This window comes from Pseudomonas sp. GW821-FHT09A09, assembly GCF_059418405.1.
The window spans coordinates 26,554-141,896 of record NZ_JBWKPU010000007.1; the positions used below are offsets into that span (position 1 = coordinate 26,554).

Annotated in this window: 99 protein-coding genes, 1 tRNA gene and 1 pseudogene (1 of these 101 running past the window's edge); 60 read left to right on the forward strand and 41 right to left on the reverse strand. The window is 62.0% G+C overall.

Features of this window, described 5'->3' with window-relative positions; genetic code table 11:
* Positions 1 to 203 precede the first annotated feature (203 nt).
* From AC07OV_RS07760 to AC07OV_RS07785, 6 genes are all read left to right on the forward strand, one after another.
* Entirely contained in the window at positions 204 to 1,022 is an 819-nt protein-coding gene (locus AC07OV_RS07760; RefSeq protein ID WP_494996699.1) for an ABC transporter ATP-binding protein, read from the forward strand.
* A complete protein-coding gene (locus tag AC07OV_RS07765) occupies positions 1,019 to 1,783 on the forward strand; it encodes an ABC transporter permease (RefSeq protein ID WP_495091953.1) in 765 nt (254 codons plus the stop codon). Before AC07OV_RS07760 ends, AC07OV_RS07765 begins: the two co-directional genes overlap by 4 nt.
* Positions 1,784 to 1,808: 25 nt before the next feature.
* Positions 1,809 to 2,849 (forward strand): ABC transporter substrate-binding protein, encoded by a 1,041-nt coding sequence (locus AC07OV_RS07770; protein ID WP_495091954.1) that lies wholly within the window; start codon positions 1,809 to 1,811, stop codon positions 2,847 to 2,849.
* Positions 2,846 to 3,730 carry a PhzF family phenazine biosynthesis protein gene (locus tag AC07OV_RS07775; protein WP_494996702.1) on the forward strand — a complete coding sequence of 295 codons (885 nt, stop codon included), beginning with the start codon at positions 2,846 to 2,848 and terminating at the stop codon, positions 3,728 to 3,730. The genes AC07OV_RS07770 and AC07OV_RS07775 overlap by 4 nt, the downstream gene beginning before the upstream one ends.
* Entirely contained in the window at positions 3,727 to 4,188 is a 462-nt protein-coding gene (locus AC07OV_RS07780; RefSeq protein WP_495091955.1) for a RidA family protein, read from the forward strand. Before AC07OV_RS07775 ends, AC07OV_RS07780 begins: the two co-directional genes overlap by 4 nt.
* 141 nt (positions 4,189 to 4,329) lie before the next feature.
* Positions 4,330 to 4,950: a transglycosylase SLT domain-containing protein gene (locus tag AC07OV_RS07785; protein WP_495091956.1), complete on the forward strand. Its 621-nt coding sequence runs from the start codon at positions 4,330 to 4,332 to the stop codon at positions 4,948 to 4,950.
* A gap of 59 nt (positions 4,951 to 5,009) precedes the next feature.
* Here the strand turns inward: AC07OV_RS07785 and AC07OV_RS07790 are convergent, their stop codons facing one another.
* From AC07OV_RS07790 to AC07OV_RS07800, 3 genes are all read right to left on the reverse strand, one after another.
* Positions 5,010 to 6,182, reverse strand: a complete 1,173-nt coding sequence (locus tag AC07OV_RS07790) for a hypothetical protein (RefSeq protein WP_495091957.1) — start codon at positions 6,180 to 6,182, stop codon at positions 5,010 to 5,012.
* A 14-nt stretch (positions 6,183 to 6,196) separates the two neighbouring features.
* Entirely contained in the window at positions 6,197 to 7,084 is an 888-nt protein-coding gene (locus AC07OV_RS07795; protein WP_495091958.1) for a nitrilase family protein, read from the reverse strand.
* A 112-nt stretch (positions 7,085 to 7,196) separates the two neighbouring features.
* Complete coding sequence (locus AC07OV_RS07800) at positions 7,197 to 9,146, reverse strand: flavin monoamine oxidase family protein (protein WP_495091959.1); 1,950 nt, start codon at positions 9,144 to 9,146, stop codon at positions 7,197 to 7,199.
* A 243-nt stretch (positions 9,147 to 9,389) separates the two neighbouring features.
* Here AC07OV_RS07800 and AC07OV_RS07805 point away from each other — a divergent pair, with 243 nt between their 5' ends.
* From AC07OV_RS07805 to AC07OV_RS07830, 6 genes and pseudogenes are all read left to right on the forward strand, one after another.
* A complete protein-coding gene (locus AC07OV_RS07805) occupies positions 9,390 to 9,734 on the forward strand; it encodes an FKBP-type peptidyl-prolyl cis-trans isomerase (protein WP_104993266.1) in 345 nt (114 codons plus the stop codon).
* A 12-nt stretch (positions 9,735 to 9,746) separates the two neighbouring features.
* Positions 9,747 to 10,355: pseudogene (locus AC07OV_RS07810) on the forward strand (GNAT family N-acetyltransferase).
* Between the two features lie 584 nt (positions 10,356 to 10,939).
* A complete protein-coding gene (locus AC07OV_RS07815) occupies positions 10,940 to 11,656 on the forward strand; it encodes an MgtC/SapB family protein (RefSeq protein ID WP_176997577.1) in 717 nt (238 codons plus the stop codon).
* Positions 11,657 to 11,956: 300 nt separating this feature from the next.
* Entirely contained in the window at positions 11,957 to 12,583 is a 627-nt protein-coding gene (locus tag AC07OV_RS07820; RefSeq protein WP_176997578.1) for a response regulator transcription factor, read from the forward strand.
* 6 nt (positions 12,584 to 12,589) lie between these two features.
* Entirely contained in the window at positions 12,590 to 16,201 is a 3,612-nt protein-coding gene (locus AC07OV_RS07825) for a transporter substrate-binding domain-containing protein (RefSeq protein WP_495091960.1), read from the forward strand.
* 134 nt (positions 16,202 to 16,335) lie between these two features.
* Positions 16,336 to 16,758 (forward strand): chemotaxis protein CheY, encoded by a 423-nt coding sequence (locus AC07OV_RS07830; RefSeq protein WP_494996709.1) that lies wholly within the window; start codon positions 16,336 to 16,338, stop codon positions 16,756 to 16,758.
* Here AC07OV_RS07830 and dkgB read toward each other — a convergent pair.
* Positions 16,755 to 17,573: a 2,5-didehydrogluconate reductase DkgB gene (dkgB, locus tag AC07OV_RS07835; protein WP_495091961.1), complete on the reverse strand. Its 819-nt coding sequence runs from the start codon at positions 17,571 to 17,573 to the stop codon at positions 16,755 to 16,757. The genes AC07OV_RS07830 and dkgB overlap by 4 nt on opposite strands.
* 236 nt (positions 17,574 to 17,809) lie before the next feature.
* Between dkgB and AC07OV_RS07840 the strand changes: the two genes are divergently transcribed.
* Positions 17,810 to 18,205 (forward strand): carboxymuconolactone decarboxylase family protein, encoded by a 396-nt coding sequence (locus tag AC07OV_RS07840; protein WP_176997582.1) that lies wholly within the window; start codon positions 17,810 to 17,812, stop codon positions 18,203 to 18,205.
* Positions 18,206 to 18,211: 6 nt separating this feature from the next.
* Here the strand turns inward: AC07OV_RS07840 and AC07OV_RS07845 are convergent, their stop codons facing one another.
* Genes AC07OV_RS07845 through AC07OV_RS07860 form a run of 4 tightly spaced genes read right to left on the reverse strand, consistent with a single transcriptional unit; the run spans position 18,212 to position 22,231 of the window.
* The gene (locus AC07OV_RS07845) at positions 18,212 to 19,027 is read right to left on the reverse strand and encodes a PP2C family protein-serine/threonine phosphatase (protein ID WP_494996711.1); all 816 of its coding nucleotides are present in this window, start codon (positions 19,025 to 19,027) and stop codon (positions 18,212 to 18,214) included.
* A complete protein-coding gene (locus AC07OV_RS07850; protein WP_494996712.1) occupies positions 19,024 to 20,463 on the reverse strand; it encodes a serine/threonine-protein kinase in 1,440 nt (479 codons plus the stop codon). The genes AC07OV_RS07845 and AC07OV_RS07850 overlap by 4 nt, the downstream gene beginning before the upstream one ends.
* Before the next feature lie 10 nt (positions 20,464 to 20,473).
* Entirely contained in the window at positions 20,474 to 21,352 is an 879-nt protein-coding gene (locus tag AC07OV_RS07855) for a c-type heme family protein (protein ID WP_494996713.1), read from the reverse strand.
* A gap of 30 nt (positions 21,353 to 21,382) precedes the next feature.
* Entirely contained in the window at positions 21,383 to 22,231 is an 849-nt protein-coding gene (locus AC07OV_RS07860; protein WP_495091962.1) for a FecR family protein, read from the reverse strand.
* 273 nt (positions 22,232 to 22,504) lie between these two features.
* Here AC07OV_RS07860 and AC07OV_RS07865 point away from each other — a divergent pair, with 273 nt between their 5' ends.
* The 3 genes from AC07OV_RS07865 to AC07OV_RS07875 all read left to right on the forward strand — a co-directional run bounded on the left by AC07OV_RS07865 (position 22,505) and on the right by AC07OV_RS07875 (position 24,790).
* Positions 22,505 to 23,203, forward strand: coding sequence for a hypothetical protein (locus AC07OV_RS07865; RefSeq protein WP_176997587.1), 699 nt, complete (start codon positions 22,505 to 22,507; stop codon positions 23,201 to 23,203).
* 112 nt (positions 23,204 to 23,315) lie between these two features.
* The gene (locus AC07OV_RS07870) at positions 23,316 to 23,912 is read left to right on the forward strand and encodes a DUF3455 domain-containing protein (protein WP_495091963.1); all 597 of its coding nucleotides are present in this window, start codon (positions 23,316 to 23,318) and stop codon (positions 23,910 to 23,912) included.
* A 125-nt stretch (positions 23,913 to 24,037) separates the two neighbouring features.
* Positions 24,038 to 24,790: an outer membrane protein gene (locus AC07OV_RS07875; protein ID WP_176997589.1), complete on the forward strand. Its 753-nt coding sequence runs from the start codon at positions 24,038 to 24,040 to the stop codon at positions 24,788 to 24,790.
* A 16-nt stretch (positions 24,791 to 24,806) separates the two neighbouring features.
* Here AC07OV_RS07875 and AC07OV_RS07880 read toward each other — a convergent pair whose 3' ends face one another.
* From AC07OV_RS07880 to AC07OV_RS07895, 4 genes are all read right to left on the reverse strand, one after another.
* A complete protein-coding gene (locus AC07OV_RS07880) occupies positions 24,807 to 25,634 on the reverse strand; it encodes a hypothetical protein (protein WP_495091964.1) in 828 nt (275 codons plus the stop codon).
* Positions 25,622 to 25,822 carry a hypothetical protein gene (locus AC07OV_RS07885; RefSeq protein ID WP_494996717.1) on the reverse strand — a complete coding sequence of 67 codons (201 nt, stop codon included), beginning with the start codon at positions 25,820 to 25,822 and terminating at the stop codon, positions 25,622 to 25,624. Before AC07OV_RS07885 ends, AC07OV_RS07880 begins: the two co-directional genes overlap by 13 nt.
* A 122-nt stretch (positions 25,823 to 25,944) precedes the next feature.
* Positions 25,945 to 26,523, reverse strand: coding sequence for a cupin domain-containing protein (locus AC07OV_RS07890; protein ID WP_495091965.1), 579 nt, complete (start codon positions 26,521 to 26,523; stop codon positions 25,945 to 25,947).
* Positions 26,511 to 28,466: an oxidoreductase gene (locus AC07OV_RS07895; RefSeq protein ID WP_495091966.1), complete on the reverse strand. Its 1,956-nt coding sequence runs from the start codon at positions 28,464 to 28,466 to the stop codon at positions 26,511 to 26,513. Before AC07OV_RS07895 ends, AC07OV_RS07890 begins: the two co-directional genes overlap by 13 nt.
* A 164-nt stretch (positions 28,467 to 28,630) precedes the next feature.
* Between AC07OV_RS07895 and AC07OV_RS07900 the strand changes: the two genes are divergently transcribed.
* The 11 genes from AC07OV_RS07900 to AC07OV_RS07950 all read left to right on the forward strand — a co-directional run bounded on the left by AC07OV_RS07900 (position 28,631) and on the right by AC07OV_RS07950 (position 41,799).
* A complete protein-coding gene (locus tag AC07OV_RS07900; protein ID WP_176997594.1) occupies positions 28,631 to 29,389 on the forward strand; it encodes a class II aldolase/adducin family protein in 759 nt (252 codons plus the stop codon).
* Between the two features lie 41 nt (positions 29,390 to 29,430).
* Positions 29,431 to 30,069: a TetR family transcriptional regulator C-terminal domain-containing protein gene (locus AC07OV_RS07905; protein WP_176997595.1), complete on the forward strand. Its 639-nt coding sequence runs from the start codon at positions 29,431 to 29,433 to the stop codon at positions 30,067 to 30,069.
* Positions 30,070 to 30,217: 148 nt separating this feature from the next.
* Positions 30,218 to 31,009, forward strand: a complete 792-nt coding sequence (locus tag AC07OV_RS07910; RefSeq protein WP_494996719.1) for an enoyl-CoA hydratase/isomerase family protein — start codon at positions 30,218 to 30,220, stop codon at positions 31,007 to 31,009.
* 27 nt (positions 31,010 to 31,036) lie between these two features.
* On the forward strand, positions 31,037 to 32,197 hold the full coding sequence (locus AC07OV_RS07915) for an acyl-CoA dehydrogenase family protein (RefSeq protein WP_495091967.1): 1,161 nt from the start codon (positions 31,037 to 31,039) through the stop codon (positions 32,195 to 32,197).
* A gap of 18 nt (positions 32,198 to 32,215) precedes the next feature.
* A complete protein-coding gene (locus AC07OV_RS07920; protein WP_495091968.1) occupies positions 32,216 to 34,321 on the forward strand; it encodes an acetate--CoA ligase family protein in 2,106 nt (701 codons plus the stop codon).
* A complete protein-coding gene (locus AC07OV_RS07925) occupies positions 34,314 to 35,921 on the forward strand; it encodes a 5-guanidino-2-oxopentanoate decarboxylase (protein WP_495091969.1) in 1,608 nt (535 codons plus the stop codon). The genes AC07OV_RS07920 and AC07OV_RS07925 overlap by 8 nt, the downstream gene beginning before the upstream one ends.
* A 19-nt stretch (positions 35,922 to 35,940) precedes the next feature.
* Positions 35,941 to 37,527: an ABC transporter substrate-binding protein gene (locus AC07OV_RS07930; protein WP_495091970.1), complete on the forward strand. Its 1,587-nt coding sequence runs from the start codon at positions 35,941 to 35,943 to the stop codon at positions 37,525 to 37,527.
* 148 nt (positions 37,528 to 37,675) lie between these two features.
* The gene (locus tag AC07OV_RS07935) at positions 37,676 to 38,635 is read left to right on the forward strand and encodes an ABC transporter permease (protein ID WP_495091971.1); all 960 of its coding nucleotides are present in this window, start codon (positions 37,676 to 37,678) and stop codon (positions 38,633 to 38,635) included.
* A 3-nt stretch (positions 38,636 to 38,638) separates the two neighbouring features.
* On the forward strand, positions 38,639 to 39,466 hold the full coding sequence (locus AC07OV_RS07940) for an ABC transporter permease (RefSeq protein WP_176997602.1): 828 nt from the start codon (positions 38,639 to 38,641) through the stop codon (positions 39,464 to 39,466).
* A gap of 2 nt (positions 39,467 to 39,468) precedes the next feature.
* Positions 39,469 to 41,088, forward strand: a complete 1,620-nt coding sequence (locus tag AC07OV_RS07945; RefSeq protein ID WP_495091972.1) for an ABC transporter ATP-binding protein — start codon at positions 39,469 to 39,471, stop codon at positions 41,086 to 41,088.
* A 9-nt stretch (positions 41,089 to 41,097) separates the two neighbouring features.
* On the forward strand, positions 41,098 to 41,799 hold the full coding sequence (locus AC07OV_RS07950; protein ID WP_259174475.1) for an NAD(P)H-dependent oxidoreductase: 702 nt from the start codon (positions 41,098 to 41,100) through the stop codon (positions 41,797 to 41,799).
* Positions 41,800 to 41,930: 131 nt separating this feature from the next.
* On the opposite strand, the gene AC07OV_RS07955 is transcribed toward AC07OV_RS07950, so the two are convergent.
* Complete coding sequence (locus tag AC07OV_RS07955) at positions 41,931 to 43,001, reverse strand: 3-deoxy-7-phosphoheptulonate synthase (protein WP_495091973.1); 1,071 nt, start codon at positions 42,999 to 43,001, stop codon at positions 41,931 to 41,933.
* A 610-nt stretch (positions 43,002 to 43,611) separates the two neighbouring features.
* Here AC07OV_RS07955 and AC07OV_RS07960 point away from each other — a divergent pair.
* From AC07OV_RS07960 to AC07OV_RS07985, 6 genes are all read left to right on the forward strand, one after another.
* Complete coding sequence (locus AC07OV_RS07960) at positions 43,612 to 44,361, forward strand: carbon-nitrogen hydrolase family protein (protein WP_495091974.1); 750 nt, start codon at positions 43,612 to 43,614, stop codon at positions 44,359 to 44,361.
* Between the two features lie 2 nt (positions 44,362 to 44,363).
* On the forward strand, positions 44,364 to 44,804 hold the full coding sequence (locus AC07OV_RS07965; protein ID WP_176997607.1) for a GNAT family N-acetyltransferase: 441 nt from the start codon (positions 44,364 to 44,366) through the stop codon (positions 44,802 to 44,804).
* A 176-nt stretch (positions 44,805 to 44,980) separates the two neighbouring features.
* Positions 44,981 to 45,622 carry a response regulator transcription factor GacA gene (gene gacA, locus AC07OV_RS07970; RefSeq protein ID WP_003190387.1) on the forward strand — a complete coding sequence of 214 codons (642 nt, stop codon included), beginning with the start codon at positions 44,981 to 44,983 and terminating at the stop codon, positions 45,620 to 45,622.
* A gap of 1 nt (position 45,623) precedes the next feature.
* Positions 45,624 to 47,447 carry an excinuclease ABC subunit UvrC gene (gene uvrC / locus AC07OV_RS07975; RefSeq protein WP_176997608.1) on the forward strand — a complete coding sequence of 608 codons (1,824 nt, stop codon included), beginning with the start codon at positions 45,624 to 45,626 and terminating at the stop codon, positions 47,445 to 47,447.
* Positions 47,448 to 47,479: 32 nt separating this feature from the next.
* Positions 47,480 to 48,040, forward strand: a complete 561-nt coding sequence (gene pgsA / locus AC07OV_RS07980; protein ID WP_105700203.1) for a CDP-diacylglycerol--glycerol-3-phosphate 3-phosphatidyltransferase — start codon at positions 47,480 to 47,482, stop codon at positions 48,038 to 48,040.
* Between the two features lie 60 nt (positions 48,041 to 48,100).
* Positions 48,101 to 48,176: transfer RNA gene (locus AC07OV_RS07985), tRNA-Gly, on the forward strand.
* A 121-nt stretch (positions 48,177 to 48,297) separates the two neighbouring features.
* On the opposite strand, the gene AC07OV_RS07990 is transcribed toward AC07OV_RS07985, so the two are convergent.
* Positions 48,298 to 49,038, reverse strand: coding sequence for a 3-oxoacyl-ACP reductase family protein (locus tag AC07OV_RS07990; RefSeq protein ID WP_495091975.1), 741 nt, complete (start codon positions 49,036 to 49,038; stop codon positions 48,298 to 48,300).
* Positions 49,039 to 49,140: 102 nt separating this feature from the next.
* On the opposite strand from AC07OV_RS07990, the gene AC07OV_RS07995 reads away from it, so the two are divergent.
* The 12 genes from AC07OV_RS07995 to AC07OV_RS08050 all read left to right on the forward strand — a co-directional run bounded on the left by AC07OV_RS07995 (position 49,141) and on the right by AC07OV_RS08050 (position 62,022).
* A complete protein-coding gene (locus AC07OV_RS07995; RefSeq protein ID WP_494996727.1) occupies positions 49,141 to 49,755 on the forward strand; it encodes a TetR/AcrR family transcriptional regulator in 615 nt (204 codons plus the stop codon).
* Between the two features lie 331 nt (positions 49,756 to 50,086).
* Positions 50,087 to 50,935 (forward strand): glycine betaine ABC transporter substrate-binding protein, encoded by an 849-nt coding sequence (locus tag AC07OV_RS08000; RefSeq protein WP_495091976.1) that lies wholly within the window; start codon positions 50,087 to 50,089, stop codon positions 50,933 to 50,935.
* Between the two features lie 89 nt (positions 50,936 to 51,024).
* Entirely contained in the window at positions 51,025 to 52,137 is a 1,113-nt protein-coding gene (locus AC07OV_RS08005; protein WP_494996729.1) for a quaternary amine ABC transporter ATP-binding protein, read from the forward strand.
* On the forward strand, positions 52,134 to 52,982 hold the full coding sequence (locus AC07OV_RS08010; protein ID WP_495091977.1) for an ABC transporter permease: 849 nt from the start codon (positions 52,134 to 52,136) through the stop codon (positions 52,980 to 52,982). Before AC07OV_RS08005 ends, AC07OV_RS08010 begins: the two co-directional genes overlap by 4 nt.
* Complete coding sequence (locus AC07OV_RS08015; protein WP_495091978.1) at positions 52,979 to 53,824, forward strand: ABC transporter permease; 846 nt, start codon at positions 52,979 to 52,981, stop codon at positions 53,822 to 53,824. The genes AC07OV_RS08010 and AC07OV_RS08015 overlap by 4 nt, the downstream gene beginning before the upstream one ends.
* 1 nt (position 53,825) lies before the next feature.
* The gene (locus tag AC07OV_RS08020) at positions 53,826 to 54,839 is read left to right on the forward strand and encodes a GlxA family transcriptional regulator (protein WP_495092049.1); all 1,014 of its coding nucleotides are present in this window, start codon (positions 53,826 to 53,828) and stop codon (positions 54,837 to 54,839) included.
* A 138-nt stretch (positions 54,840 to 54,977) separates the two neighbouring features.
* Complete coding sequence (locus AC07OV_RS08025) at positions 54,978 to 55,700, forward strand: GntR family transcriptional regulator (protein ID WP_178925749.1); 723 nt, start codon at positions 54,978 to 54,980, stop codon at positions 55,698 to 55,700.
* An 82-nt stretch (positions 55,701 to 55,782) separates the two neighbouring features.
* The gene (locus AC07OV_RS08030; RefSeq protein WP_178925748.1) at positions 55,783 to 57,102 is read left to right on the forward strand and encodes an NAD(P)/FAD-dependent oxidoreductase; all 1,320 of its coding nucleotides are present in this window, start codon (positions 55,783 to 55,785) and stop codon (positions 57,100 to 57,102) included.
* 161 nt (positions 57,103 to 57,263) lie between these two features.
* Positions 57,264 to 58,595: an MFS transporter gene (locus AC07OV_RS08035; RefSeq protein WP_494996732.1), complete on the forward strand. Its 1,332-nt coding sequence runs from the start codon at positions 57,264 to 57,266 to the stop codon at positions 58,593 to 58,595.
* A 39-nt stretch (positions 58,596 to 58,634) separates the two neighbouring features.
* Entirely contained in the window at positions 58,635 to 59,537 is a 903-nt protein-coding gene (locus tag AC07OV_RS08040) for a dihydrodipicolinate synthase family protein (protein ID WP_494996733.1), read from the forward strand.
* The gene (locus AC07OV_RS08045; protein WP_494996734.1) at positions 59,537 to 61,033 is read left to right on the forward strand and encodes an aldehyde dehydrogenase; all 1,497 of its coding nucleotides are present in this window, start codon (positions 59,537 to 59,539) and stop codon (positions 61,031 to 61,033) included. The genes AC07OV_RS08040 and AC07OV_RS08045 overlap by 1 nt, the downstream gene beginning before the upstream one ends.
* Before the next feature lie 113 nt (positions 61,034 to 61,146).
* Positions 61,147 to 62,022, forward strand: coding sequence for a DMT family transporter (locus AC07OV_RS08050; protein WP_494996735.1), 876 nt, complete (start codon positions 61,147 to 61,149; stop codon positions 62,020 to 62,022).
* Between the two features lie 78 nt (positions 62,023 to 62,100).
* Here AC07OV_RS08050 and AC07OV_RS08055 read toward each other — a convergent pair whose 3' ends face one another.
* A complete protein-coding gene (locus AC07OV_RS08055; protein ID WP_494996736.1) occupies positions 62,101 to 63,018 on the reverse strand; it encodes a LysR family transcriptional regulator in 918 nt (305 codons plus the stop codon).
* 136 nt (positions 63,019 to 63,154) lie between these two features.
* Between AC07OV_RS08055 and AC07OV_RS08060 the strand changes: the two genes are divergently transcribed.
* The 3 genes from AC07OV_RS08060 to AC07OV_RS08070 are packed head-to-tail and all read left to right on the forward strand — an operon-like array spanning position 63,155 to position 67,227.
* A complete protein-coding gene (locus AC07OV_RS08060; protein WP_494996737.1) occupies positions 63,155 to 64,249 on the forward strand; it encodes an HlyD family secretion protein in 1,095 nt (364 codons plus the stop codon).
* Positions 64,239 to 65,792: an MDR family MFS transporter gene (locus tag AC07OV_RS08065; protein WP_494996738.1), complete on the forward strand. Its 1,554-nt coding sequence runs from the start codon at positions 64,239 to 64,241 to the stop codon at positions 65,790 to 65,792. The genes AC07OV_RS08060 and AC07OV_RS08065 overlap by 11 nt, the downstream gene beginning before the upstream one ends.
* 1 nt (position 65,793) lies before the next feature.
* Positions 65,794 to 67,227 carry an efflux transporter outer membrane subunit gene (locus AC07OV_RS08070; protein WP_494996739.1) on the forward strand — a complete coding sequence of 478 codons (1,434 nt, stop codon included), beginning with the start codon at positions 65,794 to 65,796 and terminating at the stop codon, positions 67,225 to 67,227.
* On the opposite strand, the gene AC07OV_RS08075 is transcribed toward AC07OV_RS08070, so the two are convergent.
* From AC07OV_RS08075 to AC07OV_RS08190, 24 genes are all read right to left on the reverse strand, one after another.
* A complete protein-coding gene (locus tag AC07OV_RS08075) occupies positions 67,148 to 68,521 on the reverse strand; it encodes an ATP-binding protein (protein ID WP_494996740.1) in 1,374 nt (457 codons plus the stop codon). The genes AC07OV_RS08070 and AC07OV_RS08075 overlap by 80 nt on opposite strands.
* A complete protein-coding gene (locus AC07OV_RS08080) occupies positions 68,497 to 69,162 on the reverse strand; it encodes a response regulator transcription factor (protein WP_176997617.1) in 666 nt (221 codons plus the stop codon). Before AC07OV_RS08080 ends, AC07OV_RS08075 begins: the two co-directional genes overlap by 25 nt.
* A 75-nt stretch (positions 69,163 to 69,237) precedes the next feature.
* Entirely contained in the window at positions 69,238 to 69,660 is a 423-nt protein-coding gene (locus tag AC07OV_RS08085) for a hypothetical protein (RefSeq protein ID WP_176997618.1), read from the reverse strand.
* Positions 69,661 to 69,683: 23 nt separating this feature from the next.
* On the reverse strand, positions 69,684 to 70,448 hold the full coding sequence (locus AC07OV_RS08090; RefSeq protein ID WP_495091979.1) for a COG4705 family protein: 765 nt from the start codon (positions 70,446 to 70,448) through the stop codon (positions 69,684 to 69,686).
* 60 nt (positions 70,449 to 70,508) lie between these two features.
* Positions 70,509 to 71,564: an ABC transporter ATP-binding protein gene (locus AC07OV_RS08095; protein WP_495091980.1), complete on the reverse strand. Its 1,056-nt coding sequence runs from the start codon at positions 71,562 to 71,564 to the stop codon at positions 70,509 to 70,511.
* On the reverse strand, positions 71,561 to 73,153 hold the full coding sequence (locus AC07OV_RS08100; RefSeq protein WP_495091981.1) for an ABC transporter permease: 1,593 nt from the start codon (positions 73,151 to 73,153) through the stop codon (positions 71,561 to 71,563). The genes AC07OV_RS08095 and AC07OV_RS08100 overlap by 4 nt, the downstream gene beginning before the upstream one ends.
* Entirely contained in the window at positions 73,154 to 74,167 is a 1,014-nt protein-coding gene (locus AC07OV_RS08105; protein WP_494996745.1) for an iron ABC transporter substrate-binding protein, read from the reverse strand.
* A gap of 251 nt (positions 74,168 to 74,418) precedes the next feature.
* Positions 74,419 to 76,092 (reverse strand): dipeptide ABC transporter ATP-binding protein, encoded by a 1,674-nt coding sequence (locus AC07OV_RS08110; RefSeq protein ID WP_495091982.1) that lies wholly within the window; start codon positions 76,090 to 76,092, stop codon positions 74,419 to 74,421.
* Complete coding sequence (locus tag AC07OV_RS08115; RefSeq protein WP_495091983.1) at positions 76,089 to 76,970, reverse strand: ABC transporter permease; 882 nt, start codon at positions 76,968 to 76,970, stop codon at positions 76,089 to 76,091. The genes AC07OV_RS08110 and AC07OV_RS08115 overlap by 4 nt, the downstream gene beginning before the upstream one ends.
* A gap of 3 nt (positions 76,971 to 76,973) precedes the next feature.
* Entirely contained in the window at positions 76,974 to 77,924 is a 951-nt protein-coding gene (locus AC07OV_RS08120) for an ABC transporter permease (protein WP_176997624.1), read from the reverse strand.
* Complete coding sequence (locus AC07OV_RS08125; RefSeq protein ID WP_495091984.1) at positions 77,921 to 79,552, reverse strand: ABC transporter substrate-binding protein; 1,632 nt, start codon at positions 79,550 to 79,552, stop codon at positions 77,921 to 77,923. The genes AC07OV_RS08120 and AC07OV_RS08125 overlap by 4 nt, the downstream gene beginning before the upstream one ends.
* Before the next feature lie 27 nt (positions 79,553 to 79,579).
* Positions 79,580 to 82,012 (reverse strand): TonB-dependent receptor plug domain-containing protein, encoded by a 2,433-nt coding sequence (locus AC07OV_RS08130; protein ID WP_495091985.1) that lies wholly within the window; start codon positions 82,010 to 82,012, stop codon positions 79,580 to 79,582.
* Between the two features lie 320 nt (positions 82,013 to 82,332).
* On the reverse strand, positions 82,333 to 83,382 hold the full coding sequence (locus tag AC07OV_RS08135) for a hypothetical protein (protein ID WP_495091986.1): 1,050 nt from the start codon (positions 83,380 to 83,382) through the stop codon (positions 82,333 to 82,335).
* Positions 83,383 to 83,394: 12 nt separating this feature from the next.
* Entirely contained in the window at positions 83,395 to 85,203 is a 1,809-nt protein-coding gene (locus tag AC07OV_RS08140) for a hypothetical protein (protein ID WP_495091987.1), read from the reverse strand.
* A 3-nt stretch (positions 85,204 to 85,206) separates the two neighbouring features.
* On the reverse strand, positions 85,207 to 86,457 hold the full coding sequence (locus AC07OV_RS08145) for a hypothetical protein (protein ID WP_495091988.1): 1,251 nt from the start codon (positions 86,455 to 86,457) through the stop codon (positions 85,207 to 85,209).
* A 25-nt stretch (positions 86,458 to 86,482) separates the two neighbouring features.
* A complete protein-coding gene (locus AC07OV_RS08150) occupies positions 86,483 to 87,400 on the reverse strand; it encodes a hypothetical protein (protein ID WP_495091989.1) in 918 nt (305 codons plus the stop codon).
* Between the two features lie 62 nt (positions 87,401 to 87,462).
* Positions 87,463 to 89,826 carry a hypothetical protein gene (locus tag AC07OV_RS08155; protein WP_495091990.1) on the reverse strand — a complete coding sequence of 788 codons (2,364 nt, stop codon included), beginning with the start codon at positions 89,824 to 89,826 and terminating at the stop codon, positions 87,463 to 87,465.
* 10 nt (positions 89,827 to 89,836) lie between these two features.
* Positions 89,837 to 90,976 carry a hypothetical protein gene (locus tag AC07OV_RS08160; RefSeq protein WP_495091991.1) on the reverse strand — a complete coding sequence of 380 codons (1,140 nt, stop codon included), beginning with the start codon at positions 90,974 to 90,976 and terminating at the stop codon, positions 89,837 to 89,839.
* Entirely contained in the window at positions 90,946 to 92,391 is a 1,446-nt protein-coding gene (locus AC07OV_RS08165) for an alkaline phosphatase family protein (RefSeq protein ID WP_494996755.1), read from the reverse strand. The genes AC07OV_RS08160 and AC07OV_RS08165 overlap by 31 nt, the downstream gene beginning before the upstream one ends.
* Entirely contained in the window at positions 92,381 to 93,601 is a 1,221-nt protein-coding gene (gene eboE, locus AC07OV_RS08170; protein ID WP_176997634.1) for a metabolite traffic protein EboE, read from the reverse strand. Before eboE ends, AC07OV_RS08165 begins: the two co-directional genes overlap by 11 nt.
* The gene (locus AC07OV_RS08175) at positions 93,598 to 94,482 is read right to left on the reverse strand and encodes a TatD family hydrolase (RefSeq protein WP_495091992.1); all 885 of its coding nucleotides are present in this window, start codon (positions 94,480 to 94,482) and stop codon (positions 93,598 to 93,600) included. The genes eboE and AC07OV_RS08175 overlap by 4 nt, the downstream gene beginning before the upstream one ends.
* Before the next feature lie 39 nt (positions 94,483 to 94,521).
* A complete protein-coding gene (locus AC07OV_RS08180) occupies positions 94,522 to 95,205 on the reverse strand; it encodes an EboA domain-containing protein (RefSeq protein WP_494996757.1) in 684 nt (227 codons plus the stop codon).
* Complete coding sequence (locus AC07OV_RS08185; RefSeq protein ID WP_495091993.1) at positions 95,202 to 96,086, reverse strand: UbiA family prenyltransferase; 885 nt, start codon at positions 96,084 to 96,086, stop codon at positions 95,202 to 95,204. The genes AC07OV_RS08180 and AC07OV_RS08185 overlap by 4 nt, the downstream gene beginning before the upstream one ends.
* Positions 96,083 to 97,954: a 3-dehydroquinate synthase gene (locus tag AC07OV_RS08190; protein ID WP_495091994.1), complete on the reverse strand. Its 1,872-nt coding sequence runs from the start codon at positions 97,952 to 97,954 to the stop codon at positions 96,083 to 96,085. Before AC07OV_RS08190 ends, AC07OV_RS08185 begins: the two co-directional genes overlap by 4 nt.
* Positions 97,955 to 98,449: 495 nt before the next feature.
* Between AC07OV_RS08190 and AC07OV_RS08195 the strand changes: the two genes are divergently transcribed.
* A complete protein-coding gene (locus AC07OV_RS08195; RefSeq protein ID WP_494996760.1) occupies positions 98,450 to 99,115 on the forward strand; it encodes a hypothetical protein in 666 nt (221 codons plus the stop codon).
* A gap of 4 nt (positions 99,116 to 99,119) precedes the next feature.
* On the opposite strand, the gene AC07OV_RS08200 is transcribed toward AC07OV_RS08195, so the two are convergent.
* A complete protein-coding gene (locus AC07OV_RS08200; RefSeq protein WP_494996761.1) occupies positions 99,120 to 100,076 on the reverse strand; it encodes a LysR family transcriptional regulator in 957 nt (318 codons plus the stop codon).
* Positions 100,077 to 100,185: 109 nt separating this feature from the next.
* Between AC07OV_RS08200 and AC07OV_RS08205 the strand changes: the two genes are divergently transcribed.
* Positions 100,186 to 101,685: a CoA-acylating methylmalonate-semialdehyde dehydrogenase gene (locus tag AC07OV_RS08205; protein WP_495091995.1), complete on the forward strand. Its 1,500-nt coding sequence runs from the start codon at positions 100,186 to 100,188 to the stop codon at positions 101,683 to 101,685.
* Positions 101,686 to 101,912: 227 nt separating this feature from the next.
* On the opposite strand, the gene AC07OV_RS08210 is transcribed toward AC07OV_RS08205, so the two are convergent.
* Positions 101,913 to 102,839 (reverse strand): GlxA family transcriptional regulator, encoded by a 927-nt coding sequence (locus AC07OV_RS08210; RefSeq protein WP_495091996.1) that lies wholly within the window; start codon positions 102,837 to 102,839, stop codon positions 101,913 to 101,915.
* Positions 102,840 to 102,962: 123 nt separating this feature from the next.
* Here AC07OV_RS08210 and AC07OV_RS08215 point away from each other — a divergent pair, with 123 nt between their 5' ends.
* The 10 genes from AC07OV_RS08215 to AC07OV_RS08260 form a co-directional block, all read left to right on the forward strand.
* The gene (locus AC07OV_RS08215; RefSeq protein ID WP_494996764.1) at positions 102,963 to 103,757 is read left to right on the forward strand and encodes an SDR family NAD(P)-dependent oxidoreductase; all 795 of its coding nucleotides are present in this window, start codon (positions 102,963 to 102,965) and stop codon (positions 103,755 to 103,757) included.
* Positions 103,758 to 104,042: 285 nt separating this feature from the next.
* Entirely contained in the window at positions 104,043 to 104,669 is a 627-nt protein-coding gene (locus AC07OV_RS08220; protein WP_494996765.1) for a response regulator, read from the forward strand.
* Between the two features lie 172 nt (positions 104,670 to 104,841).
* Entirely contained in the window at positions 104,842 to 105,906 is a 1,065-nt protein-coding gene (locus AC07OV_RS08225; RefSeq protein WP_495091997.1) for a fimbrial protein, read from the forward strand.
* An 82-nt stretch (positions 105,907 to 105,988) separates the two neighbouring features.
* Positions 105,989 to 107,047 carry a fimbrial protein gene (locus AC07OV_RS08230; RefSeq protein ID WP_495091998.1) on the forward strand — a complete coding sequence of 353 codons (1,059 nt, stop codon included), beginning with the start codon at positions 105,989 to 105,991 and terminating at the stop codon, positions 107,045 to 107,047.
* Between the two features lie 155 nt (positions 107,048 to 107,202).
* The gene (locus AC07OV_RS08235) at positions 107,203 to 108,267 is read left to right on the forward strand and encodes a fimbrial protein (RefSeq protein ID WP_495091999.1); all 1,065 of its coding nucleotides are present in this window, start codon (positions 107,203 to 107,205) and stop codon (positions 108,265 to 108,267) included.
* A gap of 259 nt (positions 108,268 to 108,526) precedes the next feature.
* Complete coding sequence (locus tag AC07OV_RS08240; RefSeq protein ID WP_176997647.1) at positions 108,527 to 109,075, forward strand: fimbrial protein; 549 nt, start codon at positions 108,527 to 108,529, stop codon at positions 109,073 to 109,075.
* A gap of 54 nt (positions 109,076 to 109,129) precedes the next feature.
* A complete protein-coding gene (locus AC07OV_RS08245) occupies positions 109,130 to 109,870 on the forward strand; it encodes a fimbrial biogenesis chaperone (protein WP_176997648.1) in 741 nt (246 codons plus the stop codon).
* 75 nt (positions 109,871 to 109,945) lie between these two features.
* On the forward strand, positions 109,946 to 112,456 hold the full coding sequence (locus tag AC07OV_RS08250; RefSeq protein ID WP_495092000.1) for a fimbria/pilus outer membrane usher protein: 2,511 nt from the start codon (positions 109,946 to 109,948) through the stop codon (positions 112,454 to 112,456).
* A 309-nt stretch (positions 112,457 to 112,765) separates the two neighbouring features.
* Positions 112,766 to 113,299, forward strand: coding sequence for a fimbrial protein (locus tag AC07OV_RS08255; RefSeq protein ID WP_176997650.1), 534 nt, complete (start codon positions 112,766 to 112,768; stop codon positions 113,297 to 113,299).
* A 235-nt stretch (positions 113,300 to 113,534) separates the two neighbouring features.
* A protein-coding gene (locus tag AC07OV_RS08260; RefSeq protein ID WP_495092001.1) for a fimbria/pilus outer membrane usher protein crosses the window boundary here: on the forward strand, positions 113,535 to 115,343 show its 5' portion. Its footprint extends 642 nt past the window's final position; only the first 1,809 of its 2,451 coding nucleotides appear in the window; it begins with the start codon at positions 113,535 to 113,537; the stop codon falls past the right edge of the window.

Consider the following 115,343-nt stretch of genomic DNA (forward strand, 5'->3'; position numbering starts at 1 on the left):
CGATAGCGGTATGTCATTCACCACCGCTATCGCAGGCAAGCCAGCTCCCACAGTTGATTCGGTTCCAGCCGTTGGATTTCCAGCAATCGATGGCCCAATCCCGCGCGTGATTCGGCCCGATCCCGTGCGCCACAAATCTGTCATCCGTTCATCCTCTGTTCACCAACAACGAACAAGTCCGGCGTACCGGACGAGGAGGGGCGGTGAGCGCAACACCCTTTATTCAATTCTCAGGCGTGCAAAAAAGCTTCAAGGTCGAGGGCCGCCATTTTGTGGCTGTACGCAATGTGTCGCTGCAGGTGCAGCGCGGTGAAATCATCACCCTGGTCGGCCCGTCGGGCTGTGGCAAATCCACGTTGCTCAACATGACGGCCGGGCTGTTCGGGCCCTCCGAAGGCCAGGTGCATTACGACGGCGCCGAGGTCAAAGGCGTGAACACGCGGGTGGGCTACATGACCCAGGCCGACCACTTGCTGCCGTGGCGCACCGTGGCGGGCAACATCGCGGTGCCGTTGCAGATTCGCCGCGTGCCCAAGGCGCAGATCGAGGCGCGGGTTGAAGAGTTGATGGCCTTGGTGGGCCTCACCGGTTTTGGCGAAAGCTACCCCAACCAGCTTTCCGGCGGCATGCGCAAACGCGCGGCCATGGCGCGCTTGATGGCCAGCGACCCGGAAACCCTGCTGATGGACGAACCCTTCGGTGCCCTCGATGCGCAGATGCGCCTGACCCTGCAAACCGAACTGTTGCGTCTGTGTCGCAAGCTGAACAAGACCGTGCTGTTCGTGACCCACGACGTCGACGAAGCCATCGCCCTGGCCGACCGCTGCGTGGTGTTCGCCGGGCGCCCGGGCACCATCGACCATGTGCTCGACATCCCCCTGACGGGCGAACGCAACCTCGTACAACTGCGCTCCGACCCACGCTACGTGGCGCTCTGCGCCGAACTGTGGAAACGCCTTGCGCCAGATGTCGCCGGCGCGGCCGATCCCGCTTCATTGGCTCACTCTCTGGAGGTCGTATGATCCAGGTTTATCGCGTGTTGTTCCTGGTGTTTTTGCTGCTGTTGTGGGAAGGCGTGTCGCGCTGGTTTGGCGTGGAGTTCTTTATCAGCCGTCCTTCGGCCGTGGCGCAAAGCCTGTGGAAAATCCTGTTGAACGGGGTGTTTTTCTACCACGCCGGCATCACCACACTCGAAGCCGTACTGGGCTTTTTCTTCGGCTCCCTCGCGGGCTTGATCGCAGGCCTGGTGCTGGGCCGGGCGAAAGTGCTGGCGGATATCCTCGACCCGTTTCTCACCGCGTTCTACAGCCTGCCCAAGGTGGCGTTGGCGCCGTTGTTCATCCTGTGGTTCGGCATCGGCTTGCCGATGAAAGTGATCCTGACCGCCGCCGTGGTGTTCTTCCTGGTGTTTCTCAACACCTACAGCGGGGTGCGCAACGTGTCCCGTGAGCAACTGACGATCCTACGCCTGATGGGCGCCAAGGAGCGCGACCTGCTGACCATGGTGGTGATTCCGTCGGCGTTCACCTGGGTGTTCACCGGCCTGCGTTTGTCGGTGCCCTACGCACTGATCGGAGCCCTGGTGGGCGAGATCATCGCCGCCAACCGTGGCCTGGGTTACTTGCTGTCGGATGCCGCCTCGCAGTTCGACACCGCCGGTGTGTTCGCCGCGCTGGTGGGCATCATCGCCCTGGCCCTGATCCTCAACACGGCGGTGAAGCTGGCCGAGCGCAAGCTCATGCCCTGGAAAGCCAATGAAGCGGAACGTGAAGTTGCGGTTTAACCCCCTTTAGTCGTGGAGCTTGATCATGCTTAAGCGTTTCGTGTTTGCCAGCCTGTTGTGCGCCGCTTTCCTGCCCGCGGCCCAGGCCCAGGACCTCACCAAAGTCACCCTCGCGTTCCCCAGCGAAGGCTTCCTGTATGTGCCGATCTACGTCGCGCAGAAGCAGGGCTACTTCGCCGAAGAAGGCCTGAATGTGGAGGTGATCGTGTTTCAAAAAGGCGGCTCGGCCGCGCTGACCGCCGTGCTCGGCCGCGACGCCGATGCCTACGTCGGCCTGCCCGCCGTGGCGGTGCGCGCCCGCAGCAAGGGCCAGAATGTGCAGGCCTTCGCCGCCGTGCAGACCCAGTTCGGCAGTACCGTGGTGATCGACGGTGAGTCGGCGCACAAGGCCGGGGTGTCGGCCACCTCGCCGGTGTCGGCCCGCGCCCAGGCGCTCAAGGGCTTGAAGATTGGCGTGACCGGCCCCGGCAGCACCACCGATATGCTGGTGCGCTACCTGGCCAAGGACGCCGGTTTGAACCCCGACAAAGACTTCACCATTATGCCCATCGGCGGCGCGCCGAACATGCTGGCGGCGTTTTCCCAGGGCAGCATCAATGGCTTTTCGCTGTCGCCACCGACCATCACCACTGCCGCGCAGCAAGGCGGCTTTGTGCTGATGGACCTGGCCAAGGGTGAATACAAGCCGCTGGACGGCTTCCTGTTCACCGCGATGATTGCCCGCGAAGACTGGTTGACCGCCAACAAGGCCACCGCTGAAAAACTGGTGCGCGCCCTGTGGAAGGCCGAGCACCTGATCGCCACCGAGCCGGCCAAGGCCCGTGAGTCGGTGCGCCCGTACTTCGCCCATACCGACGCGGCGATCTTTGATGCCGCCTGGACCGCCTCGTTGCCGTCCTACCCGGCGACGCCGCGCATCGAAAAAGACGGTGTCGAGAAAAACATCAGCTTCATGAACGCGGTTGAAAACGAGCCTGTGTCGCTCGACGCGCAACAGGTCTACACCAATTCCATCGTCGACGCTGTGGCGCCGACTGTTTCCACCCTCAAGGGAGAGGCGATATGACGCCCGAGGTTCACCTGGTCAATGTATTTCCCGCCACCCCCCGTGGCGGCAACCCGGCTCCCACCGTGGCCGTGGCCGATGGCATGAGCGACGCCGATATGCAGCAGGTCGCCCGCGATTACGGGCATGAGTGCGGCTTTGTGTTTGCCGCGCCGGCTGGCAGTAATTTTGATTTTGCCCTGCGCTTCTGGGTGCCCAACCATGAGATGGAAATGTGTGGGCATGCCACCGTCGGCGCAGTGTGGTTGCTGGATCAACTGGGCATGTTGCACAAGGACCGCCTGGCACTCTGGACCCAGAGCGGGCGCGTCGACGCGCGGGTAACCGATGCGGGGACGCCGCAGATCCAGGTGGAGATCAGCCAGCCCAAGGGCCAGGTCGAAGCCTTGAGTGACCCGCTGGTGGAGGCCGAAATCCTCTCGGTGCTGGGCATCACTTCCAACGAGCTGGCGCCGTTGCCGATCCAGAATGCTTGCACCAGCCGCGTGAAAACCCTGGTGGCCTTGAAAAGCGTGGCGGTGCTGGACAGCCTCAAGCCGGACTTTCGCCGTATGGAGCAACTGTGTGAACGCATCGGCTCCACCGGTTTGTACCCGTATGCGCCGTCGGACCTGGAAGGTCGCCAGTTCGATGCGCGGCAATTCCCCAAATCCTCGGGCTACCCGGAAGACGCCGCCACCGGCATCGCCGCCGCAGCCTTGTCTTTTGGCTTGCTGGAGAACGGCCTGGTGACCGCCGATGACCGCCCGGTGCATATCCGCCAAGGGCGGGCGATGGGCCGGCCGTCGCAGATTTCCCTGCGCTTTCGCCGCGATGAGACGGGGCAGGTGCAGGGCTGCTGGCTGGGTGGGCACGTGGAATTCGCCGAGGCGCCGGCATGAGCCTGCGCGAGCGAATCACCGCCTTGGGCATGGCGCTGCCCGAGACGCCCAGCCCCAAGGGCGACTACGTACCCGTGACGATCCACGCCGGCGTGGCCTATGTCAGCGGCCAGGTTTGCCGGGTGGGCGAGGGCGTGATCAGTGGGCCAGTGACTGACCAGACGCCGCCGCAAACCGTGCTGCACGCCGGGCAAACCTGCGCACTGCGTGCCCTGAGCGCGTTGGACCAGGCCGTGGGCCTGGAGAACATCGAGCGCATTTTATTCGTGCGTGGCTTTGTGTACGGCGGGGAGGGTTTTCAGAACTTCTCCAAAGTCGTCGACGGTGCTTCGCAGGTGTTGATCGACGTGTTTGGCGAGCACGGCCGTCACGCACGCTCGGCGGTAGGCGTGGCAGGCCTGCCCAGCGGCGGCCTGCTGGAACTGGAGGTTGTCGCCGCGGTGAAACCCAACCCCTAACCGTAGGAGCCGGCTTGCCGGCGATAGCGATCAAACAGGCACCGACGTGCTGACTGAAACACCGCCATCGCCGGCAAGCCGGCTCCTACCCGTCCTGTGGCAGAATGCTGGCCTTTTACGCGTATCTCGCAAAGGTGCCCCTTGAGCGCAGGCAAAACCGTCGGACTTTTACTACTCACCTCGATGCTGGCAGCGTGCGGCACCTCGCCGCCACGCACACCCAACGACCTCTGCGGCATCTTCCGTGAAAAGGACGACTGGTACGACGCCGCCAAAGTCACGCAAAAGCGCTGGGGTGTGCCGATCCAGGTGCCGTTCGCGATCATGTATCAGGAGTCGGGCTTCCACCAGGACGCCAAGGCCCCGCGCAAATACCTGCTGTGGATCATCCCCTGGAGCCGCGTCTCCACCGCGTCCGGCTACGCCCAGGCCAAGGATGAAGTGTGGAACGACTACCGCAAGAGCACCGGCCGCACCGGCGCCAGCCGCCAGGACTTCGACGATGCCATCGACTTCGTCGGCTGGTACATGGACAAGACCTACAGCATCAACGGCGTCTACAAGTACGACGCCTACGGCCAATACCTGAACTACCACGAAGGCTGGGGCGGCTACCGCCAGCGCACCTACGCCAGCAAAGCCTGGCTGCCGCCGGTGGCAAGCAAGGTGCAGGCGCGCTCGCAGATGTACGCGGCCCAATATGCGGGGTGCAAGGATGATTTAGGGCGCGGGTTCTGGAGTCGGTTTTGGCGGTGGTTGTGATTGGGCAACGACTTTGATTGCTCCTACGCTGCGTAAAGAGCACAGCGTAGGACAGACCTTCACATTTGGATTAACTCACCTACCAGCGGCACTATCAACAGCGTGCTGATTGCCATCGAGATGACATTGCCGATATACGGATGAACGTGCGCAGGCAAGCGCTGCGCAATGGCACAAGCCAATGGTGGGGCGATCAGTGCTCCGAGCAGTGCACTGGAGGCAATCACGCTCCAGCTACCTCCATGGGTCAGTACGGCCGCAGGTACCACAGAGACCAGCGGAACGTAGGTTGGATACCAGCCTCGTCTAATCCACTGTTGCCGCCAGATCACGACACCCAATGCTGAGGTCAGCGCTTGCGCGCCTAGCAGGGGCAAAACCAATCCCGATCCATATACAGGGCTGAGGGGGTTCAGCGCGTAGGCCAGCAGGACGCCTGCAAGCAGTCCGAGACTGGCTAGCTCGTTCCCGAAAAATGGCGCCTCGGAAAAGTCTGCCAGTACCCGACGCAGGCTCCATATCACGCCATAGGTCGGCGTCTTGGCAGGTATTGGTTTGACTGGAGGGAGATAGTCGGAGCGCACTATCGAGGGTACTCGACGACATAGCACGAATGCGATAACGCTGCTGATGGCCATACCTGTCACATTACCGATGACGACGGGTAAGCCCAACGGAGTGCACACGAAATTCACGAGCAACAAGCACATCGGCGTCACCAGCAATGCCCCCAACACCGCACCATTGAGCGTAACTTTCCAGCCCCCGCCAAACATCAGCACCATGGCGGCCGGTAAAGAGACGAAGGCTGCGAATGTGGGTTGCCACGTCTGTTCGGTGACGCTCCAGCCCCAGAATAGATTGCTGAGCACTAGCCCTAGCAGTGAACTGGTCACCAGCCAGGGCCAGAGGCCGGTACCGTAGGCAATCGAAAACCCTTGCCAGGCTCTCCCGTGCTTGCTGGCCCACCAGGCCAGATAGGCCCCCCCTAACAAGCCGACCGAGGCAAGTTCATGTTTGTAGAAGGCGACCTCACTGATGTCCCCGAGTACCCAACGCAGCCAGGCTGTCGGTTGTGACAGATCTGCCACCATTTCTGTATAGCCTGGCCAGGAACCCTCATGATGGAGTACCACCCAGAGCGCCATCAGTGTGCTGATCAGTCCCAGCACAATAACGGTGATATCTGTTCCCGAAAGACGTCGTTTCGTATTGGTAATGAGCGTTTCCATGTTGTCCCCCTCCGTCAGCGCGGCAGAGCGGGGTGGAGGGAGTATCCGAGCATTTGATCGTAGATATCGTGGCGTCGGTCTCGTTGCAGGTCGTTGAGACTGTTCCAGATAGGTGCGCTGCGGGAGCTGGTGATGTCGATGTCGGCGAACAGTATTTCTTGTCGATTGGCTGAAGCCACTGCTCCGATCTGCCAACCATTGGTTCCGGCTATCAACGAACATCCCAGGTAACGGGCATCTCGCTCTTCGCCGATGCGGCTGGCGGCGGCGATAAACACGTTATTCACATGGGCTGCAGTCATCGTCAGGTAGGACGCCATGCATTTACCCGCTTCATCGAATAGAGGCGGTGGGGTCCACACCCAATTATTCAAGCTACAGATGATATCTGCGCCTTGCTGGCTCAGAATGCGCGGTACCTCCGGGAACCAGATGTCCCAGCAAATCAGTAACCCGATGCGGCCGATGGGTGTTTCAAACACCGGAAAACCGGTGTCACCAGGAGTGAACCAAAGCTTCTCCAAGTTCCATAAGTGCGCTTTGCGGTATTTACCGATAAACCCATCCGGGCCGAGCAGTACAGCCGTGTTAAACAACTGCATACCGTCTATTTCGCTCAGACCCGCTACCAGATACACCTGGTGCGTACTGGCAAAGTCAATCCATGCCCTTACGCTTGTTCCGTCCGGTACGGTCTCCGCATGATCAAAGGCGTCCTGTCGACTGCTGAAGAAATAACCGCAATTGGACAGTTCGGGCAACACGATCAGCTTGGCGCCGCCATGTGCTGCTTCGGTCGCAAGTGCAAGGCTTTGGCGCAGGTTATTTTCTCGATTTTCCATGCCGACTTGGGGATCAAGTTGGATGACCGCTACGCGTGCGGGGCTTACTGATTCACTCATGAAGGCGACCTCTTATTGTTATGCAGCCGGAGAGTGGCTGGACGTTTATAAGAGGCGGCAAAGCGTTTAATGGAAAGTCGGATGGTTCCTGTCGTGTTGTGGTCTATTTCTTTTACGGTTCGACTTTATACTCAGGGTAGTCCTGCAGGGTGAAACCACCATTGAACGTTGCGTGGGTTTTGTTACAGATGTGTATTACGGCGTCAATGGCACCTCTGAAGCAAGGTTCAGTCCAGCCCGCGTCCACCGAAAACGACTCGCCACAGAGATAAAGTCCCGAGGTATGAGAGAAGTCTCTGTTGTATTTCATCAAGCTCACCGCATTGTAGTATGTGCCTGCGCGGTAAAGTTTTGCACAGCCTAGAGCGTTTTTATCATTCATCCAGCGTTGAACAATTGCTTGTTTATGACCTATGTAGGGAGAGATTTTTTCATTTATGTTTATGGATTTTAAGAGGATTCTATCAAGCTCGATTATGCACTTTTCGATGAGCTCTTGGTCATTGAAAAATGAGAGTTTGGTAGCGTCATCTTCCCATGTGTAGCTGAGAAGGATGCAGTCATAGGTGTTGTTGCTATTGTAGCGGTAGGTGTACACGTCGTGTATCAGGGTGTCTGTTACGATGGCTTGCGGTATGTTTTTGTTGCGTGATAGAAAAGATTTCTTAAGCGGGGCGTAGACTTTGCAACTGGTTTCCCAGTGGGCGGATTTATAAGCCTCTATTATTTCAAAAGGGAGCAAGTCGCTGTTGAAATTTTCGATTGATATCTGTGTCTCGATCAGCCAGGAGGGGAGTGTCATTACGACAGAGTCACACTCTATATGTTGAAGGTTTTTCGATATGTTTGACTCGTTATTCCAGTTGTATTCAACTCTTATTTTTCCGTTGTCGAGCCTTTTTAGTTTTGTCACAGCGCTATTGGTCATGAGCCCCGAATCACTTTTGATTAAATGTTCGTATAAGGACTCAGGGGCTTCTTTCGGTTTTATGAAAAGAAGAGACTCCGCCAGCGAACCAAGCCCAATATAGTTTGGTTTGTTAAATTTTAGCCCTCTAGAGTCTAGCGTTTCTTTGGCGTTTAAGTAGGGAGCGTCCAGAATCATACCGTCTGCATTCATGCGGCCGTGGATCAATTGCAGATGGCTGCTGAATCCGAATATCGCTGTGCGCAGTGGATAAAGTGAGCAGACATCATAAAATGCGCCCCAACTGCCATCGCCAATTCCGATGGAATAGAAAATAGCTGATTCCTGTGCCGTCATTCCCATGCCACCAAAATTGCCTGGGTCATTTTTTAGCCAACTATCAATGGGTGGCATCTTTACCAAATCACGAAAGGAAATACCTTCATACTTTCTTACTATCGAATCCCATAACTGTTCCCAATGGTCGGCACCATAGTGTTCGGCGATGGTGAGCGTCATGCGCTCGGCAAAAGATTTCCATTTTGCGAAAACCTTACCCAGTGTTTCGCCGGGAGGCGCTGTGTTTCCGTCGGTGTTTTTCCATATGAGCATGGTGGGCTCGCCGCTGCCGTCGATGCTGCCCTCTCTAAGGTATATCCCCGTAGAGCGGACCGCAGGGCTACCTGGGTTTGGGAAGTCTGAATGATGCAGTTCGAATTCATTGGCGTAATAGGCCATGAGAGATCGACCATTTTTCGGCGGCTCATTGGATGTGTTGAAAAACGGCATTCTCATCGCTCCCATTTCAAACGGTGGCCTGCCAACTGTAGGAGTGTTGTTATTCCCGAGGGTGGTGAAGTGCCTGCCGCCGAGTCTTTTCGACTTTTCAAATAGCGTGATGTTGGTGAATCCGCATCTATAGAGTTCCCGTGCAGCTGTTAGGCCTGTTATGCCAGCGCCGATAATGCAGATCTTATGGTTGGCGTTCGTCGCCTGTGCGATGCCGTTTACTTGTTCTACCAAAGTGCGATAGTCAAAACACAAATCGGGAGGATTAGGGAATCTGGCCCTCCATTTATTTTGAGTAGAGCGCTTTTTTCGAAAATGTTGTTGGGCTACGTCAGCCGGATAATTAAAGTTGGAGCCGATGGTCATTCACATTTCCTTTATTCGGTGTTGCTGGTTTATTTATAGGATGAGCGCAGGCATTGCGGGTCAACATCAGCGGGTTGAAGTTTCTAACGACGGGAAGTCGTATTTTTTTGTAGGTGCAGCGCAACCGGCGAACGGAGTAGCTGATCCCAGCTTTGGTTGTCATGCAGTGATCTGGCCCCGGGACTTGCCAAACCCACCCAGTTCTGGGAAAACCCCACCCTTTGCACTTCCAGCGAGCACCTCATGAGCACCGACGAACTCCAAATCACCGACATCCGCCCCGGCACCGGCAAAGCTGTGGTCAAGGGCGCGCTGATCACCACGCAATACACCGGCACCCTGGAAGATGGCACGGTGTTCGATTCGTCATGGGAGCGCGGTAAGCCGTTCCAGTGTGTGATCGGCACCGGGCGGGTGATCAAGGGCTGGGACCAGGGTTTGATGGGCATGCAGGTCGGCGGTGTGCGCACCTTGTTTGTGCCGGCGCACTTGGCCTACGGCGAGCGTTCGATGGGCGCGCATATCAAGCCCAACAGCAATCTGCGTTTTGAGATCGAATTGCTCGAAGTGCTGACACGGGACGATTGAGGACGAGCAAACATGGACGTTGATTCACAGGTATTGCCGGGATGTTCCGTTGCGGGCATCCGGGTGGTTGAGTTGGGCGGTAGTGATGTAGCCGAGCTGTAGCAATTTTTCGAGCGTGCGCCGGATTACTTCATCGCCGTCAACGGTGAGCCGGCCACCCCGACGGAGGCGCATGAAGAGTTGCAGGGTCAATTGCCCGCTGGGTGGTCATGCAGCCGGATGTACTGGTTGGGTTATCGCGATGCACAGGATCAACTGGTTGCGGTGGTAAACATCGCAGCGGATTTGTTGGCGATGGGCGTCTGGCATATTGGCCTGTTGCTGGTGGACACACCCTTGCATGGCACCGGGCTTGCGCAGCGGTTGCATGCAGACCTTGAGGCGTGGGCTGCCCGAAAGGGGGCCCAATGGCTGCGGTTGACGGTGGTCATCGGCAACACCAGGGCCGAACGCTTCTGGCCCAAACTGGGCTATGTGCAGGTGCGCACGCGGGAAGGAATCACCATGGGGCGGCAGGTGAATACGGTGTCCATTCAGGTCAAGGCGTTGGCCGGTGGCCAGGTTGATGATTACCTGGCGCGAGTCGAGCGCGATCGACCGGGTTATACACCGCCCTTGTAGGAGCCGGCTTACCGGCGATTGCGGAGTGTCTGCCATGAAATGATTGGCTGATACGCCGCAATCGCTGGCAAGCCAGCTCCTACAGGGATTGGGTCAGATAATTTTCCTGAACCAGCCCTGAAGAATGGGCTTTATTCAGTGGCGGTACATTTTCCTACGGTTTACTCACCCATCTTCGGAGCGTAAGCTGCGGGCGTTTTTATCAATAGCGGAGACCCTCAGTGGGTACTTGTTCGAGTGACAGTCGTCGGCCGGTTTCGGTAACCGGCACCAACTTGGCAAGGTAACGCGCATTCTTCCGATGCCGTTGTCTCGCCTGAAATAGCGAGATGCGGTATCCCGGCAGTGGTCAGTCCTGGCACCTGCTCAGATCCCTCTCAATTGACGCTGACCCGCACCTGATGCCAATCGGGATGCGACGGACACGCCTGCCTTTACGGTGGGCGGGCCGAGCTGACCTTGCCTGTTTATCGGGCATGGTGCGGCCGGTCGTACCTGGCTGGATGGATTTTCACAATGGCCAGTCAGACTGGCAGGCAAGGACCGTGTTCATAAGGACAGTCCGTCGTCAGGAGCAACATTCCATGCAAGCAATCAACAACATCAACCTCAATTCCCTGGTCGATACCCTGGTGAGCCTCACCGCGGCGTTTATCCTCGGTGGCTTGATCGGTTTCGAACGTCAGTATCGCCAGCGCACGGCGGGGTTGCGTACCAACGTGCTGGTAGCGGTGGGCGCGGCGATTTTTGTCGACATGGCCAACCGGCTCGGTGGTGCGGAAGGTGCGGTACGCGTCGTGGCGTATGTGGTGTCGGGCATCGGTTTTCTCGGTGCCGGCGTGATCATGCGTGAAGAGGGCAATGTGCGCGGGCTCAATACGGCCGCAACCCTCTGGGCGTCGGCGGCAGTGGGGGCGTGCGCGGGGGCCGACCTGATTCTCGAAGCACTGCTGGGCACATTGTTCGTGCTGGCAGCCAATACGCTGCTGCGTCCGATCGTCAATAACATCAACCGTCAGCCGTTGGATGTGGTGTCGGCAGAGGTCACCAACATTCTTTATGTCATTGCGCGACGCACTCAGCAGAAGGCTGTCCTGGCGTTGCTGGAGGCTGAGTTGGCGCGGTGCAACTACCCGGCCAGTGATGTCGACGTTCGCCCGTTTGGCACTGAAGAAGTGGAGATCGAGGCAACCTTGGCGGTTACGTCCGTGGACGGTGATGAACTGGATGCGCTGGTGGCACGAATCTCCACCTCGACCCTGGTGGTGCAGGCCTTCTGGAGCCCGAGTACCACCGACTAGTCCCCTGGCGCCAGTTTTACCTGGCGCAATGTTGCCTATGCTTATGCGAGGAAAAGTCCTACATGCATTCGAGACTATCCCTTCATTCAAGGGGACGCGGCGTTGTTAAGGTTGCGCGCTTGTTCCTACCCAGGAATCAAGGTGCGGCTTTACGTGATTGTCGTGTTTTTCAATTAGAGGGGCCCCGTTGCCGGAGTTGCCGCGCAGGGTAATCAGTGCCGTTGGTCGGAACTGTTACTTTTCACAGGTAGATGGGGCCCGCTTGAAATGTAAGTGTTCCGATCCTCCCAGGGGAGCCCTATGAACAAAGCGTTAATTGTGGATGATCATCCGTTTATCCGTGCCACCGTCCGCTATCTGCTCAAGCAAGAAGGCTTCGATACCCTCTATGAAGCGGGAAATGGCGCCGATGCCATGCAGATCGCTCGTGAGGAGCGTCCGGCCCTGATTATCCTGGACCTGGCCATGCCCAAGCTGGGCGGTCTGGAAGTAATCAGCCGCATCAGGGCCCTGGGCCTCCCTTGTAAAATCCTGGTGCTGACGTCCTATCTGGCGGTGTTCTTTTCGACCCGGTGCATGCGCGCGGGCGCCATGGGGTTTGTCGCCAAGACCGGTGAACTGGATGAGCTGCAAAAAGCCATCAGAGCCGTGATGTCCGGTTATAGCTGTTTCCCCAGCCTGCCGACCAGCTCGGTCCACCGCGACGATTTGCAGTCCACCGAGCAGCAATTAGTGGACGCACTGTCGGATCGCGAATTGACCGTGTTGCAGAAGTTGGCACTGGGCCTTGGCAACAAAGAAATTGCCGAGGATATGTTGCTGAGTCACAAGACCATCAGCACCTATAAGACTCGGCTCAAGGAAAAGCTGCGCATGTCCTCGATCGTGCACTTGTCCAAGTTTGCTCAGCGCAATCATCTGATCTGACCTGAAATGACTATCCACTGGCTGCTCAGGGGGGCGGTGATCCTGTGGGCGGGATTACTGCCCGTGGCGGCGACCGCACTGGACGAGCCGCGACACCTGCACTTGCTGGGGCACTCGGATTTTGACGGCATTTCCGTGCCGCTGGACGAAGCCGACGGGCGCTGGCTGCGGCAGCGGCGGACCTTGTTGATGGGGGTTTCCGCGCCCGATTACGCGCCCTTTGACCTGACCAATAACAATGACGAACTCGAGGGTATCACCGCCGACTACGCGGCGCTGATCGGCCAGGCATTGAACGTCACGATCGAAGTTCGTCGCTACGACACTCGCGACGAAGTGATCGAAGCGCTCAAGGTAGGGGCCGTGGACTTTCTCGGTTCAGCCAATGGGTACGAAGCAGCCGACCCGCAGTTGGTGCTGTCTCGCACCTATGCCAATGATCAACCGACGTTGACCACCCGCTCCAGTGCCAGCCAGGCGTTGAGTGCCGACCTCGCCGGTAAGCGCGTGGCGATGCTGTATCACTACATGCAGCCCGATGCCGTCCAGGCGTTCTACCCCAAGGCTCATCTGCAGTTGTTTGCATCGGCCTTCGAAGCGATCGGCGCCGTGGCGTTCGGCCAGGCTGACGTGTACCTGGGCGATGCCATCAGCAGCCGCTATCTGATCAACAAAAATCACCTCAACAACGTACGCATGGCGGACTTCTCCGCCCTGGAGGTCAACCCCTTCGGGTTTGCCTTCGCCAAGGACAATACGCGGCTGCTGAATATCATCAACACCGCATTGGCGGCGGTTCCCGTCAACCAGCAAATGGAAATCCTGCGACGCTGGAGTGCCGGAGGCGGTTATCTGGAGGCCGATCGGCTGCGTTTGAGTGTCAGTGAGCAGCGCTGGCTGGAAAAATACCCGAGGATCAAAGTGGCGGTTCTCGACCCATTCGTCCCGCTGTCTTTTTTCAACGAACAAGGGCAATTTGAAGGGCTGAGCGCCGAGGTGTTGTCGCGGATCAGTTTGCGTACTGGCTTGAAGTTCGACGTGGTGCCGGGCAGTTCACTGCCGCAGCAGATCGAGGACGTCAACGCGGGGCGTGCAGATATGCTCGCGGTCGTCACCCCCAGCGTCGAACGGTCTGAAAAGGTCCGCTTCACGCGACCCTATGTCTCCAACCCCTACGTCCTGGTGGTGCGCAACGACGACAAGCGCACGGTTACGCTGGAGGACATGTCGGGAAAGCGTCTGGCGTTCATCGGCGGCAACAGCCTGGGGGCGCAAATAGCCCGGGACTATCCCACCATCACGTTTCTCGACACACAGAGCCCGGAGCAGGCCATGGCGCTGGTCGCCAATGGGGAAGCCGACGCAACGGTGTTGTTGCTGATCAGCGCGCGCTACATGATTGCGCGCAACTACCGTGATCGCCTGCGTATCACCAGTACCGTTGGCCCAGAGCCAGGTCGCGTCACATTTGGCGTCAACCGAAGCCAGTTGGAACTGTATTCGATCCTCGACAAGGCGCTGTTGAGTATCCCTCCAGAGGAACTGGATGAACTGACCAACCAGTGGCGCACCGAAGTCATCGTCGAAGAGAGTTACTGGCTGCGCCATCGTGACGTGATCCTGCAAGGTTTTGGCCTGGCCACGTTGTTGCTGTTGCTGACCCTGGGTTGGGCGATTTACCTGCGCACGCTGATCCGCAAGCGTGTGCAGGCCGAGCGCGCCTTGAGCGATCAGATGCGCTTCATGAGCGTCTTGATCGATGGCACGCCCCATCCGATTTACGTGCGAGACCGCCAGGGACGGTTAATGGCGTGCAATAACGCCTATCTCGATGTGTTTGGTTTCAAGCTTGAACACGTGATCGGCAAGACCGTGGTGGAAACCGACACTGGCAACCCGCCGCAGGCCCGGTCGTTCCATGAGGACTACTTGCGGCTGATGGCGATGGGCGAACCGCAGATCCACGACCGGATACTCAAGTTGCCCAATGGTGAGGCGCTGACCATCTATCAATGGATGCTGCCGTACCGTGATGGCGACGATAACGTGGTCGGCATGATTGCTGGCTGGGTGGATGTGAGTGAACGCCAGCGACTGTTGCGTCAGGTCCAGGAGGCCAAGGAAGATGCCGATGCGGCCAACCGCGCCAAGACCACCTTTCTGGCGACCATGAGCCACGAGATACGCACGCCGATGAACGCGGTGATCGGCATGATCGAGCTTGCCCTGAAAAACGCCGAGCAAGGTCGGGCAGACCGGGATGCACTGGAGGTCGCTTCGGTGGCCTCGCGCGGCATGCTGGAGTTGATCGGCGATATTCTTGATATTGCACGGATTGAGTCCGATCATCTTTCCCTGACCCTTGAACCCACCAACCTCCACGAGCGGCTCGCCTCGGTGGCGCGGGTGTTCGAGGGCCTCGCACGGGCCAAGGGCCTGGTATTGCAAGTGGACCTGGACCCGCTGATTGAGCGTGCAGTGCTGGTCGATCCGCTGCGATTCCAGCAGGTCGTATCCAACTTGCTGAGCAATGCCATCAAGTTCACCGCCAACGGCCAGGTGGTACTGGGGGCCCACGGGACACTGCTGGGAGAGCAGTTGATGCTCCGGCTGTGGGTGCAGGACACGGGCATTGGCATCAGCGCGCAAGATCAACTGCGGTTGTTCAACCCGTTTAGCCAGGGCAGCAACAACGAACAGTCAGTTCGCAGCGGTTCAGGCCTCGGGTTGGTGATCAGCCGCAGCTTGTGCGAAATGATGGGGGGGCAGCTGCACCTGAGCAGTGTGCTGGGGCAGGGCACGCGCATTGATGTGACGTTGACACTGGCCCTCACGACGACCTCGCCCGCGCCGTTGGCAGTGCCCATGCCGCACCTTGCGCCTGCGCGTGTATTGAGCATTCTGGTGGTGGATGACTATCCGGCCAATCGGTTGCTGCTGACACGGCAATTGAGTTTCCTGGGGCATCGTATTACGTCGGCAGAAGAGGGCGTCCAAGGGCTGGCACTCTGGCAGGCGGGCCACTTTGACTGCGTGATCACCGATTGCAATATGCCGCTCAAGAACGGTTACCAACTTGCCCAGGAGATTCGCGCCCAAGAGCGTGACAAGAGGCGGGTGCCATGCCTGTTGCTGGGGTTCACTGCCAATGCGCTGCCTGAAGAAGCTGAACGCTGTCGCCAGGCGGGTATGGACGGATGCCTGTTCAAACCCACAGGACTGGATGATTTGCGCTCGGCATTGGCTGCAACCACGGCCGGGGATGTGGTCGAGCCTGGAGCAAAGTTTGATTTGAGTGCATTGATCGCGCTGACCAACGACGCCCCTGGCGCCCTCAACGAGTTACTCCAACCACTGCTCGACAGCCTCAAAGCTGACCGCACGTTGCTCGCCTCCCTGCGACATGAGCCCGAGTTTGTAAAACTGCACGACCTTGCCCACCGTATCAAGGGCGGCGCGCGGATGGTCAAGGCCCAGGCATTGATTGCCTGTTGTGAAGCCTTGGAGGCCGTGTGCGAACAGCGGGATCGGCAAACCCTGGGCCCGGTCGTCGAGGCGGGGATGGAGGTTCTCGACGATTTGCACCATGGCCTGAGCCGTTATTGCAATCAGGCATGACTACAGTTGACGGCCATTCGGAGGGTTTGGGAGAACTCCTACATGAAGGGGGAACAAGCCTGATTTTGTCTGCGGAATATGTCTGGAAAATGGGCCCCGCTCACTGACGAGCACTGCCTGCCCAGGGGTTTGCCATGCCGAACAAAGCACTGACCATCCTGATTGCCGATGAACAGCATCTGCAACGGTTGTACATCGAGAAAATGCTCAACCAGTTGGGGTATCACCGGATCGTCCCGGTGCAAACGTTCGAGGAAGTCCAGATTCTGACTGCCATCCCTGCCGAGCCCTTTGATGTGCTCATCATCAACGCGGGGCTCGCCGCCCACACGTGCGGGCCGCAACCCCAGGTCCGCCATGTGCTGGTCTACGATCACCTCGACCTGGCGGCACCGGCCGGCGCAACGCCGGCTGTACTCGTGCGGCTACCCGGCGTGCCGGACAACGTCAACCTCGAACACTTCATGGATATCATCGACCCGCCGCAGGCCAATACAGGCCTGCGGGTGTTGCCGTGGCTGCGGGAGTTATCCCGCCAGCCAGTGGCCAGGGTCTAGTCCCACTTCGGCGCGATGCCCTTGGGGCTGGTCAGGCGATGGCCACGTTCCAGGCTGGCGATCTGCGCCATGTCGGCAGCGCTCAAGGTCAGTTGCAAGGCCTTGAGGTTGCTCTCCAGGTTGGCCCGTTTGGTCGACGACGGGATCACCGCATAACCCAGCTGCATCGCCCAGGCCAGGGTGACCTGCGCCGGGGTGGCTTGATGGCGTTCGGCGATCTGTTGGATCACCGGGTCTTTCAGCACTTCGCCATAGGCCAGGGTCATGTACGAGGTGATCTGGATGCCGTTGGCGGTCGCGAAGTCCACCACTTTCTGGTTTTGCAGGTAGGGGTGCAGTTCGACCTGGTTGGTGGCGATGTTCTCGGCACCCACGGCGGCGATGGCCTGCTTCATCAGGTCGATGGTGAAGTTGGAGATGCCGATTTCACGGGTGAGGCCCAGGCGCTTGGCTTCCAGCAATTGCCCCATGAACTCGGCCATGGGCACCTGGTCTTCCGGCGATGGCCAGTGGATGAGGGTCAGGTCCAGGTAATCGGTCTGCAGTTTGCGCAGGCTTTCCTTGAGGCTCGGGATCAACTGGCCTTCGGCGAAGTTGGCGATCCAGATCTTGCTGGTGATGAACAGTTCGTCGCGCGGGATTCCGCTGTTGGCGATGGCCTGACCGACGTCGGCTTCGTTTTCATAGATCTGCGCGGTGTCGATGACGCGGTAACCCAGTTCCAGGCCGGTGCTCACCGAATCGATGACCACCTGGCCTTGCAGGCGAAAGGTACCAAGGCCAAAGGCGGGAACAGCGTGCTTAGGGATAGACATCGGTAACTCCTGAAGGGGGTGTGAACAATGGAGTCGAGTATCCGCTCGTCGTTCCTTCGGAAAAACCGCCGAACCCGAAAAGGACTCTTTACCGCAAATCACGAATGGTCAGTGCTATCTCTGAACATCCACACGACCGCTCATCCACATTGTCACCCGGGATTTGCCGGCTTCACTTGCCAGCCACCGCTGCTGCGCGGTATTCCAGAACGCTCTCCCTTCACCCTGGATATGCCATGACCCAACACCTCACCGAATACGCCGATGCCAGCCCCGAAGTGCGCGCGGTCTACGACGACATCATGCAAACGCGCAAGGTCGAGCAGGTGAACAACTTCTGGAAATGCCTGGCCGCGCACCCGCCGACCCTGCGCCGCACCTGGGAAAGCCTCAAGGAGATCATGGCGCCGGGCGCACTCGATCCGCTGACCAAGGAGCTGCTCTACGTGGCCGTGAGTGTGACCAACAACTGCCCGTACTGCATTGCGTCCCACACGGCTGCTGCGCGTAAGGCCGGCATGACGGATGAGATGTTTGGCGAGTTGCAGGCAGTGGTTGGCATGGCCAACGAAACCAACCGTCTGGCCACCGGCTACCGCGTGCCGGTGGACGATGCGTTCAAATTGCCGTGAGGCAACTCATCGGTCGAACCACGCCAGCAATACCGTGACGTTATCGCGCCCGGCGTACTCGCGGGTGAGGTTGACCAGACGTCGGCACGCCGTTTCCAGCGTGTCGCGTTGGGCGACCGCGAGCACCTGGAGCATTTCCTGGTGTGGCACGCAGCCGTGCAGGCCGTCACTGCACAGCATCAACAGGTCGCCGGGCTGAACCGGGTGAACACGTACCTGCGGTTCGACCCGGGGGCCGGGGCCGATGGCTTGCAGCAACAGGTTGCGCGCGGGCAGCCGGTCGACCTTGCCGGCTTCGAGGGCTTGCTGGTACCAGGTCTGGTCGCGAGTCAGCAGGCTCAGTTCGCCCTCGCGGTAGCGGTACAGGCGGCTGTCGCCCACATGGAACACCAGCAACGGCCCGTTTGATTGCGGGCGCCACACGCCAGTAAGGGTGGTGCCCATGCCGCTGCCTTCGCTCATGTGGCGGGCCACGTTCTGCTGGTAAACGCACTGGTTCACCTGGTCGATGGCGTTATGCAGCAGGCTGGCGGCTTGCATCTGCGGGTCGGACCAGGTGGCGTCGGGGTCGAGGCCGTCGTGGGGCGGGTGGATGCTGTGAACCTTGAGGGCCTCGCGCAGGCTGACCAAGGCTTCGGCGCTGGCCAGGGCGCCGGCCTCATGGCCACCCATGCCATCGGCCACGGCGAGCAGGCCCAGGGCCGGCTCCACCAGAAAATTGTCTTCGTTACTCTGGCGCACCGAACCGACATCACTGACCCCATAGGCAACCGCAGCGGCCAGTTGATGGGGCCCGCAGGCGCTGAGTGGGGAATCGGTCATGGGAGAGACTCGAAGCTGGTGAGGAATGCCAGGCGCTGGGCCTCGCTCTCGATGTGCTCGGCCAACAGCTGCAGGAACGGTTGGCGCAAGGAGGTGGCCCGTGCAGCCCGGCTGACCACAATGCGCGCGATGGGGCCGATCAACACAGCCAGGCGCTTTTCGGCCATCTGCGAAAAGGCCGGGTCAAGGGGCGCGGGCACTGTTTCAGTGGTGCGGGTGACTTCAGTGGGCGGCTCGATCGCCGTGGGCTCACGGGGCGGTTCCACAGGCGCGGTCGGCGGGTTCAGGCGCAGGAACAGCGACTGGCTGGCACTGGCGAACTGTTCCCGGCCACGCTCGGAAGGGATGTGGGGCAGCAGTGCTGCGCAGATGGCGTCGAAGTCATCTGCACCGTTGAGGCTCTTGCGCACCAGAAAACGTGCCAGCGGCCCGATCTGATGGGACAGCAGCGATTCCAGTTCCGGCATCACCGCAAGCTTCCAGGGCGTCAGGGTTTCCACCGCTTCGGTGAGCGCCGCCGTGCCGGTTGGCAGCGGCGTTACCCCACTGCTCAAGGGCTGGTTGGGGCGGATCAAGACGGTGCGGTCATCGTCGATTTCGGCGTTGGTCCAGGTGCCGGTCGCCGTGCCCAACAGGGCTTCCAGATCGTCGAGAAACGCCTGGGCCGAGGGGTAGCGCTCGGCCGGGCGTTTGGCCAGGGCGCGCACGATGACGGCATCCAGCGCCGGGTCCAGCGCCAGGTTGAGGCTCGACGGTGCCACGGGTGTCTGGTTGAGGATCTGCTGCATGACCATGGTGGCGGAGCCCGAGAACGGCCGCTCGCCCGTGAGCAATTGGTACAGCACGATGCCGGCGGAAAATACATCGGAGCGGCCGTCGATCAACTCGCCGCAGAACTGCTCGGGCGACATGTAGCTGGGCGTGCCGATCATCGAACCGGTTTGGGTGAGGGTCGAAGAGTCCAGGCGAGCGACGCCGAAGTCGGTGACCTTGACCTTGCCGTCGGCGGTGATCAGCAGGTTGGCCGGCTTGATGTCGCGGTGCACCACACCTTTGGAATGGGCGTATTCCAGGGCCGACAACAGTTGGCGCATCCAGCCGAGGCTGTGGCTCAGGTCCCGGGGCGTCTGTGCGGCGAGCAAGGTGTTGAGCGGCGTGCCCTCGACAAACTCCATGGCGATGTAGGCCGAGCCTTCATCCTCGCCGTAGTCGTACACGCCGACGATATTGGGGTGCATCAGGCGTCCGGCTGCCTGGGCCTCATTCTTGAAACGGCTGACCAGCTCGGCGTGCTGGCTGTCGCCGAACAGCTCCTTGCGGATGGTCTTGAGCGCCACTGTACGTGCGATGTTCGGGTCGAACGCCTTGTACACCGTACCCATGGCGCCTTTGCCGAGTACGCTGTCGATGCGGTACTTGCCAAGTTGTTCAAGCATGATCGCGAACCTATTCCTCAAGCATCTTCATGGCACTGACCAGGCTGGTGCGCATGCGGCCAAACGACTGGCCCAGGCGCGCCAGCTCGTCGCTGCCGCTGACGTCCATCGGTGGCACGTCGGTTTCACCCAGGCTGACCCGGTCGGCCAGCGCCGACATCTGCCGCAGGCGACGGGTGACAAACAGGTGCACCGCCACGTTCAAGGCTACGAACAGCACGGCAAAAATCCCCAGCATCGACAGCATGTAGCTGTGCAGCAGGCTCCTGGCCCGTTGCAGCGGCAGGTCCAGTGGCACGGTGACCAGTTGCGCGCCGATGGTGTCGTTGAGCTTCCAGCCAAAGCCGTTGCTCGCGCCGTAGATGTCGACCATGGTTTTGGGTGCCGCTTCGGGTGTGCTGTGGCACGCCAGGCAAGCCCCGTCCTTGATCTGGATCGGCCGCGCGATGTACAGCGCGGCGCCTTTTTCGTCGCTACGCTCGCCGACCAACTCGTCTGCCTGCGGCTGGCTGCGCAGGTTGTTGATCAGGCTTTTCTCCCAGTCATTGGCCAGGTCGCGTGGGTTGGTGGGGTTGAGGGTGGCTTCCTTGTAGGCATAGTCCGGATAGGACTTGAGCAGCTCCTGCAGGTGCGAAATGGCGGCGAAGTCCGGCACCGACTGCGGCAGGAACTGGAACTTCAAGCGGTTCTCCAACAGCGGCACGATCTGCTCGGCGGTGTAGGTGCTGGCGGCCGAGGCCGAGCGCATCAGCATGCGCGCGGTCTCCAGGGTTTCCCGGCGCGCGCTCTGCTGCAGCATGTAGTTCGTGGAGAGGCTGGTGGCGATAAAACCGACGATGAACACCGCCAGGAACACCACGTTGAATTTGACCGCGAGCGACAGTTTCATAAGGACCTTCAGGTACAGGCGTGGTGAGGATCAGTGCGCATTCTTGCGGCGCTCCAGGTGCAGCAGTTCCAGCTCCCACTCCAGCACGCCGCCGCGGTTGACCTTGACCGCCTGGCGGAACGCCGGGTCGTTGAGTCGCGGAGCAAAACGGCTGGCGAGCATCTGCTGGCTGAGGTTCAGCGGGCTGACCACCCAGGGCGCGATGTCGTCGTAGGTGACGTCGCGCTCTTTTTTCGGCTCCGCTGCCTTGGGGGCCTTTTTGCCAAGGGGCACCAACGGGTCGAGGAACTGGGGCGGCAAGGCGTCGATGAACGCCTGTTCGGGACGCGGCACACGCTTGAGTGGCCCGTCGCCGTCGCGCTGGGCAAAGTCTTCATGGCCCAGGGTGACGTTGCTGTCGGCCTTGCCACGGTTGTCGAGCTGGCTGACCACTTGGCTGCCGTCCTCGACGAACATCTCGGTCTGGTGCTTGCCCACATGGATCACGCTGGCGCTGCCGGTGAGGTTGAACGCCAGCCCACCGGTGGTGACCGCCAGGTTCCCATGGCTGTTGCCCGCGACGGGTTGCAGCTTCAACCAGCCATTGAGCAGGTTGATCTGCGCGGCATTGCTGTTGGTCGCAATGAGGATGCGCGTGTCGGGCCCCAATGCCAGGGTCGCTGCGGCGAGCCCTTCGATCTGTATGCCAGCGGCGCCGGTTTGCAGAATATCGCCACCTTGCAGGCGGGTGCCGGGGCCGACGGTATACAGCGCAGTGGCGCGGATCAGCTTCAGCGGTTTTTCCGCGTAGGCGATCACGGCGATGCTGGCCGGCGCTGCGTGTGCCAGCGCAAGGGGCAGCAGGCTGGCGAGGAGTAGGGCAATCGAAAGTTTCTTCACGTTGGCGCCATCTATCGAGCACTTTGGGTCAGGCACCGATGCTGTGGGTACAGCCGGTGTTCGTGCGTGCGCAAGGCATCGCAGGGCCGAAGGCTACCGGCTGCAAGGGCGAAGGAAGAAGACAATTATCTGCATGGAAATCGCTCATTTCGATTAAGCGAAATCATGGAATAAAGCATCGGGGGAGGGTGTTCTTCTCATGGTTTCCCGTGATCCGAACGGTGTTTGAGGATCGGCAACACGTCTACGCTTTCCTACTGCCCGGAGCCCCTTATGTCCACCCAATGCATGAACGCGTTTTCATCCACCAAGACCTTTCTGCAACAGAACTTCATGACGGCCAAGCGTATTCCTTCCGGGCTGGTTGCCGGCCTGAATGTGTTTGACGTCAATGATCACAAAGCCGGCGGCTTTCGCCTGGCGACCCTGGATAAACCGGGGGAGTACGGCAAGGTCGAGCGGCCACTGATGGGGCATTGGGTGCCCCAGGGCAGCTTCTGTGACATTCCTGCCAACCCCGGTGCGACTGGCTATGTGTTCACGCCGGATTTCAGTGGTTGTTCGATCCTGATCGACCACATCGACGACACCACCTACCGGGTGTTCCATGTGCAGGGCGGCAGCGATTACCTGAACAAGGAGTACCTGAGCCGGTTTGATGGGCATGGCCTGGGTTTCGCCACGGCGATGACGTTCGATGACTATGGCGAGGATGCCTACCCACGAGGCTTTGCCTTTATGAAGTTCGAGGAAGGCCGCTGGTGGATTTATTTCCAGCGCCAGAACGGCGTAGGGCTGAACTTTGCGTACGGCAAGTTCCAGATGAATGGGGCGCAAACCGTGCGTGGCGGGGGGCGTATCCCGGTGCCGAACCTCAAGCGTGAGTCGCCGCGACACGGGGTGGTACACAGCGGCAAGGCGCTGCCGATGCCCGCCAGCCAACGTGCGGAGTTGAAGGTGGAGGTCTGGTAGGCGAGGCGTTTTCGCCGGGTCTGGAAAAAAGTCGGGAATAAACACTTCGGGTCGGTTGTTCATCCTGCAGACGCTGATAACCAGCCGTGATCGACTACCGATGGATCCCAAAATGATTGACCAGACCCTTCTCGACCCTTCTTCCGGCAGACGAACAATGAGCAACACCGACCCCGACGTTGTAGCGCGCCGTAATCGCCTGGCGCTGATGGTATTGCAGGTGATCGGCCTGGTGGTGCTGGTGCTCTGTGCAATCGACGCCCAGCGTGCCCAGGCCCAGGACTTGCCGGAACCGGCCGCGGGGGCTGCGAAACATGTGCTGATGACCGTGCAGGCCACGGGTGTGCAGATCTACACCTGCGCCAAGGACAGCAACGGCCAGTTGGGCTGGCAGTTTCGTGAGCCGCTGGCCACGTTGATGATCAACGGCAAGACGGTCGGTCGGCATTTCGCCGGGCCGACCTGGCAGCTGGATGACCGCAGTGCGGTGGTGGGCAAGGTGCTTGCCCAGGCCCCGGGGGCCGGCCCCAAGGATATCCCGCTGTTGCGCCTGGGGGTGGTCGACCATCAGGGCGAGGGTGGGCTGGCGCAGGTGGTTGCCGTGGAGCGCTTGCATACATTGGGCGGTGTGTTCGGCGGCAGCTGCGAGCAAGCCGGTGAACTGCACGTGGAACCCTACAGCGCCGACTACCGCTTCCTCGGCCAATAGCCTTACCCCGAACTGTTCGGTTCGGTGCTGACCCCCCTTATCTGAATTCACGCTTCGCGCCGATCCCATTCGGCGTGCGGCAACGCTGTGCCTGTCAATCAACCAAAAAAACCAGGAGCTTCTACATGATCACTCGTTTACTCGGCGTTACTGCGCTTACTGTGGTGGCTTGCGCCTCCGTCCAGGCTGCCGAAGGCCCCACCGACTGGACCGGTTTCTACGGTGGCCTGAGTGCCGGCTACGGCTTTGGTGGCGACGGAGACGTCAACACTAAGGGCCAGGCTGCACCGAACATTGCCAACATCAACGGCGGCGCCCGCCCGGGTCGGGTTGACCTGGACCGCAATGGCCTGCTGGGCGGTGCGCAGATCGGCTACAACTACCAGTTCGGCCAATGGGTTGCCGGCATCGAGGCCGACATCTCCCACACCGACCTGCAAGACAGCCGCACTATCGGCACCTCGCAACTCAACACCCACCTGGCGCTGAACAACAAGTTCGAGTCGAAGATCAAGTACCTCGGCACCCTGCGCGGCCGCTTCGGTTATGCCTTTGACCACACCCTGATCTACGGCACGGCCGGTTTGGCCTACGGTGAAACGAGCCAGAGCGTCGACATGTTCGGCCCTACCGGCAACACCCAGTTCAGCGGCGATCAAAGCCATTTCAAGATGGGTTACACCGTGGGCGCCGGTATCGAGCAGGCGATTACCCAGAACCTGTCGTTCAAGACCGAATACCTGTATTACGACCTGGGCGAGGACAAGCTGAACGTGGCGGTGATTCCGGGCAGTGGCGGGGCGGGCACCGGGTACGACTCCAAGTTCAAGAACGATGGGCAGATGCTGCGCGTGGGGTTGAACTGGAAGTTTGATTGACGTGACGCGCAAGGCCTCAGGCGCAGGCGCTTGAGGCTTTCAACGGGCGCGCCGGGCGGTGTTGGTAGAACTGGCCCTGGCGTGCCTTGCGGTGTTTGCGGGACTGGAAGCTGTTCCAGGTGGTGAAGTCGAAGCGCGTGGCCGAGACGACGTTTTCCTGGATAAGCATGATGGGCGCCGGTGTGATCACGTTTGCGTAGTGGGTGTTGAGCGTGACTTCGAGCGTGTCTTTGTCGCGGTAGCCGCTGAGCAGGGGGATCAGGGTGAATGCGTGGTCCACACCGTCCGACTCAGTCGGCCCGCCAACCACGGCAACAATGCCTACATACACTTTTCGGTCACTGAAACTGAACATGCACGGCACTTGTTGTTGAATTGACTCCTTGAGCAACGTCTTGAACGGTGTGTCTTCAAGAATACCGAGGGTCAACTGCCAGTCCAACTGCGTGGCATTTTCGAGACTCAGGCGGCTGCTTTTGGACAGGACATACAACCGTGCCCAGCAAAAAGGCATGAGCATCGATGTCAGCCCGACTTGCAGCAGGAACACCCACAGCGTGCAGTTTTTTTCATTGGCAATATCGAGTTGCACCAACTGGGAACCCAGATAGTCACTGTAGTCGGTCGGGACCAACCTACCGCCCGCGTACAGGTTCTGTTTTGACACGACCAGTACCAGAGCACTCAAGAAGGTGGCTGCAAGCAGGCAAGCGACTCCCAGTCGCGCTACCTGCAGATAAAGCAACTGCCCATCGAAGCGATGCATGCGGCAGTAGTAATAGGGGTGTTTGATGCAGATCAGATAACCGCTGACCAGCAGTGGCAGAATGATTAGCAGGCCCATGAATCGTCAGTCTCCATTTTGCGGATCTGGCGTATCGCATTCCGATAGTTTTGCGAGGACATGATCTCGACGGGGTCCAGCGAGATGTACCTGCCCGTGATCTTCCAGGTCTTGAGCGACTTGACGGCCTTCGCGGTCGCCAGTTCATCCGGGGTGGGTTTACAGCACAGCAGATGCAATCCAAACATAGCAACAACCTCGAAAAGAAGTAGCCAGTTTTATAGCAAGCGCTCCCAGGCCTTCACCACTGATGGCCGCCACGCCACTGTCGCCAGTTCCCGTAGGAAAGGTCTCCATTGCCACCAGCGGCTTAAAATGTCGGCGGTGTTATCACCCAGATCACCACGGTTTCCACCTTGCCCGGGTTGCCATAGCGATGGGGCTCGTTGCTGGCAAAGCTGAAACTGTCACCCTCATCCAGCAAAAAGCGCCGCTCACTCACCCACAACTCAAACTGCCCACTCAGTACGTACCCGGCTTCCTCACCCTCATGGCTGTAGCTCTCTTGGCTGTAGGTGCCCGGAGGAAAGCACGAGTGCAGCATTTCCAACTGGTGATTGGGCAACGGCGTCAGCAGTTGATCGACAATGCCGTCTTCGTAGCGAATGCTCTGGCGGTTGCCCCTGCGCACCACATAACCTTCGTCCTCCGCTGCCGGCACGGTTTCGCTGGCGAAGAACCACTGGATGGTCACCCCCAGGCTGCGGGCGATATTGAACAGCGCCGGGATCGACGGATAAGCCAGGTTGCGCTCCAGCTGGCTCAGGTAGCCGGCGGTCAATTCACTCATCTGCGCCAGGTCCGTCAGCGTCAGGCCGCGAGCCTTGCGCAGGCCGCGAATGCGGGTGCCCAAAAACAATTGCGCTGATTCGTCGTTCAAAGCGTCCACGCTACCTTCAGTCCTTCATAGATCGCCTCTTCGGCGGTGCGCGGTGCCAGGCAATCGCCAATGCGATCGAAGGGCACCACCCCTTGCAGCTGTGCACCCAGAGTGTCTACCGGCTGATGGCCCTGGCACAACACCAGGGTGTCGACCGATTCGAGCAACATCGGCTCGCCGCTGGCGGTGTGTTGCAGGTACACGGTGCTGTCATCACAGCCGTAGAGGCGGGCGTAGGGAATGATCGGGATGCCCAGGCGATGCAACTCGCCGGCCAGTTGGTCGCGCACATACAGCGGCAGGTTTTCCCCGCAATGCGTGCCGTTGACCGCCAGTTGTACGGCGTGGCCGGCGCGCACCAGGCGTTCGGCAATGCCGGGGCCGATCCAGTCACAGCGCCAGTCGACCACCACCACCGAGCGGCCCAGTTCGACCTCGCCGCGCAGAACCTGCCAGGCGTCGACCACTTGCAGCTCGCCGCCTTGTTCGAAAGCCGGCCAATAGGGTTCGGCGCCGGTGGCGATGATCACGTGGTCGGGTTGCTCCCGTTCCACCAGGGTACGGTCAACCCGGGTATTGCGTACCACGCGTACGCCCGCCAATTCCATTTCCCGTTGCAGGTTGGTGCTGGCGCCGCCGAACTCGCTGCGCCGTGGCAGCAACTGCGCCAGCAGCACCTGGCCACCCAATTGCCCACTGGCTTCATAGAGTGTTACCGCGTGCCCGCGTTGTGCTGCCACGGCCGCCGCCTTCATCCCGGCGGGGCCGCCGCCGACCACCATCACACGCTTGCGCGTCATCGCCGGGCGCAGGTCGCCGAATTGCAACTCGCGGCCGGTCTCCGGATGCTGGATGCAGGAGATCGGCAGCCCCTTGTGAAAGTGACCGATACACGCCTGGTTGCACGCGATGCACGCGCGCACATCTTCGGCATGACCGTTTAGGGTTTTGGCGGGCATCAACGGGTCGCAGATCAGCGCGCGCGTCATGCCGCACACAGCGGCCTGGCCTCGCGCCAGGATCAACTCGGCCTCCTGGGGCTGGTTGATACGCCCGGTGACGAATAGCGGAATCGACAGGCTGGCCTTGAACGTGGCCGCCTCATCCGCCAGGTACGCGGCGGCAATCGCCATGGGCGGCACGATATGGATCGCGCCGCCCAGTGACGCCGATGTGCCCGCAACGATATGCACGTAATCCAGGTGCGTTTGCAGGCTCTGCACCGCTTCCAGGGATTCACTTTCGGTGAGGCCTTCGGCATCGCGCTCGTCCGCCGAAATACGCAGGCCGATGATGAAATGTTCGTTGGTGGCCTGCCGCACGGCGGCGATGATTTCTCGCAGGAACCTCAACCGTTGCTCAAGCGAACCGTTGTACCCGTCGGTGCGCCGGTTGACCCGAGGATTGAGAAACTGCGCCGGCAAGTAGCCATGGCTCGCAACCACTTCCACGCCGTCGATCCCCGCTTGATACAACCGCGAGGCTGCCGCCGCGTAGCCCGCGACGATCTCGTCGATCATCGGCTGCTCCAGCGCCCGAGGCATCACCCGGAACCGTTCGTTTGGCACCCCTGACGCGGAGTACGCCACTGCCAGCAGGCCATCGGCCGATTCCATGATTTCGCGGCCCGGGTGAAAGATCTGCGACAGCACCACCGTGCCGTGGGCATGGCAAGTCTCGGCCAATTCGCGGTAGCCCTCGATGCAGGCATCGTCCGTGGCCATCAGCACATGGGAGGTGTACCGCGCGCTGTCGTGCACCCCGGCCACCTGCAACACAATCAGCCCCACGCCACCTTCTGCACGGGCCCGGTGGTAGGCGATCAACTGCGGGTTGACCCGGTTGTCGGTGGGCATCGAGGTGTCGTGCCCGCTGGACATGATGCGGTTCTTCAGGCGTTTGCCCCGCAGTTGCAGGGGCTCGAACAGGTGGGGAAAGGCAGCGTGCGACATGGTGCGGATACTCCAGGCGCGATTGTTGTTATTTTTCTATAGGAGGCGAGCACCAGTAAAAAATCAACCTGTTTTTTTACTGGTGCTTGTTTTTCATGGGTGCTTGTTTTTCTACTGAAGAGTGGATTAGCGTCGCCATCACCCACCCCGCCCGGAGCATAAAAATGACTCACTCCACCGAACAGCAACTGCGTGAAGAGCTTGCCGCTTGCTACCGCTTGATCGCGCACTACCGCATGAGCGACCTGATCTTTACCCACATTTCGGTGCGTATTCCCGGGCCGGAGCATCACTTCCTGATCAACCCCTACGGGCTGATGTTCGATGAGATCACCGCCTCCAGCCTGGTGAAGATCGGCCTCGATGGCCGCGCGGTGGAGCCCTCGGCGTATGCGGTCAACCCGGCCGGTTTTGTCATCCACAGTGCGATCCATGGTGCGCGAGAAGACGCCCAGTGCGTGCTGCACACCCACACCCGTGCGGGCTGTGCGGTGGCTGCGCTGGAGTGCGGGCTGTTGCCGGTCAACCAGATCTCCATGGAGTTCTACGGCAAGGTCGCTTACCACGATTACGAAGGTGTCGCCCTGGACATGGACGAGCAGCGGCGGCTGGTGGCCGACCTGGGTGACAAGCCGGTGCTGATGCTGCGCAACCATGGCTTGCTCACGGTGGGCGAGACGGTCAGCCAGGCATTCCTGCGCATGTACTACCTGGAGAAAGCCTGCGATATCCAGATCGCCGCCCAGGCCTGCGGCACGCTGATCCTGCCGTCTGCCGAGGTGTGTACCTACACCGAACAGCAATTCAACAACCCGGACAGGCCGCTGGCCGAAGGCGAGCTGGTTGACCTGGATGCCATGCAATTGGCCTGGGCGGCGTTGCTGCGCATGCTGGATCGGGTGTCGCCGGGTTACCGGGAGTGATGTAGAGTCTGGCTGCCGACTCAACTGCAGGAAACCGCCGCATGACCCAGGAATCCCGTTTTTCCCGGATGGACCCGGAAGTGCGCAAGGCCAATCTGGTCCAGGCCACGCTGACGTGCCTCAAGCGCGACGGCTTCCAGGGCGCGTCGATTCGCAAGATCAGTGCCGAGGCCGGGGTGTCGGTGGGGCTGATCAGCCATCACTATTCGGGCAAGGATGAGCTGGTCGCCGAGGCCTACCGCACCATCACCGGCCAGGTCATGAGCCTGTTGCGCGAGACCATGGCCAAGGCACCACCGGACCCTCGGGAGCGGCTGTCGGCGCTGTTCCGTGGCTCGTTTTCCCCGGAGCTGCTCGACCCGCACCTGCTGGATGCCTGGCTGGTGTTCTGGGGCGCGGTCAAGACCGCGCCCGCCATCAACCTGGCCCACGAACACTCCTATGGCGAGTACCGCACCATCATGCGTTCGGCGCTGACCGACATGGCAGGGGAGGAGGGCTGGGAATACTTCGATGCCGACCTTGCCGCCATCGGCTTGAGCGCCTTGCTCGACGGGCTGTGGCTGGAGTCGGGGCTTAACCCCGGCACCTTTACCCCGGAGCAGGGCATTCAGATCTGCGAAGCCTGGGTCGACGGCCTGCAGGGCGCCGGGCGCCAGCGTTACCAGCTCAAACCCTGAGCCTTTCTCGCCGCCTGGGCGCACTGTCCGGGTCGGCATTTCTCCTCTGAAAATATTTGCAGTTTGCCGATTGCCACCTTACTGAACACTCGTTTAGTATCTCGCCATGTCGCACCCCTCAAGCCAATTAAAATAATTCGAGGAAGCCATGACGATCGATTCGCCCGTGCTCACCGCAGTGCAAGCAGGCGTTGCCTGGATCACCCTCAACCGTGGGCCCCAGCGCAATGCGCTCGATATCCCCACCCTCAAGCACCTGCATGCCTTGCTCGACGGCTTCAACGCCGACGCCAGCGTGCGGGTGGTGGTGTTGACCGGCAGTGGCCGCAGCTTCTGCGCCGGTGCCGACCTGGCGGAATGGGCCGATGCCGAAGCCCGTGGCGCCCTGGAAACCTACGGCTGGACCGAAACCGCCCACGCCCTGATGACCCGCTTGCACACCCTCGACAAACCCACGATTGCTGCCATCAACGGCACCGCCGTCGGCGCCGGCATGGACCTGACCCTGTGCTGCGACCTGCGCGTCGCCGCCCAATCGGCACGCTTCAAGGCCGGCTATACCAGCATGGCCTACTCGCCGGACGCCGGTGCCAGCTGGCACTTGCCGCGCCTGATCGGCACCGAGCAAGCCAAGCGCCTGCTCTTCCTGGATGAGCTGTGGAGCGCCGACCGCGCGCTGGCCGCCGGGCTTGTGGGTGAAGTGGTCGCCGATGACCAACTGCAGGCCCACACCCTTGAACTGGCGGCACGCCTGGCCAACGGCCCGACCTTCGCCTTTGCCCAGACCAAGACCCTGATCCGCGAAGGCGCCGACCGCAGCCTGCCCGAGCAATTGCAGGCGGAACTGGCCGCCGGCCTGTTGTGCGGGCGCAGTGCTGATGGTGCCGAAGCCCTGCGCGCCTCGATGGAAAAACGCCTCCCGATTTTCAGCGGCAAATAACAACAACACCTCCGAACAGGTAGCGCCATGAATTTCCAACTCAGCCAAGAACAAGATATGTTGGTGGACGCGGTACGCAGTTTTGTTGCCAAGGAATTGCTGCCCCATGAGGAGGCCGTGGACCGTGCCGACGAGGTCTCGCCAGCGCTGGCCGCACAGATCCGCGACAAGGCGATTGCTGCCGGTTTCTATGCCTTCAACATGCCGGAAGAGGTGGGTGGCGGGGGCCTCGACTACCTGTCCCAGGCCTTGATCGAACGCGAGTTGTCGAAGGTGTCGTGGGCGCTGCATGTGTTCGTTGCGCGCCCCTCCAAGATCCTCATGGCCTGCACCGGCGCGCAGATCGAGGACTACTTGTTGCCGTGCATTCGGGGCGAGAAAATCGACTGCTTTGCCCTCACCGAACCGGGGGCCGGCTCTGACGCCAACGCCATCAAGACCCGTGCGGTGCGCAGCGGCGATGACTTTGTGATCAACGGCAGCAAGCACTTTATCAGCCATGCCGGGCACGCCGATTTCGCTATCGTGTTCGCGGTCACCGACACCTACGAGCACAACGGCCGGCAGCGCAATGCCGTGACCTCGTTCCTGGTGGACCGCGGCACGCCGGGCATGACCATTCGCCGTGGCCCCAAGTGCGTGAGCAACCGTGGCTACCATACCTATGAAATGTTTTTCGACGACTGCCGCGTGCCAGCCTCCAAAGTGCTGGGCGAAGTGGGCAAGGGCTGGGACGTGGCCAATGCCTGGCTGACGGCCGGCCGTGTGATGGTCGCCGCTAACTGTGTCGGCCAGGCCCAGCGGGCGCTGGATGTGTCGCTGCAATGGGCGGCTGACCGCAAGCAGTTCGGCCAGCCAATCGGCACCTACCAGGGCGTGAGTTTCAAGCTGGCCGACATGGCCACGCAAATCCGCGCCGCCGAGCTGTTGACCCTGCACACCGCCTGGAAAATGGACCAGGGCAACATGACCGACGGCGAAGCCGGCATGGCCAAGCTGTTTGCCAGTGAAACCCTGGGCAAGGTCGCCGATGAAGCCGTGCAGATTTTTGGCGGTATGGGCCTGATGGACGAAGGCCCGGTGGAGCGGATCTGGCGCAACGCGCGGATCGAACGGATCTGGGAAGGCACTTCGGAAATCCAGCGCCATATCATCGCCCGCGAACTGTTGCGACCACTGTTGCGCTGATCGGCGCGGAGAACGCTTATGTCCCAGGCTATTCGCGACAACCTCAAGCGCCTGCTGGCGCCCCGGCACCTGGCCTTTGTGGGCGGGCGCAGCATGGCCCGCGCACTCAAGCGCTGCGCCGAGGGTGGTTTTGACGGGCCGATGTGGCTGGTCAACCCGCAGCACGACAGCCTTGACGGCATCCCCTGTGTGCGCCGGGTTTCCGATTTGCCTTGCGGCCCGGATGCGGTGTTTATCGCCACCAACCGTGAACTGACACTGACCTGCGTCGCCGAGCTGGCCGCCATCGGCACCGGCGGCGCCATCTGCTACGCCTCCGGGTTTGCCGAAACGGGGGCCAGCGGCGCGGCCCTGCAGCAACAGCTGTTAGCCGCTGCGGGCGACATGGCCTTGCTCGGCCCCAACTGCTACGGCCTGCTCGACTACCTGCACAGCTCGGCGCTGTGGCCGGTGGCCCACGGCGGCAAGGCGGTGGAGAAGGGCGTGGCGGTGCTGACCCAGAGCGGCAACTTCGCCTATAACCTGTCCATGAGCGACCGCTCGTTGCCAGTTGCCTACATGGCGTCGGTGGGCAACCAGGCGCAGCTGGGTGTTGCCGAATTGATGGACGTGTTGCTCGATGAGCCGCGTGTCACTGCCATCGGCCTGCATCTGGAAGGCTTGAAAAATGTGCCGGGCTTTGCCCGTGCGGCGCACAAGGCGCTGGAAAAAGGTATCCCGATCATCGCGTTGAAAACCGGCGTGTCGCAGATTGGTGCCGAGCTGGCTTTGAGTCATACCAGTTCGTTGTCCGGCTCCGATGCGCTGTATGACAGCCTGTTTGCGCGGCTGGGGGTGATTCGCGTGAGCGGGCCGGTGAGTTTTGTCGAGACCCTCAAGGCCGCCGCGTGCGGCAACCTGCCTGCGGGTCATAGCCTGATCGCACTGGCCTGCTCCGGTGGTGATGCCGGGCTGATTGCCGACTACGCCGAGCGCAACCAGCTTACCCTGCCAAAACTCGACGAAGACCAGCGCGGCGAACTGGCTCAGGTGCTGCCCAGCTACGCCAACCTGGTCAACCCGCTGGACTTCACCACCGCCATCTGGGGCGACCGTGAAGCCCTCAACGCCATGCTCGACACAGCGCTGCGCACTGACGCCGATGCGGCCATGCTGGTGCTGGATTACCCGGCGGAGTTCACCGGCGAGCGCAAGGAATGCGACCTCTTGCTGGAACTGTTTTGCGACGCCCTGGGCCGCCATGGCAAGACCGGGTTTGTCACCTCGGCGTTTCCTGAACTGTTGCCGCCCCATGCCCGCCAGCGCTTGCATGCCGAGGGCATTGCGGCACTGCAAGGGGTCGAGGATGCACTCGCGGCCTGGGGGCGGATTGCGGCGTATCAAACCACCCGCCGTACCTTGCTGGCGCGCGGCGAATCGATCCTTGAGCTGCTCTGCCCGCAAGCACTGGATGGCCACGGATTGGCGCTGGATGAATGGGCGTCCAAGCAAGCCCTGCGCGCCTTTGGCCTGGCTACTCCCGCCGGGGTGCTGAGCACGCCGGGGCGGGCCGTGGGCGATGCCGAGTTGCTGGGTTACCCGCTGGTGCTCAAGGCGGTCAGTGCGGATTTGCCGCATAAAACCGAAGCCGGGGCCGTGGCGCTCAACCTCAAGGACGGCGTCGCGCTGACCACGGCGCTGTCGCTGATGCGTGAGCACATCGCCGCGTATGCACCGACGGTGGTGTTTGACCAGTTGCTGCTGGAGTCCATGGCCACACCACCGTTGGCCGAGCTGATCGTGGGCATCAAGCGCGAAAACGATTTCGGCCTGGCCCTGGTCATCGGCGCGGGCGGCATCCTGGTGGAACTGCTCAAAGACAGTCGCAGCCTGTTGCTGCCCACCACCGATGATGCAATCCGCAACGCCGTGCTCAGCCTGCGCAGTGCGACCCTGCTGCAAGGCTTTCGCGGGCGAGACAGGGCGGACATGGAAAGCGTGGTCGCAGCGATCCGTGCGGTGGCCGATTACGCCTGTGCCAACGCCGGGCGCTTGCTGGAGCTGGATGTGAACCCACTGCTGGTCAGCGCCCACGGCGCCACGGCGGTCGATGCGTTGATCCGCCTGGGAGGTGAACATGTTTGACAAGATGATGACAGGCGGCCAGGCCTTGGTACGGTTGCTGGCCAACTACGGCGTCGACACGGTCTTCGGCATTCCCGGAGTTCACACCCTGGAGCTGTACCGGGGCCTGCCTGGCAGTGGCATTCGCCATGTGCTCACGCGCCACGAACAAGGCGCCGGCTTCATGGCCGACGGCTATGCGCGGGTCAGCGGCAAGCCGGGGGTGTGCTTCGTGATCACCGGCCCCGGCGTGACCAATGCGGCCACGGCCATCGGCCAGGCCTATGCCGATTCGATTCCGATGCTGGTGATCTCCAGCGTCAACAGCACCGCCAGCCTCGGCAAGGGGTGGGGCATTCTGCATGAAACCCAGGACCAGCGGGCGATCACGGCACCGATCACCGCATTTTCGGCGGTGGCGTTGAGCGCCGAAGATTTACCTGAACTGGTCGCCCGGGCTTACGCGGTGTTCGACAGCGAACGGCCGCGCCCGGTGCACATCTCAGTGCCGCTGGATGTGCTGGCAGCGCCGATCAAGCGCGACTGGAGCAGCGAGGTGGTGCGCCGTCCAGGGCGTGGTTTGCCGTCGGTTGACGCGCTGGAGTTGGCAGTGGCCAAGCTCGCGGCGGCCAAGCGGCCGATGATCATAGCCGGTGGCGGCGCGCTGGCCGCCGGTGAAGCCTTGCAGCGTTTGAGCACACAATTGGCCGCGCCGTTTTTCACCAGCGTGGCGGGCAAGGGCCTGTTGCCGATCAATGACCCGCTGAATGCCGGTTCGACCCTGTGCGTGGAACCCGGTTGGCAACTGATCAGCGAGGCGGATGTGGTGCTGGCCGTCGGCACGGAAATGGCCGACACCGATTACTGGCGCGAGCGCTTGCCGCTCACCGGAGAGCTGCTGCGGGTGGATATCGACCCGCGCAAGTTCAATGATTTCTACCCCTGCGCGGTGGCGTTGCGCGGCGATGCCCGGCAGACGGTGCAGGCGTTGCTGGAGCATTTGCCGACGGCATTGCGTGACCCCGCCGAGGCGGTTGAAAAAGTCGCGGCACTGCTCCAGGCCGTCGAGCTTGGGCATGGCCCGTTGCAGTCGATTCACCAGGCCATCCTCGACCGCATCGCGGCCGAACTGCCGGCCAACGCCTTCATCAGTAGCGACATGACCCAGTTGGCCTACACCGGCAACTACGCCTACCAAAGCCGTGCACCGCGTAGCTGGTTGCACCCCACGGGCTACGGCACCCTCGGCTACGGTTTGCCGGCCGGCATCGGCGCCAAGTTCGGTGCGCCGCAGCGGCCGGGCCTGGTGCTGGTGGGCGATGGCGGCTTTCTCTACACCGCGCAGGAACTGGCCACCGCCGTCGAAGAACTGGACAGCCCGCTGGTGGTGCTGCTGTGGAATAACGACGCCCTCGGCCAGATTCGCGATGACATGCTGAGCCTCGATATCGAGCCCATCGGCGTGTTGCCGCGTAACCCGGATTTTGCGCTGTTCGCCCAGGCGTTCGGCTGCACCGTGAACCAGCCACACAACCTGGATGAATTGCAGACGGACTTGCGCAATGGTTTCAAACGCAATGGCGTGACCTTGATCGAGCTGAAACATGCCTATGCCTGTTGACCTTTAGAGGAACAAGACCATGAGCGAAAACAACAACAAAATGACTCAAGTGATGCACCGACGGGATTTCCTCAAGCACAGCGCCGTGGCCGGTGCAGTGGCTGCTGCGTTCTCCATGGGCTTGCCGTTGCCGGCTTTTGCCGCTGATGCCACCCCCAAGCCCGGTGGCGTGCTGCGCCTGGGCCTGGCCGGGGGCAGCACCACCGACTCTCGCGACCCCGGCTCCTGGGTCGATACCTTCACCTTCGTCGGCTTCTCGGCGGTGTACAACACGCTGACTGAAATTGCCGTCGACGGCACCGCCATCCCTGAGCTGGCCGAGCGGTTCGAGTCCACGCCGGATGCGCGGGTGTGGACCTTCACCCTGCGCCAGGGCGTGACGTTCCATAACGGCAAAAGCCTGACCGCCGAAGACGTGGTGGTGTCGATCAATCACCACCTGAGCAAAGACTCCACCTCGGCGGCCAAGACCGTGCTCGGCGATGTCGCCAGCGTCAGCGCCAAGGGCAACGACACGGTGGTGTTCGAGCTGCATTCGGGCAACGCCGACTTTGCCTATGTGGTCGCCGATTACCACCTGGTGATCATGCCCGCCAAGGACGGCGTGGCCGACTGGCAAGCCGGTATGGGCACCAGCGGGTATCGCCTGAAGAGCTTCGAGCCCGGCGTGCGCATGGACCTGGAGCGCAACCCCGATTACTGGAAACCGGACCGCGCACACTTCGCCAGCGCCGAGCTGTTGGCCATTGCCGACGGCGCGGCACGGGTCAACGCGTTGGTCACCGGGCAAGTGGACGTGATCAACAAGGTCGACCTGAAGACCGTGGCGCTGCTCAAGCGCAACCCCAATCTGGTGATCGAGGAAACCAAAGGCGCCCAGCACTACACCTTCCCGATGTTGTGCGACAGCAACGAGTTCAAGAACAACGATATCCGCATGGCGATGAAGCATGCGATCAACCGCGAAAGCTTGCTGGCGTCGGTGCTGTACGGCTATGGCCTGGTGGGCAACGATCATCCGATCCAGCCTGGCAGCCGCTTTATCAACGCCGCGTTGGAGCAGCGCACCTACGACCCGGACAAGTCACGCTTCTACCTGCGCAAGGCCGGCGTGGAATCGCTCAAGGTGCGCCTGCAAGCGTCCGATGCGGCCTACACCGGCGCGGTGGATGCCTCGGTATTGTTCAAGGAGCAGGCGCGTCAGGCCGGTATTGATATCGACGTGGTGCGCGAGCCGGCCGATGGGTTCTTCTCCAATGTGTGGATGAAGCAACCATTCACCACTTCGTTCTGGTACAGCAGCCTGACCGCCGACCGCATGTTCAGCATCGGCTACGCCAAGGGCGCGGCGTGGAATGAAACCCACTGGGACAACCCGCGCTTCAACCAATTGCTCACCGCTGCGCGTGGTGAGATGAACGCCCCGCTGCGCCAGGAGATGTACAACGAAATGCAGGCCCTGTGCCGGGACGACGGCGGCGCGATTGTGCCGTTGTTTGCAAGCTCCGTGGCGGCACGTTCGAACCGCGTGGCCCATGGCGCGCAAACTGCGCCGTATGGTGAGTTGGATGGGCTGCGCCTGATTGAGCGGTGGTGGCAGGCCTGAGTTCAACGACGAACACCTGTAGGAGCCGGCTTGCCGGCGATGGCTGCTTTGAGAGTGCCAGAGATGCCACTGGCCCTATCGCTGGCAAGCCAGCTCCTACAGGTAGCGGTGGTGTTTTTGAACGTGTGCCCGGTCAAGGAATCGCACGATGAATAGCTTGTTGAAACTGGTCCTCCAACGCCTGGCCCTCGGCCTGCTCTCACTGTTCGCCGTCTCGGTGATCATCTTTCTCGCCGTGGGCATGCTGCCCGGCGATATCGCCCAAGCCATGCTCGGCCAGTCCGCTACGCCGGAAACCGTGGCGGCGTTTCGGGCGCAGTTGGGCCTGGACTTGCCGCCACTCACGCGTTTTGCGCAATGGCTGCTGCGTCTGTTGCACGGCGACCTTGGCGCTTCGCTGGCCAACCAGCGACCCATCGCCGATTTGATCGGCGCACGCCTGGGCAACACCTTGAGCCTGGCCGCGCTGGCGGCGTTGGTCTCGGTGCCCACTGCACTGGTGCTGGGCATGCTGGCGGCGCTGTACCGCAACAGCTGGTTCGACCGTCTGCTCAATACCTCGGCGCTCAGTGCGGTGTCGTTTCCGGAGTTCTTTGTCGCCTACCTGCTGATCCTGGTGTTCTCGGTGAAGCTCGGCTGGTTCCCCAGCCTGTCCAACCTGGCGCCGGACGCCACCCTGGGCACGATCCTGGAACGCTCGGTGTTGCCGGTCGCCACCCTGAGCCTGGTGGTGATCGCGCAGATGATGCGCATGACCCGCGCCTCGCTGATCAACCTGCTGGCCAGCCAGTACATCGAGATGGCGCGCCTGAAGGGCATCAGCCAGTCGCGGATTATCTGGAAGCACGCCTTGCCCAACGCGCTGGCGCCCATCGTCAACGTGATCGCGCTGAACCTGGCGTACCTGGTGGTGGGGGTGGTGGTGGTCGAAGTGGTGTTCGTCTACCCGGGCCTGGGCCAGTTGCTGGTGGACTCGGTGTCCAAGCGCGACATCCCGGTGGTACAGGCGTGCAGCCTGATCTTTGCCGCGACTTACATCCTGCTCAATACCGGGGCGGACGTGTTGTCCATCGCCAGCAACCCACGCCTGATGCATCCGAAGGGGTAGACCATGAGCCTGTTGAGCCAAGTGGCACGGGCGCCGTTGAGCGCCAAGTTCGGCCTGCTGATCATTGTGATGTACATCGTGGTGGCGGTGTTTGCGCCATTGCTTGCGCCCTATGGTGAAACCCAGGTGGTGGGTGAGGGCTTCGCGCCCTGGAGCGGCCAGTTCCTGCTGGGCACCGATAACCTGGGGCGCGACATGTTCAGCCGCCTGGTTTACGGCGCGCGCAACACCTTGGGCATCGCTTTTCTGACCACCACCCTCGCGTTTTTGCTGGGGGGCTTGAGTGGCCTGGTAGCAGCCATCAAAGGTGGCTGGATCGACCAGGGCCTGTCGCGGGTGGTGGACGTGCTGATGGCGATCCCGCAGCTGATTTTCGCGCTGTTGATCCTCAGCGTGGTCGGCACCAACGCCACCTCGTTGGTGCTGGTGATTGCCTTGCTGGATTCGACGCGGGTGTTTCGCCTGTCCCGTGCCGTGGCGATGACCGTGGTGGTGCAGGACTTCGTCGAGGCCGCCCGCCTGCGCGGCGAGGGCCTGTGGTGGCTGGTCACCCGCGAGGTGTTGCCCAATGCGGCCGCGCCGTTGATTGCCGAATTCGGCCTGCGCTTCTGCTTTGTCTTTTTGTTTATCAGTGCGCTGTCGTTTCTCGGCCTGGGCATTCAACCACCGACCGCCGACTGGGGCAGCATGGTACGTGACAACGCGGTGCTGATTACCTTCGGCGACATCAGCCCGTTGCTCCCGGCGCTGGCCGTGGCATTGATCACGGTGAGTGTAAATTTCGTCGTCGACTGGATGTTGCATAAATCCAGCGGCCTGAAGGAGTGTTGAGGATGGACACGCCATTGCTGGAAATCCGCAACCTGCAGATCGAAGGACATTACGAAGACGCGTGGCACCCGCTGATCAAGGGCATCGACCTGACCTTGCAGCGCGGCGAAGTGCTGGGGTTGATCGGTGAGTCGGGGGCGGGCAAGTCCACCCTTGGCCTGGCCGCGATGGGCTATGCGCGGGACGGTTGCCGCATCACCGGTGGCTCGGTGTGTTTTGACGGCATCCAGCTGCTGCAGGCCAAGCCCGAAACGCTGCGCAAGCTGCGCGGCCTGCGCATCGCCTATGTGGCGCAGAGCGCGGCGGCGTCGTTCAACCCGGCCCATCGGTTGATCGACCAGCATGTGGAAACCGCCGTGATCAATGGCGGCATCAGCCGTGCCCAAGCTGAACGCGAGGCGGTGGAACTGTACCGCGTGCTGCGCCTGCCCAACCCGGAAAGCATTGGCCAGCGTTACCCCCATCAAGTCTCGGGCGGGCAGTTGCAGCGTGTGATGACGGCAATGGCCATGGCCTGTCACCCGGACCTGATCATCTTCGACGAACCCACCACGGCCCTCGATGTCACCACCCAGATCGAAGTGTTGGCGGCGATCCGCGATGCGGTGAAAACTTTCGGCAGCGCCGCGCTGTACATCAGCCATGACCTGGCGGTGGTGGCGCAGATGGCCGACCGCATCATGGTGTTGCGCCACGGCAAGCTGGTGGAGGAAGCCGACACCCGTAGCATGCTCAGCCAGCCGCAAGAGGATTACACCAAGTCGCTGTGGGCGGTGCGCAGTTTCCGCACTGAGCCCAAGGCCTGCCCGACGCAGCAGGTGCCGTTGCTGGAGGTGCGCCAGGCGTGCGCCAGTTATGGGCATCAGCCGGTGCTGCATGAGGTGTCGATGAAGCTGTATCGCGGCCAGACCCTGGCCGTGATCGGCGAGTCCGGCAGCGGCAAAAGCTCCACGGCGCGGCTGATCACTGGTTTGTTGCCGGCTACGGCCGGGCAGGTGTTGTATGACGGCGAGGCGCTGCCGGTGGATTTTCGGCGGCGCAGCAAGGAGCAGCTGCGGCGCATCCAGATGATCTACCAGATCCCGGATACCGCGCTGAACCCGCGCCAGCGCATCGTCGACATCCTCGGCCGCCCGCTCACGTTTTACCTGGGGCTCAAGGGCAAGGCCATGCGTGCTCGTGTAGCCGAGCTGCTGGAGATGATCGAGCTGGACCCGGCGGTGTTCATGGAGCGCCAGCCGCGGGAGTTGTCCGGTGGGCAGAAGCAACGCATCTGCATCGCCCGCGCCCTGGCGGCTGACCCGCAACTGATCATCTGCGACGAAGTCACCTCGGCCCTTGATCAGTTGGTAGCCGAAGGCGTGCTGAAGCTGCTCAACCGAATCCAGCAGCAACTCGGCGTGGCCTACCTGTTTATCACCCATGACGTCGCCACCGTGCGCGCCATCGCCGACGAGGTGGTGGTGATGCAGCGGGGCAGGGTGGTGGACCACGGCAGTCGCAGTGCGATTTTCACCCCGCCGTACCAGGACTACACCGGCCTGCTGTTCTCATCGGAGCCGGAAATGGACCCCGACTGGCTCGACCACCTGCTGGCCCAACGGGCGGCCCACACTGTTTGAGGAACTCCCATGAAGGTTTTGATTGTTCACGCTCACCCTGAACCGCAGTCATTCACTGCCGCTCTGCGCGATAAGGCCATTGCCACGCTGCAAGGCCAGGGGCATGAGGTGCAGGTCAGCGATTTGTATGCCATGCACTGGAACCCGGTGGCGTCGGCGGCGGACTTTTCGTCGCGGGAAAACCCTGACTATCTGGTGTACGCGCTGGAGCAGCGGCTGGGGGTGAAAAAGCAGTCGATTGCGGCGGATATTCAGGCCGAGCTGGACAAGCTGTTATGGGCGGACCTGCTGATCCTCAACTTCCCGATCTTCTGGTTCTCGGCGCCGGCGATGCTCAAGGGCTGGATCGACCGGGTGCTGGTGTCCGGGGTGTGTTACGGCGGCAAGCGTTTCTATGACCAGGGCGGGTTGGCGGGCAAGCGGGCGATGGTCACGGTGACCCTGGGCGGGCGTGAGCATATGTTCGGCGAGGGGGCGATCCATGGGCCGCTGGAGGACATGCTGCGCCCGATACTGCGGGGGACGCTGGCGTATGTGGGCTATGACGTGCTGGCGCCGTTTGTGGCGTGGCATGTGCCGTACATCAGTGATGAGGCGCGGCGGGACTTTCTGGTGGCGTATGAACAGCGGCTGCAAGGGCTGGCGGATGAGCAGCCCTTGGTGTTTCCGAAGCTGGCGCAGTTCGATGAGGCGTTGTATCCCCTCTCTTGAGTTTCATTACGTTCAACTGTAGGAGCCGGCTTGCCGGCGATTGCATTGTGTCAGGCTACACAGTTGTAGCTGATGTACCGCTATCGCTGGCAAGCCAGCTCCTACATTTTGATCTTCACATGTCAGAGGGCTCAGCGTTGTATGCGCAACTGCTCCGCCGCACTGCGCAACAACTGCTCAGTACCGTTCCACCCCAAGCAACCATCGGTCACCGACACACCGTATTTCATCGACGCGCTCAACGGCTGGCAGCCTTCGAACAGGTGGCTTTCAATCATCATGCCGATGAGCGAAGTGTCGCCTTGCAGGCGTTGCTCCAGCACGTCATTGAATACCGCCGGCTGACGCAGCGGATCCTTGCCGCTGTTGGCATGGCTGCAGTCGACCATGATCCGTGCCGCCACCTTGGACTTGGCCAGGTCCTGTTTCACTTGGGCCACGCTCTGGGCGTCGTAGTTCGGCCCACGGTGACCGCCGCGCAGCACCAGGTGGGTGTCGGGGTTGCCCGGGGTCTGGATGATCGCCGGGTGGCCCTGGCTGTCGACGCCGAAATGGCGGTGCGGGTGGGATGCCGAGCGCATCGCGTCACAGGCAATCGCGACGCCGCCATCGGTGCCGTTCTTGAAGCCCACGGGCATGCCCAGGCCGCTGGCCATTTCACGGTGGATCTGGGACTCGGTGGTGCGTGCACCAATCGCCACCCAACTGAGCAGGTCGTCGAAGTAGCCGGCGGCCATGGGTTGCAGCAATTCGGTGGCCACCGGCAGGCCCAGGCGCAGCATTTCGCGCATCAATTCGCGCGACAGCGTGAGGCCGGCGGCCATGTCGTCGCTGCCGTCCAGGTGCGGGTCGTAGGCCAGGCCTTTCCAGCCGACGGTGGTGCGCGGTTTTTCGACGTAGGCGCGGATCACCAGCAGCATCTGGTCGCTGACGTCGAGTGCAAGTTTCTTCAGGTTGCGCGCGTATTCCATGGCCGACTCGGGGTCGTGGATCGAGCACGGGCCGACAATCACCAGCAAGCGTGAATCTTCGCCATTGAGGATGGCGCGCACGGCTTGGCGATGGGCGTGGACTTGTTCATTGAGGAACGGGCTGAGGGGCAGCTGGTGCTTGAGCTCGAGGGAGCTGGGCAGGCGCTGGGTCAGCGCTTCGTTGGCGCTGGACAGGTTGGCAACAGGCAGAGCGGCGGTGGCAGAGTTCATATTCAAGGCTTCCTGGGCAAGCGGCGGGTTGTTCCCGCACGCTCGGCCCTACTGGGGTGTTCGACAATTGGCCGTATCGGCGACGTGTGTTGGTTTGCCACCAATAGGTGACCGATCGGAGGCGGCAGGCTGTCCCGAACGGAGCTTGCTAAATCGCCATGCAGTGCTGGTGTCGTAGCGGTAATAGGTGGCGTAGTTCATGTCGTGATTCCTTTAAATGTTCTTCAAAAAAGTTAAGGGCCTGAAAAAACAAAACCCCCGGTCGGGGAGCCGACCGGGGGTTAGATTTCTCTGGCAGGCGACCCCTTGAGTAGTGGCCGCCGATTTCAGGTATCAGGCGCGCCAGTGGCTAAACCAATACCCAAAATAAAAGCTTACAGCTGCGCTCGAACCGTTCACGCGGGTAGCCGATACCGAACGCGGGGCGCTGGCAGCAGGGCAAACCTGAGTGTGGGTGAGTTGCAACATGTTATGTCTCCAAATGATGGGGGTGAGCTTACTAGAGGCACGCAGGAGGATTCAATCGGTAATTTCTATCGCGCAGGGGTACTGACGGCTATCGGTCGGGATATGCTGATAACACTTTGATACCGATTGCTTGGACGCGACCATGACTGCCTTGACCCTTGCTGCTGCTCAATCTGCCTCCATCGCCGGCGACGTGCCCGCCAATATCCAGCGGCATCTGCGATTGATGCACGCCGCCGCCGAGTATGGCGTGCAGGTATTGGTGTTCCCGGAATTGTCGCTGACCGGGTATGAGCCGTCGCTGGCGGCCGACCTGGCGGTTGCCCCGGATGACGCGGTGCTGGCGCCGCTGCGGGAAATGGCGCGGGAGTTGCGAATGACGGCGGTGGTGGGGATGCCGATCCGCCTGGCACCTGAGGGCAGCGTGCTGATTGGCGCATTGGTGCTGGGGGCGGACGGTTCCCTGGCGGTCTACACCAAGCAGCACCTGCACCCGGGTGAAGAGGTGGCGTTTATCCCGGGGCAGGGCGGTGAAGCGCTCGAACGGGGCAGTGACCGTATTGCGCTGGCGGTATGTGCAGACTTTTCCCACGTCAGCCATCCACACCAGGCGGCTGAATCGGGGGCCACGGTGTATGCCGCAGGTGTACTGATCAGCGAAGGCGGTTATGCCAATGACAGCGCGCTGCTCCAGGGATACGCCGCCGAGCATGGCTTGGTGGTGTTGATGGCCAACCATGGTGGCCCCTCGGGTGGCTACGTGTGTGCTGGTCGCAGTGCCATCTGGTCGGTTGATGGCAGTTTGCTCGCATCCGCCCCCGGCGTTGGCGACGCCTTGGTGATCGCCCGCCGTGAGGGCGTGCAGTGGGCTGGCCAAGTGGTCGTCCTCTAGCCATGGCGTTTCACCTTCGAGCAGCGACAGATGAGGATCGTGTGTTTGCGCGAAAGCTCACCCGCGAAGCCATGAGCCGCTACTACCTTCAATATGGGTTGTTGTGGTCTGACGATGGTTTCGACGTCGCCTGGGCGGGGCGCGAGAACTGGCTGATTTGCAACGATGACACGGTGATGGGCTTTATCAGCCTGAGTCGTGACAGCCGGGCGCTGTATATCCGCGAGCTGCATATGCTGGAGAGCTGTCGCAAACACGGCGCGGGTAGTTGGGTGCTCGAACAGATGGCGCTCAAGGCCCAGGCGCAGGGGCTTTTGCGCTTGACGGTGTTCAAGACCAATCCAGCAAGAAGACTGTACCAGCGGCTGGGTTTGAGCATCGTTGGAGAGGAAGATTGTTTCTGGCGCATGGAGCGCGAATGTCCTCGTGTTCCGGAGGCGTAGCGCATTGGCGCCAGGGTAAAGTTGACCTTTTGCTCAGCATAAGAGGCCGGCTGCGAGTCGGCGATGGCCGAAATCGCACGCAAACTCTATATATATGACGCTTGCAGCTAGGTCTGCACCTTGGTTTTTTGCTAAGGTGTTCAGCAACCTATAAGACCATATCGCGAGGTGTCTGCTTGATTAGGGTGCTAGTAGTCGATGACCATGATCTCGTTCGTACAGGCATTACACGAATGCTGGCTGACATCGATGGCCTGCAAGTAGTCGGCCAGGCTGAGTCGGGGGAGGAGTCCCTGATCAAGGCCCGGGAGTTGAAACCCGATGTGGTTTTGATGGACGTCAAGATGCCTGGGATCGGCGGTCTTGGTGCCACTACCAAATTGTTGCGCAGCCATCCGGACATCAAAGTCGTGGTGGTGACCGTGTGCGAGGAAGACCCGTTTCCTACACGCCTTCTACAGGCAGGTGCGGCGGGTTACCTGACCAAGGGCGCAGGCCTGGCGGAGATGGTGCAAGCCATTCGCCTGGTATTTGCTGGCCAGCGGTACATCAGCCCACAGATTGCCCAGCAATTGGCCATTAAATCGTTCCAGCCCACCAGTGACTCGCCGTTTGATGCGCTGTCGGAGCGGGAAATCCAGATCGCCCTGATGATCGTCGGTTGCCAGAAGGTGCAGACGATCTCCGACAAGCTGTGCCTGTCGCCCAAAACCGTCAACACCTACCGCTATCGTATTTTCGAGAAGCTCGCCATCAGCAGTGATGTTGAATTGACCCTGCTCGCGGTACGCCACGGCATGGTGGACGCCAGCGCCTGACATGACCACACCGTTTGATCCGAGTGCCTTCCTCTCAACCTGCAGTGGCCGCCCTGGCGTGTACCGCATGTTCGACAGCGAGGCACGCCTGCTTTATGTCGGCAAAGCCAAGAACCTGAAGAACCGCCTGGCGAGCTATTTTCGCAAGACCGGTCTTGCGCCCAAGACCGCCGCCTTGGTGGCGCGTATCGCCCAGGTCGAGACCACCATCACCGCCAATGAAACCGAGGCGCTGCTGCTTGAGCAGACGCTGATCAAGGAATGGCGGCCGCCCTATAACATCCTGCTGCGCGACGACAAATCCTACCCTTACGTGTATTTGTCCGACGGCAACTTCCCGCGCTTGAGCATTCACCGGGGCGCGAAGAAGCTCAAGGGCAAGTATTTCGGCCCTTATCCCAGCGCCGGAGCGATCCGCGAAAGCCTGAGCCTGCTGCAAAAGACTTTTTTTGTGCGCCAGTGCGAAGACAGCTTCTACAAGAACCGCACGCGGCCCTGCCTGCAATACCAGATCAAACGCTGCAAGGCGCCGTGCGTAGGCCTGGTTGAGCCGGCGGAGTACGCCGAGGATGTGCGCCATTCGGTGATGTTTCTCGAAGGTCGCAGCAATGCGCTCACCGATGAACTGTCGGGGGCCATGGAGCAGGCGGCCAGTACGCTGGATTTCGAGCGGGCAGCAGAACTGCGCGACCAGATCTCCTTGCTGCGCCGAGTCCAGGACCAGCAGAGCATGGAAGGCGGCACCGGCGACGTCGACGTGATCGCAGCCTTCGTGAACCCGGGCGGCGCCTGTGTGCACCTGATCAGCGTGCGCGGCGGGCGAGTGCTGGGCAGCAAGAACTTCTTCCCGCAGACCGGTATCGACGAAGACGTGGCCGAAGTCATGGCCGCGTTCCTCGGCCAGTACTACGTCAGCAGTCCCGAGCGCGACCTGCCGTCGGAGCTGATCGTCAATGTGGTGCATGAAGACTTCCCCACCTTGATCGAGGCGATCCACGAACTGCGTGGCCGCGAACTGGACATCAGCCACCGCGTGCGCGGCACCCGTGCCCGCTGGCAGCAGTTGGCGGTGACCAACGCCGAACAGGCCCTGGGCGCACGGCTGGCCAACCGGCAGCACGTCGCCGCGCGCTTCGACGCCCTGGCCGAAGTGCTCAACCTGGACGAACCACCGCAGCGCCTGGAGTGCTACGACATCAGCCACTCCAGCGGCGAGGCCACGGTGGCCTCCTGCGTGGTGTTCGGGCCGGAAGGGCCGATCAAGGCCGACTACCGGCGCTACAACATTGAAGGTGTGACGGCGGGCGATGACTACGCCGCCATGCACCAGGCGCTGACGCGGCGCTTCAGCAAGCTGAAGGACGGGGAGGGCAAGCTCCCCGACATCCTGCTGGTGGACGGTGGCAAGGGGCAGTTGTCCATGGCCCGTGACGTGCTCAACGAACTGGCCGTGCCCGACCTGATCCTGCTCGGCGTGGCCAAGGGCGCCACGCGCAAGGCCGGTTTCGAAACGTTGTACTTGAATGATGCCGCCCATGAGTTCACTTTGAAGGGCGACTCACCGGCGTTGCACTTGATCCAGCAGATCCGCGACGAAGCCCACCGCTTCGCCATTACCGGCCACCGCGCCCGACGTGGCAAAACTCGGCGAACCTCAACCCTGGAAGGGGTGGCGGGGGTAGGACCGACACGGCGGCGTGACTTGCTTAAACATTTTGGTGGCTTGCAAGAGCTATCCCGTGCCAGCATTGACGAAATAGCCAAAGCACCCGGTATCAGTAAAAAGCTTGCTGAGTTGATTTATGCCAATCTGCACAGCGAATAGAATGCCTTTCCACCTCGTAGCCAGTTGTGCCGATGAATATCCCTAATCTGATCACCGTTCTACGCGTCCTGCTTATTCCGATTTTCATTTTGCTGTTCTATTTGCCTTACGAATGGAGCTATGCCGCCTCCAGTTCGGTCTTTGCATTTGCCGCTGCGACCGATTGGCTCGACGGCTACCTGGCACGCCGCCTGGAGCAAAGCACGCCGTTCGGTGCGTTCCTGGACCCGGTGGCCGACAAACTCATGGTCGCTGTCGCCCTGGTGTTGCTGGTGCAGGAACACGGCAACCTGTGGTTGACCCTGCCGGCTGCCGTGATCATCGGCCGCGAGATCGTTGTCTCTGCCCTGCGCGAATGGATGGCCGAAATCGGCGCCCGCGCCCATGTGGCCGTGTCCAACCTGGGCAAATGGAAAACCGCTGCGCAAATGCTGGCGCTGGTGATCCTGCTGGCCAACCCGTCGGACTTCTCCTTCTGGGTGCTGATTGGCTACGCACTGCTGCTGATCGCCGCCGGCCTGACACTGTGGTCCATGCTCCAATATCTGCGCGCTGCCTGGCCTCACCTGCGCACCACCGTTGAAAAGAAATAAAACTTTTTTGAATCAAGCGGTTGACGAGTTCTGAGATTTCTATAGAATGCGCATCACCAAGCGGGAATAGCTCAGTTGGTAGAGCACGACCTTGCCAAGGTCGGGGTCGCGAGTTCGAGTCTCGTTTCCCGCTCCAAGCATTACGAAAAAAGCCACTCTAACGAGTGGCTTTTTTTTGCCTGCGATTTATGGAAGGAGACGCTTTGGCGTCTTTTTTTGTTTTCGTGGAAATCTCTGACACACAGCGCGCATCGGCCTCAAGCGTTCACGCCACCATCGACCAGCAAACCTGCACCGGTGATCTGCCGGGCGCCAGGGCCGGCAAGGAAGGTGACCGCCGCCGCAACGTCTTCGCTGGTGCCGTAGTGGCCCAGCGCGATGCCGGCCTTGCTCGCAGCCGCTTTCTCGCTGTCGGCGGGGTTCATGTCGGTGTCGGTGGGGCCGGGGTGAACAATATTGACCGTGATGCCGCGCGGCCCCAGGTCGCGGGCCAGGCCTTGGGTGAAGGCGATCAGTGCGGATTTGCTCATGGAGTAAATGCTCAAGCCGGCTGCGGGAACCTGCTCGGCCAGGCAACTGCCCAGGTTGATGATGCGACCGCCGTCCGGCAGGTACGCCAACGCGGCCTGGCTGGCGAGGATGACGGACTTGATGTTGACGTCGATCACCGCGTCCAGCGTGGCCAAGTCCAGGGTTTCCAGCGTGCCGTACTGAAAAATGCCGGCGTTGTTGACCAGTATGTCCAACCCGCCCAATGCCTCTGCGGCCTGATCTACCGAGTTTTTCACCGCCTGCGCGTCGGCGCTGTCGGCCTGCAAGGCCAAGGCCTTGCGCCCGGTCGCCTTGATCTGCGCCACAACGGCTTCAGCCTTTTCCCGCGAGCGCTCGTAAGTAATCACCACGTCGGCACCTTCTGCTGCCAGTGCCAGTGCAATCGCCTTGCCGATACCACGGCTTGCGCCCGTTACCAGGGCGCGTTTTCCGTTGAGAGTGGTCATGTGAGCCGCCTTTCTGTGTTGATCGTTATATAAATATGCTGAGGTTGTTCCAGGGCTGTCAATCAATTATTGTGGTGATCGATACAGAAATAGGAGTCACCCATGTCTACCCGAGGTCGTCCACGCAATTTCGACCGTGATCAAGCACTCGATGCCGCGATGACGCTGTTCTGGGAAAAAGGCTACAGCGCAACGTCGATTTCAGAACTGTGCAGCGCCATGGACATTGGTTCTCCCAGCCTGTACGCCGCGTTCACCAGCAAGGAGGCGTTGTACGTCGAGGCGGTAACGCGTTATCGGGAGGTCGTCACTCCGTCGATCTGGAAACCGGTGTATGAGGTTTCACCCGTGCGTGAGGCGGTTGAGCAGTTCCTGATGGAGTCCGCTGACGTGCTCACATTGAAAGGCCGGCCGGGTGGCTGCATGGTGACCCTGTCAAATGTCGGCAGTGAAGGGCCGCAATCCCTTGGCTGCTGGGTACAGGATCTGCGTCAAACAGGCGTGATGAAACTTGAAGAGCGAATCGCCGAGGCTGTTGCCGAGGGAGAGTTGCCCGCCGACACCGATGTTCAGACCTTCGCCAGGTTCATCATTGGCGTACAGCAGGGCATGTCGGTGCAGGCTCGGGATGGGGCCTCTCGCGAAAGTCTGCAGCAGGTGGCGCGGATGGCGATGACGATCTGGCCGGAGCATATTCAGGACAAGCTCAAGGGGTAGGCTTGGCGCCTGCCTCCTCCAAACACCGTTTCTCCCCCTCGCAACTGCATTCCAAAAACGACCCGATACTTTCCTGTAAGCGACCTGCTACCGTCGAGACGTACCTCTGTAACTCGATGATTTAACTCATAAAAATATTATTTATTTTGTGTTTTGTGTGAATTCTATTTGTATACACAGAAAATACATCCTATTGACCCGCACTTTCCCCCATGCCAGTCTGGCTTCGCCCGGCAGTCTTTTTCAGCGCTGAACCCCTTGTTTTCGCGTCACTCCTGCCTCTGGCAACCAGAGGTCCGACACTACAAATAAAATGAGATCGAGGCACGCCATGAAGAAATTCTGGAAAACGGTTTGTGCGGTTGCACTGATGGGGATGGTGATTCTTCCCGCGCAAGCAGAAGAAAAAACCATCACCGTCGGGACGATGTCCTGGGAGGACCTGACCCCCATTACCGGCATTACCAGGAAGGTCCTGGAGAATGCCGGTTACACCGTCAAGGTCGTCGAGTTTTCCGAAATCGGCATCGCGTATGCCGCGTTGACCAAAGGCGATGTGCAGGTACTGGCCTCGCAGACCGACTACGCCACCCAGGACTATTGGAACAAGAACAAGAACCGCCTGGAAAAACTCTCTCCGGTTTCCTACGGCTTGTACCAGGCAATCGCGGTGCCCAAGTACGTCGACATCGATTCCCTGGAACAACTCAATGACAACGCCGAGAAGTTCAGCGGCAAGATCGTCGGCATCGAACCCGGCTCGGGCTTGATGAGCGATGCCAACAAGGCCGTCAAGGACTATGGCCTCAAGCTGCAATTGCTCGAAGGCAGCACCGCCGCCATGACCGCCGCGCTCAAGTCGGCGGTCGACCGCAAGGAATGGGTTGCGGTCACGATCTGGGAGCCGTCGTGGATGGCCCAGAAGTTCGACCTCAAGTTCCTCAAGGACCCAAAAGGCTCCTTCGCGCCGCCCCAGGCTTACTACTGGATCGGTCATAAAGGCTTTGCCGCCGAATACCCCCATGCCCGTGAGGTCATCGCCAGCGTGTACGTGCCATTGGCCGACATCACCGCCATCAACGGTGTGGTCAAGGACGGCAAGACCATGGATGCAGCGGTCGCCGGTTGGGCCGACAACCACGCAGACCTGATGAAACGCTGGGCCAATATCAAACAATAAGCATCGACCTTTTTTTGTCACTGCCAGGTACGGATAACGCGTTCTGATCCATTAGAAAAACCAGCCCGACTGGTTCAATAGGCTCAAAGATGACAACGGTCAAAATAGACACCAACGAAGTGCTCGTGGATTGCCAGTCGGTCTGGAAAATCTTCGGTCAGAATGCCAAGGCGGCGATGGACGCGGTGGTCAGCAGGGGGCTCGGCAAGACCCAGGTGTTGCAGGATTTCAGCTGTGTAGTAGGGGTGTCGGATGTCAGCCTACAGGTTCGCCGCGGCGAGATTTTTTGCATCATGGGCTTGTCCGGCAGTGGCAAGTCGACCCTGATCCGCTTGCTGAACAAATTGATCACCCCCAGCGCCGGCAAGGTGCTGGTCAAGGGTAAGGATCTGTCTGCCCTATCGCCCGCGCAGTTGCGGGATGTGCGGGCGAAAAACATCGGCATGGTGTTCCAGAGCGTGGCGTTGCTGCCTAACCGCACGGTGTTGGAAAACACCGCCTTCGGTCTGGAGGTACAGGGCGTCGGCAAGGCTGAGCGCTACAAGGTGGCGGAGCGTGCGTTGGCCAAGGTCGGTTTGACCGACTGGGCCTCGCGTTACCCCAGCGAATTGTCGGGTGGCATGCAGCAGCGTGTCGGGCTGGCCCGTGCGCTGACTGCTGACCCTGAGATTATCCTGATGGATGAGCCGTTCAGCGCGCTCGACCCGTTGATCCGTCGCCAGTTGCAGGATGAGTTCCGTCAACTCACCAAGGAACTGGGCAAGTCCGCCGTGTTCATCACCCACGACCTGGAGGAGGCGATCCGCATCGGTGATCGCATCGCCATCATGAAGGACGGGGTGATCATCCAGGTCGGCACCGCCGAAGAAATCGTATTGAACCCGGCCGATGATTACGTCGCCGAATTCGTCGCGGGCATCTCGCGCTTGCACCTGGTCAAGGCCCATTCGGTGATGACACCGATTGCGCTCTACACACGAACGTTCCCGCTGTGCGATTTCTCTCGATTGCCCCAGACCTCCCCCGACACGGATATCGATGCGCTGATCGGGTTGACCATGAACGCCGACCTTGAACCCCTGGCTGTGGTCGAGCACGGCGTGGTGGTCGGCGTGATCACCGCCAAGGACCTGTTGCGCGGCGTGCAGGGCATCCCCAACGACGCCCAGGCGCTGACTCCCGTGTTGGAGACTTCGTCATGAGCGTCCCGGATTTCTCGGTGCAATTCGATGCGGCCGTGGACGCGGGCCTGATATGGCTGCAGGACAACGGCGAGGCGTTTTTCGAGGGGGCCAATACCGCGCTGACTGGCGTGTTCAAGGCCGTGCAGTGGTGTCTCGCGGCGCCGCCGTTCTACGTGATTGCCCTGGCGGTCGGCCTGCTGGGCTGGCGCATGGTGGGTGCACGGTTTGCGCTGCTGTCGGCGCTGGCGTTGCTGGTGTGCAGTTTTATCGGCCTGTGGCCGGAAACCGTCGGCACCTTGGCCCTGGTGCTCACCGCCACCTTGCTGGCACTGCTGGTGGCGATACCGCTGGGCGTGCTGGCCGGGTTGACGCCGGCGTTCGACCGCGTGGTCGACCCGTGCCTGGACCTGGTGCAAACGTTGCCACCTTATATCTATCTGCTGCCGGCCATCGCCTTGCTCGGGTACGGCCCCGCTACCGCGTTGCTGGCGACCTTTATTGTTGCGGTGCCGCCGGCCTTGCGCCTGACCTCGCTGGGTATTCGCATGACGCCCAAGGAGTTCGTCGAACTCGGCGACGCGAGCGGCGTGACCGGCCTGCAGATGTTCTTCAAGATCCGCCTGCCGTTCGCCATGCCCAGCATCATGGCCGGGGTCAACCAGAGCCTGATGATGGCGTTCGGCATGGTGGTCATCGCCGGGATCGTCGGTTCCGGGGGCTTGGGCGAAACCATCTACGGCGCGGTGCGCACCCTGGATATCGCCAAGTCGATCAACGCCGCACTGGCCATCGTTATTCTTACCATGATTCTCGACCGCCTCGCGCAGGCTGCTGCCCAGGCGCGCAAGGGAGCCAGCCAATGAACGTGACGGACTTCCGTTTTTCCCCGGGCGCATTGCTGGCACCGGCCATCGATTGGTTGAACGCAAACCTGCACGGCCTGTTCGTGATCATCAGCAAGATCATCGAAGCCACATTGGGCGCCATCGAAACGGTGTTGCTCGCGCCGCCTGCGTATGGGCTGATTGCCGTGGTGGTGCTGGCGGCATGGGGCCTGGCCAAGTGGCGCGTGGCACTGTTTGCCGGGCTGATGTTGGCGTTCTGCCTGTTCGCCGGGCTGTGGGTGGCATCGATGCAGACCATCGCACTGGTCTCGGTGGCGGTGCTGATTTCTGTCAGCGTCGCGTTTCCCCTGGGCATTCTTGCCGCAAGGGTCAAGCGCGTGGACGCGGCGCTGCTGCCGATCCTCAACATCATGCAAACCGTGCCGCCGTGGGTGTACCTGATCCCGGCAGTGATGCTGTTCAGCCTGGGCCGTGTGCCGGCGATCATCGCCACCATCGTGTATGGCATTCCACCGATGCTGCGCTTGACCACCCTGGCCTTCAAGCAACTGCCCAAGGACCTGCTGGAGTTGGGCCAGGCCATGGGCGCGTCGCCTCGGCACATCCTGTTCAAGATCGAGTTGCCCACGGCCGCGCCCACGCTGTTGGTCGGGCTCAACCAGTGCATCCTGCTGTCGCTGGCGATGGTGGTGCTGGCCGGGTTGGTGGGGGCAGGGGGGTTGGGCGCCGAAGTGACGCGCGGCCTGACCCGCATGGAAATGGGGTTGGGCCTGCGCGCCGGCCTGGCGATCGTGGCGGTGGCGCTGTTGCTCGATCGCCTGTCACGCGGTGCGTTGCAGCGCCAGGCTCGGCGTGCCTGAGGTGGTGGAGCGACGGCAATTCTGCGGTGCGATGCAGGGCAAGAACCTGCGTTATCTCGACGCTCAGCCGAGCCAGGAGGTGCGCAGGGCGCGGGCGGGGTTTGTGCTGCTGGAACATTTCTCGCTGCCGGCCTTCACCCAGGCGCTCGATACCATCGTCACCGCCAACCTGTTGCGGCCGGCAGTGTTTGCGACAAAAACCTTTGGCCTCGGCACCGACGAAATCGTCAGCGACCTGGGCTTGGTGATCCGGCCGGACGAACGTCTGACGCCCGATGCGGTGTCCGAGCTGGACCTGTTGGTGATCTGCGGCGGCTATCGCACGCCGTTGCGCTACAACGATGAACTGAGCCTGTTGCTGGAAGTGGCGGTGGAACAGGGCGCGGCGCTGGCCGGGATATGGAACGGTGCGTGGTTTTTGGGCCGGGCAGGGCAGTTGGACGGGTATCGGTGCGCGGTGCATCCGGAGCACCGTCCTGCAGTGGCCGAGATAGCCCGGCTTACCCAAGTGACGAGTGAAGCCTACGTGGTGGATCGTGATCGGCTGACGGCATCGAGCCCGACGGGTGCCTTCTATATGGCCCTGGAGTGGATCCGCAGCCTGCACGGCAAAAGCCTCACCGATGGTATCGAGGACATCCTGGCGTTCGAGGCGTCACGCTTCAGGCGTATCAAGCCGATGTTGAACCTGTCTGTCAGCGGGCCGCTGCGTGAGGTGATCAACCTGATGGACGTCAACCTCGAAGAACCGTTGCAAATGCTCGATCTGTGCCTGTACGCCGGCCGCTCGCGACGGCAGATCGAGCGCCTGTTCAAGGAACAGCTCGGCACCTCGCCGCAGCGTTATTACATGGACCTGCGCATCACCGAGGCGCGGCGGTTGTTACAGCACACCTCGCTGAGCATCGTCGAGGTGTCGGTGGCCTGTGGTTTCGTCTCGCCCAGTCATTTCAGCAAGTGCTACAGCGCCTATTTCGGGCATCGGCCTTCGAAGGAAATCCGCCTCGTCAAATGACTGATTAAGCCCGTAGCCATTGGGCCATCGTCTCGTTTTATGTTGTGTATATTAATTGTAGACAATAAGAATATTGTTGTTTTATAGTGCGAATACAGGTAGTAGACCGTGTGCACTTACTACTAGGAAGGTTTCACCATGGCTACCAAAGAACTCAGCACCCCGGCTCCCGTCGAGCCAACCATCGACCGCAAGGCGGTCCTGGGGGACGCGCTACGGCGCCGCATCCTCAGCATGGAACTGGCACCGGGTGCCGTGGTGGATGAGTTGGCGCTGTGTGATGAGTTCGGTTTGTCGCGCCCACCGGTGCGTGAACTGATGCGGCAGATGGCGGCGGAGGGCTACATCGATCTGGAAGCCAACCGCGCGGCAAGGGTGTCGGCGATGAGCTACCAGTCGCTGCGCAGTTTTTTCCTGGCGGCGCCGTTGATCTACATCGCCACCACGCAGTTGGCCTGCTCCCACGCGACGCCGGCTGAAGTTGAGGAATTGAAGCGGATACAAGGTTTGTTCCGCACGGCCATCGATGAAAAAGATGTCGAGAACCGTGTGTTGTACAACGACGAGTTTCACCTGCAGATCGGCAAGATGGCCCACAACGCCTACCTGATGCCGAGCTTGCAGCGCTTGCTGATCGACCACGCCCGTCTGGGCAAGATCTTCTACCGCCATCCGACCACGGTGGATATGCAGGAAGACCTGGAAGTGGCCGCCCAGCAGCACGACGACATGATCGACGCAATTGAACGACACGACCCGGTCTTGGCCGGGGAAATCGTGCGGGCCCACCTCGAACTGTCCCGTCGGCGGATGTCCGAGTACGCGGCGCCCGAAGGCCTGGATGTAGCGCTTACCTTCTGACCGGTTGAGGCTGGGCAGTGTGACGCGATGCAGACGGGTAGCTGTTAGCTCTAACAACTATAAAAGAACCCAGGTCGCGAACATGGCACTCATCAGAAACACCCCGGCAGACGATTCAACCTGCGGCTGGTTTCACCTCAGTCCGCCGCGTGTGGCACGCCCGCCACACAGTGGCATTCGCTCGGCGCGCTGGGCCGTGGTAGGGGCGGGGTTCACCGGCCTTGCGGCGGCCCGCCAACTGGCGCTGAATTTTCCGGATGACGAGATCGTATTGATCGAGGCGCAGGAAGTCGGCTACGGCGCCTCCGGGCGCAACGCCGGCTTTGCCATCGACTTGCCCCACGACATCGGCGCCGAAGACTATATCGGCGACATTGCCACCGCCAAAATCAGCATGGAGCTCAACCTCGCCGGGCAATCGATGCTCCGTGCGTTGGTTGCGCAGCACGGCATCGACTGCCAGTGGCGCGATTGCGGCAAGTACCAGGCCGCTGTCGAAGACCGCGGCATCGCGGTACTGGACGCCTACCAGCGCGGTCTCGACAAGCTCGGCCAGGCCTATCAGGTGATCGAAGCCGACGAGCTGCCCAGCCGCATCGGCACGGGTTTCTATCGCAAGGCGCTGTTCACCCCGGGCACAGCCCTGGTCCAACCGGCGGCACTGGTCAAAGGGCTGGCGGACACCTTGCCGTCCAACGTGACCCTGTACGAAAACACCCCGATCACCGACGTGGAGTACGGTGACAAAACCGTGCTCAGCCACAAGAACGGCCGCATCATCGCCGACAAGCTGGTGCTCACCAACAACGCCTTCGCCATGAGTTTCGGCTTTCTCAAAAGTCGCATGCTGCCGATCTTCACCTACGCCAGCCTGACCCGTCCGCTGGACGAAGAAGAGCAGGCGCGCCTGGGAGGCAACCCATTCTGGGGCGTGATCCCGGCCGATCCCTTCGGTACCACCTTGCGCCGCACCGTCGACAACCGTTTGCTGGTGCGCAACAGCTTCAGCTTCAACGCCGACGGGCGTAGCAACCCCAAGTACCTGCAACGCTTCGTCAAGCGCCACAAAGCCTCCTTCGACCGCCGCTTTCCGCTGCACCGTGACGTGACCTTCGACTACACCTGGGGTGGCTCCCTGAGCCTGTCGCGCAACCACATGGCGCACTTCGGCGAGCTGGCCAAGAACGTTTACGGCGCCCTGTGCTGCAACGGCCTGGGCGTCACCCGCGGCACCGTCACCGGCACCTTGCTGGCCGAGTGGCTGGCGGGCAAAAGCAATCACCTGGTGGACTTCCTGTTGACGTCCCCGGGCCCGAGCAGAAACCCACCGGAGCCGCTGCTTTCAGCGGGTGTAAACATGAACTTGCTATGGGGACAAAGTCGCGCCGGCCAGGAAAGCTGACCCGCAACACGCTAGTTACGTAATACCGAACTTAATCTATTGATTGGAAAACAGCAGGCGTTTGCGCGACTGCGGTTTCTGATTGAGACGGCATTCATTCGCCTGGATTTCAAGTGTGCGTTCTACCCCGGCGAATGAACGAAGCGAAGTAGGAGATAATAATGACAAGTCCGAATGCCTCAATTGAGGATATACCGCTCAATAACTTTCACCGATTGCTCACGGCCCGTTCGGGCGGTGGTTCATTCGTCGATGGTTATGTATTAAGCATTATCGGCATCGCGATGATGCAGGTGACCGGCGCCCTGGCGCTGACCGAGTTCTGGCAAGGACTGATTGCCGCGTCTGCCTTGATCGGCGTGTTCTTCGGCGGTTTTATCGGCGGCTGGTTGACCGATAAGTTGGGGCGCAAGAAAGTTTATTTCATTGGCCCTTCGTTATTTATTGTGTGTTCCCTGGCGCAGTTCTGGGTTGAATCGGCCTGGGCGTTGTTCTTGTTCCGTTTCATTATCGGTTTGGCCGTGGGCATTGAATACCCGGTGGCCACTTCCTTGTTGGTGGAGTTCCTGCCCAAGAAACAACGGGGCCCACGGCTCGCGGCGTTGACCATCCTGTGGTTTGCCGGTGCGGCGTTTGCCTATGTGGTCGGCAACGCCATCATCAACACCGGCGCCGATAACGCCTGGCGCTATGCGCTGGCCAGCGCTTCGGTGATCGGGCTGGTGCTGTTCGTGCTGCGCCTGGGCACTCCGGAATCCGCGCGCTGGCTGCTCAGCAAGGGGCGTGACGCCGAAGCCGAGCAGGTGATCAAGCGTATCTACGGGCTGCACTATTCGCTGCGTGACCTGCCCGAGCAACCTGACGAGTGCAAGATGACCTTCCGCGACCTGCTGCGTTCGGGTTACGGCAAGCGGCTGTTCTTTGTCTCGGTGTTCTGGTCCTGCTCGATCATCCCGGTGTTCGCCGTTTACGCCTTTGCCCCCAAGGTGTTGCAAGCCTTGAACCTGAAAGGGGAGTGGGCCTCCTACGGCTCGATGTTCATCACCCTGCTGTTCGTGGTGGGTTGCGTCCTCGCTACACGGCTGATCAACACCATCGGCCGACGCAGCATGCTGATCCACAGTTTCCTGTGGTCGGGCCTTGCCCTGCTGTTGCTGGCGGCATTCTCCAACAGCCATGAGCTGCTGGTGCTGTGCCTGTTCGGCGCCTACGCCGTGTTCATCGGCGGCGCGCAAGTGCTGCAGCTGGTTTACCCCAACGAATTGTTCCCCACCGAAATCCGCGCCTTTGCCGTCGGCATCGGCACCTCGCTGTCGCGGGTCGGCGCCGCCGTGGGCACCTACCTGGTGCCGCTGTCGCTGGCCTCGATCGGCATCGGCAACACCATGTACGTCGCCGCCGGCGTGACCTTCGTCGGCCTCGCGGCCGCCTGGGCCATGGCCCCGGAAACACGCGCGTTGAACTTGCGCGACGCAGCGGCTTTAAGCAGTTGAGCGAAAAAAAACCTCATATTCACAGTTGGAGAGACACCCATGAAATTTGAAGGCATCTACACCCCGGCAATCACCCCGTTGACCGCCACTGGCCAGATCGACAGCGCAGCCTTCGCAGACGTGCTGGAATACCTGATTGAGTCCAAGGTGCACGGCATCATTATCGGTGGCTCCACCGGCGAGTACTACGCGCACACCGCCCAGGAGCGCATCGATCTGGCGGCCCACGCCAAGGAAGTCATCGGCAACCGTGTCGCGCTGATCGTCGGCACCGGCGCCATCCGCACCGAAGACTCGGTGGAATACGCCAAGGCTGCCCGCGCCATCAAGGCCGATGCGATCCTCGTCGGTTCGCCGCCGTACGCGTTGCCCACCGAACAGGAAAACGCCATCCACGCCTTGGCCGTGGACCAGGCCGCGGGCTTGCCGATCATGCTCTACAACTACCCGGGCCGCATGAGCGTGAGCATGGGCGACGAGTACTTCAAGGCCGTGTCCGCCTCGAAAAACGTCGTGGCCATCAAGGAAAGCTCGGGCGACATGGGCCAGGTCCATCGCCTGGCCACCCAATACCCGAACATCGCGCTGTCCTGCGGCTGGGATGACCAGGCCCTGGAGTTCTTCGCCTGGGGCGCCCGCAGCTGGGTGTGTGCCGGCTCCAACTTCGTGCCCCGTGAACACATCGCGCTGTACGAGGCGTGTGTGGTCGAAAAAGACTTCGACAAAGGCCGCAGGATCATGAGCGCGTTCATGCCGCTGATGGACTTCCTCGAAGGCGGCAAATTCGTCCAGGCGATCAAGGCCGGGTGTGCGTTCAACGGCCTTCGCACCGGCAGCGTGCGTGCGCCGCTGCAACCGCTGTTCGAAAACGAGAGACACGCGCTGGAGACCGTCATTACCGACCTCAAGCGTAACGTCGCACACATCGTTGGAGGTGCATGATGACCCATCTGCTCAGCGCCGCCGAATACGCGGCCATTGCCCAGGACATCCGGTTCCCGACCACGTCCTTCATCAACGGTGCGGCCCATACCTCGGGTTCGGGCAAGACGTTCACCACCACCAACCCGGCAACCGGTGACGTGCTGGCTGAAATCACCGCGTGCAACAGCGACGACGTGGACTACGCCGTGGCCTCGGCCAAGCAGGCGTTTGACGATGGTCGCTGGCACACCCTCAGCCCGGGCACGCGCAAGAAAGTCCTGCTGCGTTTTGCCGACCTGCTGGAGCAGCATTCCCACGAACTGTCCGTGCTCGAAAGCCTGGACAGCGGCAAGCCGGTGCGAGAGTGCCAGCTGACCGACGTGCCGGAAACCATCCACATGATCCGTTGGCACGCCGAGCTGATCGACAAGATCTACGACAACACCGCCCCGGTGGGCAACGACGCGCTGACCCTGGTGGTGCGCGAAGCCATCGGCGTGGTCGGCCTGGTGCTGCCGTGGAACTTCCCACTGTTGATGCTGGCCTGGAAAATCGCGCCGTCCCTGGCAGCCGGTTGCTCCATCGTGGTCAAGCCGGCCAAGGAAACCACCCTGACGGCGCTGCGCGTGGCCGAGCTGGCGTCCCAGGCCGGCATCCCGGACGGCGTGTTCAACGTGGTTTCCGGTGGTGGCCGTGAAGTGGGCGAGCCACTGGGGCGTCACATGGACGTCACCATGGTCAGCTTCACCGGCTCCACCGACACTGGCCGTCTGTTCCTGCAATACGCGGCCGAATCCAACCTCAAGCGCATCGTGCTGGAGCTGGGGGGCAAGAACCCCGCCGTGGTCATGAACGACGTGGCCGACCTCGACCTGGTGGCGGGGCACATCGTCAACGGCTCGTTCTGGAACATGGGCGAGAACTGCTCGGCTTCGTCACGCCTGATCGTCCACGCCGATATCAAGGATGAGTTGCTCAAGCGTATTGGCGTGCAGTTGCAAGGCTGGAAGATGGGCAGCCCGCTGGACCCGGACAACCGCCTGGGCTCGATGGTCAGCCGGGCGCATTTCGACAAGGTCAGCTCGTACCTGGTGCAGGCCGGCAACGAGAACCTGCAGGTGGTCTTCGGCGGCAAGACTGAAGATGACATCTACGTGCAACCCACTGTGGTCGACGGGGTTGGCGCAGACAGCGTGCTGTTCAAGGAGGAGATCTTCGGCCCGGTGCTGACCGTCACCACCTTCACCACGCTGGAAGAGGCCATCGCCCTGGCCAACGACACCATCTACGGCCTGGCCGCATCGGTGTACACCGACAACCTGCGCAACGCGATCAAGCTGTCCCGCGCGATCCGTGCCGGCATCGTCACGGTCAACTGCTTTGGCGAAGGCGATGCCTCGACACCGTTTGGTGGCTACAAGCAGTCCGGGTTCGGCGGGCGTGACAAGTCCATCTGGGCCCACGACCAGTACACCGAACTCAAGACCATCTGGATCGATGTGTCCGAAGGTTAAAAAACAGGCGCCTCTCTACAAAGCTCCACGCAAGCGGCGAGAGGGGCGCCTTCCTTTCAACCGGGTCAACAATAAGAAGTCCACGGCCCTGCTCGTTTTCTCGAAGCCCTTTCATGACTGCCTATCGTACTGCCCTGACTTCTGCCCATGTCACTGCCATTCTGTTTGGCCTGACCGGTATTTTTGGCGCGCTGATCCATGCCAGCGCCAGCGTCATCACCTTTGGTCGCGCGGCCTTTGCCATGCTGGCTCTGGGGCTGTTTGCGCGCTTGCAAGGCCGTGCGCTGCTGCGCGGCCTGACCCTCAGGAAACTCTTGGTCTACGGCCTTTCGGGGCTGATGCTGGCCGCGCACTGGGTGACGTTTTTCATCGCGATCAAAGTGGGCGGCGTTGCCGTCGCCACCTTGAGTTTTGCCAGCTTCCCGGCGTTCATCGCCTTGCTCGACATGGCGGTATTTCGTGATCGACCGCACCTGGCCGAAGCGCTGTTGCTGCTGCTGGTGACCTTCGGCCTGGTGCTGGTGACTCCCTCGTTCGAGGTGGCCAACCAGGGCACCGTCGGGCTGTTGTGGGGCATAGCCTCCGGACTCTCGTTTGCCCTGCTGGCGATCACCAACCGGCGTGCCACTGATGGCCGCAACGGTGTCCAGGTGGTGTTCTGGCAAAACACGATCGTGGCCGTGGTCATGGCCCCGTTTGCCCTCGCCGACCTGCCGGGCATCGGCTCGCTCGACTGGCTCAACCTCGCCATCCTGGGCGTGCTGTGCACGGCGCTGTCCCAGGCGTTGTTCGTCAAGAGCCTCAAAGGCCTCAACGCACGCAGCGCCGGCATGATCATCTCGCTGGAGCCGGTCTACGCCATTGCCTGTGCCTGGTGGTTGTTCCATGAAGCGCCATCTTCGCGGATGCTGGCCGGCGCCGCGCTGATAGTGCTGGCAATAGTGCTATCCGCCCAGGCCGAAAAGCCCCACCCAACCCCCAACTTGTAGTGAGCGGGCTTGCCCCGCGCCGCGATGTACCTGACGCCCAAGGTTTACCTGACACACCGCCGCGCGGGGCAAGCCCGCTCACCACAAGCCTTCGGGGTTGGCATCCTGTTGCTGTAGCGCATCGGCCAGGAAGTCGAGGAACACCCGTACCCGTGGCGGCAGGTGGCGGCGGCTGGGGAATACGGCGTTGAGAAACAGGTAGTCGTTGGCATAAGGCTCCAGCAGGGCGATCAGGCGACCGTCGCGCAGGTCGTCCTGAATATCCCACAACGCCTTGAGCACAATACCGCTGCCGCCTACTGCCCAATCATGGATCACCTCAGCGTTGTTGCTGAGCAGCGTGCCCTTGATCTGCATCTCCAGCCCATGGCCGTTTTCCTGAAAGGTCCAGCGATCAAAGATGCGCCGGCCACGCACCAGCCGCAGGCAGTCGTGGTGCAGCAGGTCCTGGGGCGTCTGCGGCGTGCCGTGCTGCGCCAGATAGTCAGGTGACGCACACACCACGCGGCGGCTGGACAGCAAGCGGCGGCTGACCATGCCGGTGTCGCTGGGGTTGTCGGTCAGCAAACCCACGTCCAGGTCGTCACCTGCCACGTCGGCGGGCGAATCGGAGAGCAACAGTTCCACGGTGATGCGCGGGTAGCGCCTGGAAAACTCGGCAATCAGCGGTGCAATCCGCCGTCGGCCGATTTCCAGCGGCGCGCCTACGCGGATATGCCCGTGGGGCGTCTCCAGCCGTGTGCCCACTTCGGCGACCGCCGCGTCCAGCTCGTCGAGAATGAACAGCCCGCGCTCGTGCAGCAGCGCACCTTCCTCCGTCAGGCTGAAATGCCGCGACCCCCGGTTTATCAACCGTACCCCCAGGCGGCTTTCCAGCCCCGCCAGGCGCCGGCTCACCACGGGCAGCGAGCTGTGCAGGCGCCGCGCCGCCTCCGACAGGCTGCCCGCCGCCACGATGCGCACGAACAACCGCAGGTCACTGATCTCGTCCGCCATACCTTCCTTCCTGTTTTTGCAAGGATGCCTTGATTTTTTAACGGCTACTCAGCCGCTCGCGTGCTTATCAGACTGCCACTAACGCCGCTCCTGGCAAAGCCTTGAGCCCGAATCCGTCAAATTAGCGAGCATCACCGTGAGCCATCTCAATTCTCACCCTGAAGACGTCTCTGTTTCCACTGGGCGCAAACAATTGGTTCGACCAGCGCTGTTTCTGGTCGGCTTTGTGATCATCGCCCTGGTGCTGCTTCAAGGGTTTCATTACTGGCGCGATGGGCGCTTTATCGAAAGCACCGACGACGCCTACCTCAAAGCCGATTCCACCGTGATCGCGCCCAAGGTCGGCGGTTACATCAACGCGCTGCTGGTCAACGACAACCAGCCGGTCAAGGCTGGCCAATTGCTGGCGACCATTGACGACCGTGACCTGCGCAACGCCCTCGACGACGCCCGTGCCAACGTCGCGGCGGCAACGGCGGCCGTTGCGCAACTGGACGCCCAGGTCATCGCGCAGGCTTCGCTGATTCGCCAGGCCGATGCTCGCGTGGCTGCCGCCTCGGCGACGTTGAGCCTGTCGCGGCGCAACGACACGCGGCGCCAGGCAATGGCGCGGGTCGGCTTTGGGTCCAACGAGCAGGCCGATAACGCCACCACCGACGCCAAGGCGCAGAGCGCCAATCTGGAGGGGTTGCAAGCTGCTGCGCTGAGCGCCCGCCAGCACGTGGATGTTCTTGCCCGTCAGCGAGAACGTGCAGTGGCGCGCCGAGACGCTGCCCAAGCCCAGCGTAACCAGGCCGAACTAAACCTGAGCTACACCCGCGTGGTGGCGCCGGTGGACGGCACCGTCGCGGCACGCAGCGTGCGCAGCGGGCAGTTGGTGCAACCGGGCACACAGTTGATGGCGCTGGTGCCGCTGGCACAGGTGTATGTGGTCGCCAACTTCAAGGAAACCCAACTGCTCAATGTGCACCCCGGTGAGTCGGTGCGGGTCAGCGTCGACACCTTTCCCGACCACGACCTGAGCGCCACCGTCGACACCCTGGCCCCGGCCAGCGGCGCGGAATTCAGCTTGCTGCCACCGGACAACGCCACGGGTAATTTCACCAAGATCGTGCAGCGCATCCCGGTGAAGATCGTTTTCAGCGACGCGGGTGAACTGGCCGGGCGCCTGCGCCCGGGCATGTCCGTGACCGCCGCCATCGATACCCGGGCGCCACGCCATGAACCATGATCCTGTGAGCCTGCGCACCTGGGTGGCGGTGGTCGGCGCCGCGCTCGGCGCGTTCCTGGCGATCCTCAACATCCAGATCGTCAGCTCGTCCTTGAGCGATATCCAGGGCGCCATCGGTGCCGGCTCCGATGAAGGCGGCTGGATCACCACCGCCTACCTAGTCGCGGAAATCATCGTGATCCCCATGAGCGGCTGGCTGGCGCGGGTCTTCTCGACGCGCACGTACTTGCTGACCAACACCGTGCTGTTTTTGATCCTCACGGTGGCCTGCGCCTTTGCCAAGAACCTGGGGCAGATGATCGTGGTGCGCGCCATGCAGGGCTTCGCCGGCGGCGTGCTGATTCCCTTGGCGTTCTCCATCATCATGACGCGCCTGCCACCGTCCAAACATGCGATCGGCCTGTCGATCTATTCGGTCTCGGCGATCTTCGCCCCCTCCATCGGGCCGGTGATCGGCGGCTACTTCAACCAGACCTTCGGCTGGCAGTCGATCTTCTACGTCAACCTGCTGCCCGGCTCGATCATGCTCGGCCTGTTGTGGTTTGCCCTAGACGCCGAACCGCGCCAGTTGCATCTGCTGCGCACGGGTGATTGGTGGGGCATTCTCAGCATTGCGATTGGCCTGGGTTGCCTGGAAACGGTGCTGGAAGAAGGTGAGAAGGATGACTGGTTCGGCTCGCCCTTCATCGTGCGCCTCAGCCTGATCGCGGCGATGGCCCTGGGCGTGTTTGTGTGCGTGCAACTGCGCCGGCGCAATCCGCTGCTGCAATTGCGCCTACTGGCGCGGCGCAACTTCGGCCTGGGTACCTTGGCCAACTTCTTCTTTGGCCTGTCGATGTACACCTGGGTGTACATCATTCCCCTGTATTTGGCGCGTATCCATGGCTACAACTCCGAGCAGGTCGGCTATGTATTGATCTGGATCGGCATCCCGCAATTGCTCATGCTGCCGCTGGTGCCCGCGCTGATGCGGCGCTTCGACCCACGCAAGCTGGTGGCGGTGGGGTATTTGATCCTGATCGCGGGCAGCTTGCTGGCCACGAACCTGTCGATGAGTTTTGCCGGCCCGCAGTTCATCGCCTCCAGCCTGATCCGCGCCCTGGGCCAGGTGCTGGTGATGACGCCGCTGTCGGCCATCGCCGTGGCGGGGATCGAGCGCGAACACGCAGGCTCCGCCGCCGCACTGTTCAACATGACCCGCAACCTCGGCGGAGCCATCGGCATTGCGGTGTTGCAGACTTTCATGAGCAACAGCGGCAAGTACCACTCCGACGTGATCACCCCGCAGGTGTCGTTGCTCAATGACGCCACCCGACAACGGCTCGATGCGTTGACCCAGTGGTTTCTTGCGCGCGGCATCAGCGACCCGGAGCTGGCCCGCCATCAGGCCATCGTCGACGTCGGCCGGTTGATCCGCCGCGAGGCGTCGATCCTCGCGTTCAGCGACACCATCATTTTGCAGAGTGCATTGCTGGGGCTTGCCTTCCTCGCCGTGCTTTTGCTGAAAAAAACCAGAACCGGCAACACCGGTGAGGCGCACTGACATGAATACTTCCTTCACCCTGATGCTGATAAGCCTGGCGCTGGCCGGCTGCACGGTCGGCCCGGATTACTCGGCGCCCCAGCCACCCGAAGAGCAACGTTACCTCGCCGACTCGCGCCAGGAGGTGCAACTCAACAGCGGCCAGGTGCTGCGTGAAGACTGGTGGACCTTGCTGGGTTCCCCCGACCTCAACCGCACCGTCGACCGCGCCCTGGCGCAGAACGGCTCGCTGGTGATCGCCCGCGCCAACCTGGCCAAAGCCCGGGAAGGTGTGGCGATGGCCGACGGCGCGCGATTACCGCAGATCGATGCCGGCGCCAGCGCGGGCCGGACCAAGGTCGGCGCCACGGCGTTCGGGCCACAGGCCGAGGACTTTCCGTTGTTCTCCGCCTACGGCGGCGGGCTGAGCACCACCTATGACCTCGACCTGTTTGGCGGCGAGCGGCGCCAGGTAGAAATGGCCTCGGCCGATGTGCAGGTGGAGCAACAGGCACTGAATGCGGCACGCCTGGAAGTCGCCGGCAACAGCGTGGGCGCCGCGCTGCACATGGCCGTGCTGAATGGGCAGATCCAGGCCATCACCTCGGTGATCGAGGCCGATCGGCAAACCCTCGACCGCGTGCAGCAGGCGGCAAGGGCCGGCGTGGCTTCAACCCTGGATGTGAGTTTGGCGCAAAGCCAGCTCGACCGAGACCGCGCACGCCTGCCGGTGCTGGCCCAGGCGTTGGCGGTCAATCGCGGCATGTTGACCACACTGGTTGGCGCCACCGAAACGCGCTGGACCGCACCGGACTTCGAATTGGCCTCCCTCCAACTGCCCGAGCATGTCCCGGTGGCCGTCCCTTCCGAGCTGGTGCGCTTGCGCCCGGATATCCGTGCTGCCGAGGCTCGGTTGCGGGCGGCCAACGCCTGGGTCGGGGTGACCACGGCAGACCTGTACCCGCACCTGACCCTGAGCGCCAGCCTGAGTGACGACGCCTTGTTTTCCGGCCCCGCCAGCTCTGCCTGGAACCTGCTCGGCGGGCTGGCCGGCCCGGTGTTCCATGGCGGCACGTTATCGGCGCGCCAACGGGCGGCCGAAGATGCCTACCAGGGCGCATTCGCGGCCTATCAGCAGACGGTATTGCGCGCGTTCCAGCAGGTCGCCGTCAGCCTGCACGGCCTGCAAAACGCCGCCGATGAAGCGCGTGCCGAGCAACAGGCCCTCGACTCGGCCACTGCTGCGCTGCGCCTGACCCAACAGGCGTATCAAGTAGGCAGCGCTGGCCTGCTGCAAGTGGTGCAGGCCCAGCGCACCCAACAACTGGCGCAGGTGCAATGGGTGCAAGCCCGTGGCAAGCGGTACCAGGAGACCGTCAATCTGTTCCTGGCGATGGGCGGTGGGCAGGAAGCCACACCGTCACACACAACCCCCGCTGCGCCCCCTCATCGCTGAACCCCAACGTCACCCGCGCCCCGGTGCGGTCGGCGATAGCCTTGGCGATCGACAAACCCAGCCCCGAGCCCGCTTCGTCGGTACCCAGGCTGCGGTAGAACGGGTCGAACACGCGGGCCTGCTCCTCTTCGGAAATGCCGGGCCCCGAGTCCTTGACCTGCAGTTGCACGGCGCCCGAAACCTCGGCCACCGACAGGTCGATACAGCCGCCCGGCGGGGTGTAGCGAATGGCGTTATCCACCAGGTTCTTCACCAGCGTGAACAAATCCATGGGGTTGAACAGCACCTGCACGTCCTGAAGGCTGACCACGCCAATGTCGATCTGCTTGCGCTCGGCCAACGGCAGCAGGTCTTCCAGCACCTGGCGATAAACCTCATGCACCGACAGACGGGATTGAGGACGCTGCGCTGCCGACTGAGCGGTGGCCAGGCTGAGCAATTGGTCGATCAATGCACGGCTACGCTCAATGCCGCGGGACAGGGGTAAAAAGCGCTCGCGGGTGGCGGCAGACATGGCGGTGGCCGCCAACCGGTCGGCCTGCAGGGCCAGGGCGGTCATGGGTGAGCGCAGTTCGTGGGCGGCATCGGCGACAAAGCGGCGCTGGCTGTCCATGGACTGCTCGACGCGCGCCAGCAAGCGGTTGATCGCCACCACAAACGGGCGGACTTCGGTGGGCAGGTGGTGCTCATCAATCGGGTGCAGCGCCTGTTCGGCACGTCCGTCGATTTCCGCCGCCAGCACGCCGATCGGGCGGAACAGCTTGCGCACCAGGTCGCCGACCACCAGCAACAGCACCGGGAACAGGATCAGGAACGGCAACAAACTGCGCCACGCGCTTTCGCGGGCGTCCTTGTCTCGGGCGTCCTGCTCCTGGGCTACGGCAATCCGCTTGCCTTGCGTGGTGGTGTGCACCAACACGCGGAACGCTTCACCTGCGACGGTCACTGTGGACAGGCCATCGGCAAGCGTGGTCGGAAAGGGCAGGGGCAGCGCTTCATCGGTGGTGCCCGTGGCGTGTTGACCATCGCCCAGGTATTGAATGATCACCCGCGACTCTTCGTCGTCGCCCTTGATGGCGGTGCCGGGGTGGGGGTATTGCAGGCTCATCTGCTGGCGGTCAAACAGCAGGGCCACTTGGCGCAAGGTGTCGTCCTGCTGTTCATGGGTTTCTTCAAAGGCCGAGACAAACGCAAACACACTGGCCAGCAACGCCACCAACAGAATCGCCAGGGACAGCGTCACCGACAGCCGTAGTTGTACCGATTCACTCAAGCGTTTTTTGAAACCATCCATCCCATGCCCCTGACGTTCTTGATCACATGGCTGCCCAACTTGCGCCGCAAGGCGTGAATCAGGAACTCGATTGCATTGCTTTCCACTTCGTTGCCCCAGCCATACAGACGGTCTTCCAGTTCACTGCGCGAGAGGATCGCGCCGGGGCGTATCAGCAAGGCCTGCAGCAGGGCAAATTCCCGGCTCGACAGCGCCACGCCGCGCTGCTCTTCGGTGCTCGCCTGTTTGGTCAGCAGGTCCAGGGACACCACGCCATTGCCCAGCAACGACAACGCGCTGCCGCCTTTGCGCCGCAGCACCGCACGGATGCGCGCGAGCAGTTCCGCGATGTCGAAGGGCTTGAGCAGGAAGTCATCGGCACCGGCGTCGAGGCCGCGCAGGCGGTCATCGAGGCTGTCGCGGGCGGTGATGATCAGCAGCGGAACCGGGTTGTTGCGCGAGCGGATAGTGTCGAGTACTTCCAGGCCGTCCTTGCCGGGCAGGCCCAGGTCCAGCAGCACCAGGTCGTAGGGGTGGGTGTCGAGGGCGGCCAGGCCCGTGAGGCCGTTCTTGACCCAGTCGGCGGCGTAGCTCGCATCGCTGAGCGCGCGCTGGATCGCATCGCCAATCATCGGGTCGTCTTCGACCAGCAGTATCCGCATATCGCACTCCGCAGAAATTGCACACGCGGCGAGGTGATCGCCGCGTGTGTATTGAAGCACCTGTACCGGCAAGCGTCAGCCTTTCATCTGGTCGAAAGCCTTGAGCAAGTCATCCATTGCGGCCTTGCAGTCGGCCTGGATCGGGTTGCCGTCACGCAGCGCCGAGAGTGCGCGGTCGATGGCTTTGTCCAGCACATGCCAGTCGCTGGCGGCACGCGGCTTGATGCCGGCTTCGGCGGCGTCCCAGGTGGTTTCCAGGTCCTTGATACGGGTCTTGGCTCCTGCCAGGTCATTCCTGGCGACGAGGACCGAGACATCCACGGCGATGTTGCGGAACGCCGACAGGTCGCCCAGTTGGGATGCCTGGCTTTGGCTGGTGGTCGGGTCGGTGCCGGCCTTCGGTTTGTCGGCGGGTTTGGAGCAGCCGGTGGCGATGCCCAGCATCAGAATGGCGGAGGCGATGGCAACGCGGCGAATCAGGTTGTGAAAAGGGCGCATGAGAGTTTCCTTGGGGTGAGTATTCAGTGGGAAAGGGTTTTGCGGTTGCCGACTCTGACCTGTGCGACGGCCACCAACAGCACGATGACGCAGAGGAACAGCGCGCTGGTCCAGTTGGCGCCCATGCCCAGGCCGCCGTAGGTCTTGGCTTGGGTGAGCAGGTCGCCGAGGGACGCGCCCAGGGGCCGGGTGAGGATGTAAGCCACCCAGAAGGTCAGCACGCTGTTGACGCCCAGGCGCCAAGCCACCAGCGTGGCGGCGATCAAACCGGCGAAGATCACCGCGCCGAGGGTGAAACCCAGGCCCAGTGCTTCGGTGGCCAGGTCTCCGGCGGCGGTGCCCAGGGCAAAGGTGCAGAGCACCGTCGTCCAATAGAACCACTCGCGGCGCGGCGTGACGATGTCGCGGATCGACAGGCTGCGTTCGGTGCGGTACCAGACGCTGAAGTTGAGTGCGAGCAACACCGAGAATATCGCCGTGCTGGCGTACAGGCTGACGTCGAGTTTGTCGGTGAGGATGTCGGTGATCTGCGTGCCGACGATGCTCACCAACACCACAGTCAGCCAGTAGATCCACGGGGTGTAGGCCTTGGTGCGCAGTTGCCCGAACAACGCGATGGCGAGCAGTGCAGCCATTCCGAGGCTGGTGGGGCCGGCGCCGAAGCCGGCATCGACGGCGAGGTAATCCGCGCCGGTTTCGCCCACGGTGGTGGACAAAATCTTGATCACCCAGAAGGACAGCGTCACCTCGGGTACTTTGTTCAGCCAACGGGCTGCTGTGGCATTCATCGGGTTATCTCTCCTGGACGGCGCGGCGGTCGGCGCAGGAGAGAAGGTAAGCCCCGAAACTTAGCTGGGACTGAGGGCCGGCGTTTTTTTCAACACATGGGCCATGCCCACGGTGGTGAGGTGCACCACGCTCCCCATGGGTGGCGCCTGCAGGCCGGAGCTGCGTACCAAAATCGCATGGTCATGCCCGTGCAGCTCGACGGTCAGCGTGCAGGTATTGCCGCCGAACTCACGTTCGGTCACCACGCCTCGGCAACCGGCGCCATCGGTGGTGCTCAACAGCAGTTGTTCCGGGCGCAGCATGATCCGCGTGGTGGCGTGGTTGAGCTTGCTGTCCACGGCCACACGTCCCAGGTCGCAGTGAGCCCAGCCGTCTTCAACCCGGGCGGGCAGGATCACGGCGTCGCCAAGAAACAACGCGGTCTGCTCATCCACAGGGTATTGGTACAGGTCCATCGGATGCCCCGATTGCACCAGCCGGCCCTGGCGCATCACCGCCAACTGGTCGGCAAATGACAGTGCTTCACTTTGATCGTGGGTCACCAGAATCGTGGTGATGCCAGCCTCGCTCAGCAACCGCGCGACCATCTTGCGCATCGCCGAGCGCAGCCCGGTGTCCAGTGCGGAGAAGGGCTCATCCAGCAGCATCAGGCGCGGTTGCTGCGCGAGTGCCCGGGCCAGCGCCACACGCTGTTGCTGGCCACCGGAGAGTTCGTGGGGCCAGCGCCGCGCCATGGCGGCGTCGAAGGCCACGCTGTCCATCAGTTCGGCGATACGTTCGGTGCGTGATGAATGGTTGGCGGGCAGGCCGAAGCCGATATTGTCGGCCACGGTCATGTGCGGAAACAGCGCGCCATCCTGGGGTACATAGCCGATCTGGCGCTGGTGGGCCGGCACGGCGTGGGTGGCGTCCACCAGCACCTGGCCGTTGAGCGTGAGGCTGCCGCTGTCGGGGAATTCAAAGCCGGCAATCATCCGCAGCAAGGTGGTCTTGCCGGAACCGGAGGGCCCGACGATCACCGTGCGGCTGCCGGTGGGCACCGACAGGCTGACATCCGCCAGGGCGCGTTGAGTACCGAAGGATTTGCAGAGTGCGTTCAGTTCGAGGGCGTTCATCGGCCGGCCGTGCGTTTGGATTGGTGATAGAGAAGGCCGGTCAACGGCAGTGACAGCAGGATCATGATCAGCGCATAGGGCGCGGCCGCTGCGTAATCGATCTCGCTGGTCATTGCCCAGAAACCGGTGGCCAGGGTGCGCGTGCCGTTGGGGGCCAACAACAGGGTGGCCGTCAGTTCATTGGTGATGGCCAGGAAGACCAGCGCCGCGCCTGCAGCCGCAGACGGTGCGGCCAGGCGCATGGTGATCAGCCACAGCGCCCGGCCCGGCGAGCGGCCCAGGCTGCGCGCCATGTTCTCCAGCTCCACTGGCGCCTGGGCGATACCGGCGCGCAGGCTCACCAGCGCCCGTGGCAGGAACATCAGCAGGTAGGCGAGCAACACGGTGATCGTGGTCTGGTAGATCGGCCGCGCAAAATGGATGGTCACGGTGACCAACGCCAGGGCCACCACGATGCCGGGCAACGAGCTGGTGATGTAGTTGCAGCCTTCCAGGATGCGCTGAAGGCGCCCCGGTGCGCGGATCGACAGCCAGGCAATCGGCACCGCCGCGCAGGTGGTCAACAGCGCGCCGGCCAGCCCCAACACTACCGTTTGCTCCAGCGCCGGCAGCAATTCGCCGAGTTGCCAGACCTCGCGGCCACCGGCGATCAGCCATTGGCCCAGGGTGACCAGCGGCACGCCCAGGGCCAGCGCGCAGGTCGCCCCTTGCAGGGTGAGGGCGAGCAGGGTGGTGCGGGTATCCAGCCGCACAATGCGCTGTTCGCGGGCACTGCCGGAGCCCACCCGCGCATAGCGGGCATGGCCGCGTGCGGCGGACTCAACGGAGAGCATCGCCAGGCAACACAGCGCCAGCACCGCCGCCAGCATATTCGCTGCCGGCCCGTTAAACGTGGACTTGAACTGATCGAAGATCGCGGTGGTGAAGGTGTCAAAGCGGATCATCGCGTACAGGCCGTATTCGGCCAGCAGGTGCAGGCCCACCAGCAGCGCACCGCCGCAGATCGCCAGGCGTAATTGGGGCAGCACCACGCGAAAAAACACCGCCCATGGCTTGAGACCCAGGGACTCGGCCACGTCTTCAATCGCAGGGTCGAGCCGGCGCAAAGTCGCCGCCACCGGCAGGTACAAAAACGGGAAATAGGCTATGACCGACACCAGCACGCCGGCCGGCAGACCGTGGATCGACGGCACCAGGCTGACCCAGGCGTAACTGTGCACGAACGCCGGCACCGCCAACGGCGCCACTGCCAGCAATGACCAGAAGCGCCGGCCTGGCAGGTCCGTGCGTTCGGTCAACCACGCCAGCGCGACGCCCAGCACAATGCACAACGGCAGGGTGAAGAGCACCAGCAGCACAGTATTCGCCAGCAGTTCGCCGACCCGAGGCCGCCACACCAGCGCTTCGATCTGCGCCCAGCCGATCTGCCACGACACGCCGATCACAAACGCGATCGGCAGCAACGCCAGCAGCGACACCAGCACCGACAAACCGGTAACCCACGTGCCCCCACGGCTTTTGAATAAACCGTGGGTACGTTTGCGTGGCGCTGCCTGTGCAACGCCGGGGAGGGACGATTCAGGCAGCAATCAGAGCAGTCCGGCCTGGGTCATCAATTCCACCGCTTTCTTGCTGTTGAGCTTGGACGCGTCGACCTTCGGCGCATCCAGCTGCGACAGCGGGGTCAGCTTGGGGTTGGACTGGGCGTTCTGGCCCACGGCGTATTCGAACGAGTTGCCGTCCTTGAGGATCGCCTGGCCGTCTTTGCCGGTGATCCACTTGACGAAGGCCTGGGCCTCTTCCTGGTGTTTGCTCGACGCCAGCACGCCGGCACCGGAGGTGCTCACGAAGGCGCCCGGGTCTTGGTGCTTGAAATAGTGCAGCTGGGTGTTCTTGCTGTTTTCGCCGGTCTTGGATTGGTCGACGAAGCTGTAGTAGTGGTAGATCACGCCGCTGTCGACCTGGCCGGCGTTGACCGCCTTGAGCACGGCACTGTTGCCGCGGTAGATGCTCGCGTTGGTCTTCATTGCCTTGAGCCAGTCGAGGGTGGCGGCTTCGCCTTTGAGTTCCAGCACGGCGGCGACAATCGCCTGGAAGTCAGCACCGGCCGGCGAGGCGGCCCAGCGGCCTTTCCAGCTGGGGGAGGCGAGGTCCAGCAGGGACTTGGGCAAGTCGGCTTCTTTAAGTTTGCTTGGGTTGTACACAAACACCGTGGAGCGCGCGGCGATGCCGACCCACTTGCCATGGGCCGGGCGGTAAGCCGCGTCCACCTGCTCCAGGGTGGTCGGCGCCAGCGGCGAGAACAGCCCGGCGTTGTCCACCAGCACCATGGCCGGGGAGTTTTCGGTGAGGAACACGTCGGCCGGGGACGCAGCGCCTTCCTGCACGATCTGGTTGCCCATCTCGGTGTCATCGCCATTGCGGATGGTCACCGGGATCCCGGTCTCCTGGGTAAATCCTTCGACCCACGCCTTGGTGAGGCTTTCGTGCTGGGCGTTGTACACCACGATGCCCGGCGTGTCGGCGGCATACACATGCCCGGCGCTGACCAACGCGGTGGCGAGCAGGGTTCTTTTGACGAAGGAAGAGAGACGGGTGGTCATGCGGTGGGCGCTCCGGTTTTTATGAATGCACGGGAAATCCGCGAGAGGTCGGTTGAGACTAGACCAATAGGAATCATTTGCATGTTGAGGCGGGGCGAATGTAGAGGCGCGAATGAGAAAAAAACGTCAAACCGATGTGATGAATTCAGCGAAAGCGACACCACAGGATCACTGTAGGAGCCGGCTTGCCGGCGATGGCACCCTTAAGACATGCGCTCATCTCAAAGGCCTCATCGCCGGCAAGCCGGCTCCTACACGGCGATGGCGTTAAGGCGAGGGTGGAGGGGTGGCAATTGTTCTTCGATCGGGGCAGGGCGCCGCCCGGGTATCGCGTCAATCAATTCACGGGTGTACGCGCTGGCGGCATGGCTGAAAATCTGCTCCACCGACCCCTGTTCAACCACCTGGCCCTGGCGCAGCACCAGCACCCGATGCGCAAAGTTGGCAACCACCGACAGGTCGTGGGACACCAGCACGTACGCCATGCCCATCTCCCGTTGAAGTTCTTCCAGCAGCTCAAGAATGCGCGCCTGCACCGACACATCCAATGCACTCACCGGTTCATCGAGCAGCAGCAGGTCGGGCTTGAGCGCCAATGCGCGGGCGATGGCGACTCGTTGGCATTGGCCTCCGGACAACTCGCGGGGCAGGCGGTCGAGAAAGTTGACGGGCAGGTGCACCCGGTCGATCAATTCGCGCGCGGCCTGTTCCAGGGCTGCACCCTTTAGCCGTCCAAACGACACCAGCGGTTCCACAATGCTGTCGAACACCGTGAAGCGCGGGTCGAGGGCGGCAAACGGGTTTTGTTGCACCAGCTGGATACGCTGGCGCAGTGGGCGAAAGTCGCGCCAGCTCAGCTCGGTCACATCCTGCTGTTCGAACAGGACCCGGCCCCGGGTCGGTTTCTCCAGGCCCAGGGCGATGCGCAGCGCGGTGCTTTTGCCCGAGCCGGATTCGCCAACGATGGCCAGGGTCTGGCTGGGGTACACGTCCAGGCTGAGGTTCTCCAGCGCCAGGAACGTTGTGGCCTCGCCCTTGACCTTGGGCAGGCTGAACGTCTTGGCCACGTTGCGCAGGCTCAGGATCGGTGCCTGGATATGAGGCAGGCTGGGCAGGGGCTCCCGACGTTTGGCGAAGGCCGGCGCAGCCGCGATCAGCGCGCGGGTGTAGTCGTGGCGGGGCGTTTGCAGGATCTGGCGCGGCGGCCCTTGCTCCACCAACTCGCCTTGCTGCATCACCAGTATCCGGTCGGCGCGATCAGTCGCCACGCCCAAATCATGGGTGATGATCAACAGTGAAATCCCGCGCTCACTCACCAGGCGTTGCAGGTGATCGAGGATCTTGCGTTGCACGGTGACGTCCAGCGCACTGGTGGGTTCGTCGGCGATGATCAGGCGCGGGTTGCCGGCCAGGGCGATGGCGATCAGCACCCGCTGGCGCATGCCGCCGGACAACTCGTGAGGGTATTGGCGGGCGCGCAGCACCGGCTTGTCGATACCCACCTGTTGCAGCAGCTCGACGACGTCGGCATCCACGCCGGGGTAGCGCCGCCCCTTGGCCAGGATCACGGCCTCGGCAATCTGCTGGCCAATGCGCAAGGTTGGGTTGAGGCTGACCATCGGGTCCTGGGGCACCAGGCCAATGGTGCGCCCGCGCAGCTGGCGTTTCTGGCGGTCGCTGGCGCGGGTCAGGTCGTCGCCATTCACCCACAGCGCTCCGTCAGTGATGCGGGCGTTGTCCGGCAACAGGCCGAGGATCGCATTGGCCAGGGTCGACTTGCCCGAGCCGGACTCGCCGACAATCGCCACGGTCTCGCCCTGGTCCAGTGAGAACGACAGGTTGCGCACGGCCGGGTTGGCCTGACCGCCAGAGTGATAGCTCACCTCAAGCTGGCGTACATCGATCAGCGGGGGAAGGGGGCTCATCGGCGATGCTCCTCAAACGTGCGGGCAATGTGGTTAAGGCTGAAGACCACGGCCACCAGGAACAGGCCGGGCAGCAAGGACACCCAGGGTGCGGTGATCAGGAAGTGCCGGCCGTTGGCGATCAAGGTGCCCCATTCGGCCGCCGGAGGCGCTGCGCCGAAACCGAGAAAACTCAAGCCGGCCGTGGCGAGGATTGCGGCGCCGAAGTCCAGCGTCGCCAGCACCGCCACCGGCCCCCAGGCGTTGGGCAGGATGTGCCGCAGCAAGGTCCGCGCCCAACTGGCACCGCCCAACCGGGCCGCTTCCACATAGGGCAGGGTCTTGACCCGCAACACTTCGGCGCGGGTGGTGCGCGCAAACCCTGGAATGATGCCGACGCCCACCGCGATGGCCACCGGCACGGTGCCAAAGCCGATGGCCGTGACAATGGCCAAGGCCAGCAACAAGCCGGGCAGGGCCAGCAGTACGTCGATAAACCGCATGATCACCGCGTCGATACGGCCCCCGGCAAAACCCGAGAAGATACCCAGCCCGAGCCCGCCCACCAGGGCGATACCCACCGCCAGGAACGCGGCCTGCACCGACAGGCTGGCGCCGTAGACCACCCGGGTGAACAGGTCGCGGCCCAGCTCATCGGTGCCGAACAGATGGGTCAGGTTCGGCGCGCGCAGCTTGTCGACCGGGGCGGTGGCGTAGGGGTCGAAGTGCGTCAGCCACTGCGGCACCACGGCCGCGACCAACGCGAATATCACGATCAGCAACGCCACGGTAAACCCCGGCCGGCGCAGCAGTGGCAGCACCACCGCGTTGGCGCGTTGCAGGCGGCTGCGGCGTTGCCAGAAGTCGGTGTGCCCCAGGTTTTGCTGAAGGATAGTCATGGTTTAGGACACCTTGGGTGTATGGGAAATGCGCGGGTCGAGCCAGGGGTACAGCAAGTCCACCAGCAGGTTCACCAGCACAAAGGCGGCGGCGGACACCGCGACGATTGCCAGCACCACCGGAATGTCCTGGCGCAACACCGCTTCCTGAGCCAGGCGGCCAATGCCCGAGCGGGCGAAGATGGTTTCCACCAGCACCGCGCCGGACACGGTGTTGCCCACCTGTAGGCCGATCAGCGTGAGGATCGGCAGCGCGGCATTCTTGAACCCGTGGCGCGCCTGCACCTGGCCTCGGCTGAGGCCCTTGGCGTAGGCGGTGGTGATGTAGGACTCCTGCCACACCCCCTGGAAACTGCGCTGCAACACCTGGGCGTACACCGCCGCACTGGGAATCGCCAGGGTGATCGCCGGCAGCACCAGGCTCTCGAACCCCCGGCTGCCAGTGGCCGGAAACCAGCCCAGGCCAAATGCAAACACCTGGATCAACAGCAAGCCCATCCAGAACACCGGCACCGAAAACCCCAGCGACGGCAACCGCGCCAACGCCACTTTCAGCGGCCGCCAGCGCACATACGCCGCCAGGTAAGCCAACCCGATGCCGCCGACCAACGACAACACAATCGCCAGGCCTGCCAGGGACAGCGTCTGCGGCAGGCGTTCGGCGAGCAGTTCGGCCACCGGGCGATTCAGCGACAGCGACTGGCCGAAGTCCCCGTGCAAGGCGCCCAGCAGCAGGTTGAAGTACTGCTCGAACACGCCCTTGTCCAGGCCGTAATAGGCGCGGGCCTTGGCCAGGTCTTCCACCGACAGCGCGTCGGCTTCCATGCCCGACGCGCTGAGCATGATGGACAGCGTGTCACCCGGCAGCAGGTAGAGGATGAAGTAGGTGATGCTATAAGCCCCCCACAACACCAGCATGGCCTGGCCTACGCGGCCGATCAGGTAGCGAGTCATGGTTGGCCGACCTCGATATCACCCAGCAACGCAAAGCCCTCGGCGGTCCACTGGAAGTTTTTCACCCGGGGCGATGTCGCCGCCTGCCACACGCGCTCGTACACCGGGAACGCAGCGCCTTCGTCGATCAGCAAATCCTGCAAGTCACCGTAGGCCGCAGCACGCTGCGAGCTTTGGGTGGCGGTGATGCCGGCATCGAACAAGCCCTTGGCCTTGTCGAGCACCTGGGGCTCGTAAATATTGGTGGCCAGGGTCGCGCTGTTGGCGGTGCGCGGGTCGAGGATGGTTTGCAGGATGATCGGGTCGGCACGGGTCATGTAATTGATCGACAGGTCATAGTTGCCCGACGAGTTGTTGGCGATCCACTCGGCACGCGTGACCACACTGAGCTTCAGGTCGATCCCGACCTTGCGCAGTTGATCCTGGATCAGCACATCGCCGGCGGTTTCGGCCGGGCTGATGTTGTAGCTCAGGCTCAGGCGCTTGCCGTTCTTCTGGCGGTAGCCGTCGGCGCCCTTGGCCCAGCCGGCCGCGTCTAGCAATTGTTCGGCACCTTGGGGGTCGTAGGCCAGTTTGGCGCCCTGGCTTTTGAAGTAGGGCGTGGTCACGTCAAAGATGCCGTCCACCACCGGGAATTCGGCGTTGTACACAGTGCTGGCGTAGCTCTTGCGGTCGATGGCTTTTTGCACGGCCAGGCGCACTTGCTTGTCGGCGAGCAGGCGTTCGCCCCGGGTGTTGGGGTACAGGTTGAGCGCCGGGCCCGGCAGCGAACGGCTCTGGATGGTCGCGCCCTTGGACTGGAACAACTTGAGGTCGACTTCGGAGAACGGGTTGCGCGGCCACAGGATATCGGCCTTGCCTTGCAGGAACAGGCCGTTGCGCACGCTTTCTTCGGGGATGTAGCTTACGTCCACCGCATCCAGGTGGGCTTCGCCCTGGTTCTTCATGTTGGCCGACGCCCAGGCGTAACCCTTGCGCTTGGTCAGGTGCGCGCCGACTTCGGGGGTGTAGCTGGCGAGCACGAAAGGCCCGGTGCCGATGATCTTGCCCAGGGAGCGCTCCTTGGCGCTGAGGGCATAGGAGGCGGGCGCCAGGATCGACAGGTTGGTGGTGGAAGTGGCTTGCAGGAACCCCGCGTTGGGCTTGGCCAGCACCAGCTTGACGGTGAAGTCGTCGACCACTTCGGCGTGGTGGTAGCCCGCCAGGTAGGTCGCGCCAAACGTCGCCGGCAGCTCGGTGGCCAGGGCCTTGTCGCTGTCGAAGGCGGTTTTTACCGCCTTGGCATCGAAGCGTTCGCCATTGCTGAAGGTCACGTCCGTGCGCAGGTGGAAGGTGTAGGTCAGGGCGTCGTCGCTCACCTCCCAGCTTTTGGCCAGCCAGGGAATGATCTTGCCGCTCTGCGGGTCTTGGTCGGTCAGGGACTCGGCGACATTGCGCAGCAGCACCCGGTGCTCCAGCCAGTAGACCTGGAACGGATCGACGCTGACCAACGTGGTGTTGTCGCCAAAAAACGCGATGCTCAGGGTTTTGCTGGCCTGGGCCTGGTCACCTGAAGGTGAGCAGCCCACCAGGCTCAGGGCCAGGGCGCAGGACGCCAGCAGGCGGCTCGGTACAGTGGATCTCGTCAAAGGGATGCCCTCACGTGGCGATTGCGCTTAGAAGTCGTAGGCCAGCTTGGTGTACCAATAGCCGCCGCCCGGATAGAACGGCGGGTTGCCATACGGCGCCAGGCCCAGGTTGCTGTAGACGGCATGCCGGTCGGGGCGCACGTCGAAGATATTGGTGCCGCCGACGCTCACGGTGAGGTGGTCGACGAAGGTGTAGCTGACGTCCAGGTCGGTGATCCATTTGGCGCCGAAGCTGCGGTCGCCCGTGGGGTTGACCGCCAGGGTCTTCACCGCGCCGTAGCGGCTGGTTTGCAGGTTGACCGCCAGGTCCTCGACCTTCCAATTAGCACCCAGAATCCACTTGGTCTTGGGGGTGGCATCAGTCAGGTCGCCCTCGCGATCGCGGCCCACCAAGGTGACGCCGGAGTTGGCGAGCGCGCCGGGAGTGTCGCGGGTGCCTTCGATGGTGGTCTTGTTCCAGTTGAAGCCCAGGCTCCAGCGCACTGACCCCCAGGCCTCCAGCGGCGTGGTGTGGTCGGCGACCACGTCCAGGCCCTTGGTGCGGGTGTCAAAAGCGTTGGTGTAGTAGTTGACCCAAGTGCCGCTGGGCACGCCCTGGGCGGTGAGGATGTTATTGATCACGCCGTTGCCACGGTCGTAGATATTGCTGGTCAGTGCGATGCGATCATCAATGTCGATGAGGTAGGCGTCGGCGGTGATGCTGGTACGCGGCGCCGGTTCCCAGGTCAGGCCCAGCCCCAGGTTGCGCGACTTCTCCGGCTTGAGGTCATCGCCGCCGAGGGCCTTGGCCAGGTTGCTGCCCGATGGCGTCAGGCGGGTAACGGCGGGCACCACGTTGCCGTTGGCGTCGATGGCCACCCGGTTGTCGGCGACGGTGTAGCCGATCTGCGTCAGCGACGGCGCACGAAACCCGGTGCCGACGGTGCCGCGTACGGCCACGGTGTCGGTCAGTTCATAACGCGAGTTCACTTTCAGGCCGAAGGTGTTGCCCGAGTCATCGTCGTAATGCTCGATGCGCCCGGCCACGTCGAGGAACCAGCGCTCGGTCAGGTCAAAGCCCAGGTCGAGGTAACCCGCGTAATTGTTGCGGACCAGGTTGACCTCATCTTCCGGGCGAATCGTCACCGCCGCCTGCGCGCCCGAGGCGGCGGGGTAGGTGCCGGTAATGTAGGCGTCGGGTTCGCCGGCAAAGGTGCTGAAGCGCTCCCAGCGATGTTCCAGGCCGGCCGACACCTGCACCGGTGGCGTCAGGTTGAACAGGCTGTCGTAGCGGCGGGTGAAATCGAGGTTGTTCACCCACTGGTCAAAACGGAAGGTGGCCAGGTTGTCGAATTTGGTCGGCGATGCCGTGCCCAGTGACGGGTTGATGTTCAGGTCGCTGGAATGGTGCACAGTGTTGCGCCCGTAGGTGGTGCTCAGGTCCCAGTTCCAGTCGGCGAGTTCGCCCTTGCCGCCGAACAGGAATTGGTAATCCCGGTCCTTGATGTTGTTCAGCGGGAAATACCCGTTGGGGAACACCTCGGGCACCGCCGCCGTGCCGGTGGGCAGGCGGAAGTAGTTGGCGGCCTCGGCGTCGCGTTCGCCGTAGGTCGAGAACGAGTACAGCGTCACGTCCTCCAGCGGCAGTTCGGCGTTGTAGGCCAGGTTGAAGGCCTTGAGGTCGGGGTCGCCGTTCTTGATTGCCACGCGGTCCCAGGCCGCTTCCTTGGCCGGGTCGCTGAAGGCGCGCACGCTGTTGTCGGCCTTGTCGTTCCACGAGGCGGCACCGCGTTTGCGCGCGTCGACCGAGACATGGAAAAAGCCTCGGTCACCCAGTTTGAAACCCTGGTCGCCGGCCACCTTGATGGTTTCACCCTGGCCGGAATACAACTGGCCATAGCTGCTTTCCAGGTGCCCGCCGCTGGCCTCGGACTTGAGGATGATGTTGATCACCCCGGCCACGGCATCCGAACCGTACTGGGCGGCGGCGCTGTCCTTGAGCACTTCGATATGGTCCACCGCACTGACCGGGATCAGGTCGATGTCCACGGCATTTGCGCCGCTGTTATCGATGGACCCACGCTGGCCGGTGGCCCCGTTGTGGCGGCGTTTGCCGTTGACCAGCACCAGGGTGTAGGCCGGGCCCAGGCTGCGGTTGCTCAGCGGGCGGGTCACCGAGTTATAGCCGGCGATGTTGGTGCCGAAGTTGAAGGACGGCAGCAGCTTGGCGATGGCTTCGGAGAGTTCGGCGCGGCCGGTCTTGAGCAGCTGCTCGCTGTTGATCACATCAATCGGCGCCGGGCTGTCAGCCACCGTGCGTTCCTGGCCACGCAGGCCGGTGGAGATCACGGTGACGGTGTCGAGCTTGGCGTCATCGGCGGCTGCCTCGGCAAACGGCAGCGGTGCCGCGAGCAACAGGGAGCTGGTCAGCAATGACAGGTGAAATTTACGGGCGGGAAGAGGGCGTGCGAGATCGGGCATGTCAGGAGTAATCCATCAGGATTGGCACTGGCCCTTGGTGCGGGTGCAGCTGGGAAACGGTGTGACATGAAAGTATTACTATAAGAAACCCGAGTGAAAGTCTTTTTTGGAATAAGCTAATTATTAATTAATGTGATATTATTAATTTATAAAATCACATATTTTTATTATCGGTCGCTTGTAGTGAGCGGGCTTGCCCCGCGCGGCGGCGTATCAGGCACATCACATTTACCTGACACACCGCGGCGTGGGCTGCGGTTTGCCTGGCGCCTTGTAGTGGGCTGACACACCGCCGCGCGGGGCAAGCCCGCTCACTACAATCAGAGGTCGATGCGGCGCAGTCTTCCGGTTAATGGCACAACGTTGCCATCCGGGGTTGGCAACGGCCGGCCCGTCAAACCCATGCCTTCACTCACCACCACTCCACCGGGCACCAGGCACAGGTTGGAGGGTGTATCCAGCCCGCGTGCCAGTACTTTCACGTCACCGTTGTGCAGGTCGCAGTCGAGCAGGCGCCCCGAAAACCGGGTAAAGCCACCGTGCAGGGTTTCGCCGTTCCAGTCAGGTGGCAACGGTTGTTGCAAATGGCTGCACAACTCCAGCACCAGCAGATGGCCGTTGGCACGCAATGCCAGCCCGGTGGGCAGTTGCAGGCCGCTGATCAGCACCTCGATCTGCCCGCTGGCCGGGTGTACCCGGATCACCTGGCCGGCGTGGTCGGCAAAGTCGATGCCTTTGCGGGCCGGGTCGCCGTGCAGCTCACCGGAGAACAGGCTGATCAACACGGCGTCGGTCTGCGGCTCATACACGAGGGTGACGGGTACCGCTTCCTGGCCCTTGTCCAAGTCGGGCAGTTGCACCAGCACACGCTCGTCTTCGCCGTTGCCGAATTCCACCAACTGGTTGGTATCGGGCTTGACCGCCAGCCAACTGCGCCGGGTCGGGTGGTAGCACAGCGCGTTCAGGTTGCCCCGGCTGTGGTACACCGGTTCGGGCGGGCTGTATTGCAGGTCGAGCAACTTGGAACCGCCGACGTAATCGGTCTGGCTGGCCAGGCAACGCCCGCCACCGCAGGCGATGTCCGACAGGCCCATGATTTCATCGCGCAGCATGCGCGCCTGCATGTTCATGGCGCGAAAGCCCTGGGCCAGGGGATCCCCCGGCAGGTAGGCGCCGGGCCGCTTAGGATCGGGGTGCAACGGGCTGATGCGGCCACTGAAGGTCTGGTCCGGCAAGCCTGAACCGGCCTCGGCCAGCAACAGGCTGCCGTCGACTTGCAGGCACAGGCCACGGGGGTTGAGCAGGCCTTCGGCGATCAGCGTGCTGGGGCGCAGGGTTTCGCTGGGCTGCGCCGGTATACGTAGCGTCATGGCGGTGTCCTCCTACTGCGGCGGTTGCCAAGGGGTTTGGGTGAGGTAAGCGCTCAACAGAGCGCGCTGTGACGGCGACATCGAACGCACCACCGGCATGTACAGCGTGGTGCCTTTGTACACATCCGCGATGCGCGCGAGGATCGCGTTTTTCGCGCCCATGACCGCGTCCGGCTTGTTCAGTGCGACGTAGCGCGACATGGCCGGGAAGGCCAGGTAGTGAAAACGCAGGACGCTGGGGTAGACCATGTCCCAGGTGATGGTTGTGCCGGCGGGGATGCCAAAGTCAGTCTGGGCATATTTGCGAAAGCTGGTGAAGTAGCCACTGCTTTCGAGCCCGTTGGCGGTGCAATTCAACGCTACGAAACCCGCCTGGGCTTCGCTGCCCGGCTTGAGGGCCACTGGGACACTGATCGAGCGTTGGCCGGTTTCCATTGTCAGTGTGGCGGGGAAGTCGAGAAACTCGTAGTCCTGCGGGGCGGTGTACAGCGCCGGTGGCGATTGTTCAATACTGATAGCGGTGGCAGCGGGCACCGGACCGCCCAGGTAGCGAACCTGCAACGTGATCGACAGGCCGTCAGGGTAGTCTTCCAGGTAGACGTTACGCAGATCGCCGTACACCCGGTACTCCGATTCGAGGGCCTTGAGGGTCGAATCATCGACAGTACCCGGTGCATTGACCGCCAGGGCCGACGTCTGCGCAGCTTGCTGCTGGGTGGCACTCAGGGGCAGGTCGACGATGCCGCCATACACGTAGTAGTCAACCAATGGGCTGCTCGTTGGGTCGAGCGTTGTGAGCTGAGTGGTGCCCGCGGTAATGCTGACCGGGCCGTAATTCGCATTCGGCCCGATGGGGCTGGTGATGTCGGTGCGGTCAGCGCGGAAGGTTTGCTTGGGGATGAGGTTGACCATGTCGATGCTCAGCAGGCCGTTGCTGGCCAGCTCCGCATAGGCGGCATTGTCCGTGTCCTGGTTGATCAATTGGCGACCGGGTTGACAGTTCAACGGCTCATCGGCAAACGCCGGTGCCAGTGTGCCGATGACGCGGCCGATGCTCGGGTTGGGGTCATTTTTGTTGGCCGCATAATCGGCGTTCAGCTCGGCCGTGGTCATCCTGGGGCACATCTCGAACATCACGAAGCGCAGCACGATCCCCGTTGCCCCCGGTGCCTCGATGATCGATTTGAGGCCCGCGCTGTTGCGGTTCCATTGGACAATGCTAGTGAGCGGGAACGTCAGCTGGAACGTACCGCTGGCATGGAACGAGCCGGGTGCGTCCATGGTGTTTGGCTTCAGCACCCGGGTCTGCACATCGAAACTGCTGCACACGGTGTTGCAGTGAATCAGTAACTGGAGGTCGTCATCCGTGCCTATCTGCAGGCCGCCGACGAAGATCTGGGTGGTGGTGGACGCTGTCGGGTCGAGGTCTACCATCATCGGGCCGGTGAAAGGCCCCTGGCCGGTAACCGGGTCCACCGATCCAAGCAGGCCGATCGGCTGGCCAACGAGGTCGCCAGTGGTACTGACGCTGCCCGGGTTGCCCTGGGAGCTGATCAGGGCGTTTTCCATGAAGACCTGATGGTCCCCGAAGTGGTTCCAGCCGCCGAGGGTATAGCGCACCGCACTCGGGGTATCGATCATGGCGTTCAGTTCGTCATCGCTGTAAGCCTCGGCCTGGGGGGCCACGATAGAACGCGCCAGGTCAAACACCGGCCAACCGTTGTCCGCGTTTTGGGGCAGGCACGGGGTGTTGTTCGACACACTGACATCGGTGGTGATACCGCCCCAGAAATTCAGGCGGGGTCCGTTGAGGATACTCATGATCTATTCCTTGATCGGGGAAGGGGTGGCACCCGGTGTCTGGGCGAATTTGAACAGGTAGGAGTAGTCGGACTTGATCGCGCTCTTGGGCGGCGTCGCCATCGAATGGCACGCCATGCAACTGCTGGTGGGCTGGATGTAGCTTTCCATGGTCACGTTGGCCGACAGCGTGGGGGTGGGTGTGCCCATGGGGTTGCCGATCATGTTGGGGTTGAGTGGCCGCTGGGTGGTGATCAGCTGGTAGTACTTCAACGGGCTGTTTTGCAGGCCAGGGTCGGCGCGGTAGGTGGCGTTGACCTTGTCGGTGGCGCTATCAATGGCAGTGACACGGGTTAGCGGGTCGGGTGTCTGGAACGTGGTGCCGCTCACCGGTACGCACACCGGATGCGCGCCTTGGGTGTTCCAGTTGCACGGCGACTGGTTGACGGTGGTGGCGGCAGGGTCGTAGTAGCTGCCACTGGTTGACGGGTCAGCCGGCACATTGTCGATTTGCTCGAAGGTCGACCACACCCACTGCGGGTAGCCAACAGGCTTGGTGATGATATGCAGCCCCACCAGCCCCAGGAGTTGCTGGGCGACCCCGTTGGGCTTGCCCTGGGCGTCGAACGTGGTCACTTGCGCGATCATGTTCAGGTAGCGGCTGGCATTGTCCTTGGACGTGAGGATGCGCCAGCTGGATTTGACCTCGATGACCCTGTTGGGGAACTTGATGCTACGGGCGTTGGACACCACGTTTGCGTTGTAGAAATTGTTGGCGACGATGTAGTTGTAAGAGGTCTCGTTGGCGGCAATATCGTAGTAGGTCGGGTTGCCCGCCTGGTCGATCAGCCAGCCGCCGATGGCCTGGTCGACGTGGTTCTGCAGGCTGGTGTTTTTCAGCGCGGCGATATTGATCAGGCCCAGGCTTCTGGCGGTCAGGACACTGTTCCAGGGGCCGGGGTTGGCCGCATTCGGCAGGAAAATTTCCTCCACGCTCTTGTAGGTTTGCCACACGGTATAGCCGCCGCCACCGGGTTGCTTGGAGCAGTCGGGGCTGCCGCGTTGCCCGTCCTGGGCGGGCCAGTTCAAGGCGACAAACAGCTGCCAGCTGTATTCATCAAACGGTGTCTGGCCGGCGCCGGCGGCCGGCGCGGCGGCGGGCAGTTGGCAACTCAGCGACGTGGCCAGGGCCGACGGCTGGGTCGCCTCCCTGGCCTGGGCCGGCAGGTTGGCCAGCCCCAATAACAGCATGGAAAAACACACGAGGGTTTTCATGGCGGATCCTTCCTTTGATGTCGGGTCAGGGTTGCATGAGCTGGTTCCACTGCGCCTTGTGGCCGTTACTTTTACCTGCCGGGGGCACGAACAGCTGGCAGGGCGGTGGGTTCGCCGGGCACATGGCGGCCACCTGTTCCCAGGTGTCTTCCGGGTTCGGGGTGGCGATGCGGAAGTTGGTGTAGTTCTGGCTCACGATGGGCGCGTTGGCGACACTGGTATCCCCCGAGAAAAAGAATGACTGCGGCTGCCGGTAGGGCGGGCTGCCGGTCGGTTGTTTGTTGAAGGCGTAGCCAAACAGGATCGGCCCTGCGGGTGATTTGAGGTCCATGGCATAGGCTTGCAGGCTGCCGCCCAGGTGTTTGCTGCGATCGGCGCTGTAGGGCAGGTGCTCGATGAAGCTTTGCCGTGGCGGGTGGTTCATCGGCGAGAACATGCAGCAGGCCGGCATGTCTTTCGGGCGGTCTTGCGGGTAAGTGAGGAAGTACGCCTTGTTGCCCAGGGACACGAAGGTGCAGGTGTAGTTGTTGTTCTCTATCGGGAAGATCGGCAGGCAGTACTTCTCGTAGTGCTCCATCATCGCGCCGAACCCGTCGCCGTCCGCCGGGATATAGGTGGTGTCGTAGTAGCTGGTGCCCTTGGACACGGTGTAGTCGGCCGGGGTCAGGGTGGAGGGCGGGTCACTGTAGGGCGGCGGGTTTTTCTGGTAGTTGTGGATCACCCGGTACATCGTCCAGTCGCTGATCCATTGCGCGGGGAAGAAGGGATCGGACGGATCGCTGGGCGTACGTTTGGCGATGCAGTTGCCATTTTTTTTAGTGCAGCCTTCGCTGTTGTGTACCCCATTGGTGAAATACACCGCGCCGCTGTCATTGGCAGCAAACGCCGCGGGGCTGAGCAGCAGCAACAGCAGCAAGAATCGACGCAAGAAGTTGGCGTTCATATGACACTCCTGTGCAGTGCCGGGTGACGCAGGCGTCACCCGGTGGTCCTGGCGTTACAGCGTTATTGGTAGTCGCTCATGCTGAGCGGCACGGGTGGGTAATTGCGTTTCACCAAGGCCTGGGCCCACAGTTCCAGCACGGCGCGACGGCTTTGCGGCATGTCGCGGGTGATGGGCATCGCCAGGGTGCTTTCCTCTTGGTATTCCTTGCTGATCAGCACGATTAGCTGGTCGATAGCGCCTTCGATCCGGGTCAGGGAATTGAGCGGCATGAACTTGTTCATGATCGGGTAGAGGTAGTAATAGGGTTTGAGGATGAAGGGGAAGATAAAGGTCTCCCAGATCACCGTGCTCGCGTCCTCGCGCTGGTAAATGGCGTTCCAGGCCGTGACGAAAGCCTTCTGCAGTTCGGGTTCCAGCGGCAGCACCCGCAGCGGTGCGAGGAAGTCGACATAGGCTTCGGCGAGCGGGAAACTGAAGGGAATACCCGGCGTCTGCTGACCTTCCTGCACGAAGAAGCGCAGGGTTGGAAAGCCCGGTGCTTGGCCCGTGACCGTCAACCGGGCAATCCCATTGGCATCGGTTTGCACAGAGGTCACGTTGTATTGCACGGCGCTGTTGAGCGGGTCGTCCAGGACGCCTTGGCGGCTGATCGGGTTGGAGAACGCCAAAGTAGGCTGCAGGGACACTGCGGCGGGTGTCTTCAAATAGGTCTGATAGGTCACCGGTTGCGTCGTGTCTGTGTTTTCGGCGGGCAGTATCGACATGAGCTGGCGGCCGGTGCCTTCGGTCAGCATCGTCGCCAGTGCGGACGTGCCCTTGAATTGGGGCAGGTTGGCAGTGTTGTTCGCGAAGTTGGAGGGATCATTGTTGAACAGCGTGAAGTCGGCCGCATTGCTGAACGTCAGGTAATAGTCGGTGGTGCACAGCATGTAGGCATTGCCGTATTCGGCGACCCATAAGGTGGTGCCGGCCGGTGCCGGCTGGCCATTGCGTTGCACCATGATCTGCAGTGTCTGGGTGGCACCGACGTCGATGAAACTGCCGCTCTCGATCACCTCGGCAGTCCATTCTTGTTGAGTGGCGGCGACTGCATTCGGGCTGCCCAGCAATTGCAGTTCCAGCGTGCCGCTTTGCAGCAGGGTCTGCGCCGCCACGGTGAAGGGTAGGTCGAGCAGGCCCGAGCGTTGGTCGAACTGCGTCTGTTGGTAATCGGCATAGCTGAAGCGGGCCAATTCGTTGAACTGCGTGCCCTGGCGGATGCCAACCGCGTAGTCGCCCGCCAGGTATTTGGCCGCCACAGGGATGGGGGCGCTTTTGTCGACCGGATAGAACGCAAACGTGTTGCCCAGATCCAGCGACAAGGTGTTGCCATGGATCTGCGCCGAGGTCACGCCGAGCTGTACCTGTTTCGGGGTGTCCCCGGGGGTGATGTGAATCGGCACTTTGGCAGCCGGCACCAGGCGCATGCCGGCAGGTGCGGTGGGGAACTCATCCTCGAACCACAAGCCCAGGGTGCCGACCGTACGGCTGTAAGCGGGGTTGAAGAAAATATCGCCGACGTTATCCAGCCCCTGCTGGTACATGGCCTGCACCTTGGCCAGGGCCTCGGGGCTTGAGGAATGAGTGTCGATGGGCGGGAAGTCATTGAGGATGCCGTTCTTGTCGTAGCACGTGAGGTACGTCGTGAAACGGAACATCAGGCCCTTGGCGTTTTGCTGCTGCATCTGTGCTTGCAGGTTTTTCAGCAGGGCCGAATCGCCCACTGCCCATGCCAGGTTTTCTTTCGGGAAACAGGTCTGCCAGGTCGTGGTGACGTAGCTCAGGCCGCCGAGGCCGGCCCATTTGAAGTTCAGCAGACGGTCGAGCATGCGATGCTCGCGGTTCAGGGTCAGGCCGCATTGCGGAGTGCCCAGCACCAGCTTGTCGAAGTACAGCGCGGTAAAGGTGTTCTGCCACGGGCTCACGTCGACAAAGCGCGCCGCTGTGGGGCCTGCGCCGCCAAAGGGATTGCCCACCAGTTGATAGGGCTGGTTGATCAAGGAATCGGTAGCGACATAGCCACCGTCGGGCAGTTCGCCGCCGCTGATCACCGATTGGGTCTGTTGGTAGCTCACCGTGCCGCAGGCGTTGTCGCCGAACAGGTTCCATTCGCCGGGGATCATCGGCGTGGTCACTTGTGGGGCATTGCCCGGTACTTGCAGCACATAGTCGGGGATCTGGTTGACCGGCAGCGGCGCAATCGTCCAGGGCAGCAGTGTGCTGGCCGCATTGAGCGGCGTAATGCCAAAAGACTCCAGGAACGGCCAGTTCATCTGCATCTTCACCGCGTCATACACCGGGAACATGTCGTTGTTATTGGCCGTTGGCGGGTTCCAGAACATGTGGCCTTTGACGTAGATCCGAGGAAAATTCAATACGCTCATGTCAGGCTCCTTAACGTTGCCACTGGGCGCGTTTGAGCGACCAGACAAAGTCCAGTTTGTGGTAACCGACGAAGTCGGCGGCCGGCAACTCGGCGGTGGGGTAGACGATGCCGCCCTGTTGCTTCAGGGCGAAATTGAAGTAGCCCTGCTTGGGCGAGTACGCCGCCGTGCCGTGGCAAGCAAAACACGACGACTCGCTCTGGAACGCCGACTCCAGTTGGGAGTTGGCCAGCAGGGTGGGGTTGGTTTCCGACTGCACACCGATCAACTCGTACTGCGCCAATGTCGGGTTGGCGGCCTGGAAGCTGGTGTTCACCGGTTGCGCCGCCGCAGTCGGGCCGGTGCTGTTGGTCATCGGCGTGGCCGGCGTCGCGTTGGTCACCGTGTATTTGCTGTTGTTGACATTTTCAAAGGTGGTCCAGACCCAGTTGGGGTTCAGCTTGTTGATCACGTGCAAGCCGCTCAATGCGGCGTAACCCACCTGGTAGGTGCTGCCTTGCTGGTAGTAGGCCTGGGCGATGTAATAACCGTCGTTGGCCAGTTGCTGTTGATAGGTGGCGTCGCTGCCGATCCACAGCCACGCGGCCTTGAGTTCCCAGGCGGTGGAGGGGAAGTTCAGGTCACTGGTGAGCGCCGCCTGGCCGTTCACGTTGTAGACCTTCTGCTGGACGATGTAGTTGAACGTGTCCTGGCCCATCAACAGCTGGAAGCGCACCGCCTGGCCTTTCTCGGCAGCCGGCACCTGGCCGCCCATTTGCAGGATCAGCCCGTCCACCTGCTGTGTGGCGTTGAGGTTGTGAAACAGGCGGCTGGTGTTCATGCCCAGCGTTTTGGCCTGCGTGAGCACGGCGGCGGGCACCGGCACGCGCTGGGCGTACGGCAGCGGTTGGGCGCCGTTGTTCAGGTAGACCTGGTCCGACGGTTTCAGGGTTTCCCACACGCGGTCCGGGCTTTGCGTGGACGCGGGTTGGTTGAGGCAAGCGAACCAGTTCCAGGCCAGGGTCTCGGGGCTTTGGGTGAAGAGGGTTCGGGTGGCATTGAGGTTGCCTCCAAACTGCAGGAAGTTGCTGCAATCGAAGGTGTTGGGGGCCTGGGCCTGGGCCAATCCGGCCAGTGCACTCAGGACAGTGATTGATAAGGCTCGCCGCATGGAAGCTCCTTGGCTGTGGCCAGTTCGGTGTGTGGGCGCCCCAGGAAGTGTTCCAGGAGCAGTTGCTTGACTGCCGTTGCTGCAAGCTGCTGCGGCAACGCCAGGTCGCAATTGGTGATCAACAGCGGCCCGTTCTGCACGCTGCTCGGCAGGCGGCCATGGCTGCCACGGACCAGGCGGGTGTCCAGCGGGATCAGGTCCATGTAGTAGCGAAAGCCGAGTTTTTTCTGCAGCAGACGGCGCGCCACTTTCAGACGGGGGAAGCGGATGGCCGGGTCGACAAACAGCTCCAGCGGGTCGTAGCCGGGCTTGCGGTGGATGTCCACGGTGCGCGCAAAGTCCGGGGCCTTGCGGTCATCCAGCCAGTAGTAGTAATCGAACCAAAACCCGGCAGCAGCCACCGCCACCAGCTCGCCGCTGCGCGGGTGGTCCAGTTGCCAGGCGCGCTGCTCGGTTTTATCCAGCACCTGCTCGATGCCTGGCTGGCGCTGCAACAGGGCTTTGACGCGGGGAATGTCCTGCGCCTGCTTCACATAGACGTGCGCGATTTGATGGTCGGCTACCGCGAACGCCGCACTGGCACCGGCGTCGAGCAGCTCCCAACTGAGCGACTGGCGCACCTGCAACAGGCCTTCGCTGCGCAGCACACGGTTGATCGAGATCGACTGCTCGACCGCTTCGATCCCGTACTCGGAAAGCACCATCACCGCCGCCCCTTGTGCCTCGGCGAACGACAGCAAGCGCCCGACTTCCAGGTCGATGGCGCGCACTTCATCGGCAATCGAGGGGTGGTCGGGGCCCACGCGTTGCAGGCTGTAGTCCAGGTGAGGCAGGTAGATCAATTGCAGGTGCGGCCGGTTGATCTGGAATTCGGCCATGGCGCAATCGACGATCCAGCGGCTGGAACGAATGCCCGCCGCTGGCCCCCAGAAACCGGGAAACGGAAACTCGCCGATCTGCTCCTCGATCTGGGCGTGCAACTCGGGCGGCGACGAATACAGGCCAAACTGTTTGCGCCCGTCGGCGGGGTAGTGGGGGCGCGGGGTGATGGCGGCGTCCACGTCTGCGTACATGTTGTACCACCAGAACAACTGGCTGCAGCGAAACCCCGGCAGCACGCGCTTGAGGGTGTGCCAGACCTTTTCACCCTGGATCAGCGCGTTGGGTTGCAGCCAGAACTTCACCTCGGCCTGGTCGCGAAAGTACCAGCCGTTACCGACGATACCGTGGGCCGACGGCGGTGTGCCGGTGAGGATCGAGGCTTGCACCGTCGATGTGACGGCCGGGAACACCGGTTGCAAGTGGGCCATCTGCGCGGTCTTGAGCAGCTTGTTGATATGCGGCGTGGCCTCGCCGAGCAAGGCGGGCGTCAGCCCCACCACATTGATCAGCAGCAACGGTTGATCAGAGTGCATGGGCGTACGCCTCCTGCACCGGGGAACGCAGCAGGTTGCGTTGACGCAGCTGCGTCTCGACCCAGGTCAGCTCGGCGGCGATGCCCGCCAACTGGGCCGGTTCGGAGGCGGGCCGCAGCTCGGCGGGCAGCACGCCCCAGCTGTAGGTCTCCACCTCCAGCACAGGGCGAAACTCTGGATGGGCCGCCAGGTAATCGAAGGTTTGTGCCAATGCCACCTGGCTGCCGCTGAGTTCGGGCAGCAACAAGTGTTCGCTGAACAGCGGCACGTGGAAGTGAATGCGCAGCTCGCGATAACTGTCACAACCCGCCAGGGCGGCGGGCAAGTCCGGCCAGGCGACCACTCGGCCCTGCGCATCCAGGGCTTTGACCTGATGCAGGTAGACTGCTTCGGCAAAGGTCGCCAGGGTGTCGAGTACCCGCTGGCGCCGCGCATCCCCTTGCGGCGGCAGGCGACAGATCATCGCGTTGGAGAGCTGGATCTTGCCCACCGGCACCCGGGCCTGGCGCAGGCGGTCCAGGGATTGATAGCAGTCCTCGAACATCACCGCCTGGTGGCACACGTCAAAACACAGCGCCAGGTAGGCATGGTTCGGATCCGTCACGCGCCGCTGCTGGAAGAAGGCGATGGCCTGTTCGGTGGTTTCCAGCACGCAGTCCGGCTCCATCTCCAGGCAGAACACGATCTTCTTGCCGGTTTCCCGGTGCAGGTCGGCGAGGGCGGCGGTGAGCCGGTTGAGGTGCTCGTCAGCCCGCCGTTGCAAGGCAGGCGTCCAGGTGGCGGCATAGCCCAGCGGCACGCTGGAAATCACGCCCTGGCGGCAGCCGGCCGGCAAGGCGTCGGCGAGGATACGCGCCAGGTCCAGGCTGTAGGCCAGCCGTTGCGGGTCGGCCCAGTCTGGCAGGTAGACCTCGGCTTTCACCGCGCCCTGATGGAACTCACCGTAGGGAAAGCCGTTCAACGAGGTCAGGCGCACGCCACTGGTGTGCAGCAGCTTAAGGAAGTGCGCCCGTGCCGAGGCGTCGCGCAATTGCTCGGCAGCGCGGGCGCAGATCCACAGGCCGCTGTCCTGTTCCAGCAACCCGCGCAGGCTGCGCACGCCCTGGAAATGCTGCGCGATGGACGCGCTGAGCCCGGCGAGGTCACGGGTGGGGTGCACGTTGCTGCAATAGCCGACCTGGGCGGCCGTCCAGCCGCTGGCGGCACTCATTTGACCACCGGATCCTGGCCGCGCAGGGCCGAGTTTTCCTGCCATTGCTTGCGCTGGTCGATGGGCAATGGGGTGCTGACCAGGGCCTTGTCCAGCTGGCCGCTCTGGGCGAAAAAGTCCACCGGGTTGTGGAACAGCACCTGCTCAACTTGGGCTTCGCTGAAGCCTGCGGCCAACATGGCCTGGCCGGTCTTGGGCACCTTGAGCGGGTCGCTGATGCCCCAGTCCGCCGCGCTGTTGACCACCATTTTTTCGGTGCCGTATTCCTTGAGCAGGGCCACCATGCGTTGCTCGGACATCTTGGTGTTGGGGTAGATCGAGTGGCCGCGCCAGCAGTCGCTGTCGAGTACCAGGGGCAGGGTGAGTTCGTTGAGGTGGTCGATGATCACCAGGTGCTCGGCAATCCCCACTTCGCGGACCACCGCCAGGGTGCGCTTGGTGCCGCCGATCTTGTCGCGGTGCGGTGTGTGCACCAGCACCGGCAGGTTGAATTGCTTGGCCAGCTCTAGTTGGGCAGCGAGAAACCGGTCTTCTTCGGGCGTGATGTCGTCATAGCCGATTTCGCCCACCGCCACCACGCCGTCCTTGACCAGGTAGCGCGGCAAAATCTCCAGCACTTCATTGGCAATCGACAGGTCGTTGGCCTCTTTGGGGTTGAGGCCGATGGTGCAGAAGTGATGGATGCCGAACATGCTCGCGCGAAAGCGCTCCCACCCCAGCAGCGTGTCGAAATAGTCGACGAAACTGCCGACGCTGGTACGCGCCTGGCCCTGCCAGAACGCAGGTTCGATCACCCCGGTGATGCCAGCGGCGGCCATGTTCTGGTAGTCATCGGTGGTGCGGCTGACCATGTGGATATGCGGATCGAAGTACTTGAGCATGGTGAATCCTCGTCAAGGGAAAAGGGCAGGCGGTGGGGCTCAATTCAGGTAGGCGTGCCATTCCGGGGGCAGGCGCAGGCCGCCCAGGCGCTGGCGTTGCGCGGGGCTGAGCAGGTGGAAGGCAATGGCGCGGGGCAGCCCGGGGGACACGGGGCGGTCGGCCGCCAGTTGCTCGTCCAGCAGGTCGAGGGCGAGTTGGTTGAGGGTGACGCCCTGGCGTTGTTCCAGGCCGATCAGGCGCTCAATGTCGAGGCCCATGCCAAGTGCTTTGAGCACAAGCTGGTGAAAGGCACGCTCGGGGTAATGTCGAGATGGGTAGGCGGTGTCCAGCGCCAGGGCGGCAAACACCTGGGGGTTGCTGGTGCGCCCGGCCTGGAGCGCCAGTTCCAGGCACACACCCTCGCTGTCGAGCCAGTCGAGCGCCTTGAGGGTGGCGACTTTTTCGTGGTCGTCGCCCCACAGGAACAACTGGCGCAGCAACGCCGGACGCTCGTCGATGGGGGCTTGTTCAAGTAGCTGGGCCAGCAACACAGCACGTACCGATTCGACGGCGGTGGCCGGCAGGTGGCGCTTGCATTGGCCACTCAACAGCGCCGCCGTGGTGGCGCTCGGCTGTTGGGCCAGTTGCACTTGTGCCTGCTGCCACCACTGCAATTGGGTGGCATCCAGTTGCTCGGCCAACGTGTGCTGCTGTTCGATGAGGCATTCGGGGCGCATGTTCATGTCGGTTTGATCCAGCGCTGAAAGTGGGGGAGCAGGAAAAACACCAGCACACACAGCAGGCTGCCCAACGGCTGGTCGGCCACCGCCAGCACCAGGGCATCGAACAGCGGCAGCGCCGCCAGGCCCGCACCGATAAACGCCCGAACCTGGCGATGTTGAGGGTTGGCTAGGTGCTTGTAGTAGTGCCAACCCAGCCAGCCCAGCCACAGCGCCAGTACGGGCCAGAACCACAGGTTGTTGGAGTAGATGGCCAGGACGAGCGGGCTGAGCATCAGCAGCAACGGCAGGCGGCTGATCAGTCTGTTGCGGTGTTCCTGGCGGGCCAGGTAGGTCAGGCCGCTGATGTACACGCCCAGCAACATCGCGCAGAGCCAGATCGGCTCGGGTGGCACCGCCAGGCTGGCGGCGGCGGTGAGGTACAGCGCCGAGCGGCAGGCGCCCATCAACCACACGCTGTGGGCGTATTTCTTGTGCAGCAGGTTGTAGCCAAAGATGCAGCCCACTAGCAGCACCACACCGCCGAGCAGCCAATGGGGTTGGTCGATCAAGCGGCTCAGGCCCAGCACCGCCACGGCGGCCAGGGTCAGCAACAGTGCCGTGGCGCGCCCCACTTGTTGGCGGCTGGCCAGGCCCAGGGTGATCGGGCGCGGGTTGTGGTGTTGTGCGTCCCAGTCGGCGTCGAGCAGGTCGTTCAACAGCATGCCGGCCAGGTACAGCAGCGACAGCGTGAACAACAGCAGCAGCCACACCAGCGACGACGGTGGCGCCAGGGCCCCGGCGCTGCTGGCGAGCAGGGCGGCGGCCAGGGTGTTGGTCCACACCGTGGGCAGGTTGGACACGCGGCCCAGGGTCAGCCAGGTTTTTACGTCGGCCTGGCTCATTTTGCGAAACCCTCATGCAGGGGCAGTAGGGTTTCGCGGCGGGTCATCAGCCGTTGCAGTGCCCACTCCATTCGCGCATCGTCGATCTCGTGCAGGTCCACCGATTGGCCGATCCGGTTGAGCATGGGGATCGACAGTTGCCCGCCCAGGTGCTGGCGGAACTCCTCCAGGCCAAGCAATACCTGCGAGCGACCTTGGCTGTCCTTGAGGCCCAGTTCCGCCGGGCACAGGTCGAAGCCCAACGTGCGCAGCAGGCTCATTACCCGTTCGCTGTCGGCATCGCTCAACAGGCCCAGGGCGTTGGCGTACAGCCCATCCAGGGCCATGCCCACGGCAACCGCTTCGCCATGGCGCAAGCGGTGGTGGCTGAGGTTTTCCAGCTTGTGCGCGGCCCAGTGCCCGTAGTCCAGCGGGCGGCCATTGCCGCGCTCGAACGGATCGCCGGCACCGGTGATGTGCTCCAGGTGCAATTCGGCACAGCGGCGGATCGCGTAGCGGCTGGCGCTGTGTTCGAAGCGGGCGAGGGCGTCGGCGTGCTGCTCCATCCATTCGAAGAACGCCTGGTCCTTGATCAGCGCCACCTTGACCGCCTCGGCGAGGCCGGCGATCTGGTCGCGACGCGTGAGGCTGGTGAGCAACTGGAAGTCATTGATCACGGCGGTGGCGGGGTAGAAGGCGCCCAGCAGGTTCTTCTGGCCGAAGGCGTTGATGCCGTTTTTCACGCCGATACCGGCGTCATTTTGGGCCAGTACCGTGCTGGGCAGACGGATCAGGCGGATGCCTCGGTGGAACGTGGCACAGGCGTAGCCCACGGCGTCCAGCACCGCGCCGCCGCCCAGGGCCAGCACGTAGCAATGTCGATCGAGCCCGTGTTGCAACATGTCGCGGTAGAGCTGTTCGAGTACCTGCGAGGTCTTGCTCAATTCACCGGCCGGCACCGCGATAGGGGTTGTTTGCAGATGCAGGTCGTCATGGGCGGCGAAATACGCGTCGATCTGCTCCAGCAACTGCGGGGCGCTTTGCAGCAGTTGGGCGTCGGCAAACACCATCACCGTCACCGGGCCCGCGTGGTGGGCGGTGAGCTGGCCGTGCAGGCACGGGTTGAGTGGGTCGAACAGGTGATCGGTGAACACCACCGGGTAGTCGTAGCTCACCTCGAAGCGCCCGTGCAGCGGTTGATCCTTGGCGGGTTTGCGCAGCGTCTTGAGCAGGCTGTAGCCGGCGACGAACAGCAGCGGCAACACCATGCTGGCGAGCACCGTCACCAGCAGCGCGTTCTGTTCGATCAGGAAGGTGCCGATGGCCGTGTAGGCCAGCGCCAGCCCGGCGTTGGCCAGGGTGGTGATCAGCAGGAACGCCCGCAGCGGATAGCGTTGCATGCCGGCCGCGACCACCGAGGTTTCCGCCAGCACCGGCACGCCACGCAGGCAAATCAGCGACAGCGTGCCCAACCGGTACCCCAACTGCCCTGGCTGGCGCTGATGTAAGCCAAGGCGGCTGGACAATAAGCGAAAATACCCGGCCCCCAGCGCATACCCCAGCCCGGCGCCCAGGCACAGCCCGATAAAGATCACCAGGTAACCGCCGAGGCTGCCGAACAGCGCCACCGCCAGCAACGCCACTACGCTCGACGGCACCGGCAGCACCACATCCAGCGCGAGCAGGGCGACCAGCAACAAGGCGAGGTTGAGTGTTTGCGCGGGTGTCGACGGTTGGTACAGGTTCAGGTGCGTGAGGAAGTCTTGAATCTGCTGTTCAAACAACAGAAAGCTGGCGATAACCAGGCCGCAAAAACACAGCAACGACAGCCAGAAATGATCGGCTGGCCCCTTTTTCGAGAACGCACGGTACCACTGGCTGCGCTTCATCAAAGCATCCCTTCTGAGAGTTAAGACTTAAGTTCCGTGTCTTGAGTTACAGCAGCGTCTGGTCTGTTTTCAGTGCAATAAAGTCCCTCGCCCGGCAGTCGGGTTTGATCAATAGTGGCTGATGGCTTTTACGGTATTCATGAACGTAGACGGTTGTGGTTGTTTTGCAAGCGGGTGCAGTAAGGAGTTTGAAAAGTGGGTTAGGGGTGGCGTTTGGGAGCTGCAATAATTGAATATTTACAATTAGTTGTATGGCTTTTTGGGTGGTGTCAAAAAGCCGTTGGCGAGACGCTGGGATGTATCGATTTAATGATGAAGTTGTGATGTTTGTCGGGAGGTTTATTGCGGCTGGCTATAAGTATTTTATGAGCTGTTAGTTGTCGAGAATGGTTCCTTTTAATAGGAGTAAACCTGTCAGAGTTGACAGGTTTCATCACCCGAACGATCCGTTAGTCTCGATGGCATTGAAGATGGACACTCTAGGAGGGATGGAAGATGAAACCTTATGCGCTGTTTGCCGGGCTGGTATGCGCCACCGTCGTTTCATGGGCTTCGGCTGATTCGTTGGCGTGGAATGATCCTTCCATCAGTGATGGGGCCTGTACAAATCCTCCCCCCATAGCGTTCCCGACGCAAATCGTGAACACGTTAAAAGCATTGCCTCAGGGGTTTCGGGTTTTCCTGCCATTTGGAAACAAGGCCTATTACCGGTGGGTCTACCAGAAAGTTAATGGCGGTGCGCCCGCAACCGATCCGTCTGTACTGGTATTGACTAAACCACGGGTCACATTCCCGTATCTGCTGGCAATATTGTCGTTGGCTATTGGCAAAGTCGATGTTTATGGTCTGGGTCCTGAAGGTAAGTGGTACGAGGTACAAGCGATTCCGCGCAATCTGATTGCCACCGATTTGTGGGTCAATATTGTTGATGCCAGCGCAGGTGCCGCACCTTCTGATTTTGGCGGTACGAATATTCCATCCCGGTATGTTTGGGCGGACTCGACTGCAATGGTGGAGTGGCATTGTTTTGCCGGGGGCGTACAAGTCTTTAACGTCATTTCCTTGACCCCGGTACTGACAAGTGAGCAGGCCACGGCCATTTCAACTTTTCTGCAAGGTTACGGCTTTCAACCCCAAAATTTTATGACCATGCCGTATTAGTGCCTCATGGCTGAGTGTGTGTTGGTGGAAAAAATTTGAAACCACCTGCCAACGCGTCCCTCAGGTACCCCACCAACACACTCACCGACTTCGGCACATGGGGCGAGTACGGCCGAATCAAATAGATCTCATCGGCAAACACCCCCTTGAGTGTCCAGTCCTTGAGCACCTGCACCAGCTTGCCACTGGCCAGTGCGGCATGGGCGCTGAAATCCGGGAGCAGGGCGATGCCCAAGTGGTTGAGGGCCGAGTCGCGCAGGGCTTCGCTGTTGTTGGTGGCGAAGCTCCCGGCGATGGGCACGGTGAGGCGCTGCACGTTCTTGACGCCGCGCTCAAAAGTCCACGCCGGCTGGTCGGTGCCACGCGGGTAGAACAGGCAGTTATGCGCTGTAAGGTCGCCGGGTTCGCGCGGTTCGCCATGGCGCTGCAGGTATTCCCGGGTCGCCACCAGCACCGAGGCGGTGTCGCACAGTTTCCAGGCTACATGGGTTTCCGGTACCTGGAAGCCATGCCGCACGGCCAAGTCATAGCCCTCGGCTGCCAGTGAGCTAAGCGCATCGGATACGTCCAACTGGATACGCACCTGCGGGTACTGCTGCAAGAACGCAGACAGGTGCGGCACCAGTTGCTGGCGGGCGAACGCCACCGGCGCCGTCAGGCGCACCAGGCCGCGAATCTCTCCCACTGAGTCACGTACCGACGAGAAACTGCGGGCGATGTGCTCGTAGGCGCTGCGCACTTCGCGGGTCAACGACAGGCCGGCATCCGTCAACCGCACGCTGCGCGTGGTACGGGTGACCAGCCGGGTGCCGGTGGCTTTTTCCAGGTCGGAAATGCGCTGGCTCACTGCCGATTTGCTCACGCCCAGGCGCGCCGCTGCAGCGGTGTAGGTGCCTTGTTCTTCCAGTACCGACAGCCAGTGGATATGGGTCCACAGCCCTTCGATCTCAGCTTTTTCCATGAGGGTATTGTTCGCGTAGGTGGACAATCAGTTCTGGATTCTGCTCTGGTTCGGAACAAATCGAAAGCCTATCGTGTGTCCCATCGCTACCCACCTGGGAACCACTGCCATGACTACGACCATCGAGCACTACATCAACGACCAGCGCGTGTCCCGCGATGATCGTTATCAGGATGTCTTCAACCCGGCCACTGGCGAAAAGACCGGCCGCGTCGCCCTGGCCAGCCGCCAGACCGTGTCCGAAGCCGTCGCTGCCGCCCAGGCGGCCTTCGCCGGTTGGGCCGATACCCCGCCGATCCGCCGTGCCCGCGTGCTGTTCGAATACCTCCACCTGCTGCGTGAACGCAAGGACGACCTGGCGCGCATCATCGTCGCCGAACACGGCAAGGTCTTCACCGATGCCCAGGGTGAAGTGGACCGCGGCATCGACATCCTCGAATTTGCCTGTGGCATTCCCAACCTGCTCAAGGGGGAGTTTTCCGACCAGGTGTCTCGTGGCATGGACAACTGGACCTTGCGTCAGCCGCTGGGCGTTGTAGCGGGCGTGACGCCGTTCAACTTCCCCGTGATGGTGCCCATGTGGATGTACCCCATCGCCATTGCAGCGGGCAACACCTTCATCCTCAAGCCAAGCCCGACCGACCCGAGTGCCTCGCTGTTCATGGCCGAATTGCTGCGCGAAGCCGGCCTGCCCAAAGGCGTGTTCAACGTGGTGCAGGGCGACAAGGAGTCGGTGGATGCGCTGATCGAACACCCCGATGTCAAGGCTGTGAGCTTTGTCGGCTCCACGCCAATTGCCCAATACATCTACGAGACCGGCGCCCGCCACGGCAAACGCGTGCAAGGCCTGGGCGGTGCGAAAAACCACATGGTGGTGATGCCCGACGCCGATATCGAAAAAACCGTCGACGCCCTGATGGGCGCTGCCTACGGCAGTGCCGGTGAACGCTGCATGGCCATTTCGGTGGCAGTGCTGGTGGGGGATGTAGGTGACAAAGTCATCGCGGCCCTGACCGAACGGGCCAAGCAACTGCGCATCACTGACGGCCGCGACCTCAAAGCCGAGATGGGCCCGATCGTGTCTCGCGCCGCCCTGGAGCGCATCAGTAGCTACATCGAACAAGGCGTGCAAGCCGGCGCAAAATTGTTGCTCGATGGACGTGACTATGTGCCTGCCGAAGCCGGCCTGGAAAACGGCTTCTGGCTCGGCGCAACGTTGTTCGACCACGTCACTAAAGACATGAGCATCTACCGCGAAGAGATCTTCGGCCCGGTGCTGGCGTGCGTGCGTGCTGCTGACTTCTCCGAAGCGGTAAAGCTGGTCAACGATCACGAGTTCGGCAACGGCGTGAGTTGCTTCACCCGCGACGGCAACATCGCACGCGAGTTTGCACGGCGCATCGAAGTGGGCATGGTCGGCATCAACGTACCGATCCCGGTGCCGATGGCCTGGCATGGTTTTGGAGGCTGGAAGAAGAGCCTGTTTGGCGACATGCATGCCTACGGCACCGAGGGTGTGCGTTTTTACACCAAACAGAAGTCGATCATGCAGCGCTGGTCGGAGAGCATCGAGCAAGGCGCTGAGTTCGCGATGCCCGTCTCCAAATAATTAGACCTCACAGCAGACCCCATGTGGGAGCGGGCTTGCCCGCGATAGCATCGTGTCAGTCAGCACATCTGGCACTGATACACCGCTATCGCAGCGATGCGGCGACCCGACAAGCCAGCTCCCACATTTTTATTGCGCTGCCAACCACTGTAGGAGCCGGCTTGCCGGCGATTGCGCCCTCAAGGCATGCACTCATCCCAAGGGCCTCATCGCCGGCAAGCCAGCTCCTACAGTAGAGGGGTGACGCGCTTGATTGCTTGGGGCGATTGCCCGAATGCCCGCAGAAACGACCTGCGCATGCGCTCCCGTTCGCCGAACCCGCACTCCCGGGCGATGATGTCCAGGGAGTAACGGCCTTCTTCCATCATGATTCGCGCCGCTTCAACCCGCAGGTGTTCGATGGCCTTGGCCGGCGATTGGCCGGTTTCTTCCTTGAAGATCCGGCTGAATTGGCGCGGGCTCAGGTGGGCGATGTCGGCCAGTTGTTCCACCGACAGGTCGGCCCCCAGGTGTTCCTTGGCATAGAGCAGCGTGCTCTGGATGCGGTCGGTTTTCGGGTCAAGGTCCAGCAGCGTCGAGAACTGCGATTGACCGCCCGAACGGCGATGGTGCACGACCATTTTCTTGGCAACACTGCGGGCGATCTCGGTGCCCAAATCCTTCTCGACAATCGCCAGCGCCAGGTCGATGCCGGCGGTCATGCCGGCCGAGGTCCACAGCGCGCCGTCGATCACGAAGATACGGTCTTCTTCCATCCGCACGCCGGGGTAGGCCTCGCGAAACGCCCGGGCGTGAGCCCAGTGGGTGGTTGCGCGACGGCCTTCCAGCAGGCCCGCCTGGGCGAGTACAAAGGCGCCGGTGCACACCGCGGTGATGCGCTGTGAAGTGGCGTTGCGCAGGTAGTCGATCAGCCCCGGCGACACATCATCCAGGTGGTTATTGCCGATCACCACCAGCGTGTCGTAGTGCGCGCCTTTGAACGACCGTGACTCCATGCCGAACCCCAGGGAGGAGTGCACGATGCCGCCGTGCTCGGACACCACCGTCAGCGCATAAGGCATGCCGTGCAGGTCATTCGCGGTTTCGAAAACCGCTGAAACGGCGAGCCCCAGTACCTGGAAGCCTGGGTAAATCACAAGGCCGATGGTTTTCATGGCGTGTACCGCTCTCTGGAAAGGTGTGTCCTAAAAAGGTGTATATACGACATTTGTGCCGTGGAGGGGAAGCCGTACTCTCAATCACCGAAGTTTGTCGGCTCACTTTTCTGGAGACACCGCATGAGTACTGTAGCGTCCAAGGGCACAGCCCTTATCACGGGTTCATCCACGGGCATCGGCGCGGTGTATGCCGACCGTTTGGCCAAACGTGGTTATGACCTGATCCTGGTAGCCCGTAACGCCGAGCGCCTGGATACCCTGGCGGCCAGGCTGCGCGCCGACACCGGGCGGACCGTCACCACCCTGGTCGCCGACCTGAACGACAAGGCCGCCTTGGCCAAGGTCGAGGCGGTATTGCGTGAAGACGCCAGCATCACCGTGCTGGTCAACAACGCCGGGGTCGGCTCAGTGGCCTCGGTGCTCGACGGTGACGTGGAGACGATGGACGCGATGATCGGCCTGAACATCACCGCCCTCACACGCCTGACGTATGCGGTGGCGCCGGCCTTTGTGGCGCGGGGCACCGGCACCCTTATCAATATCGCGTCGGTAGTAGGTATTGCCGTGGAGATGCTCAACGGTGTCTACAGCGCCTCGAAGTCCTACGTGTTGAGCTTCGGCCACGCGTTGCAACGCGACCTCGGTGACAAGGGCGTGCGCATCCAGAGCGTGCTGCCTGGCGCAACCGCCACCGAGTTCTGGGACGTGGCGGGCTATGCGCCGCAGAAAGAGAGCCCGATCACCATGTCGGCCAGTGACCTGGTGGACGCCGCACTGGCGGGGCTGGACCTGGGTGAGCGCGTCACCATTCCGGGCCTGCATGAAGGCCAGGCGTGGGACGAGTGGGAAGCCGGGCGCCGCGCGATCTCGGGCAAGTTCGGCAACGCCAAGCCTGCGGCGCGCTACCTCAAATAACCCCATCTCCCCCTGTAGGAGCCGGCTTGCCGGCGATAGCGGTGGGTCAGTCGCACAGAGGTCGACTGACGCGCCGCCATCGCCGGCAAGCCGGCTCCTACATTCAACGCCGGAAGGAAAAATCCTACGATTTGCAGGGATTGGTCCTACGTCAACGCTCCAGTCCAGTGCCCATCATTCGCCTTCCTCAATGATTGAAGGACGATCGACGTTCCTCGTGTGTTGCACCCACCGAACAGCCAAGGGGAGAGCCGACTGCCGATTTGTGTTGCAGAAAGGAAAGCTATGTCTAGCGCGTTAGTTGTGGACGACCACCCCTTTATCCGCGCCTCGGTCAAAATGCTGCTGGCCAGGGAAGGGTTCACTGATATTGCCGAAGCCGGTGATGGCGCCGAGGCGGTCCGCTGCGTTCGCGAGCGGGTGCCGGACCTGATCATTCTTGAACTGACCCTCCCCACACTCGACGGGCTGGAGCTGATTGCCCGGGTCACGGGTAAGAATGGCCCCAGCAAAGCCCTCGTGTTGACCTCCCAGCCTGCGCTGCGCTACTGCGCGCGCTGCATGAAGGCGGGCGCGGCCGGGTTTGTCTCCAAGAGCAATGAGCTGGGCGAGTTGGTGAAGGCGGTCGCCGCCGTGATGAACGGTTATACGTATTTTCCCGACCTGGCCAGCAACACCGTGCGGCGCAGTGACACCCAGCGATCGGACCATGACCTGGTGCAACGCCTGTCGGACCGCGAACTGAGCATCCTGCAGCAACTGGCCCTGGGCATGACCAACAAGCAGATCGGCGATGCCATGCTGATCAGCAACAAGACGGTCAGCACCTACAAGACCCGCCTGATCGAGAAACTCAACGTCAAGTCGGTGGTGTACCTGGCGGACTTTGCCAAGCGCAACAACCTGGTGTGAGTGAAAACCTTGGCCTGAGGAAATTTCCTACAAGTTGGTGGGAAATCGGCTGCGCGTTGGGTGATATCGATTTCCCATAATCGCGCCTCTTCTGGCCTTGGCGCCCGACCTCGATCATCCGGCAGGCTGACGGCAACCTATGCCCACAGTCGTGCTCAGCAGGATTTCAAACATGAATTTCAGATCACGACTGCTCAGTTGCCTGGGGGCATCGTCCCTGTCGCTAGCGGCGGTGCCAGCACTGGCCGACTGCAGCTGGACATCGGGCGGTACCACGGCCAAGCCGCTGATGTTCAACGCGGGCACTTACTTCGCGCCGCGGGATATTCCGATCGGCAGTTCGTTGAACAGTCGCCCGGCCGCGATCCAGACCGTCAACTTCGGTGACACGCTGCGTTGCACGGCTTCGGCGTTCTACACCACCACGCTGATCGGCCCGCTGGCCATGGGGGTGCCGGTGGACTACGCCATCGTGCCAGCCAATGCACTCTTGCAGACCAACGTGCCCGGCATTGGCCTGGCCATCTACATGACCGGCTTCACGCCAGAGTGGGCCCTGCCACCGGACAACCCGAACCGCTTTATTCCGTTCACGCTCACTTACGATGCGCCGGCGCCGGTGACAATGCCTTCCATGCGGTTTCGCTTCGCGTTGTTCAAAACCGGCGACATTGCGGCGGGCACCCACAGCATCAACCAGGTAGTTGCCTCCGGTACATCGAACATGGGGCCGATATTCGACCTGACATTCGCCGCCAGCATCACCGTGGCCGGCTGTTCGCTGCCGGCTGCTCCCGGCAATCAGATCGACGTACCCATGGGCACCTGGGAAAAGCGCGTGTTCAGTGGCAAACACTCCACCACGCCGGCCCAGCCATTTGCCATCACCCTGACAGCGTGCATTGCCGGCACCAATTACCCCAACAACGCGGGCGGCTATTTCAACGGCAACTACGCCAATATCCAGATCGATGGCAACAACACCTCTACCATCCTGGACGCGGCCAACGGCATCTTGAGCCTGTCGAGCGATTCTACCGCCCAGGGCGTGGCCATCCAGGTACTCAGGGCTGATGACACGCCCATGAACCTGGGCCAGCCGGTACGCCTGAATCGCATCGCCGACGGCACCACCACGGTGCCGCTCAAGGCGCGCTATATCCAGACCGGCGACGGGCCGACGCCAATGCCGGGGTCTGCCAATGGTTATGCGAGTTTTTCGGTGACCTATCGCTGAACCCGTTCTGACAGTTTGTTTTACGTGCATCCCTGGGTTGCCTGGCCTCATACCGGCACCCGTTTCCAGCAGGACATCAATCATGCATTTCAGATCACGGCTCTTGAGTTACCTGGGTACTGCGGCCCTGTTGTCTGCTGCGATCCCTTCGGTGGCCTGCACATGGAACTCTGGCAGCACGACGGCCAAGGCGCTGACCTACAACGCCGGGACAGTGTTCTCACCGCGCGATGTGCCCATCGGCACCACGCTGAACAACCCTTCGCCGATCCGTGCCGTCAACTTCGGTGACGGCCTGCGATGCGGCTCGTCGTCGATCTACAACGTCAGGCTGGTCGGGCCGCTGGCCGCCGATATACCGGTGGACTACCTCAACGTGCCCGCCAATGCGTTGTTGCAGACCAACGTGCCCGGAGTTGGCCTCGCGATCTACATGACGGGCTTTGCCGCCGGCTGGCGCACCCCGGCCGATAACCCGAACCGGTTTGTGCCGCTCAACCTGACCTACGCCTCGGGGACCATCGCCGAGATGCCTTCCATCATGTTTCGCTACCTGCTGGTCAAGACCGGCGATATTCCGGCCGGCACCCACAGCATCAACCAACTGGTCGCCTCGGGTACGACCAACACGGTCCCCATGTTCGACCTGACGTTCACCGCCACCCTCACCGTGGCCGGTTGTTCGATGCCGGCCGCCCCCGGCAACCAGATCGATGTGCCGATGGGTACGTGGGAAAAGCGCGTGTTCAACGGCAAGAACTCCACCACGTCGGCAACGTCGTTTGCCATCACGTTGAGTTCGTGTATCGCGGGCAGCAACTACCCCAACAACGCCAACGGCTACTTCAATGGCAACTACGCCAACATCCAGATCGATGGCAACAAGACGTCCAGCATCGTGGATGCGGCCAACGGCATCCTGAGCCTGTCGAGCGACTCCACCGCCCAGGGCGTGGCCATCCAGGTGTTGCAAGCCAATGACACGCCGATGAACCTGGGCCAGCCGGTACGCCTCAATCGCATCGTCAGTGGCACCACTTCGGTACCGCTCAAGGCGCGCTATATCCAGACGGGTGATGGGCCGACGCCGGTGCCGGGCACCGCCAATGGTTACGCGAGTTTCACAGTGACCTACCGCTGATCGTAGGAAATTTCCTACGAGTTGGCGGGAAGTCGGCTACGGGTTGGGTGATGGCGATTTTCGATAATCAGGTTTCACCCGGTTTTTATGCCTGCTCCCTCTGATGAGGCCAAAGACCGTCCATGCCTGCAGTTGCTCTTACGAGGACTTCAATCATGAAACAGAGATCCATACTCACCACCGGCTTTGCCGCCTTCGCCCTGGCGCTGGTGGCGGCGCCCGCCATGGCAGCCTGCACCTGGGACTCCAACAACGGCACGCCCAAGCAACTGACCCTGGCCGCCGGTACCGTATTTGCGCCGCGTGACGTGCCGATCGGCACCACGCTCAACAACAACGCGCCGATTCGCACGGTGCCGTTCAACGACCGTCTGGTGTGTGGCCTGGTCGCGCGTTACGCCACCACGCTGGTCGGCCCCGTGGTCACCGATGTCCCGGTGGATGTGGTGCGGGTGCCCGCCAGTTCGTTGCTACAAACCAATGTGCCCGGCATCGGCCTGGCGATCTATATGACCGGTTTTGCCGCCGAGTGGAGAGGGCAGGCGGATAACCCCAGCCGCTTCATTCCGTTTGAACTCAACATGAATATTTCCTATGCCGTCAGCGGAATGACCGGGGCTTTGATGCGCTATACCCTGGTCAAAACCGGCGATATCGCACCGGGCACCCATACCATCAATCAACTGGTGGCCACGGGGACTTCTGATCGTGGCCCGATTTTCGACCTGACCTTTACCGCCTCGGTGACGGTCGCCGGCTGTTCGATGCCAGCCGCGCCGGGTAATCAGATCGATGTGCCGATGGGCACCTGGGAAAAGCGTGTGTTCAACGGCAAGAACTCCACCACGCCCGCCCAGCCGTTCGCCGTCACGCTGGACTCGTGCATCGCGGGCAGCAATTACCCGAACAACGCCAACGGCAATTTCAATGGTAACTACGCCAACATCCAGGTCGATGGCAACAAGACCTCGACCATCCTGGATGCGGCCAATGGCGTGCTGAGCCTGTCGAGTGATTCCACCGCCCAGGGCGTGGCCATCCAGGTGTTGCAGGCCAATGACACGCCGCTGAACCTGGGCCAGCCGGTACGCCTCACGCGCATCGTCAACGGCACCACCACGGTGCCGCTCAAGGCGCGCTACATCCAGACGGCCGACGGACCTACGCCCACCCCGGGTTCGGCCAATGGTTATGCGAGCTTTTCCGTGACCTATCGCTGAGGTTTTCCAGCGCTGCAACGCCAACGCCACGGGGGCATCGCACCTGTGGCGTTGGCGTTTCTGCAGCCCGGTGAAAGGTAGTTATTCGTGGGAAATTTCCTACAACCACAAGGACGTTTCCTACATAGGTGTACCCCTCCAACTTCCAATAATGACACCAGACGAAACGCGCTGACCCGCAGTCGGGTAGCCCCGTCGCTCCGTCTGGATGCCTCCTGCAGGCGCACAGATAACCCCTCTCTTTACTGTGGATGTGATCATGAAAAAGTACGCTCTCAAAGGTTTGACCCTGGCCCTGGTTCTGGGCGGTGCTTCGCAAGCGGCCCTGGCCGCTGATGGCGAAATCAACTTCATCGGCAGCGTCACCGACAACACCTGCCCGGTGGTGGTATCGGACCTCAACGGTTCGGCCGGCGCGGGTGACGTGACCCTGGGCAGCGTCCCTGCCACTTCCCTGGCAAGCGCTGGCGCAGTCGCCGGTGGCGGTGCGTTCACCCTGACCATCGACACCACCGCGCCAGGTTGCAGCGTCACCGGCAAGAAAGCCGTGGTCAAGTTCCTGTCCCTGAGCGGCAACGCCGGCGCCAGCGGCCAGTGGATCGGCCTGACCCCGGATCCGGGTGTGGCTACCAACGTCGCCGTACAGATCAAGGACGCCACCGGCAAGGACGTGCAACTGGGCCTGGAGTCCTCGCCGTACCTGGACCTGACCCAACCGTTGCGCTTCACCGCCAACTACATCGCCACCGGTGCTGCGACCTCGGGCCCGGCCAACGCCAAGGCCGCGTTCACCGTCGACTACCAGTAAGCCCTGTGACACGCCCCAGCCCAGCCAGGTTGGGGCGCCAAGAGGATGACCGATATGAAACGTTTTGCGACCCCATTCAAAGCCACAGCGATGCTGGCCGTGTTGCTCGCCACGACGCTGGTTGGCACCGCAAGCCAGGCCGGTGTGATGCTCGGCGGCACGCGTATCGTGTTCGACGGCAGCAAGCGCGATGCGTCCATCAGCGTCGGCAACACCACCACACAGCCCTATGCGGTACAGACCTGGATCAACACCGAGGCTGACGACAACACCAGCGCAACGCCTTTCGTGGCCACGCCGCCCCTGTTTCGCCTGGACCCGCGCAAAGAGCAGATGGTGCGCATCCAGAAAGTCCCGGGCGCGCTGCCGGAAGACCGCGAGTCGGTGTTCTACTTCAACGCCCAGGAAATCCCGGTGGCCGGCAAGGCCGACGAGAACACCCTGAAGATCGCCATGCGCACCCGCATCAAGCTGTTCTATCGCCCGGCCAGCCTCAAGGGCAACCCGTTGGACGCACTGCCACAACTGCGCTGGAGCCTTGCGCAGGAGCAGGGCAAGACCGTGCTGGTGGTCAACAACCCGTCGGCGTTTCACGTGTCCTTCATCGGCGTGAAGGTATTGGCCGGTGCACACAGCGTGGAAGTCGACGAGCCCAAGATGGTCGCGCCGATGAGCAGCCAGCGTTATGCCTTGCCCGGCTTCAGTGGCAGCGGCGGTGAGGTGATGTTCTCCGCCATCAATGACTACGGCGGCTACAGCGAACCAACCAAAGTCGCGCTGACCCGCACGCCCTGATCCCACTTTTCTTGTCCTTGCGAAGGTGCTCCCGCGTTGCCCCGGCAACGTGATGGCAGCCCATTGAGTATTGTCATGCGAATCGATGCCCTGAACCTCGACTGGTCCTCACTGCCGTTTGCCCCGCTGCGCCTGTCCGCCGCCATCCTGGCTGCGTTGATGGCCGGTGTGGCGCAGGCCGATGACGCAGTGAAGTTTGACTCAAGCTTCATGCAATCCTTTGGTGGCACCGATGCCGGGCCGAACCTGGACCTGGATGCGATTGCCAACAGCGGCAGCCTCGGCCCTGGCACCTACCCGGTGGTCATTCGCCTGAACCAGAGCTTTTTTGATCGCCGCGACATGACCTTCAGCCAGGACGAAAAAACCGGCGACGTGCGGGCGTGCCTGTCGGCAGCGTTTCTCACTGAGCTGGGGGTCAAGCTGGACGCGTTCCAGGTGCCCGGCGAAAGCCTGCCCGAGTGCATCGACCTCGCGGCGCTGGTGGACGGCGCTGCGGTCAGCTTCGACGCCAACCACCTGGCCCTGGACATCAGCGTGCCGCAGATCGCTTTGCGCCGTGACGCGGCCGGCTACGTGGCGCCGCAGGAATGGGACAGCGGGATAAACGCTGCGATGCTCAACTATCAGTTCTCGGCGGCACAGACCCAATCCAACGCGCGGGGCAGCGGTACGCAATACAACCTCTACAGCAACGGCGGTTTCAACCTGGGCGACTGGCGCTTTCGTACCAGTTCGTCGTTCCGCCAGGACGAGGAGGGCAAGCAGGATTGGCAGCGCAGCAACACCTATGCACAACGCGACGTGACGGCCCTGAAGGGCACGCTGACCGTGGGCGAAAGTTTCACGCCGGGGGATGTGTTCGACAGCATCCCGTTTCGCGGTGTGCAGTTGGCCTCGGACATGGGCATGTTGCCGGACTCGATGCAGGGCTATGCGCCGATCATTCGCGGTATCGCGGAAACCCAGGCCAAGGTCGAAGTGCGCCAGAACGGCTACTCGCTGTACACCACCTATGTGGCACCGGGCGCGTTCGAGATCGATGACCTCAACGCCGCCTCCGGCAGTGGTGACCTGGAAATCGTGATTACCGAGGCCGACGGCCGCGAACGACGTTTCACCCAGCCTTACGCGACCCTGGGTAACATGCTGCGCGAGAAGACCTGGCGCTACAGCATGACCGTCGGCGAGTACAACGCTGTCGATGGCGGCCAGCGCCCGTCGTTTGCCCAGGCCTCGCTGGCCTATGGCTTGCCGTTCGACCTGACGCTGTACGGTGGCTTGCTCGGCGCCAATTTCTACAACGCCGGCGTGGTCGGCATGGGCAAGAGCCTGGGCAGCCTGGGTGCGGTGTCGATGGACGTGACGGCAGCCAAGACCGAAGTGCCGCAGGCGTCCGGCAACCCGGCAGGCAAACAGAATGGCCAGAGTGTCAGCCTGCGCTACGGCAAGGCTTTCGAGACAGGTACCTCGGTGCGTTTTGCCGGTTATCGCTATTCCACCGAAGGCTACCGGGACTTTGACGAGGCCGTGCGCCTGCAAGAGCCCGACAGCTACTACAACCTGTCCCGGCGCTCCAAGGTCGAGGCGAGCATCAACCAGGCGCTGGGCAGTGCCGGTTCGTTTTACCTGAACATGAGCCAGCAGAACTACTGGGGCTCGTCGCGCCAGGACAAGCAGATGCAACTGGGCTTCAGCAGCCAGTACAAGGGCGTGACCTATGGCGCCTATGCCAGCAAGACCCTGACCGACAACTACGGCCAGAACAACCAGGTGGTGTTCACCGTGTCGATGCCGATCGGCCAGACCCGCAGCACCGCCACCTACGCCGTCACACGCAACACCGACGGCAGCCTGGACCAGCGCGCGGGCCTCAGTGGGCGCGATGGCGAGATGACGTACAACGTCAACGCCAACCGTTCGGACAACGCCGGCAATAACGGCTCGGCGCTGATTGGCTACCGCGCACCCTTTGCCCAGTTGGGCGCTGGCGTCAGCGTGGGCAGTGGCTACCGCCAGACGTCGGTGAGTGCGGCAGGTTCGGTGTTGGCCCACAGCGATGGTGTCGAATTCGGGCAGAGCCTGGGTGAAACGGTAGCCCTGGTGGAAATCAAGGACACGCCGAACGTGGGTGTGCTCAACGCCCCTGGCACCTTGACCAACAAGAAGGGCTACGCGCTGGTGCCGTATGTGATGCCGTACCGCAAGAACCGTGTGGCACTGGACACCAGCGAGCTGGACAGCCAGGTGGACATCGAGGACGGCGTAACCAATGTGGTGCCGCGTCGCGGTGCCGTGGTCAAGGCGACATTCGCCGCCAGCCGTTCGGAGAAAGTCGTAGCCACGGTGCGCCTCGCTGACGGCGGCCTGCCACCGTTCGGCACTTCGGTGCTGGATGCAAAGGGCCTGAGTGTCGGCGTGGTCGGGCAGGCCGGGCAGGTGTTGATGGCGGTGGGTGAGGGCACCCGGTTCAGCATGAAGTGGGGCGAAAAGAACGCGCAACGTTGCACGTTCGAATTGGATATCAGCAAGACCGAACCGGTGGATGGGTACCGTGTGATGGCGGCGACTTGTGCGGCGCCATGAGGCGCAATAGGACAAATCTGTAATGGGTGTCCCAGGGAAAATTCCTACAGTCCGAGCGGAACGAGCTTACATTTCAACTTCCGCATACACCGCATTATTTGTCCCGCACTACAGATGTTTGAAGTTATTGAATACCGATGATGTTGGCCGCACTTTAACTGACTGAACAACGAAAACACTCAAGCTGATACTTGAGTTGTTTTAACGGATGAATGTTGTTTGGCGGGGGAACTAGTGATGCAGCAGGGTTGTGTATTAAGGCTCCAGCATCTTTGTGCCAATCCCACTATTAATTCAAGAGTTGTACTCATGAAAAAGCTTGTTGCTGTTACTGCCGCTACTGTTGTTATGGGTCTTGCTTCGTTCGCCAACGCTGCCACGCCGGCCACCGGCAACCCGGGCACCGTGCGCTTCATTGGTGAAATCGTTTCCGGCGCTTGCGGTATCGATGCCAACTCTCTGGACCAGACCGTGTCCCTGGGCCAAGTGCCGTCGAACCAGTTCAAGGCTATTGGTGATCGTTCGACCCCGACCAAGTTCGACATCGTCCTGACCGAGTGCGACACCTCCACCCAGAAGAACGCCCGCTTCACCTTCAGCGGCGTGCAAGACCCTGTGGTTCCTGGCCTGTTCGCCACCACCGGCCTGGCCCAGAACGTCGGCATCCGCCTGCAGGCCAGCGCTGGCGAAATGCTGGACAACGGCACTGAGCAAGTCGCACCGGTAGTGCTGCAAGACGGCAATAACACCGTCACCTTCGCCGCGATGTACGAAGCCACCGCCGCTTCCGTCACCACCGGTGAAGCCGACAGCGTTGCCAACTTCACCGTCGCCTACAACTGATACGTGCGCGGGTGGGTTCGCCCTTGATCATGTAGTGAGCGGGCTCGCCCCGCGCTGCGCCGGCACAGGTCCTGAGTGTCTTTAGTTGGAATGAGGTGGCTGGACTAACGCCGCGCGGGGTAAACCCGCTCACGACAGGTTTTGTCTATCAGTGTTCGTTGTTGGTGTTGTAACACTTTGGGGCGCAAGCCCCTTTTTTATTGTCTGTCTCGGTGCTGATAAAAGGGTAACGCCCGTGTACTGCCGCACACTTATTCTGTCTTGCGTATTACTGCCTTGCGCGGGTTATACCTATGCCCTGGAGTTTAATACTGAGTTCTTAAATATTGACGGTCATGACGGCGTCAGTCTCGGACAATTTACTCATGCGCATTACACCGTGCCGGGCACCTACGTATTGGATATCGTCGTTAATCAACGTTATTTCGGAACACGTTCCATTGAATTCAAGAGCGGTGATCAACCGCAACAAAGTTATGCCTGTTTGCCGCTGTCACTGGTCGAGACGTTCGGGCTCAAGCCCGACCTGTTCAAGCGCCTGCCACGCATTGCCGATGGCCAATGTGTCGACCTGAGCGTGATCGAAAACGCCAGCGTCACCTACGCCCAGAACCTGGGACGGTTGCTGATCAGCCTGCCCCAGGCGTCATTCGAATATGACGACCCCAATTACATCCCGCCGGCCTCCTGGAGCGAAGGGCTGGATGGCGCGTTGCTCGATTACCGGGTAATCGCCAACAGCCGCCAGACCACCGGCTCGGCGTCCAGCGGCGACTCCACCTCGTTACAGAGCTACGGCACCGCAGGCCTGAACGTCGATGCCTGGCGGCTGCGTGCCGATTACCAGGCCCAACAGGTCACCGGTAACCAGGGCGGCGGCAACAATGGCCAGGCGTTCCAGCTGAACCGCTTGTATGCCTATCGCGCGCTGCCGTCGATCCACTCGAAACTGTCGGTGGGCGAGGACTACCTGAACTCCGACGTGTTCGACACCTTCGCCCTGCGCGGCGCGAGCCTGAGCAGTGACGACCGCATGCTGCCGCCGAACCTGCGCGGTTACGCGCCGCTGATCAGCGGCCTGGCGCGCACCAACGCCACGGTGACCGTGTCGCAGCAAGGCCGCGTGCTGTATTCCACCACGGTGACCCCGGGTGCGTTCAGCCTCCAGGACATCAACAGCAGTGTGCAAGGCACGCTGGATGTGACCGTGCGCGAAGAAGACGGCACCGAGCAGAAATTTACCGTCACCACCGCCGCTGTGCCGTTCCTCGCCCGCGAAGGCGAGTTGCGCTACAAACTCTCGGCGGGCCAGCCACGCCTGACGGGCAGGGGCGGCACCGAACCGAGCTTTGTTGCCTCCGAACTGGCCTACGGTTTGTCCCGCGACTGGACGGTGTACGGCGGCATGCTGGCGGCCACCGACTACTTGTCCAGCGCCGTGGGTGTGGGCCGCGACCTGGGGGTGTTCGGCGCGGTGTCGGCAGACGTCACCACCTCGCGCGCCAAATTACGTTGGACCGGTGAGACGGCGGTGGGCAACTCCTACCGCATCAACTATTCCAAGCATTTCGACGCCATCGGCACCGACCTGCGCTTTCTCGGCTATCGCTTTTCCGACCGCACCTTCACCAATTTTTCGCAGTTTGTCGGCGATCCGGATTCCTACGCGTTGAACTCGGGCAAACAACGCTATTCGGTGATGCTCGCCAAGCGTTTTTCCTGGCTGTCGACGAGCCTGTCCTTCGACCACTCGACCTTTTGGGACGCTGCCCCTTCGGACCGCTTCGGCCTGACGCTGGCGCGCAGTTTCACCCTGGGCAACGTCAAGAACATCAACCTCAACCTGTCGGCGTACCAGACCCGGAACGCGCAAAACAGCGACTCGCAACTCTACCTGGGCGTGAGCATTCCATTGGGCGGGCGCTCGATGATGTCGAGCAACTTCCAGCGCGGCAGTTCGGGCACATCCTCTGCCAACGTCGGCTTCAGCCACGATGACGGCGAAGGCATGAACTACCAGGTCTATGGCGGGTTGGGCGACAAC

Bases quoted from the DNA above. Each gene is read 5' to 3' on its own strand.
- AC07OV_RS08005 (WP_494996729.1), top strand. From the start codon at position 51,025: ATGACAACGGTCAAAATAGACACCAACGAAGTGCTCGTGGATTGCCAG.
- AC07OV_RS08085 (WP_176997618.1), bottom strand. From the start codon at position 69,660: ATGCGCCCTTTTCACAACCTGATTCGCCGCGTTGCCATCGCCTCCGCC.
- AC07OV_RS07800 (WP_495091959.1), bottom strand. From the start codon at position 9,146: ATGACCATCGGCTCCAACTTTAATTATCCGGCTGACGTAGCCCAACAA.
- AC07OV_RS08110 (WP_495091982.1), bottom strand. From the start codon at position 76,092: ATGAGCCCCCTTCCCCCGCTGATCGATGTACGCCAGCTTGAGGTGAGC.
- AC07OV_RS07935 (WP_495091971.1), top strand. From the start codon at position 37,676: ATGAATAGCTTGTTGAAACTGGTCCTCCAACGCCTGGCCCTCGGCCTG.
- AC07OV_RS07990 (WP_495091975.1), bottom strand. From the start codon at position 49,038: ATGACCACTCTCAACGGAAAACGCGCCCTGGTAACGGGCGCAAGCCGT.
- pgsA (WP_105700203.1), top strand. From the start codon at position 47,480: ATGAATATCCCTAATCTGATCACCGTTCTACGCGTCCTGCTTATTCCG.
- AC07OV_RS08115 (WP_495091983.1), bottom strand. From the start codon at position 76,970: ATGACTATCCTTCAGCAAAACCTGGGGCACACCGACTTCTGGCAACGC.
- AC07OV_RS07940 (WP_176997602.1), top strand. From the start codon at position 38,639: ATGAGCCTGTTGAGCCAAGTGGCACGGGCGCCGTTGAGCGCCAAGTTC.
- AC07OV_RS07855 (WP_494996713.1), bottom strand. From the start codon at position 21,352: ATGAAACTGTCGCTCGCGGTCAAATTCAACGTGGTGTTCCTGGCGGTG.
- AC07OV_RS08190 (WP_495091994.1), bottom strand. From the start codon at position 97,954: ATGAAGCGCAGCCAGTGGTACCGTGCGTTCTCGAAAAAGGGGCCAGCC.
- AC07OV_RS07960 (WP_495091974.1), top strand. From the start codon at position 43,612: ATGACTGCCTTGACCCTTGCTGCTGCTCAATCTGCCTCCATCGCCGGC.
- AC07OV_RS08140 (WP_495091987.1), bottom strand. From the start codon at position 85,203: ATGAGTATCCTCAACGGACCCCGCCTGAATTTCTGGGGCGGTATCACC.
- AC07OV_RS07905 (WP_176997595.1), top strand. From the start codon at position 29,431: ATGACCCAGGAATCCCGTTTTTCCCGGATGGACCCGGAAGTGCGCAAG.
- AC07OV_RS07910 (WP_494996719.1), top strand. From the start codon at position 30,218: ATGACGATCGATTCGCCCGTGCTCACCGCAGTGCAAGCAGGCGTTGCC.
- AC07OV_RS07840 (WP_176997582.1), top strand. From the start codon at position 17,810: ATGACCCAACACCTCACCGAATACGCCGATGCCAGCCCCGAAGTGCGC.
- AC07OV_RS07945 (WP_495091972.1), top strand. From the start codon at position 39,469: ATGGACACGCCATTGCTGGAAATCCGCAACCTGCAGATCGAAGGACAT.
- AC07OV_RS08220 (WP_494996765.1), top strand. From the start codon at position 104,043: ATGTCTAGCGCGTTAGTTGTGGACGACCACCCCTTTATCCGCGCCTCG.
- AC07OV_RS08045 (WP_494996734.1), top strand. From the start codon at position 59,537: ATGACCCATCTGCTCAGCGCCGCCGAATACGCGGCCATTGCCCAGGAC.
- AC07OV_RS08205 (WP_495091995.1), top strand. From the start codon at position 100,186: ATGACTACGACCATCGAGCACTACATCAACGACCAGCGCGTGTCCCGC.
- AC07OV_RS08155 (WP_495091990.1), bottom strand. From the start codon at position 89,826: ATGAGCGTATTGAATTTTCCTCGGATCTACGTCAAAGGCCACATGTTC.
- AC07OV_RS07995 (WP_494996727.1), top strand. From the start codon at position 49,141: ATGTCTACCCGAGGTCGTCCACGCAATTTCGACCGTGATCAAGCACTC.
- AC07OV_RS08050 (WP_494996735.1), top strand. From the start codon at position 61,147: ATGACTGCCTATCGTACTGCCCTGACTTCTGCCCATGTCACTGCCATT.
- AC07OV_RS07880 (WP_495091964.1), bottom strand. From the start codon at position 25,634: ATGGGCCTGCTAATCATTCTGCCACTGCTGGTCAGCGGTTATCTGATC.
- AC07OV_RS07930 (WP_495091970.1), top strand. From the start codon at position 35,941: ATGAGCGAAAACAACAACAAAATGACTCAAGTGATGCACCGACGGGAT.
- AC07OV_RS08040 (WP_494996733.1), top strand. From the start codon at position 58,635: ATGAAATTTGAAGGCATCTACACCCCGGCAATCACCCCGTTGACCGCC.
- AC07OV_RS08080 (WP_176997617.1), bottom strand. From the start codon at position 69,162: ATGCGGATACTGCTGGTCGAAGACGACCCGATGATTGGCGATGCGATC.
- AC07OV_RS08215 (WP_494996764.1), top strand. From the start codon at position 102,963: ATGAGTACTGTAGCGTCCAAGGGCACAGCCCTTATCACGGGTTCATCC.
- AC07OV_RS07950 (WP_259174475.1), top strand. From the start codon at position 41,098: ATGAAGGTTTTGATTGTTCACGCTCACCCTGAACCGCAGTCATTCACT.
- AC07OV_RS07790 (WP_495091957.1), bottom strand. From the start codon at position 6,182: ATGGAAACGCTCATTACCAATACGAAACGACGTCTTTCGGGAACAGAT.
- AC07OV_RS07955 (WP_495091973.1), bottom strand. From the start codon at position 43,001: ATGAACTCTGCCACCGCCGCTCTGCCTGTTGCCAACCTGTCCAGCGCC.
- AC07OV_RS07885 (WP_494996717.1), bottom strand. From the start codon at position 25,822: ATGTTTGGATTGCATCTGCTGTGCTGTAAACCCACCCCGGATGAACTG.
- AC07OV_RS08195 (WP_494996760.1), top strand. From the start codon at position 98,450: ATGAAACCTTATGCGCTGTTTGCCGGGCTGGTATGCGCCACCGTCGTT.
- AC07OV_RS08255 (WP_176997650.1), top strand. From the start codon at position 112,766: ATGAAAAAGCTTGTTGCTGTTACTGCCGCTACTGTTGTTATGGGTCTT.
- AC07OV_RS08095 (WP_495091980.1), bottom strand. From the start codon at position 71,564: ATGAACGCCCTCGAACTGAACGCACTCTGCAAATCCTTCGGTACTCAA.
- AC07OV_RS07875 (WP_176997589.1), top strand. From the start codon at position 24,038: ATGATCACTCGTTTACTCGGCGTTACTGCGCTTACTGTGGTGGCTTGC.
- AC07OV_RS07920 (WP_495091968.1), top strand. From the start codon at position 32,216: ATGTCCCAGGCTATTCGCGACAACCTCAAGCGCCTGCTGGCGCCCCGG.
- AC07OV_RS08250 (WP_495092000.1), top strand. From the start codon at position 109,946: ATGCGAATCGATGCCCTGAACCTCGACTGGTCCTCACTGCCGTTTGCC.
- AC07OV_RS08230 (WP_495091998.1), top strand. From the start codon at position 105,989: ATGCATTTCAGATCACGGCTCTTGAGTTACCTGGGTACTGCGGCCCTG.
- AC07OV_RS07805 (WP_104993266.1), top strand. From the start codon at position 9,390: ATGAGCACCGACGAACTCCAAATCACCGACATCCGCCCCGGCACCGGC.
- AC07OV_RS07925 (WP_495091969.1), top strand. From the start codon at position 34,314: ATGTTTGACAAGATGATGACAGGCGGCCAGGCCTTGGTACGGTTGCTG.
- AC07OV_RS07900 (WP_176997594.1), top strand. From the start codon at position 28,631: ATGACTCACTCCACCGAACAGCAACTGCGTGAAGAGCTTGCCGCTTGC.
- AC07OV_RS08120 (WP_176997624.1), bottom strand. From the start codon at position 77,924: ATGACTCGCTACCTGATCGGCCGCGTAGGCCAGGCCATGCTGGTGTTG.
- AC07OV_RS07845 (WP_494996711.1), bottom strand. From the start codon at position 19,027: ATGACCGATTCCCCACTCAGCGCCTGCGGGCCCCATCAACTGGCCGCT.
- AC07OV_RS08025 (WP_178925749.1), top strand. From the start codon at position 54,978: ATGGCTACCAAAGAACTCAGCACCCCGGCTCCCGTCGAGCCAACCATC.
- AC07OV_RS08160 (WP_495091991.1), bottom strand. From the start codon at position 90,976: ATGCGGCGAGCCTTATCAATCACTGTCCTGAGTGCACTGGCCGGATTG.
- AC07OV_RS08065 (WP_494996738.1), top strand. From the start codon at position 64,239: ATGAACCATGATCCTGTGAGCCTGCGCACCTGGGTGGCGGTGGTCGGC.
- AC07OV_RS08075 (WP_494996740.1), bottom strand. From the start codon at position 68,521: ATGGATGGTTTCAAAAAACGCTTGAGTGAATCGGTACAACTACGGCTG.
- AC07OV_RS08180 (WP_494996757.1), bottom strand. From the start codon at position 95,205: ATGAACATGCGCCCCGAATGCCTCATCGAACAGCAGCACACGTTGGCC.
- dkgB (WP_495091961.1), bottom strand. From the start codon at position 17,573: ATGTCTATCCCTAAGCACGCTGTTCCCGCCTTTGGCCTTGGTACCTTT.
- AC07OV_RS08185 (WP_495091993.1), bottom strand. From the start codon at position 96,086: ATGAGCCAGGCCGACGTAAAAACCTGGCTGACCCTGGGCCGCGTGTCC.
- AC07OV_RS08225 (WP_495091997.1), top strand. From the start codon at position 104,842: ATGAATTTCAGATCACGACTGCTCAGTTGCCTGGGGGCATCGTCCCTG.
- AC07OV_RS08240 (WP_176997647.1), top strand. From the start codon at position 108,527: ATGAAAAAGTACGCTCTCAAAGGTTTGACCCTGGCCCTGGTTCTGGGC.
- AC07OV_RS08130 (WP_495091985.1), bottom strand. From the start codon at position 82,012: ATGCCCGATCTCGCACGCCCTCTTCCCGCCCGTAAATTTCACCTGTCA.
- uvrC (WP_176997608.1), top strand. From the start codon at position 45,624: ATGACCACACCGTTTGATCCGAGTGCCTTCCTCTCAACCTGCAGTGGC.
- AC07OV_RS07765 (WP_495091953.1), top strand. From the start codon at position 1,019: ATGATCCAGGTTTATCGCGTGTTGTTCCTGGTGTTTTTGCTGCTGTTG.
- AC07OV_RS07775 (WP_494996702.1), top strand. From the start codon at position 2,846: ATGACGCCCGAGGTTCACCTGGTCAATGTATTTCCCGCCACCCCCCGT.
- AC07OV_RS08000 (WP_495091976.1), top strand. From the start codon at position 50,087: ATGAAGAAATTCTGGAAAACGGTTTGTGCGGTTGCACTGATGGGGATG.
- AC07OV_RS08200 (WP_494996761.1), bottom strand. From the start codon at position 100,076: ATGGAAAAAGCTGAGATCGAAGGGCTGTGGACCCATATCCACTGGCTG.
- AC07OV_RS08175 (WP_495091992.1), bottom strand. From the start codon at position 94,482: ATGCTCAAGTACTTCGATCCGCATATCCACATGGTCAGCCGCACCACC.
- AC07OV_RS07870 (WP_495091963.1), top strand. From the start codon at position 23,316: ATGATTGACCAGACCCTTCTCGACCCTTCTTCCGGCAGACGAACAATG.
- AC07OV_RS07815 (WP_176997577.1), top strand. From the start codon at position 10,940: ATGCAAGCAATCAACAACATCAACCTCAATTCCCTGGTCGATACCCTG.
- AC07OV_RS08035 (WP_494996732.1), top strand. From the start codon at position 57,264: ATGACAAGTCCGAATGCCTCAATTGAGGATATACCGCTCAATAACTTT.
- AC07OV_RS08105 (WP_494996745.1), bottom strand. From the start codon at position 74,167: ATGACCACCCGTCTCTCTTCCTTCGTCAAAAGAACCCTGCTCGCCACC.
- AC07OV_RS08165 (WP_494996755.1), bottom strand. From the start codon at position 92,391: ATGCACTCTGATCAACCGTTGCTGCTGATCAATGTGGTGGGGCTGACG.
- AC07OV_RS07915 (WP_495091967.1), top strand. From the start codon at position 31,037: ATGAATTTCCAACTCAGCCAAGAACAAGATATGTTGGTGGACGCGGTA.
- eboE (WP_176997634.1), bottom strand. From the start codon at position 93,601: ATGAGTGCCGCCAGCGGCTGGACGGCCGCCCAGGTCGGCTATTGCAGC.
- AC07OV_RS08150 (WP_495091989.1), bottom strand. From the start codon at position 87,400: ATGAACGCCAACTTCTTGCGTCGATTCTTGCTGCTGTTGCTGCTGCTC.
- AC07OV_RS07780 (WP_495091955.1), top strand. From the start codon at position 3,727: ATGAGCCTGCGCGAGCGAATCACCGCCTTGGGCATGGCGCTGCCCGAG.
- AC07OV_RS07865 (WP_176997587.1), top strand. From the start codon at position 22,505: ATGTCCACCCAATGCATGAACGCGTTTTCATCCACCAAGACCTTTCTG.
- AC07OV_RS08235 (WP_495091999.1), top strand. From the start codon at position 107,203: ATGAAACAGAGATCCATACTCACCACCGGCTTTGCCGCCTTCGCCCTG.
- AC07OV_RS08010 (WP_495091977.1), top strand. From the start codon at position 52,134: ATGAGCGTCCCGGATTTCTCGGTGCAATTCGATGCGGCCGTGGACGCG.
- AC07OV_RS08055 (WP_494996736.1), bottom strand. From the start codon at position 63,018: ATGGCGGACGAGATCAGTGACCTGCGGTTGTTCGTGCGCATCGTGGCG.
- AC07OV_RS07820 (WP_176997578.1), top strand. From the start codon at position 11,957: ATGAACAAAGCGTTAATTGTGGATGATCATCCGTTTATCCGTGCCACC.
- AC07OV_RS07770 (WP_495091954.1), top strand. From the start codon at position 1,809: ATGCTTAAGCGTTTCGTGTTTGCCAGCCTGTTGTGCGCCGCTTTCCTG.
- AC07OV_RS07825 (WP_495091960.1), top strand. From the start codon at position 12,590: ATGACTATCCACTGGCTGCTCAGGGGGGCGGTGATCCTGTGGGCGGGA.
- AC07OV_RS08015 (WP_495091978.1), top strand. From the start codon at position 52,979: ATGAACGTGACGGACTTCCGTTTTTCCCCGGGCGCATTGCTGGCACCG.
- AC07OV_RS07830 (WP_494996709.1), top strand. From the start codon at position 16,336: ATGCCGAACAAAGCACTGACCATCCTGATTGCCGATGAACAGCATCTG.
- AC07OV_RS08070 (WP_494996739.1), top strand. From the start codon at position 65,794: ATGAATACTTCCTTCACCCTGATGCTGATAAGCCTGGCGCTGGCCGGC.
- AC07OV_RS07965 (WP_176997607.1), top strand. From the start codon at position 44,364: ATGGCGTTTCACCTTCGAGCAGCGACAGATGAGGATCGTGTGTTTGCG.
- AC07OV_RS07895 (WP_495091966.1), bottom strand. From the start codon at position 28,466: ATGTCGCACGCTGCCTTTCCCCACCTGTTCGAGCCCCTGCAACTGCGG.
- AC07OV_RS08210 (WP_495091996.1), bottom strand. From the start codon at position 102,839: ATGAAAACCATCGGCCTTGTGATTTACCCAGGCTTCCAGGTACTGGGG.
- AC07OV_RS08090 (WP_495091979.1), bottom strand. From the start codon at position 70,448: ATGAATGCCACAGCAGCCCGTTGGCTGAACAAAGTACCCGAGGTGACG.
- AC07OV_RS07795 (WP_495091958.1), bottom strand. From the start codon at position 7,084: ATGAGTGAATCAGTAAGCCCCGCACGCGTAGCGGTCATCCAACTTGAT.
- AC07OV_RS07850 (WP_494996712.1), bottom strand. From the start codon at position 20,463: ATGCTTGAACAACTTGGCAAGTACCGCATCGACAGCGTACTCGGCAAA.
- AC07OV_RS08030 (WP_178925748.1), top strand. From the start codon at position 55,783: ATGGCACTCATCAGAAACACCCCGGCAGACGATTCAACCTGCGGCTGG.
- AC07OV_RS08135 (WP_495091986.1), bottom strand. From the start codon at position 83,382: ATGACGCTACGTATACCGGCGCAGCCCAGCGAAACCCTGCGCCCCAGC.
- AC07OV_RS08145 (WP_495091988.1), bottom strand. From the start codon at position 86,457: ATGAAAACCCTCGTGTGTTTTTCCATGCTGTTATTGGGGCTGGCCAAC.
- AC07OV_RS08245 (WP_176997648.1), top strand. From the start codon at position 109,130: ATGAAACGTTTTGCGACCCCATTCAAAGCCACAGCGATGCTGGCCGTG.